The organism is Rossellomorea sp. LjRoot5 (genome assembly GCF_964253455.1).
Lineage (GTDB): Bacteria > Bacillota > Bacilli > Bacillales > Bacillaceae_B > Rossellomorea.
The window spans coordinates 457501-572843 of the sequence record NZ_CAXUQN020000001.1; the positions used below are offsets into that span (position 1 = coordinate 457501).

The window sequence follows — 115343 nt, forward strand, 5'->3', positions numbered from 1 at the left end:
GTGAGCGAGAGAACTCTCGTTAAGGAACTCGGCAAAATGACCCCGTAACTTCGGGAGAAGGGGTGCTCTGGTAGGGTGCAAGCCCGAGAGAGCCGCAGTGAATAGGCCCAGGCGACTGTTTAGCAAAAACACAGGTCTCTGCGAAGCCGTAAGGCGAAGTATAGGGGCTGACGCCTGCCCGGTGCTGGAAGGTTAAGAGGAGTGCTTAGCGTAAGCGAAGGTGCGAATCGAAGCCCCAGTAAACGGCGGCCGTAACTATAACGGTCCTAAGGTAGCGAAATTCCTTGTCGGGTAAGTTCCGACCCGCACGAAAGGCGTAACGATCTGGGCACTGTCTCAACGAGAGACTCGGTGAAATTATAGTACCTGTGAAGATGCAGGTTACCCGCGACAGGACGGAAAGACCCCGTGGAGCTTTACTGTAGCCTGATATTGAATTTTGGTACAGCTTGTACAGGATAGGTAGGAGCCTTGGAAACCGGAGCACAAGCTTCGGTGGAGGCATCGGTGGGATACTACCCTGGCTGTATTGAAATTCTAACCCGCGCCCCTTATCGGGGTGGGAGACAGTGTCAGGTGGGCAGTTTGACTGGGGCGGTCGCCTCCTAAAGAGTAACGGAGGCGCCCAAAGGTTCCCTCAGAATGGTTGGAAATCATTCGCAGAGTGTAAAGGCACAAGGGAGCTTGACTGCGAGACCTACAAGTCGAGCAGGGACGAAAGTCGGGCTTAGTGATCCGGTGGTTCCGCATGGAAGGGCCATCGCTCAACGGATAAAAGCTACCCCGGGGATAACAGGCTTATCTCCCCCAAGAGTCCACATCGACGGGGAGGTTTGGCACCTCGATGTCGGCTCATCGCATCCTGGGGCTGTAGTCGGTCCCAAGGGTTGGGCTGTTCGCCCATTAAAGCGGTACGCGAGCTGGGTTCAGAACGTCGTGAGACAGTTCGGTCCCTATCCGTCGTGGGCGCAGGAAATTTGAGAGGAGCTGTCCTTAGTACGAGAGGACCGGGATGGACGCACCGCTGGTGTACCAGTTGTCTTGCCAAAGGCATCGCTGGGTAGCTATGTGCGGAAGGGATAAGTGCTGAAAGCATCTAAGCATGAAGCCCCCCTCGAGATGAGATTTCCCATCACGTAAGTGAGTAAGATCCCTAGAAGATGACTAGGTAGATAGGTCAGAGATGGAAGCATGGCGACATGTGGAGTTGACTGATACTAATCGATCGAGGACTTAACCACAAAGAGTCATTATTTTAATGAACAACAATGGGTCGATATTCGGCTTTCTTGACATCAATTCTTTATCTAGTTTTGAAGGAACAATCCCTTCAATTGAATATTCGTCTGGTGACAATGGCGAAGAGGTCACACCCGTTCCCATGCCGAACACGGAAGTTAAGCTCTTCAGCGCCGATGGTAGTTGGGGGATCTCCCCCTGTGAGAGTAGGACGTCGCCAGGCAAATGTGAAAAGAGTAGCTCATTGTGAGTTGCTCTTTTTTTGGTTTTTGTTTGAAAAACATAGTGAAAGAGACGCTGTTTTAGGAACGGAGTGACTGCCTGTTGACGAAGAAGTGAATTAGATGGGGGATGAGTCTACTGGTGAGGTCGTTGCAATGAAAATTCGACACCTTGGCACGATTATTTAAAATCTCGCATGATAAATCACAACGCCGCATGAAAAACTCATCCCCCGCACGATAATCGTAAAACCGGCATGATTTCTATCTAATGACGCATGATTCCACCGCGAGAAGGTGATTCAATTAAAAGAATCCACACCTTAACCTGCCCAAGTCCACATTTAAGTTCATAATCTCAGCAATAACGGCCAATTCCCCAAATCCAGGATCAGTCCCCTCATGAAAAGTTCATCATTCCCACCTATATATGGATTCAAAGTATTAAATACCCGCTTTGTAGACCATGGAAATCCCATCCCCTAAACGCTAAAACACGAGCGAAACGGACTAAGATTTGATCCGTAACTCATATCACCAGTCATACCCTCCATACCCGTTGGAAGGCATTTGTGAAGTAAGAATAGCTTATTAAATACTCCATCTAAATAAACACGAAAAGGTTTTAATACATACTAATCATTCAATTCATACATCTTATATTCGGAGAAGTTGACTTCTTCTTCCGTTCGTTCTACGATATTAAGTAAATAGAGGTTTGATCTGAAAGGGTGGTACTCTTGCAAGGTTCTTCTAGTACTTCGATTGATTCGTTTTTAAAGTGGCTTGAACAGGAAGGGAAATCATTAAATACCATTTCGACTTACCATCAAGAACTTAAGAAATTTGAACATTGGCTTCAGGGAAATCAGCAAAAGCTTGGAGATTTGACTCAGAAAGATGTTCAGGACTACATCCTATTTTTAGAAGAGAAGGGAAAGAGCCCAATTACTACAGATAAAATTCTGGGAGCAATCAGAACTTTTTCAAAATATTTAAAGAAACCCCATCTCACGTTGGGGATCCAAATTCAAAAGGCAGATAAGAATGATGAAATAGATGTTCTTACGAAGAAAGATTGTGAGATGTTGTTATCTGAAGTACGAGAGCATGAGAGTGAAAGAAACATAGCCATTGTATACATGCTCCTCCACACCGGGATAAGGGTGTCTGAGCTTTGTGGATTGGCTCAGTCTGATGTTGACTTTCATGAAGGCCATCTGAAGGTAATGTCACCTCACGGGGAAGAAAGGGTGATCCCCCTATCTGATGAACTTAAAGATCATCTCATGAAGTATTTACCACTCAATCCTACGGAGAAGGCGTTGTTTGTGTCAAAATCAAATGAGAGGTTAACTGAGAGATCTGTGCAGTATATGTTAAAGAAATACGGTGTGAATGCTCAGAAATTACGCCATACCTTTTGTCAGCAATTGATTGATAAGGGTGTGAGCCTGGAAGTGGTCTCTAAGCTCGCTGGTCATAAGGATATTAACGTAACCAAAAAATATGCGAGATCCAGAGTGCAGCAGTCAGAATACGAAGATGCGATTCGAAAGACTTTTTCGACTGAAGGATGACATTTTGTGAAAAAGAAATTGTAAACAAAATCTCCATCCAGGTCATTAATGAAAATCTTCTTGATGGACTGGCAATTTAAATGCAAAAGGCAGATAAACCACATGTCTATCTGCCATACATAAAAGAGGTCTACTTTGTCATTTTATTGGATAGATACTCAATTCCTTCTATTATAATAAATGGACATCCCTCTGGTATAGGAGTCTTCAACACCTCAATGGACAATTTATTCAATAGCTTCGTCAATTTCGTCTGCTCTGAAGGGGTGAGGATGAATTGAACACCGTATAAGAAGAAGTCCGACTTTTGTTCCTGTTTCCATACTATTTTCCCGGGAAGACTGACTGATTCACCAAGTATATGTGTATGAAAATCAAAAGTGATCCCAGGTGATACAGGCAGCCGCAAATGAGTCAGGAATCGCAATCCACCGGGTCCCATGTTCTCTACCAACACTTCTGTTGTTCCTACCAGAGCCTGCTTCCCATTCACGCTTGCGATCGTCATGTCCGCGCTTAGGGAGTGCGTGAAGTCAATTCTGAATACTTCCCGCCTTTCCTCTACAGGGATTATAGGCTGAGTTTGTTGGGTTGATAGAACCGGCTTTAATAAAAATGCGAGAAAGTCTTCTGAAGGGACTGGTTTACTGAACAGGTATCCTTGTATGATGTCACACCCCTGCTGCTCGAGGAAGGTTCTCTGATCTTCAGTCTCCACGCCTTCAGCTACTACGTTTAAATGCAATCCATGTGCAAGGTGGATGATTGATTTCGTAATCTCGGAATCACTTTCGTTCAGGTAGTCCCGGATGAAACTCCGGTCTATCTTTACGGTATCTACATTGAATTTCTTCAAGTATAAAAGGGAAGAGAATCCGGTTCCAAAGTCATCCAGGGAAAATTGTATGCCGATCTCTTTCAATCTTTTCACTGATGAAATGAACGACTCTTCGTTCTGGATCAGGACACTTTCTGTAATTTCAAGATCGAGTAGAGAGGGATCCACTCCCGTCTCTTCTATAATATTGAGCATGGTCTGCATCCATTCATTCCGCAGAAAGCGTTTGGGAGACATATTAATGGATATCGGGACAGTGTGAACATTTGAACGGTCCCATTCTCTTAATTGCTCACATACTGTTTGAATCACCCAATCGGTGATAGAGATGATAAGCCCGTTTTCTTCGGCGATTGGAATGAATTCATGAGGAGAGACTAATCCCCATTCAGGGTGCTGCCATCTGATTAAGGCTTCTGCTCCTACGAGGCTACCTGTTTTAGTATCCACCTTTGGCTGGTAATACAAAAGGAGTTCATTGTTTTTTATCGCTTTACGAAGATCCTTTTCTAACTGGAATAGTTTATAGGATTCGATATTCATTGAAGACGCATAAATTTGGAAATTATTTTTCCCCATTTCTTTCGCTCGGTATAAAGCGGTATCTGCCCTGCTTATGAGAGTCTCTGAGTCTTCCCCATCGATTGGATAGAGGGTCATTCCAATGCTTGCTGTAACAAATAACTCGTAGCCTGAGATGAAGAATGGTTCTTCCAATGATGTAATCAGCTTTTGGGCAAACGACACAGCTTCTTCTGAATCCTTAATGTCACGAAGGAGGATGGTGAATTCATCTCCTCCCATTCTAGCAACAAGATCCAGATCAGGGGTCTTCTCACGCAGTCGGGTGGAGATCTCTTTTAATAGAACATCTCCTTTTAGATGTCCAAGGGTGTCGTTGATCCGTTTAAAGCCATCCATATCTATGTACAGAATGGTAAATTGTTTCTGTAATATGCCCGCACTCGCAAGTACATCATCCAGTTCATTTTCAAACATCCGTCGGTTTGGAAGGTCGGTTAAGTAGTCATGGTAAGCCAGGTGGGCCATGGTTTCTTCTGATTTGATCTGTTCAGTTACATCGGTGATGATCCCGTCCAAGCGGATGAGTGCTCCTTCCTGATCAAACACGGGTATCGTGTTATCCTCCACCCAGCGTATACTGCCATCTTTATGCGTGATACGGTAGCGTTCTTTCGGTGGTTTGGCCGTCGACAGTGTTTCCTGCCTTGAATGGTAATAGGAAAGATCTTCTGGAAAGATGAGGTCTGCCCACACAATCGACCCTTCTTCAAATTCCCAAGAGGTGTAGCCGGAAATGCTTTCAATTCCTGTCGAAGCAAACAGTACTTTTTTCTCTCGTACATCCACGGACCAGATTCCGGCGTCAAGATTATCATAGATTTTCTTGACATGCTCTTCTTGCTCTTCCATTTTCGATTGGATCTGAACTTGTTCGGTGATATCATGGGACGTTCCGATCATGCGAACCGGTTGCCCCATTTCATCAAGCAGGACATCGGCATATTGATTCAGCACGCGCTCTGAACCGTCTCTTTTAATGATTCGATAAGATATGCTGAAAATGGTTTTCTCTTCAATGGCTTTCTTAAAATGTAAATCGAAGTTTTCCCGATCATCAGGATGGATTCGTTCATACACTTTTTCATAGGTAGGCGACTCATCTATACCCAAGTCAAACATCTCATACATTTGATCTGACCACAGCGCTTTATTTTCGACAATATTAAAGTCCCACGTCCCGATGTCCACCAGCTCTTCTACATTGTGGACATTCATTTCAAGTTTTGAAAGGATGGCTTTCTGGGCTTCCATTTCGGTGACATCACTAATCAGAAGCACAACACCAAAGATTTCGTTCTGATTGAATAAGGGCTGAAGCTGGACACTTGTATCCATGAGCTGTCCATCCTTAAGAATATGTACACTATGATACTGCTGGTATTCGCCGTTTAAAGCTTTCGAGTAATGATCGAGTGTAGTAGGGATATAAGGTTGAGGTATACAGTTCGCAATGAATTGCTGAATATTCTTAACCTTTTTCCCGCACATAACCTTAGATGCTGCATTAGACGCGATCATACTACCATCAACATCCAGAATGTAAACGGGGTTAGGGTAGTGGTGGAACAACAATTCATACATATTCATCAGATGTTTGTCATCAACTGAATCATTTTGCGATTTTCTAAGAAGGTTAATAACATTTAACAAACCATTTTCCCCTTTCAACATAAAGGAACCTACAATATACTATGAAAAATATACCATAATAAGGTTGCAAAATGGAATGGACCATGGAGTGTTTTCGACGAAAAAACACTCATTTCCTCAAATTATGAGATTTTTCTCAAAAAAACCAAAATAGAAATGGAAATATTATGGAAAAAGTATATAATAGTAATAAAGTCTCATATCTAAGAAGATTCTGATAATAGAGGCTTATGAGAAAAAGGGAAAAGGAAGGTGTTCGATTTGAAAGGTTTAAAAGAGATGGTTACTCGAAGAACTGTTGCAATTTGTCCGGCGTATGATGGGGTTCATCAGTCGGTCGTCCACGACTTTGATAGGAGGAAGACTTACAGTGAAAAATCCTCCATGGAAATTCTGGACGAATCCTGTATGACTTACAGGTCCACGTACGATGGAAGGATCAAAGCCGTCCGGCATGCATTTGACTACCTTAGAAAAACACCTCTTATGATCTGCCCGCAGCAATACATCTATGCGATACCCACCATGGCCCCAACCGATTATGATTGTATGTGGCTCTTCTGCCAGCATATCGATTCAACCTCCACCAGAGAAGGAAAAACCTATGTGCACTTCACGAATGGAGAGCAGCTTGAAATCAACTGTTCAGAAAGCGTCATCACCAAACAAAGGGAGAGGGCAGCAGTCACCATGACCCATTTCTCCACCATCCCGACCATCTCATCCATGAACCGCAACGAAACCGGACTCCACCTCCCCGGATTCCACTCACACCTCCAGAACCTGGACGAACTCGGCGCCGATCTCAGAGGGACGGAACTCTAAAAGGTATCAAACAATCGAATATTAAAAAACAGGAGTAGGAAACGTGTTCCAACTCCTATTTGTCGTTGTTTTAAAAAAATGAGTGTGTTAAATAATTGAATCTAGTAATGAGCCGTTAACCAGAATGGATTGGATAAACTCTGAAACTTGTAGGTGTTTTTACTATTTTATATGCTCATGAAGTTGATTGGAGCGGAAGGTGCTCGACTCCGACGGGGAATAGCGGGAAAGTTGAGACCCCGCATGGCAAAGCCCGAGGAGGCTCAACTCACGCCTCGCGGAAAGCGAGCACCTGCAGCGGAAATCAACCAGCACTTTCCCATTCATCGACAACGGTTACAAAAATAACTATTAAAATAGAAAACTTCCCCACTATTCCCATCAAAAACAACGGTCTATTCTAAAATTTAATTTCATATAATATAAAATCTAATTGAAATATTATTTTAAAAGCGAGTATAATGGAATTAATGAAAACGCATACAGATTTCTGGGAGGAATGACTTGTGAAAGAAGATAATGTTTTTGAATTATCAACAGAGAAGGTGAATCAGAATACGCTCGGAATCGATACAGCGAGTACCGGTGATATTCTTCACATGATGAATGAGGAAGATCAGAAGGTGGCCGAGGCTGTCAAAGTGGTCATCCCACAAATAGAAGGAGTGGTCGATAAGGTCGTGACATCCATCTCTCGAGGCGGAAGATTGATTTACATGGGAGCCGGTACAAGCGGAAGGCTCGGTGTCCTGGATGCGGTGGAATGCCCGCCGACGTTCAGCGTGGATAGTGACGTCGTCGTCGGTTTGATTGCCGGCGGTGAGAAGGCATTCGTGAAAGCGGTGGAAGGAGCCGAAGATGATGAGGGGTTAGGCGTGTCAGACCTGAAAGAGATCGAATTGACTCCTATGGACACGGTTGTCGGGATCGCAGCAAGCGGACGTACCCCGTATGTCATCGGGGGACTGAAATATGCAAGGGAGTTAGGGGCGACAGCGGTGGCTCTTTCCTGTAATAAAGGATCGAAAATTTCTGCCGAAGCGGAGCTTGCCATCGAAGTGGATGCAGGTCCCGAAGCATTGACGGGATCCACTCGGTTAAAGGCGGGTACGGCTCAGAAAATGGTGCTGAATATGATTTCCACAGCAAGCATGATCAAGCTTGGAAAAGCCTACGGAAACCTGATGGTGGATGTGAATATCAGCAATTACAAGCTTGAGCAGCGGGCGATCGGCATCATCGAGAACATCACGGGGGCCGATAAAGAAACGGCAGCAGCGACGCTTGAGAAGGCGAATAATGAAGTGAAACCTTCGATTGTGATGATTACCCTCGGTTGTGAGTACGAAGAAGCGAAGAGCCGCCTGGAAGATGCCAACGGATATGTCCGGCTGGCCATTGAAAAATAGTCTTATCGTATAGGGGTACCTGTCCCCATCCGTTCATAGAAATAGAATGGGAGGGACAATCAATCGATAAATGGAACGAAAGGGGAAGGTGAAAGTGACGAATAAAGAATTGGCAGGAGTCATTTTGGAACGGTTTGGCGGTGCTGATAATATCGCAAACTATGAACATTGCATGACGAGATTGAGAGTGAAGGTGTATAACGAGGACCTTGTTCAGAAAGCCGAAATCAAGAAGATAGAAGGAGTATTTGGGTTCGTGGAGGATGAAACGTACCAGGTCATCCTTGGGCCGGGTAAGGTCAATAAAGTGACGGAAGAATTCGGAAAGCTCGTTGTCGCCACAAAAGGAGATCTTGACCTGAAGACACGGGCAGCAGAGCAAAAGGCTGATCTGAAGAAAAAGAACGCGACGCCATTCAAGCTGCTTCTAAGACGCGTGGCGAATATCTTCATTCCCCTCATCCCGGCACTGATTGCATCTGGTTTGATCACAGGGTTCACGAAGTTCTTCGTGCAGGCAGGCTGGCTGAACGGGGAATCCCAGCTTGTCATGATGCTTTCGATTATCGGAAGCGGGTTATTCGGTTACCTCGGCATCCTGGTCGGGATGAATGCAGCAAAGGAATTCGGCGGATCGGCGGCACTTGGTGGCTTGGCGGGGATATTGATCATCAATCCCGCGATTGGTGATGTAACACTATTCGGAGAAAATCTGCTGCCTGGCCGGGGTGGATTGATCGGTGTGCTGATTGCAGCCATCTTCATCGCATTTGTTGAAAAGAACGTTCGAAAGGTCATTCCTCAGGCGGTCGATATCATTGTGACGCCGACGATAGCGTTACTCGTTACAGGTTTATTGACGTACACGGTATTTATGCCGGTCGGCGGTTTTATTTCTGACATTATTACAAATGGTCTCCTTTCTCTTATTGACATGGGTGGCCTTGTTGCAGGATTCGTCCTTGGCGCAACTTTCCTGCCTCTCGTTGTGACAGGCTTGCATCAAGGATTGACGCCTGTGCATTTGGAACTGATCAATACGATCGGAGACGATCCGCTATTACCGATCCTTGCCATGGGCGGAGCCGGGCAGGTTGGAGCGGCGTTTGCCATCTTCATGAAAACGAAAAAGAAGAAGCTGAAGCGGGCAATCGGCGGGGCGCTTCCTGCCGGGATGCTTGGAATCGGTGAGCCATTGATTTTCGGTGTCACCCTTCCATTAGGAAGACCGTTCCTGACGGCTTGTTTAGGAGCAGGCTTCGGTGGAGCATTCCAGGCGTACTTCGATGTAGCGACGTTCGCCATCGGGGTATCCGGTCTGCCTTTGATCTTCTTAGTCAACGCCGGGGAGATCCTCTACTATACTCTTGGACTATTGATTGCCTATGCGGCAGGATTTGCTTTGACGTACCTGTTTGGGTTCAAGGATGAAATGGCGAGTGAGTTTGAATGATCGGAATTTCCGTCTATCTGTCTGATGAAGATGCTGAGGCGAGGATTCTTCGTGCCTCTTCAACAGGGGTCAAACTCGCTTTTACCTCCCTTCATATTCCGGAAGAATCAGGCATAAGCACTGAGAGGGTGAGAGGTCTCCTGTCCCTTTTTAAAAGGGAAGGATTCCAGGTGTTTGCCGATGTGTCAAAGAAGACGCCTGCCATGCTTGGGCTTCATCATTTTGAAGAGCTGAAGGAACTGGGCGTCACGTCACTGAGACTGGACGATGGATTCACGACGGATGAAATGCTCGAGTTATCCCGTCAGTTTCGGATCGCCATAAATGCCAGTACCGTTGGTGAAAAAGAACTGAAGCGGTGGATCGATTGCGGGCTGGAAACAGAGAACATGATCGCCTGGCATAATTTTTATCCGAAACCGGAAACAGGGTTGGATGAGGAGTATTTTCTGGAGCAGCAACATCTGTATGATACGCTCAGTATTCCCATCTATGCGTTTATACCGGGGGATGAAAAGAAGCGTGGCCCTCTCCATCTGGGACTTCCCACTTTGGAAGACCACCGAGGTCAAAGTCCTTATGTCAGTGCCGTACAATTGAAACGGTGGGGCGTGTCGGGTGTATTCGTTGGCGACCCGGGCTGTTCTGTGGAACTGCTGGGGAAACTTGTACGCTTTGATCAGGAGGATGTCATCGAGCTCTCGTACAGAGGAAGTGATGGAATCCAAGGGGAGTACCAGCTCAGACCGGATCCGGGCCGGGATGTGTTTCGGTTGTTGGACACAAGGACGGAAAGCGAGATTCCTCCACAACTTACCGAGGAGCGGCCACGGGGTACGATTACACAGGATAATGATCTGTATGGGCGGTATAAGGGTGAAATGCAGATTGTTCGACGGGACTTAGAGAGTAACCCCGCAGTCAATGTGGTAGGAAGAGTGTGTGACGAAGACCTTCCTTTACTGGAATCTTTTAAACCGGGTCAAAAGCTTCGAGTGGTCAGAGGGACGGACCTTCTTAACTAGTAGTGAAAAGAGTATGGGGGGCATCCTCATGCTCTTTTTCACTTTCAACGAGGGATCTAGCCAAGTGCCTCTTTTCATGACATATTTAAATATACTCATTATATTTCTCCATTTTTCTGTTATGATATTATCAACGAATATTTCGACAATAACCGGAATGAAGGGAATGCCAATCAATGACTAGTGCTTCAACCATGCTGATACAATACCTGGAAGATCATTCAGACGAATTTCTACATAATTGGCGCAAAAGTATCGTCATTTCAGATAATGATATATATAAAGAAGAAGTATTGAACAATGGTGTGAAGATGTTTCAATTAGTGAAGCGTGCGATTGTGAAGCCCCTCACGGAAGAAGAAATCACCACACTTGCCAACAAGACGGCTCATGAACGGGTCAATGCCAACGTGAATATCAGCGAATTTGTATATAACGTGAATATAGGCAAGAGCATCATCATTAAATGGGTGAGTAATTCTGGAATCGAACTGCGGGCATTGCAGCCCTTGATTGAAGATATTAATTCGTTATTTGACCGATTTTCCTATCTAGCTGTCAGAAAATATACGGAAATAAAAGAGCAGCAGCTCCAGGAGAAGGAACTGTATATCGACCAGACCCACAAGGAACGATTGACGATCCTAGGTCAGATGAGTTCAAGCTTCGTTCACGAATTTCGGAACCCCCTGACGTCCATCATCGGTTTCACCAAGCTTCTGCAGAACGGCTACCCTGATCTCCCCTACCTGGATATCATGCAGCATGAGCTTGAGCAACTAAATTACCGCATCTCTCAATTCCTTCACGTATCGAGAAAAGACCTGATCGATAGTACAAGGGAAGAAATCATCCTGACCGATCACCTGGAAGAAACCATCGAGTTCCTGTATCCGAGCCTCCTGGATGGGGATGTGTCAATCGATTTCAAATGTGAGGAAGATATCAAGGTGCTTGGAAACCGTGATGAGTTAAGGCAGGTATTCCTCAACCTCATCATGAACTCCATCGACGCCCTTCAAGAAGTGGACGAGTACAGGCAGATCAATGTCGCCTGTGATGTGAAGGATGGCAGGACGAATCTCGTCATCTCCAACAATGGCCCTCAGATCAAAGAAGAAACCATCGAAGCAATCTTTGAACCTTTTTACACTACGAAAGATCTCGGGACCGGGATCGGTCTTTATATTTGTAAGAAGTTGATTGAAAAGCATGGTGGTGAAATATACTGTCATTCTGATGATAATTGGACCACGTTTACGATTGGGATCCCTGTTGAATCAAACGTCATAATGTAATGAAAAAACCTCATTCACCAGGAATGGGGTTTTTTCATAGCGGGAGTATGAGTAACGGCAGGTCTTCCGATGGAATAATAATGGATTCTGGCTTCCTTCGCCTCCTCAAGGGAAAAACAATTACGACCATCAAAGAGGATGGGGGTTTTCATAAGCTTGGAAATGGTTTTTAATCGTAACACTTTAAACTCTTCCCATTCGGTCGCAATAAACAACATGTCCTGATCCTCGATGGCTTCGAAGCAATTGTCGGCGAATGAGACACTGGATCCATGGACAGATCTCGTATTTTCCATGGCCACTGGGTCGTATACTGTAAGATGGACTCCTTCTGTCAGCAGCTGTTTGATCATTTCCATGGAAGCAGCTTCTCTAATGTCATCGGTATTGGGTTTGAAGGACAGACCCAATATCCCTGCCCGCTTTCCTTTCAGATCCTTAAAATGTTGTTTCGCCATTTTCACCAATTTCACTTGTTGTTTGGCATTTACGTGAATGACGGATTCTAATAATTCGAATTCATGCTCCATCTCCCCAGCCATTTGCACGAGTGCATTCGTGTCTTTCGGAAAGCATGAGCCACCATAGCCTATACCGGCTTGAAGAAACGAAGAGCCGATGCGCTGATCCATGCCCATTCCTCTCGCCACATCTTCTACGTTCGCTCCAAGCTTTTCGCATAAATTGGCGATTTCATTGATGAAGCTGATCTTGGTTGCTAAAAAGGCATTAGAGGAATATTTGATCATTTCAGCACTTTCGATTGAGGTGTGTAAAACCGGTACCCCAAACGGTGCGACCAGAGTTTCTAATCTCATGGCGGACTCTTCATCATCCGTACCGATGACAATCCGGTCACCGTTGAACGTATCATGGATGGCGGATCCTTCTCTTAGAAATTCGGGATTGGAAGCAATCTTGAATCTGGCGGCTGAAGACGAATGAGTGGCTAACCAGGATTGAACCTTGCGATTGGTCCCCACGGGAACGGTACTCTTCGTCACCACAATCGTACCGTTGTCACGGGCATGCGAGCCGATTTTCTCCGCCACGTCCTGAAGGGCGGACAGGTCGGCAGAACCATCCGGACGGGAAGGAGTTCCCACCGCTATGATGATGACTTCAGCCTTTTTGCAGGCAACGGGATATTCTGTGGTAAAGGACAGATGACCGGATTGGTTGGTCTTTTTCAATAATTTGTCTAATCCCGGCTCATAGATAGGGGACTCTCCCTTCTTTAACCTCTTCACTTTTTCTTTGTTTGCGTCCAGACAAATGACGTGGTGTCCAATCTCTGCCAGGCATGCCCCTGTGACAAGGCCCACATAGCCGGCACCGATTACAGAAACATTCATTCCGTTACCTCCTTTTCAAGCAATTCTTTCAAGTAGGAGGTCAATGACGATTGGAGTTCCGGTCTTTTCATTGCACACTCAATCGTCGCTTTAATGAAGCCGAACTTATCTCCGATGTCATAGCGGTCTCCGTCAAATACTTTGGCATACATAGAGTGTTCTTGATTATAGTGGTTTAATGCGTCGGTCAACTGAAATTCTCCGCCTCTCCCCAATTGTAATCGATCTAAATAAGAAAAAATCTCAGGAGTTAGAATGTATCTTCCCATGATTGCCAGGTTAGAAGGAGCTTCATGTGGAAGAGGTTTTTCAACCAGCCCCCGGATTCGGTGAATATGGTCATCTTTCGCTTTTTCCATTAGGTAAGGGCTGACAATCCCGTACTTCGATACTTCTTCATCCAGCACTTCCTGAACCCCGATGATCGGTGCTTGAAACTCATCAAACGATTCGATCAGCTGACTGACACACGGTTGTTCAGATAGGATCATATCGTCCCCGAGCATGACGGCAAACGGATCATCCCCGATGAAGGACCGGGCACATAGGACGGCATGGCCCAACCCCAGGGGCTCCTTCTGTCTGATATAGTGAATGTTTGCGAGATTCGCAATTGACTGGACTTCTTCAAGGGCGTCCCATTTTTCCTTTTTCTCCAAGGTTGCTTCTAATTCATATGATTTATCAAAGTGATCCTCGATACTTCTCTTGCCGCGACCGGTAATGATGATGATATCCGTGATCCCGGAATGCACGGCCTCTTCTATGATGTATTGAATGGTTGGTTTATCTACGATTGGAAGCATTTCCTTCGGTTGGGCCTTCGTGGCCGGGAGAAATCGTGTGCCTAAGCCGGCTGCCGGGATGATGGCTTTTGTTACGTTCTTCTTGGGTAAGGACAGATTGGGTTGCTTCACGCTAAACACCTCCGAAAATATGTATCTCTATTTATATTATCAGAGGATGGGGTGGGATATCCCTTGGGAAAGGTTGGTTTTATGTGGAATTTAGATGAGATTAGTATCTGTCTTTATAAAATCGTCCTCTTTTACAAAAAAAGTCCCGCCAGAAATCCGCCGGGACTAACTTCACACTTATATTTCCAACAGGTTTCTTAACCGATGGCAGCCTCGAATTTCCGATCATTAATATAGTCACTCAGCTCCCCAGCCGGCACTGGCCGGCTAAAGTAATACCCTTGGGCATACTCACATTCCAATTCCTTCAACCATGCCAGTTGGGATTCGGTTTCCACCCCTTCTGCCACGATGGTCAGATTCAAATGCTTGGCCATGGCATGAATGGCGGAAACGATCGCTTTATTGGACTCATGATCATCCAGTCCCATGATGAAGCTCCGATCAATCTTCAACGTTTGAATCGAGAATTTCTGCAGGTAGCTTAACGAGCTGTATTCAATGCCGAAATCATCAATGGCAATGGATACGCCGATTTCCCGTAGGGCAGTCAGTTTCGTCAGGGCTTCTTCCACATGATGCATCGTCGTGCTTTCCGTGACTTCGAGTTCGATGAGGGAAGGGGGGACGTTGTATGTGTTCAGCACATCCCTCACCATGTCGACAAATGTAGCATCATGAAATTGACGGGAAGAGACATTGATTGAGATCTTGAACTCATGACCCTCCTGAATCCAAATCTTCAGCTGCTTGCAGGCTTCAATTAGGATGCGGTGGCCCAGTGGAATGATCAGTCCCGTTTCTTCAGCTAAAGGAATGAAGTCCACGGGTGAAATCAGCCCTTTGACCGGGTGATTCCATCTGACCAACGCTTCCACCCCGACGATCTTGTTTGTCATCAAGGAGAGTTGGGGCTGGTAATACAGTTCAAACTCTTCGTTGATCAGCGCTTTTCTCAGGTTCTCCTCAAGCTCGATCGGGTTGATGCCTTTCTCCTCAAGTTGATCGGAAAATAAAAGCTGATACGCGCCTTCGCTCTTTTTCATCGTATACATGGCGATGTCGGCCTTTTTCAACAAGGTGGAAAGATCATGACCGTCATTCGGGTAGAGGGAAATCCCGATGGAAGTGGACGTGATGATGTCATGGCCCCCGATATCAAATGGGGTCTCCAGACTTTCATGAATCGCAGCCGCCACCTTATGGACGTCATTCCGGCATCTGATGGAAGGAAGAAGGACGATGAACTCGTCACCGCTCATCCGTGCAATGAAGTCTTTCGTTCCCAGCACTTTTACACATCTTTTCCCTACACGGGAGATGAGCTCATCCCCGTATCCATGGCCCAATGTATCATTGACGATTTTAAATCGGTTCAAGTCGAGTAGCAGGATGGCCATCTGCTCATGACCCTCCTGTACTTTCTTCTCGAACTCTTCATTAAAATAGCGCCGGTTCGGTAATCCTGTCAGTTCATCATGATAAGCGAGGTATTGAATTTGCTCCTTATCCCGGATCGCTTCCGTAATATCCGTCGCCAGGACATGAGCCCCCGTCACTTCCCCATCGAGGTAGATCGGTACCACAATGACCTGAAGGGACATAATGTGCCCTTTCCGATGGGGGAATTTCATTTCGAACTTCGAGGGCTCACCGATCAAGGATTTCTGGAATGCGGTCTGGATCTCGTCCAGATCCTTCTCCATGACATACGATTGGAAGCCTTGACCAATCATCATATCCATAGGGTAGCCCGTCATATCCGCAGCTCTATTATTGGCCTCTATAATGACACCATCTCGATTATACGTGAAAATGGCAGAAAGATTATTCTGATATAAGGACCTGTATTCCTGTTCTTTCTCGTAAATATCCTTCATCTGTTTTTTATGTAAATCATGGGCCAATTGGTCCGGAATGAACCAGAGTGCCAGCAGGATGCCCATCTCAATGATAAAAGGAAGCATCTGATTGTTTTCCACCCGGGAAAGCTGCGGTCCATATTTCTCTGGTGAAAGAAGGGAGTAAGCCGTCAGATAGGTAATACCTGAGAAACCAAGCCCCATAATAAAGCTCCAGAATGCTTGCGTTTTCCCTCGATAGGAACTGTTTTCCTGATTGTTGAGTTGCAGGAGCATCCGGAAAAAAGGGAACGTCACACCAAGGGTCATCAAGATCGTTAAACCTATGTACATCGGTTTTAATTCAACATAAGGATAAATCAACCCGATATACGTGGCGAAATTCCCCGCCATCATGATCAGGGAAAAGATGAACCCTCCCTTGATAAAGTGAACCTTATCCGTATTCACGTCCTGAAATAGACGGAGAGACAGATAAATACTGAAAAAACAAATGACCAAAAAGATTGGAGCGAAATAGATGAACCGTTGGATGAAAATCTCGTATGAAACCATCAACATCACGGAAGCGTGGAGCATGCAATAAAATATTGTATAAATAAAGGAAGGGAGCCATAAATCCTTTTTGCTCACCAGTTGTTTCTGGCCGTTTCGCTTGAACGCTTCCTTCAGTGCCAAATAGCTGCAGCCAGCCGATAATAAAACACTCATGGTTATATTTATGAAAATTAGTAGGGAATCAGCCATTTGTACCTCCGTCCAAATACCTATTTCTAACAGTATATCATGTATTTCGACGGAATTTTCTTATTTTTTATGTTTTTCTTCTGTTAATCGACAAGGGAGTGAAGGTGGGAAGTACTGCTTCGGGGATTTCGAAAACCAGGGAGGGGGAAGCGGCTAGAGATTTTTCGACAAACCGGCATGATTATTTGAAAAGCGGCATGATTCCTGTATATTGGGCATGAATCATTTTCATACCGCACGAAAATCCCAAATAACGCTCGATCCTTCCCGAAAGTGGCATGATTCCTGAAATAGAGGTGAGAAGGATTTGAAAAAGTACGGTTACAATGGAAGAATACCCTCCCTTACTCCCAAAAAGTCCTCAAACAATAAAAAACCTCCCCGAACCACCCGGAAAGGTCACTTCAATCGCTCCATATCTTCAATCATTTCCTCATAAGGCGGATTCGACACACCTTCATACTGTTTCAACAAAATCCCGTTCTCACTCACCAGATAAAAAGAGGTCCCGTGCACAAACTGATTTGAACCTTCTACCTCCGCGGCAGGAGTTTTAAACGACACATTGGCGAAAGATTCAATCTCATCCCGGGTGTATCCCGTCAGGAAGCTCCAGTTCCCGGCATTGAATTCATACCGGCTGCTGTATTCCTTCAGCACATCCGGAGTGTCATGCGCCGGATCGACGCTGATCGAAACCAATTGGACCTCATCCTCCCACCCGGCCTCCCCAATCTTTTTCTGAAGCTTAGCCATATTCGCCGTCATCGGCAGACAGACCGTATCACAATTCGTGAAAATAAAATCGGCCACCACGATCTTCCCTTTATTGAGAGCGGCAAGCGACGTCTTCTCCCCATTCTGATCAACGGCGGATAAGTCCCCGACCTCCACCTTCATCGGAAACGACTCCTCCGCATCCTGCCGCTGACATCCACCCAACAACAGAAAACCCAATGCCACGATTGAAACCATAGACTTCACACCCACTGCGCTACCCCCTTCTATAATAGAGGTCCGTCCCTCCACGTGGAGGGACGGACCTTGCTTCGTTAGTCGATGAATTGTTTGTCGATGAGATCGGTGAATTCTGGTTTTTCTTTCAGGAATTTGAGTTCGTAAGAGGAGTCGGCGAATGCCTGGACGGCGTCTGAATCCACTTTGTAGGTGAATCCGATTCGTTCCCATGCCTGGTCGACGACTTCTTTACTCAGTTCCTGGCCTGTGACTTCTTTTACGTCTTTGATCGTGATTTCTTTCGCTTCTTCAGGATTTTCTTCTATAAATGAAGTCGCTTCTTTATGGGCATCGACGATCTTTTGAATCGTGTCAGGATGTTCTTTTACCGATTTCCCTGACGCCACGAGTACGGAAGCAGGTAGTGTTTCCCCGAAAGAAATTTCATCATAATTGATGATGATGTTGGCGCCTGTTTCCTGTTGGATCACGGCTGCCCAAGGTTCAGGAGCGACGGCAATGTCGACTTTTCCGGATTTCAGCATGTTCGCATATTGTGCAGGGTTTCCTGTTACGTGCTTCATCGTGCCCCCGATGCGCTGGGACTCGATCCCGTGCTCGCCGAGGAAGGTTTCCACCTGGACATCATGAGTACAACCGACTGCCGGCGTGATGAAAGATTTGCCTGCAAAATCCTCAATAGACTTCACGCCGCTTTCTTTACTCGCAAGGACCACGGTTCCACCAGTCGATCCGCCACCGATGATTTTCACGTCGGCACCGGTCATATAGTTATTCATCGCTGGACCAGGTCCCACAAGACCCGCATCGATATCACCCGTTTTCAAGGCGGTCATGAACGAAGAACCATCCGGGAATGTTTTGTATTCCACCTTCGTGCCGTCTCCCAGCTGTTTTTCATAAAATCCTTTGTCTTTTGCAACCATGGCCGGGACGTGGTTAATATTAGGGAAATAACCGATGACGACTTTCTTGCTTACATCGCCACCCGAGCTCTTTTCAGTCCCGCAGCCGGCGAGAATCCCAAGGAATGTGAAGAAAATCGTGACAAGTAAAAACATCTTTTTCATTATTTATCCTCCTAAGTGCGGGTGAACCCGCAAATTTGTTTACGATTCCAATCCCCAGCGTTTGATGACGGATTTCTCGATGCGCTGGAAAAGCAATTGATCGACGATGGCCCCGATGACACCGATGATGATCATGACGGCGATCACAAGACTCATGTCACCGAAATCCGAGGCGTAGCGGAGCGTGTATCCAAGCCCCGGACCGGTACTGAGGAGTTCGCCTGCCATCAGTGCCCGCCATGCGAATGCCCAGGCAAGGCGCGATCCGGTGACCACATAGGGGATCGACGCCGGAAAGATGACCCGGATGAATAAGTCCAATCCTCTCGAGCCCATCGTTTGTGCGGCTTTTAAAAAGAGGGGGGAGACGTTTTTGATCCCCATCCGGATGTTCAGGGCCATGACGAATGTTCCCCCGAGGATGACCACGAATATGACAGCTTTTTCATTGAGTCCGAACCACATGATGGCCAGTGGCAGCCAGACGATGCTCGGTACACTTTGAAAAGCGAGTAGCAAAGATCCGAGCGTATCGTCGGCAGTTTTTGATTTTGCCAGAAGTACGCCGATGCTTGTGCCGATGACTAACGAAATCCCAAGACCGATGAAGAGCCGTTTAAAGCTCGCGATCAGATCGATAATCAGGGTCTGATCGGCAATCCCTGTGTAGAGTGAATGGAAAACGGATGTAGGTGATGGAAGGATGATTTCCGTCCAGAATCCCAATCGTGACCCCGATTCCCAAAGGCCGATGATGAGGGCAAAAAAGATGATGCGTTTAAGAGCTGTGTTCATATGCCAATTCCTCACTTATCACTTTGTCGATTTCCTTCTTTAAATAGCTCATGATATGTTCTTCAATTTTCACCATTTCTTCCTTATGGGCATCCCGTGAACGAGGGATATCCACTTTGATATCCGCTAAAATCGTTCCGGGCCGGGTCCCCATGACGATGATCCGGTCTGATAGCTTGATAGACTCCGAGATACTGTGAGTGACGAACAGGACGGTCTTCTTCGTTTCCATCCAGATCGTTTCAAGCTGGTGGTGGAGGCGTGAGCGGGTCTGTTCATCCAAGGCGCCGAATGGTTCATCCATGAGCAGGATCTCTGGATTCATGGAGAGGGCACGGGCGATTGCCACCCGCTGCTGCATTCCTCCAGAAAGCTCATGGGGATAATGATCCTGATAGTTTCCGAGCTGGACCATATGTAAGTATTTGGCGGCCTGGGCTCTTGCTTCTTTCTTGGACATTTCTTTTTTCAAAGGGAATGTGACGTTGTCCCGGACATTCAGCCACGGGAACAGCGCAGCCTGCTGGAAGACCATGCCCCGGTCTTTTCCGGGTTTCTTGATCGGATTTCCGTCTACAAGGACTTCTCCGGATGTAGAGTCGGTCAATCCTGCCACAATCGAAAGGAGGGTGGATTTCCCGCAACCCGATGGTCCCAGGATGGAGACGAATTCACCCTTATCAATTTCGAGATTAATCTCTTTTAGCACGTCTGTGGGCCTACCCGTCTTATCAAGATATTGCTTATTTAAATGGTTGATCTCGATGAACATCTCATCACCCCTTATCTTATAATTCTTATTAGTTTAGTCGGAATATAAATAATACAATTATAGTATATTGGGGGAGGTTGTCAAGGTTTCCTTTATTTCGGTAACAGAAAAAAAGAAGCATTTGTCAACCTAATCAGAATATTTGTAAATAAAATGAAAAAATATCCAAATAAATGAAATATTTACAGGGGCAGCATCGTCTAATGTATATAAAGGAAAAACGAGGGGAATGGGATGTCTGACAATAGGCTGGTTGCAGATTGGTTTCATCATTACAGTGATTCGATCTACACGTTTCTCGTACCAGGCGTTAAAAAATTTCCATTTATGACAGGAGGAAAAAAATGAAAAATTTAAACAAAGAAAACCTTTCAAGAACTTCAAAAAACAGGATTTGGAAAGGTGATAAACGGGGTAGTCTCATTGCAGCAGCACTTGGTATTTTCGTATTTTCATTGCTTACCATTTACATCATTTCAGGAACAGAGAAAGGACCGGAACATGAACGATACGTGCAGGCGGAAGAGGAAACCCAAGCAGTTTATGAAGAAGGGGAGGGGAACCTGCATAAAACGGAAGAAGAACAAATGTTGAATTCTATAGAAGAGTACAAGTTGAAGTCAGTTCAGTATCTTAAAAAAATGGCAGTGGAACCAAGGGGGGAGGTCGAGGAAGTTGACCAAAAGACAGAGAAGGTAACGAACCAAGAAAACCGTTTAGAAAACAAAAAAAGGTCTGTCATAGTGGAGGACGAAATCAACATGGCGAAAGCAGAAGCTGAAGAGAATAAGCGTAAGGAAGAAGAGAGAGTAGCCCAAAAACGCAGGGAAGAAGAGAAATTAGCTCAAAACCAGAGGGAAGAACAAGCTTCGAAACCAAAAGAAGTAAGCAACAGCGGTACAGTATCTGAAGAAAAGGAAGATAGCTTAGATGAGAACGATCCGGAAGATGAGCTGTACCCGCTGGAATTTACGATGACAGATCCTAATGGCCATACGTTTAAACTAAGTCGTGATTTCAGTATCTATAAAATCGGAAAAGGATATGACGACATTGCGAGAAAATATGGAGCGCGTTTTTACTATACCCCAAACTCGGATGTGTCCAATGTCATCATCGGCAGGAAAATAATCGCCACCGTTTCTCTCGTATCAGCAGCCAACGTGGAGTATAAAGACCTTTTTATCGACCTGATGACCTTTCAGTCTAAGAAGTACACAAGGGAACAATTCGCTGCCTTGGTTGACACTGTCATCGAGAGCGGAGAACCTTATATAGTCGAGGAAGGGGACTCGGGGGAATTATTAAAAGTGGAAAATGGAACAATCATTTATCACAGTTGGTAGAGTAAGGTTAAAAGAGGCATCCCGTTTTTCGGGGATGTCTCTTTCTTGCTCAGAGACAACGTCACCTGACAACTATCTCCCATCCTCAATATGTGGCGTTTGCCATGCTGGAATTTCCATGCCGAATATGAAACTAGTCGTTTTTAACCACCCCAAAGAGGGTAACCCTATACTAAATACCAAAATTTTCTTTAAAACCAATAGGAGGGACCAAATTTGATCAGCCAAACGAGAGATATTGTCCAAAAATCATTAAATGCGTTACTAGAGGATCAGTTATTTTTACCGGAAGTGAAAGGTGAGAACCGAAAGAAAGCGTTTACGTCGTTGACCTCGATTCTGTCGACGCCGAATCACGTACATAAATCGTATTTGAGGGTTCCACTGGATGATGAGAAAGTCGTCCGGATCCCGGCGTTCCGCGTTCAGCATAACAATGCCCTCGGACCATATAAGGGAGGGATCCGTTTTCATGAGTCGGTGAATGAAGAAGAGGTCGTGAATCTGGCGTCGTTGATGACGTTGAAGAATGCCCTTCATGACGTACCGTTCGGCGGCGGGAAAGGCGGGATCATCCTGAATCCCCGCGAGTATTCCGAGAAGGAGCTTCATTTGATTGCGAGGAAATATGTGCAGTACTTTAGTGATATCCTCGGACCTGATAAGGATATACCGGCTCCTGATATGGGATCCGGCGAACGGGAAATGGACTGGATGATGGCCGAGTACAAGAGTATTCGCCCCGGGATGCCATATAGAGGAAGCTTTACCGGGAAAAGCGTCGTGAATGGCGGGTCCCTTGGCCGACGGGAGGCGACGGGGAAAGGCGTGTTCTTTACATTCCGTTACCTCGTCCATAATTTCGTGAAGGAGCAGAAGAGCCTGCTGACGAAGACGGATAATGTATTTGCGAAAACGGCCCTTGATTATGAGGATAGACCGTTGACGATCGCCGTCCAGGGATTCGGGAACGTCGGGTCGGTTGCGGCCCTTGAAGCTCACCAGTCCACTCATCTGCAAAACAAAGTGGTGGCGGTGAGCGACCGGAATGTGACCCTGTACAATGCAGATGGTCTTGATATCCCGGCACTGGTCGAGTTCACGATGAAGAATAAGGGTGACCTGCCGACTGAAGATGGACAATTGAAGGAAATAGGCGTAAAGGCGGAAATTCAAGAGCGTGATGAGGTCCTGTATTTGGACGTTGACGTTCTGATGCTCGCTGCCCTTGAAGATCAGGTACATAAGGATAATGTAGGGAAAGTGAAAGCAAGAATCATCGTGGAAGGGGCGAACGCGCCAATTACGACTGAAGCGGATTCGTACTTGAGTGATAAGGGTGTCATCGTCATCCCCGACATCCTGGCCAATGCAGGAGGGGTGATCGTCTCCTACTTCGAATGGCTGCAAGGGAGGGAAACCCAGTTCTACACAGAGGAAGAAGTCTTCAACCTCCTCTACGACAAAATGAAAACCACCCTTGACACCGTCCTGCCCCTCTTCTTCGGAGACCCTTTCCCACTCCGCCAGAACTGCTACATCCACTCCGTCATGAAACTCTCGACGGTCCTATATCGACAAGGGAAACTGTATTAACATTTGAGGGACGGACCTCTATTCCTAGGAGCTGGTGCTAGGAGTCGAGGTCCGTCCCTCTAAATATTTTTATGAAAGGTGTCTTTCTGTCTCGCCTTCGCCTATATAAAGGGTGAAAGGAGGTGAGGCACATGGCAACAGCGGATCTGAAGTCGACGAGAATTCGTCTCGCTTACAATGATGGTCAGGATGAGAAAGGAAAGCCTAAGTTCGCGTACAAATCGTACAGCTACATCAATGCCCTGGCATCAGCCGATGAGATGAACAGTGCGGCTTTATCCATCGCAAGTCTTTCATCCAAAGCACTTTTCAACGTTGAGAAGCTCCAGAGTTTTGACATTAATGAGTAAGAGAAAGTGAGTGATACCACATGGGAAGGAGGTATAAACGATGGCAAAAGTATTGGAACTGGAATTTAAAACCGAGACGGGGAAGTCAGCGAAGTTATCCATTAACGACCCGATCGAGCCGATTGATACGGTAGCGGTGAAAGCAGCGATGGATAATCTGATCACGACAAATGTGTTCGCAAGTGCGACGGGGGCATTTGTGAGTGTGGAAGGTGCCCGGGTGGTGGAACGTAATGTGACGGATTATGATGTGATGTAATTTAGTGGAGGAATTTTAAAGGCAGCGGAAACCATTACGGTTCCCGCTGCCTTTTTTGATCTTATACATATACTTCAATCGTATTTGATTCTTCATGAAGCCATTTTTCAAGTTCCTGTCGTTTCAGTTTGATCCCGCCTCGGCGATAACGGTTGGGCGTCTGTTCAAAAGAGGCTTCCTGCCCGTTCACGACGACACGGTTTGATTCAGGCTGACCAAGATGATAGACAAAGGTGACAGGGCGATTCATGATCTCGAAGTCCATTCTCAATCCGTTGAGGTTGAATGGTAAGACCGGATCGATGACCCAATCTTCCCCTTCCTGACGAATACCCAAACAATTTGAAATCAGCTGGTTCATATAGATTCCAGGACCACTTGAGTAGATTCTCCATCCGCCTTTGACCGGTACACTTCCGTCACGCAGTTCGTTGAACCGTTCCTGTGCTACATAGCGAGTATTGAATTTACCGTCAGAGCTGCTGAAGTACGCATTGCTTTGTCTTCTTTCGGCATTTGGCACGACGTCTTTCAGGCCGATTGGATTGATGATTTGCAGTCCTTGCCACACTTCATCGGTTTTACCGAGCTTCGCCATGGCTTCCACATAGCGAATGTGGGCATGTACGTATTGTAGCCCGATTTCACGGCCGAAATTTGAAGCCTGTTCGGCACGTTTAAAGTGTGTACTTACTCCACCTTCATACTTGGCTGGACGGTTCATCAGCCGTACACCATCGGGACAGTAGAGATGCTCTTTGACCAAATGGTAATGTGCGTTCGCCTGTTCCGGTGTGAATAACTCTGAAATGATGCTTCGGTTCATTGGCAGAAGGCGGTAATGAATACCGGTCTTTGTATCTGTCGGATGCACCATGAACTCCGGGTTCCCCGCCTCTTCAATATAAACAAACCCGGGGATGACCTCATCCTTCAGAATATAGGTGTTGAAATCCTTCTGTATTCCCTGAGCCAATGCACCGATCTCCTGCGCCTCCTGATCAAATGTACCATCAAGAACGGCTGCCAGCTTCTCAAGCACCTGATAGGTGAGGGCGACGGTCCAGCTACTGGCCATATATTTCTTCAATTGAGCGTTAGCGGGCTGCAGGGTATCGTCCCAATCTCCATCACCGTAGGAAGACAAGAACGTGTCATGGAGGAAATTCTCCTTAATATAGGAGATTTCTTTTTGAATATGGTGAAGCAGTGTTTCTTTTTCCTCAGTAAAACCAAATCCGTTCCGTTCTGTATATGGGATTCTTTCATTCAGAATGCTGTAATCGTTCGTAGCTGCGATATAGTCGCCGACGACTTTCAGCGGCCAGACGATGATATCCCCGTGGCTGTCGTCCTGTTGGAATTTGTAGTACCGGTCAAACATGAACCATTGCGGCCAGTTTCCGTCATCCTCATACTGATGGGAGTAGACGGTTTTAATGATGTCTTTGACCGATTGATAATTCTGAGTCGCCATGAAGTACTCAGTCGGCCCCTGGCACACATCACGGGTACCCCAGGCTGCTCCGCCGTATTGCTCGAGCCCGTGGGGAACGGAATAATGAACGAGCATATTATGTGTGTACCACCAGGCGAGGGAGTTCACTTTTTCCAATTCTGCAGGTACATCGTCGCCTAAGGATAGCCTGAATCCGTTCATGACCTTATGGTAATAGGCACGATACTTTTCGATTTCTTCCGTTATATCCCGTGTCTTAAACGGTTGCTCTTCCCCATCGATCAATCCCTGAATCATCATATTCCATTCGGACGTTTCACTTATATCGATGACAAGCAAGGAGGCAGAATTTTTTTCAACGTTTTGAGCCATTCTTTCTTCGTTCCCCACTTTAATGGAAGCGCCGTCCACGTTCATCCGGTAGCGTAACTGCGGGAAAACCTCACTGCTCTCTGACTGGCGGTCTGCCGAGATCATCAGCCCATTTGCCTCTTCTTCCACATGAAACCCGACTTCATATTCATGGTTGTTCATCGTTACCTGATTGGTGACAAGGTAGCGGTGGTGCTGCTTGTTTTTGGATTCGACATGAAGCCTGACTTCAGGTGAGTCCACAACGGTATAGTTGGTGACGATAATCGTATCATCAGCCGTTTTATAGTACCAGCGGGCATAGTTGAATCCAAGTTCAAACATGGATGGCATGGCAAGTAATCGATACGATCCAGCGATTTCGATGTAAATTCGCTGACCCGATGTTTTCATCACGTTCAGATGATTTCGTTGATTCGTCATCATTTTGTTGAAGGATGTGTTGCCGACAACGAGCTGAGAATTGAATAATCCATACATGAATGAAGTGGTGGTGATGGTATCTTCTTTCAGTTGATGGTTCTGTCCTGACATCAGAATATGTCCATGGGGTCTTTCCGTCATCAATTCTTTTTCTTTCAATACGACATGTTCATGGGTTTCAGTGAAGAAGGAGAGGAGTGAATCTCCTTCGCGCTCTTCATTACGTCTGGTAGGGAAATAGGCGCCGACTTCTTCCTCGGTCATGGATAGAGAAGAAAGTGGATCACCGAATTCCGGGTTCAAACGTACTTGATTTGTTAATGGAGCAAATTCAGATTGAGCCTGTGCCGCTTCTTGCCATGCGGCTTCTATCTCTTCCTGAAACTCCAGTGATGAAATGGCGGCTTCATGGTTTTCTTTGAAGGCACCGTAGAAAACAACATGCGTTGACCCTTTCAGTCGTATTTTTTCTGATTGTAGCGCTGTATAAGCAAACTCATATTGATAGACTTCATTTGCAAGGGTGGCACTTTTTAACGCTTCAGGTTCGTTCGTATCTTTATATGTCAGTCCATAAAATTGAAATCCGTCCGTCGAGTAGCCGATTGTCCTTCCAAGGGCTCCCTGTTGAATATAGGGGAATCCACTTGATTGGGGCTGGTTTTGCCGGGAGCAAAGGACGTAGCCTTTCTCTTTATCCTGGAACACTTTATGGTCGATGTACTGTGACATATAGGCTTCGTTGGAACGAACGGCCCCAATGTCTGCAAGACCGAGGTCCTGCCCGTAAATGACGTCCACTTCAGCATCCGTCCCATCAAGTTTCACATCCCAGAACCATACGCTTTTTTCTGTTAAGGTGAACGTGACTTCATAGGAAATCGTTTCAAATGATCCCGTCCATTTGACCTGTGATTCAGCGAATTGTACGTTGCTTGATGACTTCACTCCGATAAGAGGGATGAAGTTGATTCCTGAAGGCTCATGAATGCGCAGATAGAGATTATTGAGTGAGCCGTCGATCGGGTTTGTCACTAACTGATTGATCATATTCTGTTTATGTGTGACGGTGAAAAGGTCACCGGTTTTTAAAAAATCAAATTGAAGATCCCCTGCTGTTAATTGAACATGTGAATGCATCGTTTTTCCCTCGATTCTTCTATTTTGTTAGTGTGAATGTTTTCTCCGTGACCTCTTTGCTGTTTCTTCCGATAAAAGCGGTAAACGTACCTGGATCGCTCGTATATTGAAGGTCAGAATGATGATACCTTAATTGCTCTTCCGAAATCGTAAACATGACGTTTGTCGTTTCTCCCGGCTTCAGGCTGATTTTTTTGAAACCTTTCAATTCCTTTACAGGTCGGATCACTTCTCCGCTGTGATCGCGGATATAGAGCTGTACGACTTCATCACCTGCAACTGGACCGTCATTTTTCACCTGAATGGAAATATCGAGGGACTCTTTTTCGCTTATCGTTTCCCGTGATAACGTCATGCCGGAATAGGTGAAAGTGGTGTAGCTTAAGCCGAACCCGAATGGCAGCAGCGGGTCGTTCGGGATGTCGAGGTATTGCGATACATACCGTTCCTGTGCATCAGGTGCCCCTTGAGGTCTGCCTGTATTGAAATGATTATAATAAACAGGCACCTGTCCCACATGATAAGGGAAAGACATGGTTAAACGTCCTGAAGGATTCACGTCTCCATATAACAAATCGGCAATGGCATTCCCGCCTTCCGTACCTGGATACCAGGCCTCAAACACTGCGTCTGTTTCATCCAGTACTCCGTGTAAGTCAAGGGGGCGTCCGTTAAACAGAACGGCAACCATCGGCTTATCCAATGATTTCAGATGCCCTATAAGTTGTAATTGAGCAGAAGGGAGCTGTATGTTCGCTCGGCACCCGGCTTCACCGCTCATTTCCGAACCTTCCCCTAAGGTCAATACGATCACATCCGCGTCTTCGGCTGCTTTCACAGCTTCCTCCACCTGGGCGTCTGTGATGCTTTCGATGTCACAGCCTTTGGCGACGGACAGGTCGGTGATTTTCTTTAGAAGTCCCTCTTTTACTGTGACGGCTTCGTCCTTTGAACCAAGCCACGACCATGGTCCCAATATGTCCCCGTTCTCTGCAAACGGACCTATGAGGGTCACTTTTTGTTCCTTTTGAAGAGGAAGGATCTGTTCATTTTTCAATAGGACGCAGGATTTAGCCGCAAGCTCCCGAGCGGCGTTTCGATGTTCTGCGCTCATGACGACTTCCGCTTCACGCTCCACGTTTGCTCCGCGATACGGATTTTCAAACAGTCCCAGCTTTTCTTTTAACTGTAAAATTCGTAAGACAGCTTCATCAATGATCGACTCATCCACCATTTTTTCTTCTACAAGCTCTTTTAAGTGATTCACATAGGCGGTTGTCATCATTTCGATATCCACCCCTGCCGTGATCGCCTTATAAGCCGCTTCCTTTTCGTTCTCCGCCACTCCATGGGGGATCATTTCCTTCACTGCTCCCCAATCGGAAATAAGCACGCCGTCAAATCCCATCTCTTTCCGGAGAAGATCCCGCATCAAGCGTTTGTTTCCGGTTGCAGGGATACCGAAGACACTGTTAAAGGCGGTCATCACCATTTCGCAGCCTTCATCAAGTGCAGCCTGGTAGGCAGGGAGATAATTCTCACGAAGCTCTCTTTCAGACATATCGACGGTATTATAGTCACGCCCGCCTTCAGAAGCGCCGTAAGCAGCAAAGTGCTTCACACACGCCGCCACCCTTTCCACTTCAGCAGTCAAGTCCTGACCTTGGAAACCACGGACGAAGGCTCGTGCGAATTCACCGTTCAGAAAAGGATCTTCTCCCGTTGATTCCATCACTCTTCCCCAGCGAGGATCGCGGACAAGATCGACCATCGGGGCAAACGTGACATGAACACCTGAAACGGAAGCTTCCTTTGCTGCAATCTCCGCGCTCTTTTCGGTTAACTCCAGATCCCAGGAACATCCGATGGCGAGTGGGACAGGGAAAATCGTCTTAAATCCATGGACGATATCGGACATGAATAATAAGGGGATCCCCAGGCGGTTTTCTTCCAAGTGCGTGCGCTGGATGTTGATAATTTCTTTCGCTCCCGATGCTCCGAGGACGGAACCGCTGTTTTGAACGACTTCCCCGGTTACACCCATTTCAGCCATAGGACCGGTGATTTGTCCCTGTTCTTTCGCTCCTTTGAAAAAAGGTGTGGCCAACTGCATAAGCTGGGCGATTTTTTCATCCAATGTCATTTGATTCAATAGTGAAAGCAGCTTGTTTTCCCTCATGGATAGACCCTCCGTATGACGATTCATTCGTTTATTTTTTTAACTTTAGTGAAACGTTTCGATGAACAATTGAGTTGAATTATAAGCGGGTTTCAGCGGATAGTCAACCCGTCCATTCTTATCCATTAACTACCTTTTACTGCTACACACCAGTGTTTTACTGGTGTTATAGGCACCTTTGTCAGGCAGTAGATATGTTGAATCAAGTAATTTTTAAAAAAGTGTTGAAAGCGTATTCACGTTTGATTATAATATAGTTATCGAAACGTTTCAATAACTTGAATGATTTTTCATGACAGATAAACTCTCCTATTAAATGAGGGATCATTCTGATGCGCTTTACCATTTTTAAAGGTGTCAAAACAAATGGAAATGGAGATGGGGAAATGAAAAAGACAATGTGGTCCTTACTACTAATCGGTATTCTGGCTTTATCCACGATTCTTACAGCCTGCGGAGGCAATGGTGAGTCGAAGGATGGAAAGAAAGAAATCACCGTGTGGGCGATGGGTGAAGAAGGTAAGAAGCTGAAGGAAATGACTTCGAAGTTTGAAGAAGAAAACAAAGATATCTCTGTCAAGATCCAAGCGATCCCTTGGGGGAATGCTCATGATAAGCTCCTTACGGCAGTCGCTTCAGGAAATGGCCCGGACGTCCTTCAATTAGGGACGACATGGGTACCGGAATTCGCAGATGCAGGTGCACTACTGGACTTGACTCCATACTTGGAAGACTACCCGGAATTCAAACCTGAAAATTACTTTGAGGGGTCCGTCACTTCTATGAAGTATGACGACAAAGTCATCGGTGTCCCTTGGTATATCGATACACGCGTACTATACTACCGCACAGATCTATTGAAAGAAGTCGGATACGACAAGGCTCCTGCTACTTGGGATGAATTAAAGGATGCGGCCAGTAAGCTGAATAATCGGGGCGACGATGTGTATGGATTGGATATCGACCGCAATGATCAGATTACACCATTCATCTTTGCCTGGCAGAATGGGTACGAATTTGAAGGTAAGGATAAGATGAACTTCGATTCTCCTGAATTCAAGGAAGCAATGGAGTATTACACCGACTACTTTAAAGAAGGCATCAGTCCTACGACAGAAGGAATCGATATCGTACAGGCATTCAAAGATGGCGTTAAACCAATGTTCTTCAGCGGCCCATGGATGATCAACATCATCAACGATCAGGCACCTGACTTGAAGGATAAATGGGCTGTAGCCGTTATGCCTAAGAAAGAAACGAACACATCAAGCATGGGTGGATCCAATCTATCTGTTTTCCATAATTCTGAGAATGTGGACGAATCACTGAAATTCATCTCTTATATGAATAAAGTGGACACGCAAATGGAATGGCTGGATGTATCCAATACCCTTCCTTCACGCGTCGATGCATGGGAAGAGCCTAAGTTAAAAGAAGATCCGATGCTGTCTGTCTTCGGTAAACAACTGGAAGATACAAAAGCATCACCGCAAATCAAGGAATTTGAAGTGATTGCACAGGAGTTCCTATCTACCATCGAGAAAATCACGGTCGGTGGAGCCGATTTAGACAAAGAGCTTGAGAAATTCAACAAAAAAGCAAATGAAATCGTAGAGAAGTAAGAGAGACTAAATAAAACTGACGCTGGCATAAGAATAAAATGGAGTTACAGGTGTACTGCCTGAACTCCATTTTTAACATCATTTTGCGTACGTTTAGATAGGTGGGATATCATGAGCAATGGATGGAAAAACAGTATGAGCAAAAATAAACATCCCTATATGTTTATTGCTCCTGCAGTGATCATTTTAACTGTTTTCAGTATTGTTCCTATTATTGTAGCTTTTTTGATCAGTTTCACAGACCTTGACCTAAAAGGGCTTGCCGACTGGTCGAATGTCAGCTTTATCGGCCTGGACAATTACTCGGCGTTAGTGTCGGATGAATTGTTCCATAAGTCGATTTTCAACACATTGTTTTATGTGGTCATTGGCGTTCCTCTTGTCATTGTTTTCTCATTAGGGATCGCCCTGCTGCTGAATTATGGGACAAGTAAACTGTTTACCGTATTCCGCGGCGTATACTACATGCCTTCGATCACGAACATCATTGCCGTCGCCGTGATATGGGGATTCTTATACAATACCGAATACGGATTATTTAACTACTTACTATCTTTACTCGATGTCGAGAAGATTCCTTGGTTAGGAGAGCCAACGATCGCCAAGCTATCGTTGATTGTGTTAGCCGTATGGAAAGGGATCGGGATCAATATGATCATTTTCCTTGCTGCCCTGCAGGGGATTCCAAAGTCCTATTACGAAGCGGCGGAGATGGATGGGGCGAACCGTTGGCAGGTATTGAAGAATGTGACGATCCCGTTACTGCGCTACGCCACTTTCTTCGTCACGGTCACAACGCTGATCGGATGGCTGCAATTCTTCGAGGAACCATTCGTTATGACCAACGGTGGACCACTTGATGGGACAATTTCAATGGCGTTATTCATCTATCAACGAGGATTCCAGTTCAGTGAATTTGGATATGCAGCCGCAGGCTCATTCATCCTGTTTGTCATCATCATTATCATCACGCTTCTTCAATTTAAGATGAGAAAATCTGATACAGAATATTAAGAATGAAACTATACAGTATCGGGGCTGAATATATGAAAACCAAAACAACGAAAAGTAAAGCGGAAAAGCTGTTAATCATCCTATTGCTTGCTCTCGGCGGGATTATCGTATCCGTGCCATTTATATGGATGATCTCAAGCTCGTTCAAGCCTGAAAGTGAAGTGCTTCAAATACCGCCAAGCTTGATACCGGAAAATCCGACCCTTGAAAACTACGTGAATTTATTTGAAAGCATGAATTTTGGAGTGTATCTACGGAACACGCTCATCATTGTACTATTTTCCTTTGTCGGTCTATTTTTTAATGCCATGGCCGGTTATGGATTTGCCAAATATCAATTTAAGGGCAGGGAGAAAATCTTCTATATCGTGCTTGCCACGATGATGATTCCTGCACAGGTTACGATGATCCCAGTCTATTTGATACTGAATGAAATGGGACTGACGAATACGATGACGGGGATTGTGCTTCCGGGACTGGCCGCTGCCTTCAGTATTTTCTTATTCAGGCAGTTCATGACGACGATCCCGACGGACCTGATTGAAGCAGCCAGACTCGACGGAGCAGGGGAATTCTATATTTTCTTCCGATTAATTGTGCCGATTGCGAAGCCGATCTTCGCCGTACAGGGGATCCTTACGTTTATCGGTGCGTGGAACAGCTTCCTATGGCCGTTGATCATCGCCAATGATGAAAGCCTCTACACATTATCCGTCGGGCTGTCATTGCTGCAGGGTCAATATGCCAACAACTTCGGCCTGCAGATGGCCGGCGCCGCCTTCATGGTCGTGCCGATCATCATCATCTTCTCCTTCTTCCAGAAATATATCGTCGAAGGATTTACGATGTCAGGCATTAAATGATTGACGTGTACCAGGTACAAAGCGTAATGATTGTACCTGGTACATTTCTTTAGTTATACGTTAAAAAAGAGGTGAAACACGATGGAAAAGGCATGGTGGCACAAATCCACTATTTATCAAATATACCCAAGAAGCTTCAATGATACGAACCGTGACGGGATCGGGGACATTCCCGGCATCATCGAAAAGCTAGATTACCTCAACCTTCTCGGAATCGACATCATCTGGTTAAGCCCGGTCTATCAATCCCCGAATGACGATAACGGCTATGACATCAGCAATTATTATGAAATCATGCCTGATTTCGGTACCATGGAAGACATGGAGACATTGATCGAAGAAGCAAAGAAACGGGACATCCATATCATGATGGACCTCGTCATCAACCATACATCAGATGAACACCCGTGGTTCAAGGAGTCCAGGAAATCAAAGGATAATCCTTATCGGGATTACTATATTTGGCGGGAGAGTGGGGACGGACCTCCAAGTGATATTCAATCCGTCTTTAGTGGATCCGCATGGGAATGGGATGAACAGACTGGCGAGTATTACTTTCACCTCTTCAGTAAAAAACAGCCTGACCTCAATCTTCATAACCCCGACGTGCGGGAACATTTATACAAAATGATGAACTTCTGGCTCGCTAAAGGAGTCAGCGGTTTCCGTATGGATGTGATCGATCTGATCGGGAAGGAGATCGATGAGAAAGTATTGACAGATGGACCAAATCTCCATCATTACTTACGGGAGATGAATGAAAAGGTCCTTTCTCAATATTCAACGGTCACTGTGGGAGAAACTCCTTCGGCTACGCCGGAAACCGCTCAGCTTTATACAGGGAAGGGACGGAATGAACTTGATATGGTGTTCACCTTTCAGCATATGTCCCTGGACGAGCAGGCGGGGGAAGGTAAGTGGGCGTTGAAGGAACTGAATTTCGTGGAGCTGAAAAAAGTGCTGAGCGAGTGGCAGACCTCCCTGTTTCAGAAGGGATGGAACAGTTTATACTGGAATAACCACGATCAGCCCCGCATCGTTTCCAGATGGGGGAATGATCAAGAATATCGTAAAGAATCCGCCAAGATGCTGGCAACCGTTCTTCACATGATGCAGGGGACGCCTTTCGTCTATCAAGGGGAAGAAATCGGGATGACGAATAGTAACTGGGACGATATAACCCAATACCGTGACATTGAAACGATTAACTACTTTCATGAAAAGAAAGCAGAAGGTGTCCCCGAGAGTGAGATTATGAAATCGATCCGGACGAAGGGCAGGGACAATGCCAGGACACCGTTTCAATGGAATGACGAGACTCATGGCGGTTTTACCGAGGGGAATCCGTGGATTGAAGTGAACTCGAACTTTAGCGAAATTAACGCGGAACAGGCATTGAAGGATCAGGACTCCATCTTTTATCATTATCAAAAACTCATTGTACTCAGAAAACAACTGGATCTCCTCGTTTATGGAGAGTATGAGCTACTATTGGAGGATCATCCTGAAATCATGGCGTACACGCGGAAGTGGGACGATCAAACGCTGTTGGTAGTCGCGAATTTCTACGGTAATCATCCAGACTTCCATCTTCCTGTAAATGTTGATGATTCAAATGCAGAAGTGATCATCAGCAACTATTCCGATACCAGTGAACGACCTTCAGACATCAACACCCTTCGTCCCTACGAAGCGATTGTATACTTATTAGAAAAATAACCCAATACTTGAAGCGCTTTCATGTATAATGAACAGAAGAAATCAGTACAGAAGGATGCCTTCATTTATTTAGCAATTAGGATGTGAACTTATGGCAACCATCAAAGATGTGGCTAAGCTTTCCGGAGTCGCCGTTTCGACCGCTTCTTATGCATTGAACAACAGTAAGAAAGTCAGTGAAGAAACACGACAGAAAGTTTTAGCGGCAGCCAAACAATTGAATTACCAAAAAAACGGGCTTGCTTCGGATTTGAAGCGGACAAGCACGAATACCATCGCCTTGATTCTGAGCGATCTGTCAGGACCTTACTATTCCGAGCTGATCAAGGGTGTACAGGATGTGACCTCGACGAACGGATATGATTTGATCGCCTGCAGTTCCATCGGGGGAGCACAGTCCACCGCCGTGAAATTTTTAAAAGAAAAAAGGGTTGATGGCGTCATCATCCTTGCCCATAATATCGATGACGAGACGATCCTGGAATCGGCAAGGGAAGGCTTTCCGATCGTGGTTCTCGACCGGAGCATCAAAAGCGATTATGTCACCCAGATCGAAGTCGATAATGTTCACGGAGCCTTCGTGGCAACTGAACACTTGATTGAGAGGGGGAGCCGTGACATCGCGTTTATCAGCGGACCTTATAACTCCCATGACAACGAGCTTCGTTTCCAGGGTTTCCGGGAAGCTTTGGATAAACACGGGATCGACTATAAGTCGAAATGGAAAGTATCAGGGGGCTTCACCCGTGAAGGGGGCTATCAGGCGACCAAAATGCTGATCGCCCAACGGGATGTCCCACAGGGTATTTTCTATGCGAATGATGAAATGGCCATCGGCGGGCTACAGGCACTGAACGAAAAAAACATTTCCGTTCCAGGGGACATTTCTATCATTGGCTTTGACGACATCCAGCTGTCAGAATACGTGTCCCCGCCACTGACAACCATGCGTCAGCCAAAATATGAAGCGGGTGCGCTTGCCGTTCACCTTATCTTTCAGATGCTCTTGAAGGAAGAGGTCGATTCGTATTACAAACTCACAACGGAACTGATAGAGAGGGATTCGGTGAAAAGCCGTTGACTGAGTGGAAGAACCTGACCTTTCCTGCATGGGAGAGGTCGTTTTTTGTGCGACGGGCAGTCGCACCTTGAGTGTTCCACACTCAAGATGAATTGTTAAGGGTTGGAGTACGATACGTAGTATAAACGGCTCCCGAATCCCGGAAGATTCATCGTCTCGAAGGTGAAAGTCCTTCCGTTAGAGTGCTGATACAACTAACGAAGACTAATCTAGGGCATAATTGTGAGATTGTGTTCGGAGGAGATGCGGATAATCGAGAGACCCGTAGTCGGATGTGCAGACCCAAATGCAAAAAGTGTGAAGCACGGCGGCTGGGTAAGTTGGCGACCATGCGAAAATAATGGGAAGTCTTAAAGGTGTTCATTCAAAGAATCAGCCGAATGAGCTCAACTTATCAAGTGATGGTGCTGGGTATGTACAGAAGGAAAGTGCGATGACCCCGTGAGATCTCTATCTTACCGTCAGGGCATTGTCCTATAAGGAATTCCGAAATGGATAATGTGGATAGAGAAGTCAGACGTTCTCATAGTACGGAAGTAGCCAGATGACAAAACATCTGGTGAACGGAAGGGGAACGACCTTGTGACTCTACACAAGTAAAGGTGTGTAATGACAACAGACCACGATACTTCGGTATAAACGAACTGAATGTACACAATGAAAGGTGTGGAATACGTAGTGAATCAAGAATTAAAGCTTAAATGGCATAGTGTATACGGACAACTACTGTTTGACCGTAAATTGAAAAGTGCGTGGGAGAAAGTAAAAGCCAACAAAGGTTCAGGTGGAATCGACGAAGTAACTCTTGAAAAGTATGAGGAGAACCTGGATGAAAATCTAGATAATCTACTCGGCAAACTGAGAGCGAAAGAATATGAGCCTACTCCTGTCAGACGCTCCTATATACGCAAGAAGAATGGAAAACAGAGACCTCTCGGTATTCCTACGGTCGAAGATCGGATTGTTCAACAATCTCTGCGAAACGTATTAGAACCAAAATTCGATGACCATATCTTTCATAATTGGTCATGTGGGTATCGTCAAAATCGCGGAGCCAAACGAGTTGTACAAATTATAATGTGGAATATTGAACAAGGATACAATCACATTTATGATTGCGATATCAAAGGCTTCTTTGACAATATCCCGCACAAGAAACTGATGAAGGTCCTAAACAAATATGTAGCGGACGGTACAGTCCTAGACATGATTTGGAAATGGCTAAAAGCTGGATACATGGAAGAAGGGACCTACCATCGCTCAGATTCAGGTACTCCTCAAGGTGGAGTGATTTCTCCACTTTTAGCGAATATCTATCTGAACGAACTGGATTGGACACTTGATTTACACGGCATTCGATTTGTACGGTATGCCGATGACTTCCTCCTTTTCGCCAAATCCAAAGAGGACATTAAGAAAGCCGAACAAATCACAAAAGAGAAACTCGATGAACTAGGTCTGGAAATTTCTATCGAGAAGACTAAAATTGTCGATTTCAATCATGATGATTTCGACTTTATTGGTTTTACGTTCCAACACTGGAGAAAACGTAAGAAGGATGGTAAACCTTACTATTTAGCCAAACCAAAAGATGAGACCTGGAAAGACTTTCGAATGAAAATTAAGAGAGCCACCAGGAAAACACTCACCTTAAGCAGAGAAGCGTGGTACCAACGCGTAAACTCCATCATTCAAGGAAAGGTAAACTTCTATCTAACCTTGTGGAAAGCGATTGAAGAATTCAAAGAGAAGGGATATCGACTGAACTGTTGTTTCAACATATTCAGAGATGAACTACTGGCAATAGATTCTTACACTCGCCGAAGGCTGAGAGTCGCTATGCTTCACAAACATCCTTCACAACGAAAAGGATGGGTGATGAGTACGAAATGGAACATTGAATTCTTTGCGTGTACAGGTCTTAAATCTGCTTTTCAAATATATTACGGAAAACAGTATGGAGATGGTATTGAATACTACCTCCAATACATGAAAGATAAGCAAAAGAAGAAATACAAAAGAAGTCTGGAGAGAGCAAAAGAAAAGGGAGAGGAATACTTTTCTTCACAACGACTTTCTAAAATACACTGTGCGAATAAGTTTGCATCATCTTGAACTAAGCGGAATCACATTGGTAAGCCGTATGCCTTAATAGGGCACGTACGGTTTGATGAGGGGGTGGCCTTGAGAAAGGTCACCCTACTCTATTATATAAACAGAATTACGTTGCCAGGACAACGAAGATAACGCTTACATAAAAAACCATCAAAATCATCTATTGACTTCCCGTCCCATACCCAGTATTATCCTCTATAAGATAAAATTTTGAAAATTACATACTTTCAATTATCCAGAGTGACCGAGGGATCAGGCCCTATGACGTCCGGCAACCTCCAGTAATGGAACGGTGCTAATTCCTGCAGAATGATTTCATTCTGAGAGATAAGTCGAGATAAACAGGCGATGCTTCTTTCAGTTGAAAGAGGCATTTTTTATTGGAGAAAAAGGGGTGTGCACATTGATCGAGATTCGGAATCTGGTTAAAACGTACAAAACGAAAAAGCAAACGGTGGTCGGTGTTGACAATGTCTCTGTGACGATCAAGAAGGGTGAAATCTTCGGAATCGTCGGATACAGCGGAGCGGGGAAGAGCTCACTCATTCGATGCCTGAATTTACTTGAAACCCCGACATCAGGGGAAATCATCATTGATGGACAGGATTTCACGAAGCTTACGTCCAAGCAATTGAGGCTTGCCCGTCAGAAAACGAGCATGATCTTCCAGCATTTTCACCTCATCAAGTCGAAGACGGTGTTTGATAATCTCGCCTTTGCTTTGAAAGCAGCGCATGTACCGAAAGCGAAAATCAAACCGAGAGTCGTCGAGCTCCTGGAGATGGTCGGTCTTTCAGACAAAGCCGACGCGTACCCGGCTCAGCTCAGCGGGGGACAGAAGCAGAGAGTCGGGATCGCGAGGGCACTTGCCAATAACCCATCGGTATTACTTTGTGATGAAGCGACATCGGCCCTCGATCCGAATACGACCAAATCGATCTTGAGGCTGTTGAAAAAGATCAACAAGGAACTGGGCTTGACGATCGTCCTCATCACCCACGAAATGGAAGTAGTGAAGGAAATCTGCGACCGGATGGCCGTGATGCAGGACGGGAAGATCGTGGAGGAAGGTCCCGTGTATGACCTGTTTGACGAACCGAAACAGCCCTTGACCAAGCAATTCATCGAAACGATTCTCCAATTCGACCTGCCGCCTCATCTGCTGGAATCGAGAAAAGGGAAGCTCATCAAGATTCAATTCAAAGGATCCATCGCCGAGGAAAGCGTCGTATCAGAGGTGTTTCAGCGGTACAAGGTGCGGGGGAATATCCTGCACGGCAAGATCGAATATATTCAGGATGTCCCACTCGGGATATTCATCATGGAACTGATTGGAACAGCTGACGAAATCGAAGCGGCGATCCGTTATATTACGGCGAAGACGCAAAGCCTGGAGGTGCTCGAGGATGCTGCCTGATTCATTGACTGCTATACTGCCGGAATTGAATAAAGCCTTTTTTGAAACGGTGTATATGGTGGGTATCTCATTAGCCGTAGCAATTATAGTGGGATTGCCACTGGGGATTCTGCTTTTTGTGACAGACAAGGGCTTATTTTTACAAAATAGTGTGATTAAGAAGGTCGTCGGATTCGTCGTGAACATGGTACGCTCGGTACCTTTCATCATTCTATTAGTAGCCCTCTTACCATTAACCAAACTATTAACCGGGACGACCATCGGGCCGACAGCGGCATCCGTATCACTCTCGGTTGCTGGGATTCCGTTTTTTGCGAGAATGGTAGAAACGTCTTTAAGAGAAATTGATAAGGGAGTCATTGAAGCATCGGTTTCCGTTGGGGCGAGTCCATGGATGATCATCAAGGATGTACTGTTACCGGAAGCGCGTCCGGCGGTCATTCAGGCCATTACGATTACAACGATCAGTTTAGTCGCCTATTCTGCCATGGCCGGCATTGTAGGCGGCGGGGGAGTTGGGGACCTGGCGATTCGCTTCGGGTACTACCGATATGACAACACGGTGATGATTACAACCGTGGTCATTCTGATTTGTTTGGTTCAGCTCATCCAGTATACGGGTGATGTGTTTGCACGATTGGTGGATAAACGATAACAACTATAGGGGGAACAACAAGTGAAAAAGTGGATTTTATTATTAGCATTAGCGGTAACAATGAGCGTACTGGCAGCCTGCGGAGGAGAAGAGGCAAGCTCAGAAGATAAAAAAGAAGTGACGATCGGAGCCACATCCGGTCCATATAGTGATATGGTTACGAAAGCAATCAAGCCCGGTCTTGAAGAAAAAGGCTACACGGTGGAAGTGAAGGAATTCAGTGATTACATACAGCCGAACAACGCACTAGCAGAAGGGGATCTGGATGCGAACCTGTTCCAGCACAAGATCTACATGGAAACCTTCGCGAAGCAGCATAACATGAACCTATCTGAAGTGATTGTCGTACCGACGGCGCCGATGGGGATCTACTCACAGAAGTTCGATTCCATGAAGGACATCAAAGAAGGCAGTGCCATCGCCATCCCGAATGATCCGACAAACGCGGCACGTGCATTTCAAATCCTGGAAGATGCCAAGCTGATCACGTTAAAACCGGACACGGATCCATTGACTGTATCCGAAAAAGACATTGATGAAAATGTGAAAAACCTGCAGTTCAAACCGATCGAAGCGGCCCAGCTTCCAAGGGCTGTCGACAGTGTCGATTTATCTGCGGTTCCGGGCAACTACGCATTGGCAGCGGACATGGACCTTCTCGATGCCCTGCAATTGGAGGACATGCCTGACCAATACCGAAACCGCGTAGTAATGAACACAAAAGACGTTGACTCACAACTCGCCAAAGACATCAAAGCCGTCGTCGAAGCAGACCAATTCGAAAAAACCATCGACAAAGAATTCAAAGGCTTCGGCAAACCGGAGTGGATGGAGTAGAGGGACGGACCTCGATTTTCACCGTAATCCAATAGCGAAACGTGATAGGGACGGGCTTCCGCATGAAAATACGGAGGTCCGTCCCTCGCTTATAGGCAGCACTTCTTATACTTCTTCCCGCTTCCGCACGGACAGGGGTCGTTGCGTCCGACTTTGTCTCCTGTTTGGACGGGTTGAGTGACGAGGAGTGGTTGTTCATCCAATGAATGTTTTTCCACTTCTTCGATGAGACTCTTCCACTGTGAAAGCTTCGGGTGATCAGTCCCGTTCATGATGCAGTTCACGTACACGGATTCTTCCAGACAAAGCATGTTTTTATCATAGCCTTCTTCGATGAAAGCTTCGATTTTGGGAATCGCTTCAGCCGATAACTGCTGACATAAATAATCTGCTATCAGTGTTTTCGCGGTAAGGTCGTCCGTTTGATCAAATAATCGTAACAGTGCTTGTTCCGCCTCCGCGCTCTTTATTCTGCCTAATACATCCAGTGTATAGAAATAAGTGTTCCCGAAGAGAGCTACCTTTTCAACCTCGCGCACCACCTGATCCGTCCCTATCTTCACCAATGCATTGGCCACTTCCTCCAACAACATATCTTCTGCTTCCTCGTTTTTGAAAAGGTTCACCAATTGCGGGACCACGCTCTCTTCGCGGATTTCCCCAGCCATGTATACTGTGTATACTAGATCGAAGCCGGCTAGATCCTCTTCCTTAATCTGTACTTCCCAGCTATTAATTTCCCCTTTCTTTACGAGCTCGTGAACGATCCTTTTCCCTTGGTCAAAATACACCTGATCATAATCATTCGTATCCAAGTAATGCATAATACCAGCAAGCTCCACGAATAATTCCTCATCTTTTAAAGCAGGAAGCTTCGCAATTTTCTTCAGTTGCCCTTCATCTATAAAGGGTTTTACTTCATTTCTGTATGAAATCAGTAAATCTGTATCGGCATTCGCTATTAATTGAATGTAGAAGAGTACGTCGGTATCCTTTTTGCTCAGGCTTTTCAACCGCTTGACTACCTCCTTCATCCCTTCCTCATTCAACGGCATGTACATTAAGTAAGGGAGTACAGGCGAAGAGAATTCCGAAACCTGTCCCCGATCATGGGCTTTTAATCCGGTTAAAAATGTATCACCATCAACCAAATAAGAACCTTCCAACATTTCAATCGCATACCTCTGCACAAACGGATCCTCACTCAAAAAATAAGGCTCCACCCTCTCAACAAAACGGTTCATCCAACCATCCTTTATCATAAGTATTTCCTTCAGTGTAATGGGTGGAAGGGGAAAAGGGAAGAGGGACGGACCTCAGTTATGTCAACTCCAGAAGGGGAAATCGTGATAGTAACGGACTTTCATAGAAATACCGAGAGGTCCGTCCCTCCTTTTCGACATCCTTTTTTAATATAATATGAATCTATTGTCCCATTTTTGTAAATTTTTATATAATTCAATAATCCTCGACAAAAAAATGCTATATTTAAAGAGTACTTGGTTTACATTATTCAACAATATGTGAACAGGTGGAATAAACCATGCGGGGGTGTTTCCAAATAGGTAGATTGTAGTCAATATCATTCATTAATCTACGTATTTTTGGCATGAATCGAGGCTTTCCAGGGGGAACGAATATACTATTAAGAAAGCGCTTACAAAACCTGAGAAGGTATTATGCCATAGACAAAGGGACTGGGGATATAGCTTAAATATGTGGTTGAACAGATACATAGGCTTATCTCACTATTCGAAAACATTTTGAGGAGGAACCAGGTTGAAGATTTTGAAGAAACAGTTGTTCATCGTAACAACAATCTTAGCCATGCTTGTAAGTTACATTGTTCCGATGAGTTCAACGGCTTCAGCAGCAGACTATTTAACGGTTCAGGAAGCGATCGCGAACAATAGTGGTACAGGTACCGTTACGGGGTATATTGTAGCTCATACAAAAGCTACTAACAGTTATGATTTTGAAGCTCCTTTCACAGGAGATACGAATTATGCCATTGCAGACAGTCCGGATGAGACGGATCCATCAAAGATTCTTCCGGTGCAACTTCCATCTGCTTTTAGAGCGGAATTCGGACTTCTAACAAACCCGGAAATCATAGGAAAAAAAGTCATCATTACTGGAAGTCTGGAAGCTTACTTTACCGTTCCGGGATTAAAATCTCCTACAACCATGACTTTTGAAGGGGAAGAACCTGATGAGCCAACACCATATGATGGCATTGAAGGTTTGAGGATCCACGATATCCAAGGGGAAGCACATACATCACCATATAATTCAGAAAAGGTGAAAGGTGTAGAGGGGATCGTCACTCACGTCGTGGATGCCAGCAATTTCTACATGCAAGATGACCAAGAGGATGATAACGGTAAGACATCTGAAGCAATACTTGTCTATAAGCCGGCTCATGGCGTGAAGCTTGGTGATAAAGTGACGGTCGATGGACAGGTGAAAGAATGGGTACTGGATGGCTATGATGATAAGCTGCAAACAGACCTTGCGATGACCGAACTTAACGCACAGTATGGGAATGTGATCGTTGATTCAGGCAACAATGACTTCCCGGCAGCGCTGGTGGTTGGGGAAGATGTAACTCCTCCTACAAACGTGGTCGATAACGATCAATTCGGGGAATTCGATCCTGAACAGGACGGAATCGATTTTTACGAAAGTATTGAAGGAATGCGTGTTTCACTTGATAATCCGACTGTGACTGGTCCTCAGAAATACGGGGAAGTACCAGTCATTACTGAACAAGTAGAAGGAAAAGCATATACGAAAGAAGGGGCACCACTATTAACAAAAGAGAACCAAAATCCTGAAAGAATGTTCTTGTTGTTAGATAACCGGGATTTCGTTACGAAAACAGGTGACCAATTTAATGGAACAGTAACAGGAGTAGTCAGTTACAGTTTCAGTAATTTTAAAATACTTGTAAATGAAGAAAGTCTTCCGGAATTGACAGAGCGTGAATTCACACCGGAAGTGACAACGATTGAAAAGGCAGATGATAAATTAACCGTAGCAGGCTACAACATTGAAAACTTTGCAGCATCCGATACAGCGAAGCGGGATAAGCTTGCGAAATCCATGGTTGAAAATCTGAAATCTCCTGACATCATCGGTCTAGTGGAAGTATTGGACGAAAGTGGTACCACGGATGATGGGGTAGTGAAGGCGGATGCTAACTATAAAGCACTGAGTGACGCCATTGCAGGTTTCGGCGGGCCTACCTATTCATGGACAGAAATTGCTCCACAGGATAAAGAAGATGGCGGTGTGCCTGGAGGGAATATCCGAGTAGGATTCCTCTATAATCCAGACCGTGTGTCATTGGCTGAAGGTACAAAAGGTGACGCCACAACAGCTGTAGCATATGAAAACGGCTCCTTGACATTGAATCCGGGAAGAATCGATCCGACGAACCCTGCATTCGACGATAGCCGGAAGCCATTAGCTGCACAGTTCAACTTTAAAGGCGAAGACGTTATCGTCGTGAACAATCACTTCAACTCTAAAGGTGGAGATCAACCCGTTTTCGGTAAAAATCAGCCACCTGTACTGGGCAGTGAAGAGCAGCGTCTACAGATTGCGGAAATTGTGAATTCATTCGTATCTGACATTGAGGAAAAGAATGAAGACGCTAATGTAGTCGTAATGGGGGACTTGAATGATTTTGAATTCTCCGCTCCTTTACAAAAGCTTAAGGGAGAAGAATTGACAAACCTTGTTGAAACCCTTCCTGCAAGTGAACGATACACGTATACGTACCAAGGGAATGCACAGGTATTGGATCATATGCTTGTTTCCAACCGACTTGCTGCAGGTGCAGAATATGATATCGTCAACTTTAATTCTCCGTACATGGAAGAACATGGACGAGCAAGCGACCATGATGCTTATATCGGACAGTTTGACTTATCAGCGGAAAGCAATGATGAATTTGACCTTTCCATCATGCATACGAACGATACGCACGCACACGTGGAGGGTTATCCTAAACTCTTTACAGCTGTGAACGAGGTTCGTGCTGAAAAAGAAAACACGCTATTATTAGACGCGGGAGATGTATTCTCAGGAACTCTTTACTTCCGTCAATATAAAGGTCTTGCTGATCTTTGGTTTATGAATGAGCTTGGCTTTGATGCCATGACACTCGGGAATCACGAATTTGATAAAGATTCTAAAACATTAGCAGACTTTATTAAAGAAATGAACTTCCCGATGGTTTCATCGAATGTCTCGGTTACAGGTGATACAGATTTAGAGCCGCTTGTGAAAAATGAAATCGGTACTCCAGGCGAAGGTGGAAACCTATACCCTGCCATGATTAAAGAAGTAGACGGGGAAAAAGTAGGAATTTTTGGATTAACGACTCCGGATACAGCATTCATTTCAAATCCAGGAGAAATTATTGAATTTGAAAATCCTGCTGATAAAGCATCTTCTACGATAGAAATGCTGAAAAATGAGGGAGTCAATAAGGTCATAGCCCTTTCTCATCTGGGGTATGCAGAGGACATCGAATTAGCAGAAGCTGTAGATGGTATCGATGTGATCGTAGGTGGTCACTCTCATACAGTACTGGAAGAACCTGTCGTCATCGACAAGGAAGAACCGACAGTAATCGTACAGGCTGGAGAATATTTAAACCTGCTTGGTTTACTTGAGGTCACATTCAATGCTGACGGTGTCATCACGAGCCACTTAGGTGAAGTACTCGACCTGAATACTTATGAAGAAGATGAGGGCGCTCTTGCGAAAGTGGAAGAGTTCAAAGCTCCTCTTGAAGAATTAAAGAGTGAAGTGGTCGGCCGCACAGAAGTAGCCCTGAATGGGGAACGTGCCGATGTCCGAAGAAAAGAAACGAACTTAGGTAATTTAATCGCAGATGGTATGGTTGCAAGGGCCAATGAGTCCGTCGAAACGTACATCGGACTTCAAAATGGCGGGGGAATCCGGGCGTCGATTGATGCAGGGGACATCACGCTTGGAGAAGTATTAACGACAATGCCTTTCGGAAATCAGCTTGTCACACTGGATTTGACTGGTCAGGAAATTAAAGACGCCCTTGAACACAGTGTAGCTAAAGTGGAAGGCCAGGATGCACCAGGGGAATTCCTACAAGTGTCAGGAATCAAATACAAGTATGACATTAATAAGCCTGCCGGGGAACGGGTATGGTATTTAGAAGTGAAAACAAGCAATGGATTTGAAAAAATCGACCCTGAGAAAATGTACTCTGTTGCCACTAACGCATTCACGGCAAATGGTGGAGACGGATATACGATGTTCAAGAAAGCGAAAGAAGAGGGTCGCCAAACTGAACTGTTTGTAGCAGACTTTGAAGTATTCACTTCTTATCTTGAAAAGAATAATCCTGTTTCGCCGGAAGTAGAAGGACGCATCGTTCAAGAAGCAGCTCCTGAAGAAAATAAAGATTTCAATTTATCCATCATGCACACGAACGATACACATGCACACGTGGAAGGATATCCGCGCTTATTCACAGCAGTGAAGGAAGTTCGTGCAGAGAAAGAAAATTCTCTTTTATTGGACGCAGGGGATGTGTTCTCTGGAACACTTTACTTCCGTCAATACTCAGGTCTGGCAGATTTATGGTTCATGAATCAGTTAGGTTATGATGCTATGACTCTAGGGAACCATGAATTTGATAAAGACTCTAAGACATTAGCAAATTTCATAAAAGAAATGAACTTCCCGATGGTTTCTTCTAATGTTCAGATGACAGGAGATTCTGATCTGGAGCCGTTGAAGAAAAATGAGGTGGGGACGCCTGGTGAAGGCGGAAACATCTATCCTGCCATCATTAAAGAAGTGGACGGAGAAAAAGTAGGGATCTTCGGACTGACAACTCCTGAAACTGAGTTTCTCTCAAGTCCTGGAGAAAATATCGAATTTGAAGATGCTACAGAAAAATCAGCTGCTACAATCGACATGCTTAAAGGGGAAGGTGTAAACAAGATCATCGTTCTTTCTCATCTTGGTTACTCACATGACCTGGAACTTGCTGAAGCAGTTGATGGAATTGACGTTATTGTTGGAGGCCATTCCCATACTGTATTGGATGAGCCCGTAGTCATCGATAAAGAAGAACCGACTATCATCGTTCAAGCCGGTGAGTATTTAAACCTTCTTGGTTTGTTAGACGTCACTTTTGATGCTGAAGGTGTTGTAACCAGCCATGCCGGTGAGGTACTTGATCTTGAGGAATATGATGAGGACTCTGAAGCGCTTGCGAAAGTAAATGAATTCAAGGCCCCTCTGGAAGAAATTAAAAACGAAGTGGTAGGTAAAACGAAGGTAGCATTAAACGGGGAACGTGCAGATGTTCGAACGAAAGAAACCAATTTAGGGAATTTGATTGCAGATGCCATGGTAGAAAAGGCGAATGAATCGGTTAAGACCCATATCGGACTTCAAAATGGCGGCGGTATCCGTGCTTCCATCGATAAAGGGGAAATCACGTTAGGTGAAGTTTTAACGACGATGCCGTTCGGTAATAATCTGGTAACCCTTGACTTAACCGGCCAGGAGCTTCTTGATGCTCTCGAGCACAGTGTAAGTGGGGTTGAAACCGGAGAAGGACGTTTTCTTCAAGTATCTGGAATCAACTTCAAGTATGACATCAACAAACCTGTTGGTGAGCGTGTATGGTTTGTAGAAGTGAAAACGGATAAAGGGTTTAAGGAAATTGACCCTGAAAAGATGTACACAGTCGCAACCAATGCCTTTACGGCTGATGGAGGAGACGGTTACAGCATGTTTAAAGCAGCTAAAGATGAAGGTCGAATGACAGAATTATTCCAAGTGGACTATGAAGTATTTACAGACTACTTAGCTAATCACAAAAATGTGTCTCCAAAGGTTGAAGGAAGAATCATTCAAGAAGAACAACAAGATGATCCGGGAGATGGTGGCTGGCAAGACGATTTCTTCGATTTTATTAAAAAGTTAAAGAATTGGTTATGTACACTATTCGGGTTATGCGGTAGACCGTAATTAGGAAAAAGACTAAAAAAGCACCGGCTGAGTACTCAGCCGGTGCTTAATCATTATTTAGATCGTTGCCGTTTCCTTCTCCCGCTCAATCACTGCCAAACGCTCTGCCACTTCTTCCTCCGTCAAACCATGCTCCATAACATAGCGGTTTTCAGGGCTCGTGCGGCACTCATCGGAGCAGCTTCTCATATATTTATGCTCGTTTTCTTCGGAGCAAAGGATTTTGCGGTTACAAGGCGGGTGAGCACAGTTTACGTAGCGCTCGCAAGGTTCACCACTGTAGAAGTCTTTCCCTACGACAACGTGTTCTGTTTGGTTGACAGGAACACCGATGCGCTCGTCGAATACGTAAAGCTGACCGTCCCACAGTTGACCTTTTACTTCAGGGTCTTTTCCGTAGGTCGCGATTCCACCGTGGAGCTGTGCAACATTCTCAAAGCCTTCTTTCACTAACCAGCCTGAGAATTTTTCGCAGCGGATCCCACCTGTACAATACGTGATAATCTTTTTGCCTTCTAATTTATCTTTATTATCGCGGACCCAGTTCGGAAGATCGCGGAAGTTTTTGATATCCGGCTTCACGGCTCCTCTGAAGTGTCCAAGTTCATATTCATAGTCGTTACGTGCATCAAGAAGGATTGTATCTTCCTGCTGGATTTGTTCAAAGAAATCCTTTGGATCAAGGTACTCCCCCGTAAGCTCATTCGGATTTACATCATCTTCAAGACGAAGAGTGACAAGCTCTGGACGGTGTTTCACTTTCAATTTCTTGAACGCATGCTCGTCTGCTTCGTCGATCTTAAATACAGTATCCTTGAAATGTGGATCCTGTCTCATCGCTTCCATATAAGCATCCGTCTGCTCGATCGTTCCGGAACATGTTCCGTTGATTCCTTCAGACGAAATCAGGATGCGCCCCATAAGGCCGATGTCCGCACACAGTTGTTTGTGCTGGGCAGTGACTTCCTCGGGGTTCTCAATATCAACATAGTTGTAATACAATAGTACTCGGTAATCTTTCATGTTTATTTCCACCTATCGATATATATTTGCAAGATATAATCTTAGGATTCAGTTCCTTATTACTCTTACGATGTACTATTATAACAAATTTTTACGAAATTGCATCATATGAGAGTGAGAAATACTGGGGATTGTGAGGAAATGGTGGTGGAAATTGGTTTTAAAACAAAAATATAAATACATTAAATTTGTAAAACTGGATACGATTTGAAACAATGAATATAAGAATAATTAAGGGGTTGTCACTACATATGATCAAAAAAATCATGCTGCTTTGTACTTTCGTCGCTATCAGTCTACTATTCGCAGGATGTCAGGAGAAGGCTCAGCCGGATGATCGCCTGCAGGAATACGTGGATCTTTGGAATAAAGGAAAGTTCGATAAAATGTTCTCAGACTATGCGAACTCCTCTACTAAGGAAACATTCAAAAAAGATGATTTTGTCACGAGATACAAAGATATCTATAAAGACCTCGAAGTGAAGGATGTCAAAGTATCTTTTAAAAAGCCGGACAAAGAAGTGGAATGGGACAAAAAATCGAAAGCGGAATTTCCTATGACCATTTCATATAACACCCTCGCCGGTGAAGTTTCATATAAAAAGGATGTCACGTTGACAAAAGAAAAGAAGGACGACGATGAAAACTGGTTCGTGGATTGGGACCCTTCGTTCATCCTGCCTGAAATGGAAAAGGGGGACAAGGTCGGAGTGGAAAGCATTTCTGCCAAACGCGGAGAGATCCTCGACCGGAATCAGCAGCCCCTTGCTGTCAACGGGGAAGCCTTTGAACTCGGGATTGTCCCGAAAGAATTCAATGAAAATGACTTGAGCAAGCTGTCATCTTTACTTGATTTATCACCAGAACAAATAAAGAGTAAATTGGACGCAAGCTGGGTGAAGCCTGACTATTTTGTCCCAATTAAAAAAATTGCTTTAAAAGAGCGTCCTCTCGCACTGGAAGTAATTGAACTTGACGGCCTTTACTCCAAGCGGGTGCCTGCAAGGGAATACCCATACGGAGAAGCCACTGCCCATCTGACAGGTTATATAGGAAAGCTTACGGCCGAGAAATTGGAGAAGCTGAAAGACAAAGGCTATACAGCTCAGTCTTTGATGGGTTTAAGCGGAGCAGAAGAAGTCTATGAAGATGAGCTGAGGGGCAAAGACGGTCAGCGTATCTATCTGAAGAAACAAGATTCAGAAGACACGGTAACCGTGGCCGAGCAGCCTGTAGAGGACGGAAAGAACATCACCTTAACCATTGATGCCGAGATGCAAAAGAAGATATACGCACAGATGAAGGATGAAGCGGGAACGGCAGCCGCCGTTAATCCCCAAACAGGAGAGGCACTGGCCCTTGTGAGCACCCCTGCCTATGACCCGAATGAGTTCGTATTAGGGATGTCTGCGGAGAAATATAAGAAACTTGCGGACGATCCGAAAAAGCCGCTCCGGAATCGATTCCCGCTTACCTATTCACCAGGATCAACGATGAAGGGGATCACGGCTTCTGTCGGTCTGAAATCCGGCAAGCTGGATCCAAAAAAAATCTATGATATCCCGGGGAAGAAGTGGCAAAAGGATGAGTCATGGGGGAATTATAAAGTGGTCCGTGTTTTTGACAACGAGAGCAAAGTGGATCTGGAAAGCGCCCTTAAATTCTCGGATAACATCTATTTTGCACGGGTCGGACTAGATATGGGTGCCGAGACGTTTATTGCAGGCTTGAAAGATTTCGGCTTTGGGGAAGAGATCCCTATGTCTTACCCGATATATAAATCACAGGTTTCAAACGACGGGAAAATCTCCAAAGAAGTCCAGCTGGCCGATTCTGCTTTCGGTCAAGGGGAAGTGCTGATGAGTATCGTTCATATAGCAAGTGCATACGGCGGGATCATCAACGATGGCACCATGATGGAACCAAAACTCCTGAAGGATGAAGAACAAAAAGTGTGGAAGAAAGACCTGCTTTCAAAAGAACAGGCAGACATGATGAAAACGAATTTTCGAAAAGTGGTCACAGAAGGTATAGCAGGAAAAGCGAGTGTAGAAGGAAAAGCGATTGCCGGTAAAACAGGGACGGCAGAGATCAAGTCTGAACAGGGGACAACAGGAACAGAAAATGGAGTGTTCGTTTCCTATGATCAGAATGACCCGTCCATGGTTCTTGCCATGCTTCTTGAAGACGTACAGGATGCCGGCGGGAGCACCCATACCGTCCAAGTGACAAAGAAGTTTTATGATAGTTGGAAATAGTGGGAGAGAGGGGCGAATGCCCCTCTCTTTTTGTCATCATGTTCCATCTTTTATCCCACTGCGATTACGCTTTCAATCTGTGATATGATAAACGGAATGACCAACGAGGTTGAAAATCAACAGGGGTGATCAATGTGAACGTATTTTTAACGGGATCGACAGGTTTTCTTGGTGGGAAACTGATCAAGAATCTTTTACAAGATAAACAAAGTGAAATCTATATTTTAGTGAGAAATGTAGAAAAGGCTGAAAGGTTGCGAGACTCTTTGCCAGCAGCCGACCAAGGGAGGATTCATATTTTTCAAGGAGATATCACTTTTCCACATGCCGGTTTGAGTGCGGAAGACCTGGAGTGGTTGACCGGGAAGATAGATGCTGTCTATCATCTTGCAGCCCTTGTGAAGTTTGACCTGGATCTGCGAGATGAACTGTTTGCGGCAAACTATAATGGCACAAAGCATATCCTACAACTGGCTGAATCCTTGGGAGTGAAGAAATTTTACTATGTGAGTACGGCCTACACTGTTGGAAAACTGACGAAAGGTATAGAGGCACTTTACCCGACAGATGGAGAGTTCCATAATCCATATGAGGAAAGCAAAGTGAAATCGGAACATCTGGTGTTTTCGTACCGTGACAAAATGGACGTATCCATCTTCCGGCCGGCCATCATTGTAGGCGACTCCAAGACCGGTGAAGCGGATTCCCAATTTACACTGTATGGATTCATGCGCGCTCTCGCAGTATTTAAGCGTAAGACAGAGAGACGAAATGGAGAGCGTACCTACAGACTGGTTGCTGCTCAGAACGGAACATCGAATCTAGTTCCCGTCGATTACGTTGCAGATATTCTAAGTCTTGCTCCTCACAAAGCCCGACCGGACAAAATCTATCATATTACGAATCCGCATCCGCCTGAAAACATGAAGCTTCTGAAGGTAATAAAAGAGGCTCTTCAATTTGAACATTTGACTGTCACTGACGATGTTACTGAATATCACTTGGATGAAGAAGAAGTGAAGTTGAACAGCCTGATTGAGGTGTTCAAGGTTTATTTATCAGGGGCGTTGACGTTTGACGATCGCAATACCCGAGAATTGATTGAGGGTACAGAGATAGATCATTTAGAGATGTCGGAAGAGACGATTGAAATGATCATTGGTGCAGGCTGTGGAGAAGAAGAAAAAGTGAGAGTTTAATAACAGGTCAGAGGTGGTTTGCTTTGTCCCCATGATTTTTAATATGGACCTTTTCAGTTGTTAACCATCATGAAGCAGTTTTCCAAAAAAACACTATTCATCCACAAAATGAATAGTGTTTTTTACGTTTAGAGAGAGAAAGACCAGCCAATACTTACTAATGCCAGGCCCTTTCACTCCAGGGGGAATTCTAGTATTCTAAAACTATCTAATATTCTAACAAAATTGAGGTTTTATTATGACCAATTCCAACTTGCAGCTTCAGCAGGTGCTACTAGAATGTAAGCAGCTGAAACAGGAAAATAGGAAATTAAAAGAGTTATTAAAAAAGCACGATATTTGTTATGAAGACCAGCCCCCAAACCGTACCTCTCGAACCAATAAAAAACAAATCATTCAAGAACGAATTAACCTTTTCTCCTCATTATTTAAGGGAAGGAAAGATGCTTATGCCAGAAGGTGGGAGTCTGCCAAAAATGGGACTTCAGGATATTCACCGGCATGTAAGCATGAATGGCACCCAACCCTATGCAAGAAACCTCATATAAAGTGCAGCCAGTGCATGAACAAAGAATATCTGCCCTTCACGGACCAGGTCGTTTACGAACATTTAAGCGGTGAGAAAACGATTGGAATCTATCCACTCCTTGATAATGATTTCTGTTTTTTTCTTGCCATTGATTTTGATAAGGGCAGTTGGAAGAAGGATGTCAAAGCGTTTATGAATGTATGTAAGGACCTTGATATTCCGACTTCCGTTGAGCGTTCCCGTTCAGGAAACGGAGCTCATGTGTGGATTTTTTTCGAGGAGGCAGTGAAAGCATCCCTTGCCAGAAAATTAGGCCATACCTTACTATCACGAACAATGGAACAGCATTTTGCATTGGGAATGGAGTCCTTCGATAGATTGTTCCCGAATCAGGACACGTTGCCAAAAGGTGGCCTGGGCAATCTTATTGCCCTGCCACTTCAAGGCGAATCCAGGAAACAGGGAAATAGTGTTTTCTTAAACGACCAGTTTGAGCCAATAGCAGATCAATGGTTGTATTTAACCAACTTGAGAAAAATGTCTGTAGAAAAACTGAAGTATGTTGTGAAAAACTCAATCTCCACTTTTGTGAGGAATGAAACGATAACAAAGGATATTCCTGAAAAAATTACTATAACGATCAAAAATGGAGTGTTTATCAATAAAAGTGAATTGCCCGCATTTATATTGAAGAAATTCATGGATGCAGCCGTTTTGAAAAACCCGGCATTTTACAAAGCACAGGCGAAAAGGTTATCTACTCATCAAATTCCCAGGGTCATTAACTGCTCGGAACAAACAGATGACCATCTTATTTTACCAAGAGGGTGCCTGGAGAACGTACTTTCCATCTGCGGAGAATACGACATCTCTTATTCCCTCCAAGATGAAACGTTTGTAGGTGATAGACTGAATACAGAATTTAAAGGAACGTTATTTCCACAGCAAGCAGAAGCGGTCGAATATTTGAGTCAACATGATAATGGGGTCCTATCGGCCACAACTGGTTTTGGAAAAACGGTTATCGGAGCTGCGATGATCGAGAGGAGAGCGGCTAATACCCTGATCATTGTCCATCGAAAACAGCTGATGGAGCAATGGAAAACAAGCTTGTCTTCCTTTTTACATGTTGAAACCACCTCTATAGGTGAAATAGGCGGGGGTAAACATAAGCCTGGTGGGTTGATTGATATTGCTACCATTCAATCGTTAACCTCCAAAGAAGAGAACCTAAATCTCATTAAAAAATATAGTCATATCATAGTAGATGAATGCCATCATATTTCTGCTTTTACCTTTGAAAGAGTGTTAAAAGAGGCGAATGCCAAATATGTTCTGGGATTAACGGCAACCCCCACTAGGAAAGATGGACTTCATCCCATCATGACGATGCAGTGTGGTCCCATCCGTTATAAAGTGAGCGCGAAGGAACAAGCAAAAGTGCATTCATTCGATCATATTCTTCTTCCAAGACTCATAATGAGTGCGAAGAAAAAAGATGATGCCACTATACAGGAACTTATGAACGAACTCCAGACGGACGAGAAACGTAATGCCCTTATTTTCAACGATGTCCTGCAAGCACTTGAAGAAGGGAGAAGTCCGATCATCTTAACCGAAAGGCAGAAGCACATCGACTTACTAGAAGAGAAGCTAAAAGGGTTTGCCAAAAATATTATCGTATTAAAGGGTGGACTTGGGAAAAAAGAGGAACAAGCCCGACTACTACAATTGAAAGAAACTTCTGATGATGAGGAAAGAGTGATCATTGCTACAGGGAAATATATTGGAGAGGGATTCGATGATCCCCGCCTGGATACTTTATTCTTAACCATGCCTGTTTCCTGGAAAGGGACCTTGCAGCAGTATGTGGGAAGGCTTCATCGTACCTATCACTCAAAAAAAGAGGTGAAGGTATATGATTATGTCGATCGTAATATTCCGATGCTTGAGAAGATGTATGAGAAAAGGTTAAAGGGCTATCAATCGTTGGGATATAAAGTAAAGGGAAAAGGGGAAAATCCAGAGGAGCAAATGAAATTATTTTAAAAGAGCTGGGTGGGAGAATGCGAATGTCATTTACGGCTCCATCCCTACCCGTCGCTTCACTTTATGAAGTTCTCTTTTATGATCCCAGTTTTCCTTTATTAAAATCGTCATGCTATCCTGAGTGTCCTGTTGGTTTTCCTCGAGTACGGTCATTCTGGATTCGAATTTGTCCATGCGGTTTTCGAGCTTATCCATACGATTTTCCAACCCGTCCATGCGTGTCTCAAGACCATTCATCCTTGTCTCCAATCGTTCAAAACGGGTATTCACATTGGATTCAAATCGCGTCATTTGTTCCTGTAACTCTTTTATGGCTTGTAAAATCTGATCCATCGTATTTTTCACCCCCTTCTACTTATTCTAACACAGAATCTGGGAATATTACCTTCACAATCACTGGAAAAAATCTTATCCGGACATACGGTTTTGCCTTTAAATATGGTAATATAAGAAAATGTAAAGAGAGATAACAAACGAATCATATTACATAGAGTTAGGAGAATGATCAATGAGTAAAACACTAATTTTCGGACACAAAAATCCAGACACAGATACCATCACGTCAGCACTGGTTTATGCTGATTTGAAATCGAAAATCGGGATGGACGTGGAGCCGGTTCGCCTGGGTGAAGTGAACGGTGAAACACAATATGCCCTTGATTACTTTAAAGTCGATGCACCGCGCTTAGTAGAAAAGGTTGCCGCTGAAACGGATACGGTCATCCTGGTTGACCACAACGAGCGCCAGCAGAGTGCAGCGGACATCGAGGAAGTACGCGTTCTTGAAGTCATCGACCACCACCGCATCGCGAACTTTGAAACGGCAGATCCCCTGTACTACCGTGCTGAGCCGGTTGGATGTACGGCAACGATCTTAAACAAGATCTACAAGGAAAAAGGAGTAGAGGTCACGAAGGAAATGGCTGGATTGATGCTTTCAGCGATCATCTCGGATTCTCTATTATTTAAATCTCCGACCTGCACAGATGAAGACGTAGCAGCAGCAAATGAACTGGCTGACATCGCAGGGGTAGACACACAAGTGTACGGCTTGGAAATGCTGAAAGCCGGAGCGAACATGAGCACGAAATCAGTCGCTGAACTTGTGACCCTTGATGCAAAAGAATTCTCCATGGGTAACGCCAAAGTGGAAGTGGCTCAAATCAACGTCGTCGATGTGAATGACGTATTCGGACGTCAGGCAGAAGTTGAAGCGGCCATGGAAACCATGATCAAGGAAAAAGGTCTGGATCTATTCCTTCTTGTCGTGACAAACATCCTGGATAACGACTCGACAGCTCTTGCCCTTGGAAGCAAAGCGGCTGAGGTCGAGAAAGCGTTCAACGTCACACTTCAAAACAACACGGCACTATTAAAAGGCGTGGTATCCCGTAAGAAGCAGATCGTACCTGTGTTGACGGATGCGATGAAATAAGGAAAAATTGGAAGGGGCAGTCTTTTGGCTGCTTCTTTTTTATATCAACAAAGGGAGAGGTCTAACATGAACTTCAAAAAAATCCACCATATCGCTATCATTTGCTCGGATTACACCAAATCGAAAGACTTTTACGTCAATAAACTGGGTTTGGATATAAAGCAGGAAATATACCGGGAAGAAAGAGATTCTTACAAGCTCGACCTCACGTTAAACGAGGAATATATCATCGAACTGTTTTCATTCCCAGAAGCCCCGGCGCGACCGAGTTATCCGGAAGCACGAGGGCTGCGCCATTTAGCCTTTGAAGTGGAGGATATAGAGGAAGCGGTAAAGGAGTTAAATCAGAAAGGGATTGAAACCGAGAAAATAAGGATAGATTCGTATACTCATAAACGATTCATGTTTTTTGAAGATCCGGATGGACTGCCTTTGGAGCTCTATGAAACCTGATCGAGGTCCGTCCCTCAAAAAAAAAGAGCACTTCCCATTAAGAGAAATGCTGTCCAAAGGTATTGTAATTTGTCGTTACAATTATTAAAACATAGATTAGAAATGTTTGAATTGGCGGTCTGAGTTTGTTTGAGTGAATTTAAGGTATTTTACCTAAGAAAATTGCATGGATTCTGATAATATATAAATATATTAATATTTTTAAAATTAGGGGGATCGGTAGTGGATTATTCGATTATTGGGACAAAGATAAGGGAGATGAGAAAGGCTATCGGATTAACTCAAGGTGAATTAGCCGATGGAATCTGTACTCAGGCTTTGATTAGTAGAATGGAAAAGGGGGATATATATCCCAATGCTACTACTCTTTATCAGATTTCCAAAAAACTTGGAGTAGATGTAAACTATTTCTTTGAAATCGGAATGACTCCCCGTCTCGATTACATTCAAGAAGTGGAAAGACAACTTCGTAAGCTTCGGATTAAACATCAATATACTGAAATGATGGAAATGGTTAAAAATGAAGAGAATAATCCATTATTCAAGGACAATGTAAATGCTCAACTTCTTTGTTGGCATAAGGGGATCTATCAATTCGAAGTTGTAAAAGATCAAGATGCTGCTTTTGACCTTTTACACAAGGCATTTCAACTGACAGCTGATAGTAAAAAAGTGTTGTCAGAAAGAGAAATGGAAATCCTTCTTACCTTGGGCGCTTTTCATTTCAGTAATGAAAATTATCAAAAGTCACTCTGTCACTATTCTGAAGTAAAGGCTGCATTATCTAATGCAGAATGGTTGCAGGATAAATCGATCAAAACGAGGCTTCTGTACAACATGGCAAGGGTTTACACAAGGCTTGGAGATTATCAGGAATCCATTCAATATTGTAAAAAGGCAATCAAGTGGATCATTAAAGAAGAGCATATGTATGGGTTTGCTCAACTTCACTATCAACTTGGATATAACCTTGAACTTATTGGCGATTATGAAAAAGCATTACCCTATTTTGAAAAAGCTGCCGCATTTTTTGAAATCCAAGATGATATGGAATTTGTTCGATTTATAAGAGGGAAAATGGAGTAACTTATGAATGACGCAAGTAGGGGCACTTTCAAAAAAAAGAGCACTTCCCACTAGGAGAAGCACTATCAAAAGGTATTGTAATTTGTCGTTAGGTATATTAAATCATAAGGAAGAAATGTATGTAGACGTGTTCTCGTCTATTGAGGCTAACTAGGATCTGATTTCTCTGCAAAAATGGCATGTTTTCATTGGAAATATAAAGATATTAATATTTTGAGGAGGTGGGGTTTTGGATTATTCAATCATTGGTAAAAAGATAAAGGAATTAAGGAAGGCTGTTGGATTAACTCAAGGTGATCTTGCTGAAGGAATCTGTACTCAAGCGTTAATCAGTCGTATTGAAAAAGGAGATATTTACCCAAGTGCTACGGCTCTTTACCAAATTTCTGAAAAACTTGGGGTTGATGTAAACTACTTCTTTGAAATCGGAACAACCCCACGACTGGACTATGTGAAAGAAGTTGAGCGTCAATTAAGAAACTTCAGAGTAAGATTACAGTATGATGAAATGATTGAGATGGTAAAGGCAGAAGAAAAAAATCCTCTCTTTTTTAGAAATCCTACCAATCTGCAATTGCTGTATTGGCATAAAAGTATTTATCTTTTTGAAATCGAGAAAGACCAGCAGAATGGGTTAGCTCTTTTGAAAGAAGCATTTTCACTAACTACAAATAAAAAGCGGGCCATGACAGAACGTGAGATCGAAATACAAATGACCTTAGGGGCTTTTGAACATGGACAAGGAAATTTGAAGGAGTCTTTGGCTATCTATGAGGAAGTTCGATCTGCTATACAATCAAGTCCCCAGCTTAATGACAAATCGATTAAAACACGATTGCTTTATAATATCGCCAGAACGTTAACCAGATTAGGAAAGTACAAAGAGTCCAATTCCTACTGTGATCAGGCAATCAAATGGTGTTTAGAAGAGGAACATTTATTTGGTTTGGGCGAGCTTTTTTATCATACTGGATACAATTATGAACTAGAAGGAGAACTGGAAAAAGCCTTATCATTTATAGAGAAATCCATTTTAATATTTGACATGTACGAAGATAAACGGTATCACCAATACCTTCAAAAAAAGCGGGAAGACATATCACGTAAAATGGGAATCGTATGAAATGGGTGTGTACCCTCTTTTAATGGAGCTTCATGACACCTTGAATGGTTCGTTAAGCTCTTTTATTTTTCATACATCTTGCATGTCCCTCATAAGATGGATTGTAGATAAGGGGTGTGGATGTATGAGAAGGAAAAGCCCGGTTCCTCTGATAATCGGTGCAGTCGGTGGGATCATCCTGTTAGTGGCTCTGTTCACATTTATCGGAAAAAGCCAGGAACCTGATACACCCGAAGAAGTGATAAAGGAGTTTTATGACTTTGAAAAAGATGGAGACTTCGGTAATGCATGGGAGTTATTTCACTCGGAGATGAAAAACAAGTTTCCCAAATCCTCCTATATCCAAACGAAGAATCATATATTCATGGGGCATATGGGGGTAGATGAGTTCGATGTGGAAGTCGGGAGCATAGAAAAGGTGAAGGAGTTTACGTTTAATGACGAAGGGCTTCAGTTCAAAAATGTCAGGAAAGCTGAAGTGAACATGTACTACGATAGCCAATTTGGAGAGCTGATGATAACTCAAACGTGTTATGTAGCGATTGAAGAGGATGAATGGAGGATCCTATGGAATTATAATTTCTGACCTGAAAATAAAATGTGATTTTTTCATTGAATTGGTTTTATCCGGTGTGTGCTGGGTAAAAGGAAACTAATTATTTATAAAGGAGGGCATTAGCTGTGTCACTGCTCTATTTTAAAGCTCGTGAAGCCTATGAACTGGATGCGAAAGTATCTCAATCCCAAATTACACGATTGAGGGAATACCGCAGAACCAAGCCCGCTCCTGTTGCTAAAAAGAGATAGCTAATGGATCCTTTTGAAAAATGACCCTGCTCAGTCTAAATTCGTTTAGACTGTTTTTTTATGATTAAAAATGTAAAAAAGTCGGAAATCCACTGATTCCCGACTCTCCATTATTTCAGATCTTCCCCGATAATGCGGACTTCCCGTTCAAGGTCTACATCAAACTTTTCTTTCACCGTCTTCTGAACATGTTCAATCAGTGAAATATAATCAGTTGCCGTTGCGTTGTCTTTATTCACAATGAAGCCGGCATGTTTGGTGGATACTTCTGCACCGCCGAAGTTCGTACCTTGAAGTTCGCTGTCCTGAATCAATTTACCTGCGAAATATCCAGGAGGACGCTTAAAGACACTTCCACAGGATGGATATTCAAGCGGCTGCTTGGATTCCCGTTTATCCGTTAAATCGTCCATAATGGCCTTGATGTCCTCATAAACCCCGGGCTGCAGACTGAACGTCGCCTCCAGGACGATATCCCCTTTTTCCGAGATATTACTGTGACGGTAATCAAGGTCAAGTTCTGCCGCTGTCCGTTTCACAAGGTTTCCTTCACGATCGACGACATGGCAGTAATCAAGGACATCCTTGATCTCTCCACCGTACGCCCCTGCGTTCATGAACAGGGCGCCGCCCACCGTACCCGGAATGCCGCATGCGAACTCCAGTCCAGATAACTGCTCGGCTAAAGCGCGTCTGGACACATCGATGATGGCCGCGCCGCTTTGAGCGACAATCAGCTGATCTGTTGCTTTAATGTCCTTGAAGTTCTTTAAGTGAAGGACGATGCCGCGAATTCCGCCATCCTTCACGATCAAATTCGAACCGTTTCCGAGTAGCGTAAATGGCACATCGACTTTATTCGATAGCTTCACGATGTTTTGAACTTCTTCATATGTGGTCGGGGTAAGGAAGAAGTCTGCTCTTCCCCCAAGCTTCGTATACAAATGATCCCTTAACAATTCGTCACGCTTAATATTGTCCGAGTGCATGACCTTCGTTAATTCTTCAAACACTTTTTCTTTATTGTACATTCTATATCAGTCCTATAAAGTAATTTTCATCTCTTCACTATTCAATCCTACCCCACCATTATATGACGAAAACCCATGAAAGTTAAATGGTTTCAGTTGGTAGTGGGTAATATCAGTCTATTGGAGGAAGATCCTGCTCCATAAATAAGAAAAAGAACCCCCTAATTGGAGGTTCCTGGGACTCAGTTATTTCAAGAAATGAAATGACTTAGCCACATTCGAGATGAGGTTTGTCATGAAGCTGCGGTTTTCTTTCTTTTCCTGTCCAGGATTCGTTCCATCGCTTTCTTTTAGTTTGATCGAATACTTGCCAAACCCGCTGTCCTGTTCTCCGAGGAACTTATACTTTCTTGCATCCTTGATGTAATTCTGAGCTTTCAGGGACGTTTCGAAAACGATATTCGTATTTCCTTTCACAGGGGCAAAGGACCAGTTCCCATCTGCCTGAGGATCGATGGTCTTTTTCTCCATAATATAGTCGATGATCACATTACGGTTTTCATCAGGTGATTTGACGATGATTTCTGAGTTTTTCACGCCCGGGAATTTTCCGCTTGCACGATAGTTATTGGTTGCCACGATGAATTTCTGGTTCGGATCGATGGCTTTTCCATTAAACTTTAGATTCTTGATGCGGCTTGAGTCTTTGTTCAACAGAACGCCTTCAGCATCGTACTTAGAAGGCTGGGTTACATCGATTTCATAGGTGACGCCGTCAATCACATCAAAGTTATAGGAGCGGTAGTCACCGTTCACAAGATTTTGTTCTTCTGATTTAGAAGGGTCGATTTGATTGAATTGACCCGCAGACATCTCAAGCCATTCTTTCACGTCGGCACCTGTAAGCAGCACGGCTTGAAGTGTGTTTGGATAGAGGTACAGGTCAGAAACGTTCTTAATCGCAATTTCACCCGCAGGGATGTCTGTATAATAATCAGGATTCGCACGTGTACCCGCTTTAAACGGGGCCCCTGCAGACAGAACCGGGATGCCGTCATATTCAGTCCCTTTGATATACTTTTCGATATACCACTTCTGGGCATTCGTCACGATCTGGACAGATGGATCATCACTCACCAATGCAAAGTAACTGTTGATGGGGGAAGTCGTCTCACCGACTGCACTGCGGACCCATTCAATCGTCGCCTCATGCTCTTCTTTCACTGCGTCGAGGATACTTTGGTCTGCCTCAACAGTAGGTGTTCCGTCCGGATTCAAAATAGAGCGGGTGGAAGCCTGCGTATTAGTCACATCCCATTTCCCGTCTTTTAACTCAAGTTGAAGGTCAACGAGTCCAAGATGATCTCCCCAGGAACCAGGCATGACCGATCCGACACCATTGATCGTCCCTTTCGTCACGTCTACCCCTTCCATCCCGCTATACGAATCAGAAGGGAAGACCCCGTGTGAATGGCCAAACAAGATCGCGTTGATTCCATCTACTTTAGAAAGGTCATAGGTTGCGTTCTCCTCCATGCCTTCCTGTGTGACGTTACCGATACCGGAGTGAGGGATCGCGACAATCACATCAGCACCGTCAGCCTTCATCTGAGGGACGAACTTGTTGGCAGTCTCAATGATGTCTTTTGCAACGACTTTTCCTTCAAGGTTCCCTTTATCCCACTGCATGATCTGAGGAGGGACGAAGCCGATGACGCCGACTTTGATTGCATGTTCTTCACCGTCTTCATCGACTACCGTGCGATCAAGGGTTTCGTACGGTTTAAAATAGTTCTGGTCATTGTCGGGGTTCCCGTCTTTATCATCTACGTACACATTGGCATTCACATATGGAAAGTTGGAGCCTTTTAATGATGTACCGAGGAAGTCAAGACCATAGTTGAACTCATGATTTCCGACGTTCCCTGCATCATAATCCAGCAGATTCATCGCTTTGTAGACAGGGTGGATTTTCCCATCTTGAAGCGGGTCTTCTTTTGCTACATAATCTCCAAGTGGATTTCCCTGAATCAGATCTCCATTATCGAATAATAAAGAGTTCTTGGATTCCGCTCGAGCCTGTTTGATCAGGGTAGCCGTTTTGGCAAGTCCGTATTTATCTGTCACTGTATCTTGATAGTAATCATAGTTTGCGAGGTTCACGTGGATGTCGGTTGTTTCAAGTATGCGAAGCTTTACAATATCTTTGTCCATGACGTCTGCATAAGTAATGGAAGGAGTGGCTTGAGGAATCAGAAGGCCAAGGGCCAAAGCGCTGCCGGCAATGACTTTTTTCTTATTGGATGTGTTTTTCAAAAGAATCGCTCCTATATATGTAGTTAATTGTCAAACAATTACATGCTAGCATATCTACATGAAATAAAAATGGTGTAAAAGTATGATTTATTTGAAAAGTGTAAAAGTTTTCTAAAGGGCTAGTAGTGCGTAAATTGCTGGTTTATTTTTGAAGGGTAATAAGATAGGATAGAACATATAAAAAATATGCTATAACATCTATTCATCTACTAAAATATACATTTCGGAAACAATAGAGAGGAGGGAGCCACTTGGCACGAATATACACGGCGCTAATCGGCTTAAGCCTGATCTGGGGCATGTCTTTTGTCTTTATAAAATGGTTGGTGGAACCGGCAGGAGTGTGGGGGACGGTGTTTTTACGATGCCTGGCAGGGGCCCTCGTGCTTCTTCCGATCTTTTTCATTCAGACGAAAAGAGAAGAGAAGAAACCACTTCCTCTATGGAAACTCCTCGTTGTGGGGATCGGCAATGCGGCCCTACCGTGGACCCTGATCGCTTTAAGTGAAACGCAGATCAACAGCAATACCGCTTCCATCCTGAACGCGACCACGCCGATTTGGACGGGACTGGTTGGGTTTTTATTCTTCTCTGTTGTATTGACGGGATTTCAATGGATCGGGATCGCAGTCGGTTTCATCGGCATCCTTGTGCTCATGAACTTTGAAGTGAGCGGCATCTTCTCGTCTGATTTTGTCGGGGTGGGAACGATGGTACTGGCCACGATGAGCTACGCATTTGCTTCCCAGTTCACGAAAAAATACCTGGCAGGAACGAGTGTAGTCGTCATTTCCACCTTTCAGCTGCTGATTGGGGCCGCGGTCGGATTTGTCGGCATGATGATCACGAATCCCATTTCTGTCGGTGATTTAGCGTCAGGAGAGGTCCTCCTTGGCATTTTAGGACTGGGCTGCCTCGGGTCGGGTGTGGCGACGCTCCTGTATTTCTACATCATGACCAATGGAAGTCCCGAATTTGCCTCGACTGTGACGTACCTGATTCCGGGTACGGCGATGATCTGGGGATTCGTGCTTCTAGGGGAGCCCGTGACCCACAATCTTATTTTAGGCTTGTTGATCATATTCGCAGGGGTATTCCTATCCTCCCGAAAGTCAAAGAAAATCATTACGTCCCTGCCGGCAGGGATGAGGTAAGACCTTTAAACAAACGTTTGATTAGTATGTTGAATCCCTTGTCCCACAAGGGGTTAGCGTACCAGTCAAACGTTTGTTTAGTTTCCGGGAACCGAAACCACCCAGAAACTAATGCAAACCAACTTACTTTCATATAAAATAAGTAAGATACATAAGGTAGACTAACGCATAGCACATGCTATTAAAAATAAAACATAAGGATGGTAATTCTATATGAAAACGGCAATTGTAACGGATAGTACCGCCTACATCCCGAAAGAATTGCGTGATCGACTCAACATACATATGATTCCTCTCAGCGTCATTTTCGGAGGAGAAACCTATCAAGAAGAAGTTGATATTACGGCAAGTGAATTTTACGAAGAAGTCAGCATCCAGGAAAAACTCCCTACCACTTCACAGCCCCCGGTCGGACAATTCGTCGAGCTATTCGAGAAACTTTCCAAGGACTACGATGCCGTCATTTCCATTCACCTGTCCAGCGGAATCAGCGGGACCTATCAAGGTGCCGTGCAGGCAGGTGAAATGGTCGAAAGCATTAAAGTATACCCCTATGACTCAGAAATCAGCTGCATGATCCAAGGCTTTTACGCTATCGAAGGGACCAAGCTTGCCCGTGAAGGAAAAACGGCAGAAGAAATCGTTGGGTTATTGGATGAAATGAAGAAATCCGTACAGGCATACTTCATGGTCGATGACCTCGCCCATCTGCAGCGCGGCGGCAGGCTTTCTCAAGCACAGGCGATCATCGGGAGCCTGTTACAGGTAAAACCACTGCTGCACTTCGTGGACAAAGTCATTGTACCCTTTGAAAAAATCCGCACAAAAAAGAAAGCGTTGAAGCGTGTGGAAGGAATCCTCGAAGAAGCCGTGAAGTCAGGTGAAGCCTATCAAGCATCCATCATTCACGCCAATCGGGAAGATGAAGCGATTGAGTGGAAAAACGAGCTTCAGGAAAAGTATCCGAACGTGGAATTCAATGTGAGTTATTTCGGTCCGGTCATCGGGACTCATTTAGGTGAAGGTTCGATGGGGATGGGCTGGGCGAGGAAGATGAGCCGGTAGGGGATTGATTTTGACTGCTGATTTGTACCTGGTACAAGATGCGCTTGATGTACCAGGTACAAACTTTGATTGATGTACCAGGTACAAACTGGTCGTCATGTACCAGGTACAAACTTTGCTTAATGTACCAGGTACAAATTGGTCATCATGTACCAGGTACACACTCCCACACTCTCTAACGGTGCCTGGCACAAAACGATCGTTTCGTGCCAGGCACCATTTTTATTAGGAAGGATTTTCAACCTCAAATGTAGAATACAATACTATCCAACATAAGGAGTGATGCAGTTGCGTTTTGCTTTAATGGATCAAAGGTTAATCCCTGAGCCCCTTGTAAAAGAACCACACCCCCTTCTCCAAAAAATCTCGGAATTCACTTCCATTCCGCCACATCCAATTAATCCATCTTTCCAATTTTCATCAGAACTGCAATCCTATCTAAGTGGAAGGTCTTTATTAGTAGACGAGATGCCATTTTCAATTCATACCCTTCATGAACATTATTTGAATGGCTACGTTTCCTATGAAAAAGGTGTAAAAGAGGGTCAATGCCATCGTTGTGGAAATAACAAACCTCATCTATTGGCTACTTTCAATTGTTCCAGATGCCACACCGGATGCACCTATTGCCGTAATTGCATCATGATGGGGAGGGTGTCTGAGTGCACGCCGCTCATAAGGTGGAATGGTCCCGGACCGGATTCTCCACCGGTAACGTTCGACTGGTCCGGTACCCTTTCAGAAGCGCAAAAAGCAGCATCGGAAAAAATGATATCTGCCATTCAAGCTAACAATGACCTTCTCGTCTGGGCCGTATGTGGAGCCGGCAAGACGGAGGTACTATTTGAAGGAATATACGAAGCCCTTCAGCAAGATAAGCGGGTCTGCATTGCCGCACCCCGTACCGATGTCATCCTGGAACTGTCTCCCCGCCTCAAAAAAGTGTTTCCTCAAACAGAAGTAACCACCCTGTACGGGGGCTCGGAGGACCGGCACAGCTATGGCCAACTTGTTCTATCCACTACCCATCAACTCTACAGGTACAAAGAAGCCTTCGATGTCATGATCATAGACGAAGTCGATGCGTTCCCCTATTCCTACGATTCCTCTCTGCAAGGGGCAGTAGTAAAAGCCCGGAAGCCCCACGCGTCCATCATTTATCTGACGGCAACCCCGGACCGTAAAACGCAACAGGAATGTGCCCGGGGAAAAAGAAGCTTTATCCAAATCCCTGCCCGTTTCCACCGCCATCCGATCCCACTTCCCAGGTTTGTCTGGTGCGGACTCTGGAAAAAATCCCTTAAGAAAAATCAAATTCCCCCTGCGTTGAAAAAATGGACCTCATTAAGACTCAAGCAATCCAAACAAGCCCTGATTTTCTTCCCCACCGTCGACCTTATGGAAAAGGCCCTGCCTCTATTTCAAGAAATGCATCCCCTCATTGAATCGGTTCATGCTGAGGATCCCCAACGAAAAGAAAAAGTTATGAAGATGAGACAGGGAGAAGTTCAGATTTTACTTACGACAACCATTTTAGAAAGGGGAGTGACGATCCCAAACATCGATGTCGCGGTCCTTGGTGCCGAAGAGAAGATTTTCACCGAAAGCGCACTCGTTCAGATCGCCGGCAGGGTGGGGAGGAGCGCTGATTATCCAACAGGAGACATCGCCTATTTCCATTACGGCCGCACAAGGGAAATGATCAAGGCACTCCTTCATATCGACCAAATGAATAAAGAAGCGGGGAAAAGGGGATTGATTCATGGTCACTAACTGTTTGAATTGTAGTAGCGAAATGGAAGAGATATGGTCGTGGAGAGGGTTATTCTACAGGGAACCCCAATTTCTGTGTCAGGAATGTGAGGGTCAGTTGGAGAAGATAGAAGGACAGCGCTGCAGGGGATGCTCCCGTTCACTGGAGGCATTGCCATCGAGTCTCGTAAAAGAAGAGATCTGCCTGGACTGCCATCGGTGGGATTTGGATCCGGAGTGGAAGGGGATTCTCCATAAAAACGATTCGTTGTATCACTATAATGATTTTTTGAAAGAGTACTTGGCGAGATACAAATACCGGGGGGATTATACGTTGGCCAAAGCCTTCTCGCATACGATTAAATCTTATCTTACAAAAATAGAATATGACCATATCATCCCCATCCCACTCAGCGATGAACGCCTCTATGAGAGAGGATTCAATCAATCTACCACACTGTTGGAAGAATCAGAGGTCCGTCCCTCACATATCCTCACGCGTTTGCATTCTGAGAAGCAGTCGAAGAAGACTCGTGCTGAGCGTCTTCGCCAGGTGCAGGTTTTTCAGTTGAGAGAGTGTGATGTGAAGGGAAAGTCGATTCTGTTGTTTGATGATATTTATACGACGGGGACGACGTTGAGGCAGGCGGCAAAGTTGATGAAGGACGCTGGTGCTGACGAGGTATCATCCTTAACTCTCGCCAGGGGTTAAAGCAAACCCCTTTCCTTCCGATATAAAGTGTAAGAGAAGCTTCACCGGGAGGAAACCGATATGTCAGAAATCATCAACTGTCCACGTTGCAACGCGATTTTTATGCAAAATAAATTCCGTGATGTATGCGACAAGTGTTTTAGAGAAGAAGAAAAGATGTATGAGACCGTCTACCAATTTTTAAAGAAACGGGAGAACCGTGCTGCGACCATGGATCGTGTCATTGAAGTAACCGGGGTAGACGAGGAACTTCTATATAAATGGGTGAAAAAAGGCCGGATCCAGACAAGACAATTTCCAAATATGGGTTATCCTTGTGATAAATGTGGGAAGATTATAGGGACGGGACGAATCTGCGGTGACTGTTCTTCTGAACTTGCCAGTGATCTGAAAAAGTTCGAAACGGAACAGGAATGGAAGAAGAAATCCCAGGAATCGGGTCAGAGAACCTATTACACCATGAGAGAAAAGAACTAGTGCTAACCAAAATAAATGAGGAAGAACTAACCAGGCTCTATTACTAAACAAATCTCCTATATATCCGATATACTAGGTAGAAACCATGTACGTGAAGAAAGCGAGGGAACATGATGAAGATTAACTCTATCGGAAATCAGAACATCAATCCTTACAAGCGCAACCTGAACAAAATGGATGAAGTAGGGAAAGCGGGGAAACCTGCATCCGACAAAATCGAAATTTCTTCTGCGGCCAAAGAAATGCAGGAGGTTTCCAAACTCGGCAAAGAGCGCCAGGCGAGAGTAGAGTCTCTAAAAGATCAGGTACAGAGCGGGAATTACACCATCGATCCGAAAGCCGTTGCTAAAGGATTAAAGAATTTCTATAACGGACAGTAAAGAAGGAGCGAACAAACATGTCAGCAACCAATCTAACTACAACTCTTGAAAAACTGTATAAGCTGCACAAAAGTTTGTTCGATCTTTCAGTGAATAAAACGAATGTCATCAAAAAAGGTGATATGAATGAACTCGATCAGGTATTGAAGGATGAACAGAAGCATTTGGCCGCCATTAATACGGTGGAAGCTGAGCGGCAGCGGGAATCCAGCAACTATCTTCAATCAAGGGGAGCATCTTTCAATGAGGCTCCCACGATTTCTCAGTGCATCGAGCACAGTTCAGTCCAGGAACAAGAAATTCTCGCCCAATGGCATGAAAAGCTGGTCGGTATCATCGGAGAATTGAAGGCTCAAAACGAGCTGAATCAAAAGCTTGTCTATCAATCTCTTCAATTCGTGAATATGAATCTATCCATGACGCAGCATCAGCCGGAACAATCCACCTATTCACGACCAAACGGTGAAAAAAAAGCACCGGCAAGTCGATCCATCTTTGATTCGAAAGCATAGCACTTACTAATTGAAACGGAGGCAACACCATGCGATCCACTTTTATGGGCCTGGAAACGGCAAAACGAGGCATGTACACCCAGCAGGGCGCCCTTTATACTACCGGCCACAACATCTCCAACGCGAATACCCCTGGATATACCCGTCAACGAGTCAACTTTGAACAAACGACACCCTATCCTTCCCCAGCCATGAACCGTCCGCAAATCCCAGGCCAAATCGGAACGGGAGTCGAAGCCGGTTCGATTCAACGCGTGCGTGATTCATTCCTGGACATGCAGTACAGAGGCGAAAACCAAAAACTTGGCTACTGGGAAACGAAAATGGAAGCGATGAAGAAAATGGAAGAGGTCATGAACGAACCGTCGGATTCAGGCTTGTCTAAAACGATGGATATGTTCTGGCAGTCCCTTCAGGATCTAGCCGTTAACCCGTCCAACTCTGGTGCGCGGTCAGTCGTCGTTGAGAGAGGGAAAGCCGTTGCTGAAACATTCAACTACTTATCGTCTTCCTTAACAAGTGTCCGTAGCGATCTGAAAAATGAGCTGTCTGTCTCTGAAAAGCAAATCAATTCCCTGTCCAGACAAATTGATAACATCAATAAACAAATAGCCGATGTGGAACCACACGGCTATCTTCCGAATGATCTATACGATGAACGGGACCGATTGATCGATGAACTTTCACAGCATGTTTCCATCCAAACGAGCTACCAGTCCAATGGTGGAGCGTCGTCACCAATCGCAGAAGGAGCCGTCACGGTCACATTGGTCGGGAAAGACGGAAACCTGGCTGTCAACCTCGTCGGGAAAAATGGAGTCAATGAAGTTAAGCTTACCTATGATGGCCCACAAAATACGGTGGATTCTGTCTCGATTGGTCAACAAACACTCGATATTAAAGACTTTTTATCACAAGGCGAAGGAAAACTGAGAGCCCTTGTCGATACATACGGCTTCAAAAATAAAGACGGTGAAGCAGAAGGCTCCTACATCAGTATGTTAGGCGAACTGGACAGCATGGCGTATGAATTCGCCAAGGCATTTAATGACCAGCATCAACAAGGGGTCACACCTGAACAGATGAATGATCCTAATTTTGATCCTGACAACTTCACACCAAATACACCAAAGTTCTTCCAGGATGAAAAGAATGCCGCAGCAGATCTTGATGATGTACCGAAAGCAGGCTTCGCTCAAAGAATTCAAGTAGCCGATGAAATGAGCAACCTCGACAATATCGCAACTGCGGGTGCAGATAATCCGACTCTCGGAGACGCATCAAATGTTCTGGCCCTTGCCGACATCATCACAACGACGAAACTTCCTTACGGCGAAAAAGAAGCGTCATTCCAAGGGCACTTTGAATCCGTGATTGGAAAAATGGCAGTAGAATCACAAGAATCCGTCCGACTCGCAAGCAACTCTGGAGTGTTAAGAGGTGCCGTGGACGAACGTCGAATGTCCGTCAGCGGAGTGTCCCTTGACGAAGAAATGACCGACATGATCAAATTCCAGCATGCCTACAACGCCTCTGCCAGAATGATCACATTGCAGGATGAAATGCTCGATAAAATCATCAACGGTATGGGTACCGTTGGAAGATAAGTAGGTGAAATACTATGCGCGTAACACAAAGTATGCTGACGGCGAACTCGATGAGAAATCTCAGTTCATCTTATGGACGAATGGGGCAATTACAGGATCAATTGGCCACAGGGAAGAAGATTACCAAACCTTCTGATGACCCGGTTGTTGCGATGAAAGGGATGTTTTATCGTTCGAACCTGACAGGGATCGAGCAGTACAAACGGAATCTATCGGAACTTTACTTGTGGATGGAAAACTCGGAGTCTGGAATCGAACAGGCAAATCAAGGATTGCAGCGTGTTCGGGAATTGACGATTCAAGGTAAAAATGGAACGTTAAGTCCGGAAGATCGAAAAGCGGTTGCTACGGAAATTGAACAGATTAAAAAAGACCTTGTCAGTGTCGCGGAAACAAAAGTGGCCGGCAGATATATTTTTCATGGTACAGACGTTGGGAATTCTCCGATCAAGGACGGAAATCCCACAGATGGAAGTGCTCCGCAGGTCGCTGACAATTTAGGCAACGGTGCTATCGATGCTTATCCTGTAGAGGTTTCGCAAGGTGTTTCTTTAAAAGCCAATGTTAATCCTAATAAGGTCTTTAATCAAAAGCTGTTTGATACAGTGCACAACATCCAAAAAGCATTGGAGTCGGGAGATGATTCTGCTCTTGATTCTGAGCTTGAGAATCTGGACAGTGTGATGAACACATTATCAGCAGAACGTTCTGAACTCGGTGCCAGGTACAATCGTCTTGAAATGGTCGACGACCGACTGTCACAACAGGAAGTAACGGCGAATCGAATTCTATCAGATAATGAGGATGCCGATATCGAACGCGTCATCACAGATTTGAAAACCCAGGAAAGCGTCCACAGAGCGGCACTCAGCGTCGGAGCCAGAATCATTCAGCCGACATTAATGGATTTTCTACGATAAAAGCAAGGGGACTGACCCTTTAAGGTGTTTTGTCACCTTAGGGTCAGTCCCTTTTTATATGGAGGTGAATACGTATGAACGTTCCACAAATAAGATTGCAATCCACGTCAGCAGCCCTGAGCATCCGGACGACTCCAGGACGTATGGACATTGAACAGCCCCCGGCAGAATTGGATATCCAGCAGCCCGGGGCAAAGATGGAAATTGAACGGACGCCGTCCAAACTGACCATTGATCAAACCGAGGCACGGGCCGATATGGACTTGAAATCGGTGCGCCGCAGGATTGAGGAATATTCCCAACAAGGATATGAAGACTGGCTGACGGGACTTGCCCGTGTCGCCCAGGACGGGGATGAGCTGATGATGATCGAGAATGGTGGTGGCGCGATTGCCGCCCAGGCTAAACGGAACAGTGAAGATCCGATGTATGAGTTTAACATAGGATGGATTCCATCTGCGGGGAGCGTCAAAATCAGCTATGACCCTGGAAGTGTGAAGGTGAACATTGAACCTCAAAAAGTCGTGAATAACTCTCGTCCTCAAAAGCCTAATATACAGTACACACCTGCCCAAGTGGATGTCAGCTTGAAACGATATGCAGACCTGCAAATTGATTTTGCAAACTTAAAACACGTAGGGATCAACTACGAACAAGAAATATAGAATGAAGGAATGAAGCTGATGAAAATCGATACGAAATATCATGGAGAAATAGAAGTGAAATCTGAAGACATTTTGACATTTGATTATGGGATCCCAGGGTTTGGGGAAGAGAAGCAGTTTGTATTGTTGCCACTTCCGGAAAATGAGTGGTTTCATATATTGCAATCGGTGAAGACTCCTCAGCTTGGGTTTGTGGTGACAGATCCGTTTGTGTTTTTTAAGGAATATGATTTTGAGCTGGATCAGGCTAGTGTGGAGTTACTGGATAATCCTTCTGAAAAAGAAGTGCAGGTGCTTTCTATTCTTACTGTACGAGACACGCTTAATGAATCTACAGCTAATTTACAGGCCCCTATCATTCTTAACCTGGCAAATCGCAAAGGTAAACAAGTCATCTTAACAAATTCAAACTATCAAACCAAGCACCTGATCTTTGCACAGCCTGCAGGAAAGAAGGGGTGATGGGATGCTAGTACTGACAAGGAAAACCGGAGAAAGCATTCAAATTGGAGATGACATTGAGTTAACCGTCATTTCAGTCAAAGGGGATCAAGTGAAACTCGGGATCAATGCTCCTAAGAACGTAGACATCCACCGGAAAGAAGTCTACCTCTCTATCCAGGAAGAAAACACCGAAGCTTCCAAAGGAATCGACAACCTGTTTAATCTTTTGCCAAAAAATGATTAATTATTTTTCGGAAACTATTAAACACCAGTCGAAACAACCGATAATAGTATTGTAAGCAATGAGGAGAAGGGCGGCCGACCTTTGTGACTTGTTGCAAACTAAAAAATGATATAGTTCACAAGGATGTGGACTTACTTTCAAGGAGGAAATTATTGTTATGAGAATTAATCATAATATTGCGGCATTGAATACTTATCGTCAGTTGAATAGTGCTTCTACTGAGCAAGGGAAATCAATGGAAAAATTGTCTTCAGGTCTACGAATTAATAAAGCAGGGGACGACGCAGCGGGTCTTTCAATTTCTGAAAAAATGCGTGGACAAATCCGAGGATTGGAGCAAGCTTCCAAGAACTCTCAAGATGGAATTTCTTTAATCCAAACTGCAGAAGGTGCATTAAATGAAACACATTCAATCCTTCAACGTATGCGTGAGTTAGCGGTTCAAGGATCTAATGATACTAATGTCACTAAAGATAGACAAGCGATCTCTAAAGAGTTAACCCAACTACAAACTGAAATAACTCGAATAGCAGATGAAACAGAGTTTAATACTCAAAAGTTATTACAAACGGATGCTAGCTATAATTTCCAGGTTGGTGCAAATGCAGGACAAACCATTACTTTGTCTATCAATGGTATGAAAGCGTCTGACCTGAGCATAGGAGCGTCTGCTGACATTCTAGTAGACACTACTACAAATGCTCAAGCTTCGCTAACTAAAATCAATAATGCTATAGAGACAGTATCGGAAGAACGTTCTAAACTTGGTGCTTATCAAAACCGTTTAGAGCATACAATCAATAATTTAAATACAGGTGCAGAAAACCTTACAGCTGCAGAGTCCCGAATTAGAGACGTGGATATGGCGAAAGAAATGATGGCACAAACTAAAAATTCAATTCTTTCACAAGCAGCTCAGGCAATGTTGGCACAAGCGAATCAGCAGCCTCAAGGAGTTCTTCAATTACTTCGTTAATAAAAAAATAGTTAAGAGGCAACCGATTATCAGGTTGCCTCTTTTTTAAGGAGGATTTGATGCATCTGAATATTGATAGAACCCAATTGATTAATGAAGAAGTTTCTTCAAAGGTTAAAACTTTCTTTTCAAAGGAAGGCATGCCTGTTTATGAGATAAAGGGATATTTGACAACTAGTAAATACAGACCGAAAATAGAAGCGGAAAAAATCAGCCAAGAAAATTATAGGAAGAATAATTGTCATATTTTACTTGGAATTGGATCTGGAAATATTGCCAATGAGCTTCATTCGTTATTAAGTAACAAAGAAAAGTTATTAATTATTGAACCAAACAAAAATATATTGGAGAAAATGGAAAATTTAAAATGTTTATTAGATACAGAAAAAGTAAAGATTATATCAGGTTTGCATAATGAAGAGTTGGAGAAAGTATTATATTCTTTAGTGAAAGAATATAACAATAGGATACAATTAATCATCTCTCCTAACTATGATAAGATATATCCGAATTTCACCAAAAAAGCAATGGTGAAAATTAAAGAAATTTTAATGTTAGAGACTGTAAACAGAAATACTTTAAGTAGATTTGCTGAAAATTGGCAAGAAAATTTCATTAGAAATTTTTATTTTGCATTTCAATCTAAGCCCCTCAATACTTTAGCAGGAAAATTGAATTGTCCGGTTGTGATAGCTTCTGGAGGGCCTTCTTTAGATAAGCATTTGCTATTAATCAAAAAAAATCTTAATAAGTTTTTTCTGCTTTGTGCTGGTTCTACATTAAACACTCTATTAGATAATGGAATAGTTCCAGATGGGATAGTTTCAATTGACGGGGGTTTAGAAAATTATAATCATTTTAAAAATTTAAAAGATTTCACAATTCCCTTATTTTATTCTATGACACTTAATACAGAGATATTAAAATTGCATAGTGGTGAAAAGATTATTTTTAATAGTAAAGGTCATGATCAAAGTAATCAAATTGTTGATGAATTATTAAAATATAAGGTTGGAGAAGTTATCGGTGGAGGCTCGGTTGCAAACTTTACTCTTGACATAGCCAATAAATTGACCAACGGTCCAGTGTGTCTTATCGGCCAAGATTTAGCATATACGGATAATGCTTCGCATGCTATTGGAAATATAAATTTCTCGAAAATTGATAAAGTTAAAATGAATGAACGAAAAATGTTCGAAATAGATGGATATCACGGAGACAAGGTTTTAACGGACTATCCATTCTTTTCAATGAAAAGAGGTTTTGAACTTTACTTGAATTATCTAAATCATAGTAGAGAAGTATATAATTGTACTGAGGGAGGAGCATTCATTAACGGGTGTGTAAATACTCCATTTAAATCGTTTATAAATGAATTTTGTAAAGAAAAAATTTCAAAGGAGTTCTTACAATTATTCAGTAGTGAGAATTATATAAAGACTAATGAAAATTGGGAAAAATTATATGAAATTATGAATGGAGAAAAAGAAAAATGCCAACAGGCTCAAGCTTTATGTACAGTAGCCCTAGATATATTACTCAAATTAAATCCCCAAAAACCAATCTTTAACATAAAAACCAATAAGAAATTAGAAAAATCAGACAAAAAACTAAAATTACTTTTAAATAGTGGATTATTATTCTATTTATTTGGAGAAGTAATTCACTCTGTTAATAATAATTTTTTGGAAAAAGAATCTGAAACTTTTGAGATGAATCAAAAGAGAATCTATTTAAAATCATTGGCCCTTTACGAAGGGATTCAAATTTCTTTGCAAAAAGCTATACATTATTATCAAGAATTACTGAACGATATATCACAGGAGTTGATAAAGGGTGAATGAGATGGATAAGGAATTAATTCAAAATAATATATATTTTCTAAAAGAATATATTCCAAAATTAATTGTTGGAATTGAAACTGAAGTTGAATTATTAATGAAAAATAATGAAAAGTCAGCATTTGAATTATTTTACAAAATTCTTGAAGGTTTAGAATGGACTATCAGGTCAATTAATAGTTTGGAGGAAGTTGGGTACCTGACAGATTTAAAAATGAATAAAATGAATGAAACTCTATTCGAGACTGAATCAGCCTTTCAGAAAAAAGACTTTGTATTGCTAGGTGATTTATTAAAATATGAAATTGAAGAGTTGCTAATAAATTGGGAAAAGAAAGTGAACTTTCTAGGTGATATTAGGTGAAATTTCAAGAAATATCGACAAGAACTAAACCTACTGTTTTAGTAACTAAGGAAACAGAAGCATTCTATTTACATAGCAAGTATGATCCAGTTTTTGAAGCGGAAAAATGGTTTGAAGGCATCGACCCACAAAAGTTAAAGCGGGCGATACAAGTGGTTCTTGGAATCGGTGTTGGACATCATATCCGGGTCATGCTGAAAGAATTGCCCCACATCAAAAAGATTATTATCTTTGATTTTAATGACCACTTTACCGATTGGATTTTAAAGAGTGGCTTAGTTGATGATTTAATCTCAGATGAAAGAGTTGAATACCGCTCCATCAAAGAACAAAGAGATTTAGAATACTTCGCATTAACTATTAATAAAGATATGATAATTTATCAGCCTGCTTTGAAAATATTTTCTAGAATTTTTTTAAAAATAAGGAACAAATTAGAAAATTATATTATTCAAGAACGGACAATTATTGATCAAAATGAAGATTTTCAAAAGAATTTTGATTTGAATTTAAAGCAGAATGATAAAGGTATTGGAGAATACGTAAAGCCACAACAAGATTCAATGATTTTAGTATCGGCGGGACCTTCTTTAACAAAACAACTAGATTATTTACAGGATGCTTCAAAAAGTAATAAACATTGCATTGGTGCTGTAGGAACTGCTTATAAACCTTTAGTCAAAAAGGGGATAATTCCCGATTTTGTTATGATTTCTGATCCTAGTGACTTAATACAAGAACAATTTGAAGGTTGTAACACTTTGCAGACTTCCCTGTTTTATTTAAGTACAGCTAATCATGGTGCTGTTTCTAGTTTTAAGGGTCAAAGATATATTGTTTGGCAAGAGGGATATAATCGGGCCGAAGATCAAGCGATTTTAAGGAATGAGCCATTAATACAAACGGGGGGGTCTGTGGCTACATGTTTACTTGATTTAATGATATTTTTAGGGGCTAGAAGAATTGCGCTAATTGGTCAGGATTTAGCTTATACAAATAATAAAAGTCATGCTAATTTCACACATGCTTCACGGGAAATTTCTGATTTAGCATTCTTGAGGAAAGTACCCAATTTCTATCAAGATGGTTTTGTACACACTCCTAAGAACTTATCAATTTATTTAGAGTGGTTTGAAGTTTATATAGGGAACAAGGAGGACATTGAATTTTGGAATTGCACGGAAGGTGGCGCTTATATACAAGGTTGGAACCACGAATCTTTTGAAAAGTTTTTGGGGTGGGACTAATAAAAAATAGATAACCTAAGAGCTATTATTAAGCTCTGAGTAGATGGTCCACAAGCTGAGGCAAGGGATTCTAGACCGGTAGTTTATATATGTTTAAGTTTAGAATTATCTATTGGCTAAGTCGATGGGAATGTTCAAAAACTAACAGTTCATAGTATTCTGTCTTTGTGTATCAATCAAAAGTGTAAATAACAATATTGTTTAATATTCTACTAAACTTCCTAAGTAATTTCTCCGATACTACTTATATGACCACTAGGAGGATCAGAAGATGATTGATAAAGTGACAGGCGGAGTTTCAGGAGTACAATCATTTACTAGATTAGAGAATCAAACAAGCGAAGAAGTGAAACAAATTCAAGCACAGGAACGACACCATGAAGAAACAACAGCAAAAGAACCTGTCACCAAAGAAAAAATGGAAGATGTCGTTCATGGGATGAATGAGTTTATGTCCACTTCGAACACACACCTCAAATTTGAATTTCATGATAAATTAAAAGAATACTATGTGACGATTGTCGATGATCGTACGCAGGAGATAGTGAAGGAAATACCGGCAAAGAGAATTCTTGATATGCATGCCGCAATGACGGAATTTGTTGGTTTTATGGTCGATAAGAAGGTTTAATGGAAGGAGATACATATGGCTGATATGCGAATTGGTGGACTTGCCAGTGGTATGGACACGGATCAAATCATAAAGGATTTAATGAAGGCGGAACGAATTCCTTTAAATAAACTGGAACAGAAGAAGCAATACCTTGAATGGCAGCGTGATGATTACCGGGATTTGAATAAGATGATGTTTGAATTTAGTAATAATATTTTTGACGGTGTGATGAAGCAGGGGACGTATACGCAGAAGACGATTACGGTCTCAAATCCGAATGAAGTTTCGGTTAAAAACATCAATTCAACTACGGATTTCACCGGAACATTAAAGGTGGAGAAGCTGGCTACTGCTGCTACTATGTATAGTTCGGCTATTACTCAGTCTGGCGGGGGAGCATTTGATCCTAAGAAAAAATTGAGTGAGTCGTTCGGCATGACTGGTGAGCAAAGTATTAAAGTGAAGGCAATCAAAGCAGACGGAACAATGGCGGCTGATTTTACTGAAATTAAATTCACAGCTGAAGATGAGACGTTAGACAGTCTGATTGCGAAGATTAATGCCCAGACCGGGGTAACCATGTTTTATGATCAACAAACGAAACAAATGTCTGTTATGAGTAAGAATACCGGCAGCAATTCCACCGGTCCGGAAATAGAACTGCAAGGGGCTTTATTTACTTCGCATTTAAACCTCGATGCAGACAATGATACTGCTCTCATAAATAATAAAGGTTCCATCGGAGAAAATGCCAAATTTACATACAACGGAATGGCAACTGAACGGTCCTCCAACACGTTTACCATCAATGGTTTTGAACTGACCTTGAAGAATGCATCAAACACAAATGTAACTTTTGCTTCACAACCCGACACCGACAAAATCCTGGATAAAATCGTCAAATTCGTCGACGAATACAACAAACTCATCGAAAAAGTAAACGGTGAAGTAAACGAAAGGAAATACCGTGACTTCCAACCCTTGACTGCGGAACAAAAAGAGTCAATGGAAGAAAAAGAAATCGAACTATGGGAAGAAAAGTCCCGAAGCGGTACTCTGCGAAACGATTCTGTTCTGACATCTGGTCTCAACAAAATGAGAACAGATCTTTACTCACCAATATCTGGTGGCACATCAGGAATTAGTCAGTTAGCTCAAATCGGTATCGAAACATCAAGTAATTACCTTGATCGTGGAAAGCTGATTATTGATGAAAATAAACTGAAAGAAGCGATTTCCAAAGACCCGAATGCGATTTATGAGATTTTTGCTAAAGATGGTGCGACGTCAAATGAACAGGGGATCGCGCGTCGTTTACGTGATACGTTGAAAGACACAATGGACAGCATCGAGCAAAAAGCAGGGAAAGCTTCGAGCACCAATAATACATTTACACTGGGCCGTTTACTAAATAACATGGACAGCCAAATGGACCGATTTGAGGACCGGCTGATCCAAGTCGAAGACCGCTACTGGCGCCAATTCACCGCCATGGAAAAAGCCATCCAGCGTTCCAACCAACAATCCATGTTTCTCATGAACCAATTCGGCGGTTAATCATCCTTAAAGGAGGGTCACTATGGCCATCAACAACCCGTATGCAGCATACCAGAACAATTCGGTCAACACCGCATCACCAGGTGAACTCACCCTTATGCTCTATAACGGAAGCCTGAAATTTATTCATATCGCGAAAAAGGCGATTGAAGATAAAAATATTGAACTGAAAAATACCAATATCCAAAAGACACAAGCCATCGTGAACGAGCTGATGGTCACATTGAACACGGATCTAAAAGTCTCTCAAAACCTCATGTCACTATACGACTACATCAACCGTCGCTTATCAGAAGCCAATATCAAAAATGATGTGACGATTTTAGAAGAAGTAGAGGGTCTCATCACTGATTTCCGTGACACATGGAAAAAGGTCATTCAACTGAACCGCCAGAAGCAGCATGCCGGACAAGGTGGACAGGCCTAATGAGCTCGGTTCTTCTGTGCTATACCATCACGAAGCAATTGAAAGAAGCATTGGAACAGGTGAATGATGAAAACCGGGAATCCGCGATTGAGGAAGTTGAATCTCTTTTAGAAAAAAGGCAGAGCGTACTTGGCACCATCAAGCCTCCTTATACGCAGGGGGAGCAGGAACTTGGCAAGCAGATGATTGGCTGGAACGGGCAAATCGATCGGCAGCTAGCTCAGTTGCGTCTTGAAATCAAGCGAGATATAAACGGCTTGACCAAGAAGAAAACGTCTGCTCAAAAATATTCAAACCCATACGGATCCTTACAATACGATGGAATGTTTTACGATAAAAAGAAATAGGTGCTTCTTTGACAATGAAACTAGGCGAAAAACAGTATGAATTGGTCAGCCAATACGTAGGGATGCTCGACACAATCGAAGAAGCGCTGAACTATGTGGAAGCAAGCTTCACGGATTTAAGTAAAACTGAAGGGGATCAGGTCCTTCCAGAAGTCTTCATGGCCATTGGTCAGATTTCAGAAAGCAATCTCTTGTTGAAAGAACCATTTGATGAGGAAGGTATTCAAAATGCTTTAACCGGATTTGATACCGTGACGGATCAGGCGTGGAAACTAGATGGACAATTGGATAACAGCGCATTCAAACAAAGTATCGTTCAGGAAAACCTGTCCCCAGCCTTTTCTGCCTGGAAAGCAACGATTGAAACCGAACTAAACCCATATCTAACACACTAAGTCTCGAATCCCAGAGGCTTTTTTCTTTTTCCAAAAACTCTCATGCTATAATAATAGTAAAATGCTGGGAGATGCCGGTATGAAAGCTAGTGTAATAGATGAGAATAGAAGATTCTGCCTTCGCTACCCTAAGGTTCATGAACATTTAGATGGGTTTGGACATGTATCCTTCCGCGTGAAGGACAAACCGTTTGTCATCATCGGGGAGACCTTATCGATTAAAACGCTCCCTGCTAACCATGAAATCCTCCTCGAACAGCCAGGTTATATCAAAGCCCCGTACATAGGTCGACATGGCTGGGTGCTGGTTGAGGTAGAGGAAGCTGGCTGGCAAGCCATAAAAGGACTGATTCGTGAGGGTTATTTGATTGCTGCACCCAAGAGACTGGCCAATCAAGTTCAGAATGGATGAAGAAAACATGATGAATTTAATCACCAATGAACTCATAAAACAAATCTTCCGACCGCGTATGTGGATTTCACTGGCACTCATCGTGTTCATCGATTCCATCGCGTCCCTTTTTGTCTATCTGCTCTTTGACGGCATCCAATTTTCATTTTGGGAGTATATGCGGATCAGCTCTAATCTCCTGATGATCATTCAACTCTTCACTCTGATCATAGCCGGGGATATCGTTTCAAGTGAATTCTCGTCTGGCACCATCAAGCTATTGCTAATCCGTCCTATTAGCCGTGTGAAAATTCTTCTTTCAAAATACATAACCGTGCTAGTCATCGCCACTGTTTTAACAGCCTCTCATTTCTTTATTTTCCGCCGTGCTCGGTTCACTGTGGTTTTATGATAGTTTCTTTGATTTGAACGAGAATTTTTTTATTGTAGCAGGTGCTTACGTACTGAGATTCATAGAAATGTTGGTGGTTTGTTCGTTTGCTGTTACCTTTTCTGTAGTAACGAGAAGCAGTTCGTTTGCGATTGGTTCTACTATTTTTCTGACCTTTTCTACCGGGACGCTGTTGATCCTGATGAACGAGCAGGGGTTGGAGTGGGGAAGATATCTGCTGTTTGCGAATACTGATTTGCAGCAGTATTTCTTTGGGACTCCGCCGTTTGAAGGAATGACGTTTTGGTTTTCGGTTGGGGTGATTGTGGTTTATTTGGTTGGGTTTGGTGGATTGGCTTGGTGGAGTTTTGGGAGGCGGGATGTGGATGTTTAGTAGATTGTTTTTGTACCAGGTACAATTAATATCATCTGTACCTGGTACAAAAGGCAGTAAATGTACCTGGTACAAATAGGCTCATGTGTACCAGGTACAAATCTAAACTTCCCATCTCACTCAATGAAACTCATTTAAGCAGGAGTTTTTCGAATTATGTCGAATTAGAATACTTGTACCTTTATCTTGGAAAGGAAGAGTATATGACAAGAAATCTTAGAATCTGGTACCCTGGAGCCATTTATCACATAACTGCCCGTGGAAACAGAAAAAACAATCTATTTAGAGATAGAAAAGACTATCTACATTATTTATCATTAATTCAAAGAGCTAAAGAAAGAACCCCATTCCTTCTTCACTCCTATTGCCTCATGCCCAATCATGTTCATCTCATTATTGGAACACTAAATGATTCTCCTTCAGACGTTATCCATTACACTCACTCCATTTATGCTAGGTACTTTAACCGAAAATATCATTATATAGGACATGTGTTTCAGGATCGGTACTTTGCCAAACTAATTAAAAACTCTAAGCAGTTGATAGATACGAGCAGTTATATTCATTTGGATCCGGTAAAGTCGAATTACTCCAAGAAGCCTGAAGACTATCATTGGAGCAGCTATAAAAGCTATATAACTCCAGGTTTCAAGTCAATTATTGATAGTCAAAAGATTCTTTCAAATCTTGGGGATTACCCACATGAGAAGTATAAATTTTATGTAGAAACGAAATTTAGAATCAAGGATTGGGACCAACCTCTTTTAAAATCTTGATTTCATTTTTGTACCTGGTACATTTACTACTAGATTGTACCAGGTACAACTACACCCGAATGTACCAGGTACAATCCGCATCATCTGTACCAGGTACAAAATCTAGTTATTGTCTCCCGTTAATAACCACATTCACAATTCCGACCCAAACTCTCCACAAAACCTCACAATTCCCACCGTTTAATCCCCCAAAAAAGAGAGATAATAATACTACAAAGAGTGCCAGGTGAACTCAAAACACAGGCAACCACCACCTCACTCTTAACCACTCTCCACTCCCGTCACACCAACACTTTCGACATCACTTTACAAACTTCACGAAAAATTGACAAAAAATTTAGAATGTTTAAGAAGGAATAATCAAGGGAATGGAGAATATATAAACATAGCTTTATTTTTAAAAGGAGGAGTTTACATGTTGAACTACAACATTCGAGGCGAGAACATTGAGGTAACTCCAGCGATTCGCGAACACGTGGAGAAGAAGATTGGTAAGTTAGACCGTTACTTTAATGAAACTCCTGATGCAAATGTACATGTTAATTTAAAAGTGTATCCTGATAAAAATACGAAAACTGAAGTGACTATTCCAATGCCGCAATTAGTTCTACGTGCAGAGGAACGCAACGCAGATATGTATGCGGCCATTGATCTGATAGTAGATAAATTGGAGCGTCAAATTCGCAAGCATAAGACAAGAGTGAACCGTAAGATGCGTGAAAAGGGCAGCCCGAAGGAGTTCTTCGCGGCTCAGGAAGATTTGAATCATGTTTCTCCTAACGGCGCAGCTGCTGTTGAACTGGAGGAAGAGGACGATACGGAAGTAGTAAGAACAAAGCAGTTCAATCTTAAACCGATGGACAGCGAAGAAGCGATCCTGCAGATGAATATGCTGGGTCACACATTCTTCATCTTCACAGACGCAGAAACAAACGCAACGAACATTGTGTACAAGCGTCGTGATGGCAAGTACGGCTTAATTGAAACAAACTAATCTGAATAACCTTAAATCCTGTAGTCTCCTGGACTACAGGATTTTTCATAAAAGAAGGATTTATTTTCCTTTTGTCGAATCTTGATAGTATAAAATAAGGGTTTTTTAACTTGACGCTTTAATCTAAAGGAGGAATTCACCATGACGTATTCCATTGTAGGCTTTGACCCGGAAGAGAAAGAATGGGGGATTGCAGTCCAGTCCAAGTTCCTTGGAGTTGGATCGGTTGTTCCGTTTGCGAAAGCGGGAGTCGGGGCGGTGGCGACCCAGTCGTACGCCAATACTTCTTACGGCCCGCAGGCGCTTCAACTGATGGAGGAAGGCAAGACGGCGGAAGAGGCACTTGATATCATCACAAAGGATGACCCGGAGCGCCCGTTGCGCCAGGTGGGATTGATCGATGCGTGTGGCAACCCCGCCACTTTTACCGGTGAAGGCTGCTATGAATGGGCAGGTGGACAGACAGGAAAGCATTTTGCAGCTCAGGGGAATATTTTAGTAGACGATCAAACCGTGAAGGCGATGGCAGAAACCTTTGAGTCCACCACTGGATCATTGGCTGAAAGGCTGCTCCACGCCCTCGATGCCGGCCAGGAAGCAGGCGGTGATTCCCGCGGCATGCAGTCCGCTGCCCTTTTAGTCGTAAAAGAAAGAGGGGGATACGGCGGGTTCAATGATCGGTATATTGATCTGAGGGTCGACGATCACGCATCACCTATTAAGGAATTGAAGCGGATCTATCATTTGCACCAGCTGTATTTTAAAGAGTCGGATGTCGGCAGGGTGGTGCTTCTTGAAGGTGATATTCAGGATGAAGTGGAACGTGAACTCACCCGTCTTGGCTATGCGAAAGAAAAGCAGTCCCTCCATCAGAATTTGAAAGACTACCTCCACACGGAAAACTTTGAAATGCGTGAGCAGGAGGAGAATTATATCGATTTGGATGTCTTGGATTATATGAAAAAACAAGGAAGATAATTGTAAAAAGAACCAGTCGGAAAGTGATTGGTTCTTTTTTCTTGTTTTAAAACAGTTTAATGCTTGGCTGAAATGTTATATAATGAACCTTTGTGTACGGGACTCAGAGAAGTTGGAGGTAAATACAAACATGAGTACAGTCGGAAGAAATGAACCATGCCCATGTGGCAGTGGAAAGAAATATAAGAAATGCTGTGAAAACGTTGTGAATATAGATACGCTGGTGAGTCAGGAGTTGGATGTGCTGCAGGCACAGCTTTATGATTTCATCGCTACGGCCCAGTCTGCCGAGATGGAAGAATCCTACCATCACTATCTGTCCAAGATGGATTTGATGCAGGCAGATCCCGATATATATGAAATGGCATTTGTCAGCTGGTACGGAGCGACTCAGAAGGATGCTGACGGTGTTCGTTTGATCGAACGATTTGTCGATAAGCAGCTGAGCACGGTGACTCGACCACAGACAGCTGAGGTATTGGAATCGTGGAAGAATGTAAGGGTGACAGCTGGTACGGTAGAGAAGCTTGATGACAATACATTGCGTGTCGGTGAAGCCATCACGGGAGATACCCTTATCGTGACGGAAAAATTCGGTAAGCTTGAAGAGAACAGCTTCTTCCTGGGATTACTATTGCCGAACGGGGAGAAATATCTTCCGTTTGCTCAATACTTCATTTATCCAGCGATTGAAAAAGCTGCGATGGAGTTAGTGAAGATCCGTTTCGAACAGGGTGAGCTTGAAACTCTCCATGATTACTTATCAGGTCAGTACCTGGAAATCGCGGATGTCGGATTCGTCCTTTACAGTGCGGAGAAGAAGAAGGCCGGAAAAGCAGCATCTAAATCTGCCGATGTTAATGGAGACAATGATGAAGAAGAAAACACCGAGGATTCCATTGAAGGAGTCGAAATCTGGAAGACGCCGGAATACAACGAAGCGATCACCTCTCTTCAAACCTTCCTGACTGAAAAAGGGGAAGACAAAAAGGAAAGTGAACTGCTAGTAGCCGTATTGGAAAAATACTTCTACACAGAACGTCCAACGATCCGCAACCCGAAAATCTACTCGGGAGCTATGGTCGACATGGCGAAAAACATCGACGAAATCAGTATCCGCCACGTTCAAAAGGAACTTGCGGAATACTTCGATGTCTCTGCTAACAGCATCTCAAGACGAAGCAAGCAAATCTGGGAAAGCTACCAGGACACCGTCAGTGAACTCCTGAAAGCAACCAACGCCTAAACCTAACTGAATACGCATCCTACGAAAGTCGTCTGATAAAGGCGGCTTTTTTTGAGGGACGGACCTCCCAAATCATGACCAATAAGGAAAGAAAGCTTGATATGAAAGCATTCATTTCTCCAAAGGACAGCAATAGGGAGGTCCGTCCCTCAAAGCCTTAAGTTGTAACCGATATGGGATAGTGGTAAGATTGATAGGGAAAATATCGTGTTTGTGTGGGAGGATAATTGGTTTTAGTAGCGAATTTTAAGTAGAGTGATGTGAAGTGATTCTACTTATTTTTTACAGAGAATTCACATATTTCTCATGGGAATCTCATTTACTTTCGGTATACTGGTGACGTTTGGCTCTCATTCCAACACAGATAAAGGAGCGTTTATACATGCTTGGTCTATTAAATAAAGTGTTCGATGCGAATAAAAGAGAATTAAAGAGGCTGGAGAAACTGGCCGATCAAATAGAAGAATTAGGTCCCGATATGGAGCGTCTCACGGATGATGAAATCCGTGAAAGAACGGAGCGTTTCAAAGAGCGTTATCAAAAGGGTGAAGATCTTGAGGACATGCTCGTAGAAGCATTTGCAGTCGTACGGGAAGCGGCCCGCCGGGTTCTTGGTTTATATCCTTACCGCGTTCAGCTCATGGGTGGTGTTTCCCTTCACGGCGGGAACATTTCCGAGATGAAAACCGGTGAAGGTAAAACCCTGACGGCGACAATGCCTGTTTACTTAAATGCCATCACGGGAAAAGGCGTTCACGTTATCACAGTCAACGACTATTTGGCCAGCCGTGATGCTGAGGAAATGGGTAAACTCTACAATTTCTTAGGACTGACTGTAGGGCTCAATCTCAACTCAATGTCTAAAGATGAAAAACGTGAAGCTTATTCTGCAGACATCACATACGGTACGAATAACGAATTCGGCTTCGATTACCTTCGTGATAACATGGTTCTGTACAAAGACCAAATGGTTCAGCGCAGCCTTCATTTTGCCGTCATCGATGAGGTCGACTCCATCTTGATTGATGAAGCACGTACACCATTGATCATTTCAGGTAACGCCCAGCGCACGCCTCAGCTTTACATTCAGGCGAATGCTGTGGTCCGTACTCTGAAAAAAGAAGAAGATTACACATATGATGAAAAAACAAAGGGTGTTCAATTAACGGAAGACGGAATCAGCAAGGTAGAAAGAGCCTTCCATATTGAGAACCTGTTCGATATTTCACACGTAACCCTTAACCACCACATCAACCAGGCATTAAAAGCCCACGTAAGTATGCATCGTGATGTGGATTATGTGGTTCAGGAAGGCGAAATCATCATCGTTGACTCCTTCACGGGTCGCTTGATGAAGGGACGCCGTTACAGTGATGGACTTCACCAATCAATCGAAGCTAAAGAAGGCCTTGAAATTCAGAATGAAAGCATGACCATGGCAACGATCACGTTCCAGAACTACTTCCGTATGTACGAAAAACTGTCCGGTATGACCGGTACAGCGAAGACGGAAGAAGAAGAGTTCCGTAATATCTACAATATGAACGTTATTGTCATTCCTACAAATAGACCAATCGTTCGTGATGACCGTGCTGATTTAATTTACGCGTCCATCGAAGGGAAGTTCAACGCCGTAGTTGAAGACATTAAAGAGCGTCATGAAAAAGGACAGCCTATACTGGTCGGTACGGTTGCCGTTGAAACGTCAGAATTGATTTCTAAGCTCCTCACGAAAAAAGGCGTTCGCCATAACGTCTTGAATGCGAAAAACCATGGCCGTGAAGCGGAAATTATTTTAGAAGCTGGTCAGCCTGGTGCTGTTACGATCGCGACGAATATGGCCGGTCGTGGTACGGATATCAAACTTGGCGAAGGCGTCATCGATGTTGGCGGTCTTGCAGTCATCGGTACGGAGCGTCACGAATCACGCCGTATTGATAATCAACTTCGTGGACGTTCCGGACGTCAGGGAGATCCAGGGGTTACTCAATTCTATCTTTCAATGGAAGATGAATTGATGCGAAGGTTCGGCTCTGACAATATGAAGAGCATGATGGAACGCCTTGGAATGGATGATTCCCAGCCGATTCAAAGTAAAATGGTCAGCCGTGCTGTAGAATCGGCTCAAAAACGAGTGGAAGGTAACAACTTCGACGCTCGTAAGCAGCTTCTTCAATATGATGATGTCCTGCGTCAACAGCGTGAAATCATCTACAAGCAGCGTAATGAAGTCATCGACTCTGAAAACCTTCGAGACATCGTTGAAGGCATGATCAAATCAGTCATTGAACGTCAAGTAGCGGCTCATACGGCAGAAGAAGAAATGGAACATTGGAATCTTCAAGGTATAGTTGATTACGTCAACGCCAACCTTCTACCGGAAAATGACGTCACAGTCGACGATCTTCGTGGCAAAGAAGCCGATGAAATGATGGCTCTCATTTTTGAAGATGTGCAGCATCGTTACAATGAAAAAGAAGAGCAGCTGACACCGGAGCAGATGCGTGAGTTTGAAAAGGTCATCCTGCTTCGCGCAGTTGATACGAAATGGATTGATCACATCGATGCCATGGATCAGCTTCGTCAGGGTATCCACCTCCGTGCATACGGACAGAACGATCCACTGCGTGAGTACCAGCATGAAGGATTTGCCATGTTCGAAAGCATGGTACTCGCCATCGAAGAAGATGTGGCAAAATACGTCATGAAAGCGGAAATCCGCAACAACCTGGAACGCCAGGAAGTAGCCAAAGGCCAAGCGGTCAACCCGAAAGAAGACGGAGCAAAAGCCAAAAAACAACCAGTCCGCAAACAAGCAGACGTCGGACGCAACGACCCATGCCCATGCGGAAGCGGCAAAAAATACAAACACTGCCACGGCATAACAGGATAATATTTACGATTTGAAGATGATACCTGGGACTTATTTTGCTAAAATAAATCCCAGGTACTTTTCCGTTTTTTATAGGTGTAGTATGTAGGCTTTTTTGTACCAGGTACAATTGACAGAGATTGTACCTGGTACAAAACTGATATAATGTACCAGGTACAAACAAAAACAAAATCACAACAACCCAAATAACTATAGAGGTGACCACACATGGAACTATCAGAAATCAGAGCAGAATTAGAAAAATCAGCTAAAACATTAGCGGACTTCAGGGGGTCTCTTTGACTTAGAAAACAAAGAGGCCAGAATCCAGGAACTTGACGAAATCATGGTCCAGCCCGACTTCTGGGATGACCAGCAAACAGCACAAGGGCTGATCAATGAAGGAAACGGCTTGAAGGAACTTGTCAATGAATACAAATCATTGCTTGAATCTCAGGAAAACCTCGAATTGACCCTTGAGCTGGTCAAAGAAGAACCGGACGAAGAACTGCAAAAGGATATGGAAGAAGAGCTTGCTGACTTGATTAAACGTTTAAATGACTACGAGCTGCAGCTTCTTCTAAGCGAAGAACACGATAAAAACAATGCGATCCTTGAACTGCATCCCGGTGCAGGAGGAACCGAGTCCCAGGATTGGGGTTCCATGCTTCTCCGCATGTACACACGTTGGGGTGAAAAACGCGGATTCAAGGTGGAAACCCTTGATTACCTTCCAGGAGATGAAGCGGGAATCAAGAGTGTAACGTTAGCGATCAAGGGTCACAACGCATACGGTTATCTAAAAGCCGAAAAAGGCGTACACCGTCTTGTTCGTATTTCACCGTTCGATTCATCGGGCCGTCGTCACACTTCCTTCGTGTCTTGCGAAGTGATGCCAGAGTTTAATGAAGAAATTGAAATCGACATCCGTACTGAAGATCTGAAAATCGATACGTACCGTGCAAGTGGAGCCGGCGGTCAGCACATCAATACGACCGACTCAGCTGTCCGTATTACTCACTTACCGACCAACGTCGTGGTAACATGTCAATCGGAGCGTTCTCAAATCAAGAACCGTGAGTCAGCGATGAAAATGCTGAAAGCGAAGCTCTACCAGAAGCGGATCGAAGAGCAGGAGCAGGAACTTGCTGAAATCCGTGGAGAGCAAAAGGAAATCGGATGGGGAAGCCAGATTCGTTCCTACGTCTTCCATCCTTATTCCATGGTCAAAGACCACAGAACCAACACAGAATCAGGAAACGTACAAGGCGTCATGGACGGCGACATCGATACATTCATCAACGCCTACCTGCGATCCAAAATAAAATAATACACGATAAAAAAACTGACCTCGCCAACCACTGGTGAGGTCAGTTTTTTTAATCTTTTTGAGGGACGGACCTCTAATCAGCACAATAGAGCCAATGTTTCGCCCCCAGCGAAGGTCCGTCCCTCAACCTCACCTCATTAATGCTTTAACACGTTATTGAACTGTTATTTACACCTTTAGGCACCCATGCTATACTCTCAAAGGTTGATACAGAGGGATTCAAGGGAGGTATCACCCTTAATATCATCGTCATCAATAAAAATAGAAGTGCTACTTTTTTTGGATGCACATGTATACTCTTTCACAAACAACACGCGCCTATTAAAGGTCCGTCCCTCGAGGAGAGTTGCATCAAAGGAAGGGTTTGTACTCATACTATTAATACATAGGCTAAAGGAGTCGTACTGGATGGGTTTGAAGGAAAGGCGTCGCGAGCAGGCATTTAATCCGCGGAAAGAAAAGTTGTTAGAGTATTTGTTTGTTGTGTTTGGGTCAACAATTGTGGCCATTGCGTTTAATGTTTTCTTACTTCCGAATGAAGTAGCTTCAGGAGGGGTGAGCGGGATATCGACGATTTTGAATGGATTGTTTGACTGGAAGCCTGCATTCGTTCAGTGGGCTTTCAATATTCCATTATTCATAGCCGGACTGATCTTCCTGGGTCTTCAATTCGGAGTTAAGACAGCCATCGGCACGGTGTTTTTACCACTAGTCGTATTCTTGACCGAGGACTGGAAACCTTGGACGGAAGATCCCCTGCTTGGAGCCCTTTTCGGAGGGATAGGGGTAGGACTTGGGTTAGGAATCGTCTTTCGTGGAAGAGCTTCCACTGGAGGGACGGACCTTGCCGCCCAAATCGTCAATAAGTTCACAGGGTTCTCACTCGGAACATGTGTGGCCATGATCGACGGCATGATTGTCCTGTCCGCAGCCATTGTCTATGATATCGAACGTGGATTATATGCCTTGATCGGGTTGTACGTAACAAGTAAAACCATTGATCTGGTTCAGGTTGGTATAAGCAGATCCAAAATGGCGCTGATCATCACTACCCGCCAGGAAGAAGTTCGTGAAGGAATTCTGAATAAAATTGACCGTGGAGTGACAAAACTATCAGCATACGGTGGTTACACGGATGATGAGCGCCCGATCCTCATGTGTGTCGTGGACCAGACAGAATTCACAAAACTGAAACAACTGGTCAAAACCATTGACCCCGCTGCATTCGTCGTCACAATGGACGCTTCGGAAGTTCTCGGGGAAGGTTTCAAACGGGTTTAAACTTGGTATAATTATGTAAGGGAGGGACGGACCTCACATCCGCGACTCTGAAAATGGATTCCTAGGGGGATAATAAATGAAGAAAAAGCTACTTGGTGTTCTTTTTGGCGCTTCATTGTTACTTGCAGCCTGCGGTGGAGACGGCAGCGACAGTACAGAAACAAGCTCCGGTGGAGTAGACCCTGAAAAAATCGTAAATAATAAGTGCACCAGCTGCCATGGTGGGAACCTTGAAGGCGGAATGGGACCGGCCCTGAAAAATATCGGTGCTGAACTAAGCAAAGATGAAATCCGAGAAACGATTAAAAATGGTAAAGGCCAAATGCCTCCTGGACTCATTGAAGGTGAGGAAGCAGACGCAGTGGCTGAATGGTTATCGAAGAAGAAATAAGATCGGGTGAAGAATCCAATATTGGATTCTTCTTTTATTTTTTGACGAGAACTAAGTCAATTGGATATTAAAATCTAAAGGTTTTTTAAAGACAACCCTCAACCTAGTAAATATCCACAGACTTTTTCGGTTCCTTCTTTAAGTCTTTGTTACAGAAATTTTTCGCATGAAATCCGTTATTTGTAATTTCCTCTAACAAGCAGACTTATAACCTAGTAACTTCATCAGATTACCATCATCTTAGTATTTGTCATGACAAGAACCTCGTATGTAAGTATCTGGTACTAGTACCAGATACTAGATAAAAAGAACTATAAATTTATCTGATTATAGGTAAAATCGACAACAAAACAGGTAATAAATTCACATTTTTTTAGGTTCTGAAATGTAAATGTAATAATTTTTATCCTTAACTTACTATAAAGAGATGTTATAATAATTTTCGGAAGCGTAATTCGAGGTTTTTCACCAATTTTTGTCTAATGGTGATAAAGACGACTTTGGTTACGTGCCGTGTACATATGTCGATAACAGCCAAGAGGGTAACTACATAATACAAATTAGGTGATTTTAAAATGATAGAAATGAAAGACGTCTACAAGCAGTACAACAACGGTGTCATGGCTGCAAATGGTTTTAACGTCCACATTAAGCAAGGCGAGTTTGTTTATGTTGTGGGGCCGAGTGGTGCCGGGAAGTCTACTTTTATTAAAATGATGTATCGCGAAGAACGTCCTTCCAAAGGAGATATCGTTGTAAATGGTATCAATCTCGCAAAAATAAAAAATAGTAGAGTTCCATATTTAAGAAGAAACGTGGGGGTTGTATTCCAAGATTTCAAGCTGTTACCATCGCTGACAATCTATGAAAACATTGCCTTCGCACTTGAAGTAATAGAAGAACATCCAAAGCAAATTAAGAAAAGAGTCATGGAAGTACTGGACCTGGTAGGGTTAAAGCATAAAGCAAGAATGCTGCCAAATGAGCTTTCCGGTGGGGAACAACAACGTGTATCGATTGCTCGATCCATTGTGAATACTCCGAAGCTGGTAATCGCGGATGAACCTACAGGAAACCTTGATCCCGAAACATCATGGGATATTATGAACATTTTTGAAGAAATCAGCAACCGTGGAACCACGGTGATCATGGCTACACATAACCGGGAAATCGTGAATACGATCAAGCATCGGGTAATCGCCATTGAAAATGGCCGCATTGTCCGGGACGAACAGCGAGGTGATTACGGTTATGAAAGCTAGAACGTATGGCCGTCATCTTAGAGAAAGCTTCAAAAGCATCGCACGAAACGGCTGGATGACATTCGCATCAGTGAGTGCCGTTACCGTGACATTACTACTTGTTGGTGTGTTTATCGTTTTAATGCTAAACATGAACAAGGTAGCAACCGATATTGAGAAAGACGTTGAAGTGCGGGTATTACTTGAAATTGGGACTGAACAATCCCAAACAGATCAAATAGAAAAGAAGATACAAAATATAAGTGGTGTGGAATCAGTTGAGTATTCTTCCAAAGAAGAAGAACTTCAGAATCTTGTCAAGGATTTGGGAGACGATTTCAGATTATTTGAACAAGATAACCCATTATATGATGTGTTTATCGTAAAAGCAGACAATCCAAGGGAGACCGGTAAAATCGCTGGTCAAATCAGTAAGTTCGAAGGTGTCAATGAAGCCCTATACGGTGAAGCAAAGATTGAAAAATTATTCAATGTACTGGAAATGAGTCGAAACGTTGGACTTGTATTGATCATCGGTCTGTTGTTTACGGCGATGTTCCTCATTTCAAATACAATCAAAATCACCATTGTCGCTAGAAGAAGGGAAATCGAGATAATGAAACTCGTGGGTGCAACCAACTGGTTTGTACGCTGGCCATTCATATTAGAAGGTTTATGGCTTGGAATTTTAGGTTCTATTATCCCGATCGCTCTTGTAACGTCAGGTTATTACTATGCCTATGGATTTATTAAACCAAAACTACAAAACAATTTTATTCAGATATTAGATTTTACCCCCTTTATCTATCAAGTAAACGGATTGATTCTATTAATGGGTTGCCTGATTGGGGCTTGGGGAAGCTTTATGTCTGTACGTAAGTTCTTAAAAGTGTAAAATTTGATAGGTTGATAGAAGCTGAAAGGAGCATGCCGCTTGAACAAGAAGTATTTTATTTCATTATCTATTGCAGCAGCATTAACAATCGGAAGTCTACCAACGTTAGCAACCACTGCTAGCGCTAACTCCTCCGTGGAGGACTTAAAGAAACAGCAGGACGACATCTCATCTAAAAAAGAACACATCAACGGCAAGATCGATGAGAAAAGATCAGAAATTGACCAAAACATCAGCAAACAAAAAGATATTCAATCACAGATTGCTGAAATCGGTACGAAATTAAAAGATACAGAAACGAAGATTGCAGAAAAAACAAAAGAAATTGATGATACAACAGCAAAAATCAATAAGCTTAAAGCGGATATTGAAGAGTTAAAGAAAAAGATTGAAGAGCGTAATGAGCTTTTGAAGGAACGCGCTCGCGCCATTCAGGAAAAAGGCGGATCTGCCAAATATATTGATGTACTTCTTGGAGCAAACAGCTTCGGAGACTTTATCAACCGTGTAACAGCAGTGAATACCATTGTAAGTGCAGACAAAAAGATCATGGATGAACAGAAACGTGATCAAGATGAATTAGAGAAAAAGCAGGCGGAAGTAGAAAAAGAACTTTCGGATCTGGAATCTTCCAAAGCGAATCTTGAATCCTTGAAAAAAGAACTTGATAGCCAAAAAGCTAAAAAGGCTGAGCTATTCAAACAGCTGGAAGCTCAGCAGGCATCTTTAAAGGTAGAAAAAACAAACCTTGAACAAGAATCGAGTGAACTTTCTAAAATGGAGCACCAGCTTGAAGGTGAAATCCAAGCTGAACAAGCACGTCTGGCAGAATTAGCCCGCAAGCGTGAAATCGAGCGTAAGCGCCAGGCAGAAGCGGAAGCAGCGAAGCGTGCAGCAGCACAGAAACAGGCGACAACTAGTAGCAGTGGATCTTCTTCTGCTTCTGCAACAGCAGCTCCGGCAGCAGCCCCAAGTGCCCCTGTAAGTTCAGGAGCATGGACAGCGCCTGCATCTGGAACAATTACAACTAACTTTGGTTGGGATACATTAAACGGAGAGCGACGTTTCCACTATGGTACAGACATTGCAGCACGAGGAAGTGTTCCAATCTCTGCAGCGGCAGATGGTTATGTCATTAAGAGCCATTACAGCTCAAGCTACGGTAATGTAGTGTACATCACTCACTCCATCAACGGTCAAATGTTCACAACAGTGTATGCTCACATGTCTTCTTCGCTAGTGAGCACTGGACAAGCTGTTAACAAAGGTGACCAAATCGGATACATGGGTAACACAGGATTTTCTTTCGGACAGCATTTACATTTTGAACTTTACAGAGGTTCTTGGAGTGCATCGCATTCAAATGCTGTAAACCCACGTCAATATATTAACTTTTAAGTTTAAAATTCCCTCTTCTATTTGGAAGGGGGATTTTTGTGCGACGGGCAGTCGCACCTTGAGTGTTCCACACTCAAGATGAATTGTTAAGGGTTGGAGTACGATACGTAGTATAAACGGCTCCCGAATCCCGGAAGATTCATCGTCTCGAAGGTGAAAGTCCTTCCGTTAGAGTGCTGATACAACTAACGAAGACTAATCTAGGGCATAATTGTGAGATTGTGTTCGGAGGAGATGCGGATAATCGAGAGACCCGTAGTCGGATGTGCAGACCCAAATGCAAAAAGTGTGAAGCACGGCGGCTGGGTAAGTTGGCGACCATGCGAAAATAATGGGAAGTCTTAAAGGTGTTCATTCAAAGAATCAGCCGAATGAGCTCAACTTATCAAGTGATGGTGCTGGGTATGTACAGAAGGAAAGTGCGATGACCCCGTGAGATCTCTATCTTACCGTCAGGGCATTGTCCTATAAGGAATTCCGAAATGGATAATGTGGATAGAGAAGTCAGACGTTCTCATAGTACGGAAGTAGCCAGATGACAAAACATCTGGTGAACGGAAGGGGAACGACCTTGTGACTCTACACAAGTAAAGGTGTGTAATGACAACAGACCACGATACTTCGGTATAAACGAACTGAATGTACACAATGAAAGGTGTGGAATACGTAGTGAATCAAGAATTAAAGCTTAAATGGCATAGTGTATACGGACAACTACTGTTTGACCGTAAATTGAAAAGTGCGTGGGAGAAAGTAAAAGCCAACAAAGGTTCAGGTGGAATCGACGAAGTAACTCTTGAAAAGTATGAGGAGAACCTGGATGAAAATCTAGATAATCTACTCGGCAAACTGAGAGCGAAAGAATATGAGCCTACTCCTGTCAGACGCTCCTATATACGCAAGAAGAATGGAAAACAGAGACCTCTCGGTATTCCTACGGTCGAAGATCGGATTGTTCAACAATCTCTGCGAAACGTATTAGAACCAAAATTCGATGACCATATCTTTCATAATTGGTCATGTGGGTATCGTCAAAATCGCGGAGCCAAACGAGTTGTACAAATTATAATGTGGAATATTGAACAAGGATACAATCACATTTATGATTGCGATATCAAAGGCTTCTTTGACAATATCCCGCACAAGAAACTGATGAAGGTCCTAAACAAATATGTAGCGGACGGTACAGTCCTAGACATGATTTGGAAATGGCTAAAAGCTGGATACATGGAAGAAGGGACCTACCATCGCTCAGATTCAGGTACTCCTCAAGGTGGAGTGATTTCTCCACTTTTAGCGAATATCTATCTGAACGAACTGGATTGGACACTTGATTTACACGGCATTCGATTTGTACGGTATGCCGATGACTTCCTCCTTTTCGCCAAATCCAAAGAGGACATTAAGAAAGCCGAACAAATCACAAAAGAGAAACTCGATGAACTAGGTCTGGAAATTTCTATCGAGAAGACTAAAATTGTCGATTTCAATCATGATGATTTCGACTTTATTGGTTTTACGTTCCAACACTGGAGAAAACGTAAGAAGGATGGTAAACCTTACTATTTAGCCAAACCAAAAGATGAGACCTGGAAAGACTTTCGAATGAAAATTAAGAGAGCCACCAGGAAAACACTCACCTTAAGCAGAGAAGCGTGGTACCAACGCGTAAACTCCATCATTCAAGGAAAGGTAAACTTCTATCTAACCTTGTGGAAAGCGATTGAAGAATTCAAAGAGAAGGGATATCGACTGAACTGTTGTTTCAACATATTCAGAGATGAACTACTGGCAATAGATTCTTACACTCGCCGAAGGCTGAGAGTCGCTATGCTTCACAAACATCCTTCACAACGAAAAGGATGGGTGATGAGTACGAAATGGAACATTGAATTCTTTGCGTGTACAGGTCTTAAATCTGCTTTTCAAATATATTACGGAAAACAGTATGGAGATGGTATTGAATACTACCTCCAATACATGAAAGATAAGCAAAAGAAGAAATACAAAAGAAGTCTGGAGAGAGCAAAAGAAAAGGGAGAGGAATACTTTTCTTCACAACGACTTTCTAAAATACACTGTGCGAATAAGTTTGCATCATCTTGAACTAAGCGGAATCACATTGGTAAGCCGTATGCCTTAATAGGGCACGTACGGTTTGATGAGGGGGTGGCCTTGAGAAAGGTCACCCTACTCTATTTTGAGCGAGGGTAAAAGAACTCTTTCTTCTAACTACCCTATCTATTACTTGATAAGAAAAAAGGAAATCAACAACTTGTTTGAGAAAGACTGTTTTCATATCCTTATTCTTCTAGTATAATGACAAATATGTTCAAGTGATTTTTCGAAAAAGGCAAACTAATTGAAAAATTAGGACGCAAAACCACGGGTCTTCTATTTTTAAATAATGATCGCCGGGTTACCGAAAACAATGGAAGCAATGAATACTAACTCGAATTTTTTTCTAGTATCATTCAGCCTGCCTTTTTGGTGGGTTTTTTCTCTGGAAATGTTTGTGTTGGTGGGATTTGAATCTGTACGAAGGATGATGATGTTGGAGTTAGCAGATATAAAAAGACAATTAAGAAGTTTCTGCAGAAGAAATCGCACAGCATTAAAGTATACTCATATTGGCGAGTACTCTGCGGAAGGAGTGAGTGAGATGTTTATTGACTGTGTTGGTACCGAAGAGGTCAAAAGGATTCTTCATGACATCGACATTATCAATCAACGAGGTGGAGATACCGTCAAATACTTCATACTCATCCTTGAAGGCTTGAAAGCAGCTTAAGATTTTGATTCCTTCACTGGGTGGAACACCATTTTCACGTCGTATATGAAAGGATCCTTCAGAGAAGGGTCCTTTTTTGCAGGAAATCAACACCCCACTGTCTGTAATCATTAGAGTAAGGGATACACTATGAGTAAATCACTTGCCTGAAAGATGAAAATTTAAGATACTAATACATAACAGGGTATATTTCGTACGAATGAACCAGTACAAAATAGTTGGAAGAAACCTCTATGAAAGGAGTAGAAACAAATGGATGAAAGGTGGTACACCATAGGCTCCTTTACTTTCCCATCTACTTGGGGAGCGATCATCGCCTCGTTCATTCTGACATTTCTTTTCCTCTACTTCTGGAATCGAAAGGCAAGCGACTGGTATTCAAATGGTGTTTTTTACTTTTTGGTCATCTGGAAGCTGAGTGTCATTGTCGTTGATTTTCAGAATGTTATTGAACATCCCATTACGATCCTTTATTTCCATGGGGGCAGGTGGGGGTATTGGTTAGGATTGCTGACAGTGCTTTTATACATATTTGTTAGAAGGGTAGACACAGTATATCGTCTCGTCATTGCCTGGATGAGCACGGTCGTTTTCTTTGAACTTGTCGTTCACTTGCTGGAATCTGATATTCTTGCAGGGGTCATCCAGTTTTGTCTCAACGGTGCACTGGTCTTATTTTTATCGAAAAAAGAAGATGACCGTGATACGTGGGCTATACAATTAGTGGTGGTCTTCACCCTTCTTCAGCTGCTGCTCCATTCCATATCTGGAGGATTTGTGTTCACCACTGTCACCTGGACGTATCTCATCGTGATGGCTTATCTAATCTTTATCTACGGAAGGTGGAAAACGAACATTGAATAAACGAAATTTTGCTCTGGCAATCGTTGCCCTGCTGATCGGAATCTTCCTGGTTAATTTGTTTCAGGATCAACAGGAAAAAAAGGCAAGAGAAGAGGCTGCCCAGTTGGCCAAGGAATCCATGGATCTTTCTGATGCCAAGCAGGGACTCACGAAAGGGGATCGTGCACCGGACTTTACCTTGACCACGTTAGAAGGTGAAGAAGTCAAGCTCTCCGATTACAAGGGCAAGAAAGTGATCCTGAATTTCTGGGCCACCTGGTGCCCGCCATGTAAAGCGGAAATGCCCCATATGGAACAGTATTACGAAAAAAACGCGAAAAAAGAAAAGGTCGAAATCCTTGCCGTCAACTTGACCTCACAGGATGAGGGGGAGAAGGCAGTCCAGGAGTTTGTCGACGGCTATGAACTCACTTTCCCTATTCTCATGGATGAAAAAGGGGATGTCGGTGACGAGTACCGGGCATTCACGATCCCGACCACTTACATGATCGATACAAACGGCCTCATCCAGCACAAAATCGTCGGCCCCATGAACGAAGAAATGATGGGTGAAATGGTCCGAGGGATGGAATAATGGGAGGGACGGACCTCTGACAGGACGTTTCATTACATACGCTATGAGGTATAACTAACCATGACTCAAAAAGGAGGATCAATATGTTCCATTATACAAAAGAAGTTTCAATGAATGTGAAGGATGCGGTTTCAGCCGTGGAAGCAGCCTTGAAAGAAGAAAGCTTCGGGGTTCTGTGGAATCTTGACCTGGCCGCCAAACTACAGGATAAAGGGCTTGATTTTAACGAAGAAGTAGTTGTCCTGGAAGTATGTAATCCCCACGAAGCGAAAAAGGTGCTGGAAAAAAGCATGCTCGTCAGCTATTTCCTGCCTTGTAAAGTGACGGTATATACAGAAGAGGGAGCGACGAAGATCGGTATGGCAAAGCCGAGCAAGCTGATTGAATTGGTAGATAACGATGAATTAAAACGATTGGCGTTGGATATCGAAAATCGTCTGATCGGGTGTTTAGAAAACGTTTGACGATGAGAACCTGTTGCATGAATGCGACGGGTTCTTTTTTTTTGCATCCAACACCTCACACTCCTCACAATCTTCTGAATATGATACACTTTTAAAAATACATAGATTCAGGAAGGATGACAATAAATGAAATTCACCACCAAGGTCGTACATAGTCAGCTGAAGGGAACAGAGGAAATCCGCAGTAAGACAACACCGATCTACCAGACGTCTGCTTTTTCTTTTACGTCTCTGGAGGAGCTGGAAGGTTTTTATGAGGGGAAGTCTCCCTATCTTTATTCCAGAACGGGTAATCCCAACACGGATGAGCTTGGGAAGATGGTAGCAGACCTTGAAGGAGCGCCTGCGGGTGTCGCCACATCTTCCGGCTTGTCGGCCATCCTCGTCGGAATCCTTGCAGTGGTTCAGGCAGGGGACCACATCATTGCGGCGGAGGATTTATACGGAGGCACTTTCCACATGCTGAAAGAAGAGCTGAAATCATTCGGCATTTCCACATCCTTCGTTGATTTTTCGAGTGAGGAAGAAATCGAGGCTGCACTTACTTCCGACACCAAGCTTCTCTATAGTGAGACGGTGACCAATCCGTTTATGCGAGTAGAGGATATTTCAAGAATGGTAGCTCTTGCCGAAAAGCACAATCTGAAAACGATGATCGATAATACATTCGCCACACCATTTCTGCGTCAACCCTTCCTTGAAGGGGTCGATTTGGTCGCTCACAGCGCCACGAAGTATATCGGCGGGCATAGCGATATCACAGCGGGAGTCGTAGTCGGAAAAGAAGAACTTGTGAATAAAGCAAGGGAGAAGGTCGTCAACATCGGTTCAAACTTAAGTCCATTTGAAGCATGGCTCACATGCCGGGGGGCGAAAACATTGGCACTCCGGGTGGGGACCCAGGCTCAGAACGCGGGAACACTTGCAGATGAACTGCGCACCAATGAACAGGTGAAGAGGGTCTATTATCCAACAGATCTATCCGATAAAGGAAATGGAGCGATCGTCACCATCGAACTCGATGCCCGCTGCGATATCAGTACATTCTTCAAGTCCCTTGGATGGATCAAGATCATCCCGTCCCTGGCCGGAGTGGAAACAACGGTTTCTTATCCACTCGGGACATCTCATCGTGCCCTTCCGAAAGAAGCACAGGAAAAACTCGGCATCAACACCCATGTGGTGCGCATATCGTTAGGTATCGAGGATGGGGAAGATATCATTTCTCAATTTAACGAGGCGATTGCAGCTTCCGTTAAAAAATAAAAAATTCTGAAAATGGTCTTGACGTTGAGGCCGGTTACCCTTTATAATTCATCTCAACGCATGAATTTACACATTGACAATTAAATGCTCTTATCCAGAGAGGTGGAGGGACTAGGCCCGATGAAACCCGGCAACCTTCATGTACGCGTCAGGCGTCACATGAAAAGGTGCTAATTCCTGCAGGCGATCTGCCTGAAAGATAAGAGGAGGACCCTATTCAATTAGACCCTCTTCTTAGGAAGAGGGTTTTTTATTTTATCCTCTTCTGGCTTCTTAGGTATATCAGTCGCAATTCAGCAGCTGAGTTTCTTCAAGGATTCAGCAGCTGAACCCAACCAATTATCCACACCAATCCAAAACCAAAAAACTCTAGGAGGAATTACAAATGACAAAATCATTCGATTTCGACACACTGCTTCTTCACGGCGGCCAGGAGCCGGACCCAACCACAGGCTCTAGAGCGGTACCCATCTATCAAACGACATCCTACGTGTTCGACAACAGTGACCATGCAGCGAAGCTATTCGCCCTTGAAGAACCGGGAAACATCTACACGCGGATCATGAATCCGACCGTTGATGTGCTGGAGAAGCGTCTCGCCCTTTTAGAAGGGGGAATCGGAGCCCTGGGTGTTTCATCCGGAATGGCCGCCATCTCCCTATCCATCCTAAATATCGCCGGTGCAGGGGATGAGATCGTGGCAGCCACCAATCTGTACGGTGGAACGTATAATTTATTCTCCACGACTCTTCCGAAATACGGAATCAAGGTTCATTTCGTCGATCCGACTGATCCGGAGAATTTCAGAAAAGCGATTACCCCGAAAACAAAAGCGGTATTCGCCGAGACGATCGGAAATCCGAGCCTGCACGTCCTGGACATCGAGTCGGTGGCGAAAGTGGCTCATGACCATCATATCCCGCTTATCATCGATAACACATTTGCCACGCCATATGTGTGCAAGCCGATTGAGTGGGGAGCGGACATCGTCATCCACTCTGCCACGAAATGGATCGGCGGTCACGGTACGGCCATCGGTGGAGTCGTCATCGACGGGGGGAAGTTTGATTGGAATCATGAGAAGTTCCCTGGATTCACAGAGGAAGACAGAAGCTATAATGGACTTCGCTACGCACAGGATGTAGGAGCGGCCGCTTTCATCACAAAGTTAAGGGTGCAGCTGCTTCGGGATCTCGGGGCGTGCTTAAGTCCACAAAACGCATTTCTGCTATTGCAGGGACTGGAAACCCTGCATCTCCGCATCGAACGTCACACGGAGAATGCCTTGAAGATTGCGGAACACTTAGATCAGCACAGTGGAGTTGCCTGGGTTTCTTATCCGGGTCTGCCGCAGCATCCATCCCACGCTCTTGCTCAGAAATATTTGAAAAATGGAGCAGGTTCCATCGTCGTATTTGGGATAAAAGGAGGCAGGGATTCAGGACGCAAAGTCGTTGACAACATTTCCCTCTGGTCCCATGTTGCCAATGTAGGAGATGCGAAGTCACTGATTATCCATCCAGCGTCCACCACGCATCAGCAATTGAACGAGCAGGAAATCCGGGCTACGGGCGTAACTGAGGACCTTGTGAGACTTTCCGTCGGGTTGGAATCTGCGAAGGATTTGATCGAGGATCTGGATCATGCGATTGAAGTGGCGTTGGAAACGTCGCGGGTGTAAATAAAATAGTCGACCGGCACAACCGGGGTGCCCCGACACCCCGAACAACACCAAAAAAAGGAGGTGGAGGAATGGAGAATTCATACTCATACGAAGTAAGCTCCATTACCATCCCATCCCTCACATTAGAGTCAGGCACAACGTTGCACAATGTGAATCTGGCCTATGAACGGACCGGCAATAAGGAAGGCCCCGTCATCCTGGTATGCCACGCCCTCACCGGAACCCATATTGTGAAAGGCACGAGTGAGGACCGGGGCTGGTGGGATGGGTTGATCGGACCCGGTTCATATATTGATACCGATCTATATAATGTGATTGCTTTCAATGTATTAGGGGGATGTGAAGGAAGTACGGGACCGACGTCGACCAATCCGGAAACCGGAGAACGTTACGGACCGGACTTTCCGCACATTAGCATACGGGACATGGTCCATGCCCAATATGAAGCACTCCAACAGCTATCCGTCTACCACATCGAAGCTGTGATCGGTGGTTCATTGGGAGGAATGCAGGCGCTGGAATGGGGGGCTCTCTATCCTTCCTATATCAATAAGGTATTCGCCCTCGCCGTCTCACCTGCATTAAACGATTATGGTCTCGCATTCAATCATATCGGAATTACAGCGATTGAAGGGGATCCCGATTTTCAAAGGGGCCACTATCCCCACGGAGCCATATTAAAAGGCCTTGAGATTGCCAGGATGGTCGGGATGGTGACCTATCGTACTCAGGAATTGTTCGATCGGCGCTTTCAGCGGGAGAGGACGAATGAGCAGTACAATGTAGAGAGCTATCTTGATTATCAAGGAAAGAAACTCGGAAAGCGATTTGATCCGAACAGCTATCTTACCCTCCTTAAAGCGATGAATACCCATGATATCGGGAGGGGAAGAGGAGGAACGGAAGCCGTCGCCGATTCGTATCCGTGCGAACTGGTATCGATCAGCTATGAGGGTGATTTGATCTATTCTCCCCAGTATTTAAAGGAATTCACACTCCAAGCCCCAAAGGGTGAACATTACTTTATCCCGACAGCATTCGGTCATGACGGGTTTCTGGTGGAATTTGAGAAATGGGGCGGGATCATCTCTTCTCATCTCAAAAACCGTCAAGGTCAGAAAATCGTGACGGGCATGAAATAATCGACTGCCAATCATAACTCGTCCCCCTCCGGCATATAGTTAGATAAGCAAAGACATCGCACCGCCTAAGCGCGTTTTTGTGTGGTGTCTTTTTTCGTTGGATGGGAAAGTGTTCGCGGCTCTCATCCATACCATAAACAAAACGACAAGCTGGAGGGGAATATATGGAGTGGACGGGCAGAAAGCTCATCATCACGATCATCATTAGCATGTTGATCGGTGCAGGAGGAATGTATGGCGGCTTTGAGTGGACGGGCAGTTCCGGGTCCGGCGACGAGCTTGCCCAGTTTAACGGCAAAGGGGAGCTTAATGATAAGCTTCACAAGGTAGAAGTCGCGTATGATTTGATCAGTGATAAGTTCTTTCAGGATGTAGACAGGGGACAGCTCGTAGAAGGGGCGATTCAGGGGATGCTTAAGACCCTGGATGATCCGTACTCTGTTTACATGAATGCGGAGACCGCTTCTCAATTCAATGACGCGCTTGATTCCTCCTTTGAAGGGATCGGGGCAGAGGTCACGATCATGGACGGGAAACTGGTCATCGTTGCTCCTTTTAAACATTCACCTGCTGAGAAAGCCGGTCTGAAACCGAATGACCGCATCATCAAAGTGGATGGGAACAGTATCGACGGGCTTGACCTTTATGAAGCCACGTTGAAGATCAGAGGGAAGAAGGGTACGGAGGTGAAATTGGAGATTACGAGAGAGGGTCTTTCAGATCCAATCGAAGTGTCCGTGAAGCGGGACGATATCCCTGTTGAAACGGTGATCTCCGATGTGAAGGAAGTCGATGGGAAGAAGACGGGCTACATCCAGATTACGACCTTCTCTGAAAATACCGCCGTCGATTTTAAAAAGCAGCTGGCAGAACTCGAGAAGAAAAAGGTAGGAGGATTGGTTCTTGACGTGAGGGGTAACCCGGGTGGTCTCCTTTCCAGCGTGGAAGACATCCTCAAACAGTTCGTCACCGAGAAAAAACCGTATGTGCAAATCCAGGAACGAAGCGGAGAAGTGCTGAAATCCTTCTCCAACAGTAAGGAAAGAAAAGCGTACCCGGTGGTGGTCCTCATCGATGAGGGCAGTGCATCGGCATCTGAGATCCTGGCCGGGGCCCTTAGTGAGGCGGAAGGATATCCGCTGATCGGAACAAAGAGCTTCGGAAAGGGGACCGTGCAGCAGGCAGTGCCGATGGGAGACGGAAGCAATATCAAGCTTACCATGTTCAAATGGCTGACACCGAACGGGAATTGGATTCATAAGAAGGGAATCAAACCGGATATCCCGGTCAGACAACCATCCTACTTCTATGCCCATCCTCTTCAAGTGGAAAAACCATTGAAAGAAGGGGTAAATAACGAACAAGTGCAAAATGCCCAGGAAATGCTTCAAGGATTAGGCTTCTCCCTTGATCGGGTCGATGGTTATTTCAGTAAGAAAACCGCTAAAGCCGTCAAGGATTTTCAGATCCAGGAAAGCCTCGACGTGACAGGAGTCATTGATGCCAAAACCGGCGAAAGGCTGCAGGAAGAAATATTTGAAGCGGTGCAGAATGAAAAGAACGATCTGCAGCTGCAGGCAGCCTTGGAGTATATAAAACGTACGGCCAATAAGAATCAGTAACGATCAGAGACCTCTCTTTCTTGAGAGGTCTCTTTTTTTGGGGGACATTTGATTCAATTTCTACTCAATGGGGCGGAGAATCCGCACTCATTCTCTCAAACTATCTATTATAATAATGACCTTCCATTTACTAGAAAGGAGATTGATAGAATGTTCTCAGTTAAAGAAAAAGTCGCCATCGTCACAGGCGGTGGGCGGGGGCTCGGAAAGGAGATGGCCCTGGCACTGGGAAGGGCTGGTGCACATGTCGTAATCTGTTCGAGGAACCAGTCGGCATGTGAAGAAGTGAAGGAAACATTGATTGGTTCAGGCGTACGGTCACTTGCCATTCCTTGCGATGTTACCCAGAAAGCGGATGTGATGCATGTAGTGGAAACAGTGATGAAAGAGTTTGGAAGAATCGATATTTTAATCAATAACAGCGGGACGTCCTGGGCGGGTCCTTTTGCTGACATCCCTGAAGATAAATGGGACAAGGTGATGGATGTCAACGTAAAGGGGGCTTTTTTGTTTTCCCAGGAAGTGTCACGGGTCATGGTCAGGCAAAAAGCGGGGAAAATCATTAACATCGCGTCCGTTACGGGATTTGGCGGGACGAACCCCATGCTCATGGATACGGTTCCTTATAATACGAGCAAGGGTGCAGTCATGACGTTGACAAAGGATCTTGCCGTGAAACTTGCCCCGCATAATATTCAGGTGAATGCGATCGCTCCCGGGTTCTTTCCGACCAAAATTACGAAGGAGCTTTTTGCAAGTCAGGGAAGCATGATCAAGCAGCATATACCTGCAGGAAGATTTGGACAAGCAGGAGATTTGAACGGGGTGGCCATCTTCCTTTCCTCTGCTGCTTCTGACTATATAAACGGTCACATTTTAGTCGTGGATGGCGGCATCCGGGCGCAGGTATAAGGAGGGGGAAACATGGATCTATTTTATGAGGAATTGAAAAAAATCGGAATGAGTGTGGAGTATGAGTTGAATCAGTGGGTTGTAGGGAAGCTGGATGATCCGGAAGTGGTTGCGGCCGTCAAACAATGGCTGGAATTATTCCAAACCGTACTGGAATTCATTCAACTTCTATCACTTTTACAGGCGCTGAATGAATAAAGAATGGAAGTGAATACATGAAAAAAGAGCATGAACAAAAAGAACGAGCCCGTTGGAAGGGTTTCATCGAGACATTGCAAAATGACAGTGAGTGGATGCCGAATTTTCCAAGGGAAGAGATCTGGACGAACCATAATAGTAGATTATGGTACTATGCCCCTGTAAGTAAAAATGGGCATATTCCTGTATTTTTACTATATTCACATATTAACAAGTCATCCATTTTGGATCTGACAAAGGAACATAGCCTGATAGGGAAATTTCTTCAAGAAGGATACGACGTTTATCTTCTCGAATTTGGTGAACCTGTAGTGGAAGAGAAGGGAACAGGATTGGCGGAGTATTTGTCTCACTATGTGGACCCATGCATAAAGAAGGCCCTTCAACACAGTGGGAAAGACGAGCTGTCCCTTTCCGGCTTCTGCTTAGGGGGGACATTAGCTGTCATCTATGCAGCGTTAAATTCACATTTTATCAGAAATCTACTCCTTTTTGTCACGCCAATTGATTTTGATCAGGTTCCGACATATCCCAATTGGGTGCAGGCTTTGAAAAAGGACGAAATCGATCTCACGAGTATAATGGAACAAATCGATCTCATACCAGCGCCCATCATCCGTTACGGGATGAGGGCTTTGACTTCCCCCATTTACTATTCTCCCTATTTATCGCTATTAAATAAAGCCTACGATCAAGACTATACTCATTATTGGCTCCGGTTCAATCAATGGACAAATGACCATATCGCACTCACCGGAGCCATGGCCAGTGATATTATCACCTATTTTGTAAAAGAAAATGTGCTGATGTCAGGGGAATTCGAACTCGCCGGCAAAGCAGTGGATCTGAAAAACATCGATTCGAATCTTTATCTGATTTCTTCCCAATATGATCACTTGGTTCCTACCTCGATCAGCACGCCTCTGCTGGAACTTGTGTCAAGCACGAATAAGGCAGCAGCAGAGGTAAGGGGAGGGCACGCAAGTCTGATTAAATACGGAATATCAAACGAATTGAAAGAGTGGCTGCATCAATACTCACATTAAAAAGGAGGGGGAAAGTGATGCTGGAGTGGGAAATAGAAACCCCTTTTGATTACATGGGGTTTGCCTTTTGCGTTTTTAAAGAGTATATCAAATCTTATTTTCAATAAGGAATAGAGGCGGATGGGTGAATTTCCTCCGTCTCTTTTTCTTCAAATGGTGATTCCATTCCCATCTAATCGACATCATTTCCCGGGAAAATATGAGGAATGCTGTCGGAAATGAAATCGAATCGTAAAACGATTGAATAAAATTGCAATAGGTTTTAACTGCGTCTTTTGATAAAATAGTAGATAATGCAAATTTTCTTGCAAAAGGTGGTGACGAATCATTGATTGAGCTTTGGTTACTGGAGGTTTTAAAAGGATTTGGGAAATTATTTCTACATCCTGTACTATATCTGTCTGTGTTTTTCGCTATTATGGCCGGCTATTATCGTGTGAAGAGGGAACGGAGAGATTTCAATACGAGATTGCTGGATGGGTACCATGATATGCGGGTGTTATTTTCATACGGAATCGCACTTGGACTGCTGTTTTCTCTTGTTACAGTCGGAGGAGGAGTTGTGATTCCTTTCACAGGTCTTATCCTTATCGGAGCCGTGTCGATTTTATTTACGTTAACGGGTCGTTTTCAGCTCATGTCAGCGACTATGACAGTGGGCATTTCCTACTTTATTTTAGTGGCGGTGGATTATTTTCAGTGGGACATCCCTTACGTGAATACATATGTAGAAAACCTGAATCTGTCGAGTTCCATCGTCGTTCTTCTTGGCGTGTTGACGATGATCGAAGGTATCCTGATTGTATTGAATGGCTGGAAGCACACATCACCACGCTTACTTAAAAGTGCACGTGGCTTGAAGGTCGGGGCCCATCTCGGTAAAAAACTATGGCTGGTCCCTATGTTTATATTGATACCCACGGGGTCATTGACTCTTCCATTTGAATGGTGGCCGGTGTTTACGCTGGGCACTGAAACGTATTCATTACTGTGTGTACCGTTTCTCCTCGGTTTTCAGCAGCTGGTGAAAAGCACATTGCCTGAAGTCGCGATCAAGCATACTGGATTCCGTGTGTTCTGGCTTGGTGCATTCGTATTGACCTTGGCTGTAGCAGGACTCTGGGCCCCGCTGTTTTCGATCGGTGCAACAGGGGTGGCCATCCTTGGCCGGTTCTGGATTGCTTACCGTTACCGGAGTGCGGATGATTCGAAGCCATATTTCTTCAAACGGCAGCCAAATGGCGTCATGATCCTCGGTATCCTCCCAGGTTCACCTGCCAGGAAGCTGACACTTGAAGTGGGGGAAATCATCCTGAAGGTGAACGGTGTCGAACTGAATACGGAACGGGCATTTTATGAAGCGCTGCAAAAGAACGGAGCCTATTGTAAGCTGGAGGTCCTGGGGACGAATGGTGAAAACCGTTTTACCCAGGGAGCCCTGTATGAAGGTGATCATCATGAACTGGGAATCATTTTTGCCGATGAAGCTTCAGGGTGGGAGCATCACCAGGTTTCGTAATAGGAAAAAGGATAGCCTCAGCTATCCTTTTTCTTATTATAGGTAGAAGTGACCAAATTTATCTGTCAGAGTTGGGGATTAAAAAAGGAGCTGACACATGACAGCTCCTTTTCAACCCTAATAGATCGTCATATGACGGTTTTTCCCCATTAATATTTGGAAGACGCCATATAAGATGAATCCAACTGCAACGATTCCCAGTAACCACTGACCGAAAGGCTGCTGAGCGAGTTTGGATAGTGCTCCGTCGAGACCATGGGTTTTATCAGGGTCTGCCGTAATCGCCGTTTGGATAAAGAAATATCCAATAAATAAGAAGACGAGGCCACGTGAAAATATTCCGAGTTTCCCCGTTTTTCTTCCTAGTTCCCATTCTTTATTGTTCATTTCATTGCGCTTGAATTGATTTGTGTACTTCTCGGTATAGGCTTGATAAATTTCATGAAGGGCGAACCCAATAATGATAAGACCGACAATTCCGATGACCCATTGCCCAAATGGCTGTGCCAATAGCTTGGCTGACAGAGTCTGTTCGGAACCTGATCCTGAGCTTTTAGCGTGGATGGCAATGGCAAAGGCGTTAAACGCCAAGGATCCATAGGCAATTGCACTGATCAAATTAGTCAATCGCCTGAATAGGGACTTCCCGCCGTTTTTTACATGATCGGGATCTTGGATGACTTGAATGAGACACCATAGGACGATTCCAATCAGTCCAATTCCCAGTAACCAGAGGAGCACTTCTCCAAATGGCTTGCTGGCAACAGCCGCAAAGGCACCGCTCGAGTCCGATGTACTTCCCCCTATCCCGAGTGCCGCCATCACAGCTAATGCCCCGATGAGCATATAAACGATCCCTCTTGAGATATAACCAACTCGTGCAAATCCTTTGATCCAAGGCTTTATATCATTAGATGAAACGGATGAACTTTCATTGCTTTCCGTTGATGAAGTAATGGATGAAATTCCTGCCATAAACGTTTCTTCCTTTCTGATTCAATTTTCGTACGACTAATGTATGCTATTCCCTGAATAACGAAACTACAAACCTATTTAACGAACAGTAAATGTTGGATGAATGAAGATAATTTTACCTGTTTTTTTCGGTGAGAATTTTTACAAAAAACCTATTTACAACCCCTTTGGAGAGGAGTAATATATCTATCATCAAATGAATATTCTTTATCGCTTAATTCAATTATTGAAGCGGGGGACCCACTAGTTTCAGGGGTGAATCCTTTCGATTGAAAGGTAGGGCTACTTCCATGACCCGAATCCGTCAGCTAACTCCGTAAGCGTATTGGGAGAGGATGATACTTGTGATCTGTAATAGATGACCACAGGCTTAGTTCCTGGTGGTCTTTTTGCGTTGTTTAATATGGTAGTAAAGTCAGGCAGTAATTGGTTAAGCTATAAAAAAGGTTTTGGAGGATTTCATCATGAAAAAGCAGTTTGCTGTTATAGGTCTAGGGAGATTTGGAGGGAATCTGGTTCAGGAACTGGCTGATCTGGATGTGGAAGTACTGGCCATCGATATAAATCACGATGTGGTACAAAAATTTATCGATATTGCCACCCACGCTGTGCAGGCGAATGCCATGGACGAATCGGTATTAAAATCCCTTGGTTTAAGGAACTTCGATCACGTAATCGTATCCTTCGGCGATAATATCGAAGCAAGCATCCTAACAACGCTCCTTCTCAAGGAATTAGGGGTTAAGGAAGTGTGGGTGAAAGCATCGAATTCCTACCACCAAAAAGTACTGGATCGGATCGGGGCGGATAAGGTCATTCATCCGGAACGGGACATGGCAAGAAGGATTGCCCACCATATCACGTCTGAAAAGATCATCGATTATATCGAGCTTTCGAAAGAGCACAGCATCGTAGAGGTCTATGCTTCAAAGAAGGTAGCGAATAAAACGCTGAATGATCTCGACGTTCGGGCCAAATTCGGCTGTAATATCATCGCTATCCATCGCGGGGAAGAAGTCATTGTCTCTCCTTCTGCCGATGAGGTGGTTGAATTAAAGGATATTCTAATCGTTATAGGACACAATCGGGATATAAATCGATTTGAAAAAGAAGGTGTATAAGGATGAAGCAAAAGGTCATCCGGTTAAGTCCGCCGCAACTTCTTGTTGTGACCTTTCTATTTTTCATCATACTCGGAATGGGGATGTTAAAGCTTCCGTTTGCCACCACTGAACAGATCTCCTGGCTCGACGCATTATTCACGACGACCTCCGCCATGACGGTGACGGGTCTTGCCGTGGTGGATACAGGAGGGGCTTTCACCCTGTTTGGGGAAGTGGTCGTCATGAGTCTGATTCAGATTGGTGGACTCGGCATCATGTCCTTCGCGGTTTTGATTTTCATGATGCTTGGGAAGAAGATCGGCTTCAAAGAACGGTTACTCCTTCAACAGGCACTGAATCAGACTTCCGTAGGCGGGGTCATCAAGCTTGTGAAATATTTATTTATCTTCTCTTTTATCGTAGAAGGTTTTGCCTTGCTGTTATTAGCGACGGAATGGGTGCCGGAGTTTGGATGGAAACGTGGCTTGTATGTCAGTATCTTTCATTCAATATCTGCGTTTAACAATGCCGGTTTTTCTCTGTTTCCCGACAGTCTGATGGGATATGTGGGAAGCCCGATTATCAACCTGACCATTTCGTTCCTATTTATACTAGGGGGGATAGGGTTCACGGTGTTGGTGGATTTGTGGAAATCAAAGACGATCCGTCAATTATCCCTGCATACCAAAATCATGGTCCTTGGAACGTTCATCATCAATGTCATTGCTTTCATGATGATATTCGTCCTGGAGTATAATAATCCGAATACCCTGGCGCAACTGCCCCTTCCGGATAAACTATTTGCCTCCTATTTTCAAGCGGTCACACCCCGCACGGCGGGATTCAACTCCCTTGATTATGGAAGCATGGAGCGCTCAACGCTGCTATTCACCATCCTGTTGATGTTCATCGGTGCGGGTAGTGCTTCCACAGGCGGAGGAATCAAGCTGACCACTTTTGTTGTCATCTCATTGAGTATGATCGCCTTTTTAAAAGAGAAAAAAGATATCCGTATCTTCAGGCGCACGATTGATCAAGCGCATATTTTCAAAGCTTTGGCTCTGTCGATGATCAGTGTGCTACTCGTATTCACTGCTCTTTTTTTCCTTGAAATGACGGAACATGATGTGTCGTTCCTGTCCATTGTGTTTGAAGTGGTGTCCGCCTTCGGTACAGTGGGATTGTCCATGGGGATAACGGGATCTCTTTCCATAGCAGGGAAGTGGATCATCATCATTGTGATGTTCGCCGGGAAACTTGGCCCCTTAACACTTGCCTTCTCCCTATCCCGTCCGGATAAAGAGAAGATCCGCTATCCGAAAGAAGATATCCTGACAGGCTGAATATCGGCTTTCCTGCTTGGCCCAACAAGGGCAGGCGGGGAAGCCGATTTTTTATAAAACCAGCAAGAATCCATCCATGACCGTGCATGAGGCTAAAAACAATCTCATTAAGCGTTTTCATCGTAAGTTACTGATATTGACGAAAGTCTTGCCCGCCATTATACTGTTGAAAAATTCTGAACTTTTGGTGGTGCTGTTGTTGAAGCGTGTGTATAACTTTTCTGCTGGTCCTGCTGTGTTGCCTGAGCCTGTGTTGAAGAAGGTTCAAGATGAGTTATTGAATTATCGGGAGACGGGTATGTCTGTGATGGAATTGAGTCATCGGTCAGCCCCTTTCCAAAATATAATAGAGGAAGCACAAAGCTTATTGGGTGAACTGCTTTCGATTCCCGATGATTATAGAGTGATCTTCCTGCAGGGGGGAGCTTCCCTTCAATTCTCCATGATCCCCCTTAATCTCCTGGGTGAGGGGCAGGAGGCAGACTATATTCTGACGGGCAGCTGGTCAAAAAAAGCAATTAAAGAAGCGGAGAAGTCAGGGAAGGTCCGTAGGTTGTTACCCGATGGGAAGTTTGAGATCCCTGCCTATAGACCAGAAGATTTTTCACCGGACTCAAGCTATGTACATATCACATCCAATAATACAATCGAGGGAACCCGGTTCCATGAGTATCCCGATACGGGAGGGATACCTCTCGTCGCCGACATGTCTTCTCACATCCTTTCTGAGAAAATAGACGTTTCCTCTTTCGGGCTCATTTATGCCGGTGCCCAGAAAAACCTGGGCCCATCCGGGGTGACCGTGGCCATTATTCACGACAGTCTGATCGGAAAGGCACCGGAAAGCTGTCCGACCATGCTGAACTACGAAACGTATGTGAAGCATGATTCCCTTTTCAATACGCCACCGACCTTTTCCATTTATGTTCTGAAACTTGTATTGGAATGGGTGAAGGAGAACGGCGGGGTGGATGGGATGCAGGTCCGTAATGAGAGAAAAGCCGCTCTTCTTTACGACTGTATTGATGAATCATCGTTATTTCACAACCCCGTACCGGAGAAAAATCGTTCCCTGATGAACATTCCTTTTTCGACGGGCAGTGAAGAACTGGACGCGGAGTTTTTAAAGGGAGCCAAAGCGGAAGGGTTTGAATTTTTAAAAGGTCACCGTTCCGTCGGAGGAATGAGGGCGAGTCTTTACAATGCCATGCCGCTTGAAGGAGTGGAGTCGCTGGTCGATTTCATGAAAAAATTTGAATCTGATCGAGGAGGATGTTGAGAATGATTTCAATCAATACGTACAACGCCATCAGTCAAAGCGGATTATCACTGATCGAGGACGACCTGAACTATCATCTGAATGGGAACGGGGACCCGGATGGAATCCTCGTCAGATCGAAGAACCTTCATGATTACGATTTCCCCGCATCCGTCAAGGCCATCGCCCGTGCAGGAGCCGGTGTCAATAATATCCCCATCGAACTCTGTACAGAAAAGGGGATTGTCGTCTTCAATACACCCGGTGCCAATGCCAATGCCGTCAAGGAGCTGGTTCTCGCCAATTTGATTGCTTCCTCCCGTAACCTGTATTCTGCCGTCGGCTGGACAAACTCGTTAAAAGAGTCGGAAGAAGATGTCCCTGGTGTGGTGGAAGCGAAGAAAAAGGAATTCGTAGGAAGTGAAATCAAAGGGAAGAAGCTCGGGGTCGTCGGCTTGGGGGCGATCGGTGTCCTCGTCGCCAACGATGCTCTTGCCCTCGGGATGGATGTAGTGGCGTATGATCCGTTTATCTCCGTCGACGCTGCATGGCGTTTATCGCAGGATGTGAAGCGCGCTCATCACATAGAAGAAGTGTGGGCAGAATGTGATTTTGTCACGTTGCACATCCCTTTGACGGACAAAACGGCAAGCTTTGTAAGCGAAGAGGCCTTCCGGAAAATGAAAAAAGGAATGACGATCCTGAACTTTTCAAGGGGTGAGCTGGTGGAAGAGGATGCCATGGCCGGGGCGCTGGAATCAGGAGTCGTCCGGAAATACGTGACGGACTTTCCGAATAAAAAGGTCCTCGCCATGAAAAATGTCGTACCTGTTCCGCATCTCGGTGCATCTACCGTCGAATCGGAAGAAAACTGTGCCATCATGGCCACCAAGCAGCTGAAAACCTATCTTGAAACAGGGAATATCAAGCATGCCGTCAACCTCCCGGACGT

The 115343-nt window shown here is 44.1% G+C and carries 97 protein-coding genes, 2 rRNA genes and 4 riboswitches (2 of these 103 only partly in view); of the genes, 83 read left to right on the forward strand and 16 right to left on the reverse strand.

What is annotated here, in order from left to right; all coding sequences use genetic code 11:
• The 3 genes from ACSQ2E_RS02305 to ACSQ2E_RS02315 all read left to right on the forward strand — a co-directional run.
• Positions 1 to 1241 (forward strand): 23S ribosomal RNA (locus ACSQ2E_RS02305); it begins 1696 nt to the left of the window's first position.
• 104 nt (positions 1242 to 1345) lie between these two features.
• Positions 1346 to 1462 (forward strand): 5S ribosomal RNA (rrf, locus tag ACSQ2E_RS02310).
• A gap of 738 nt (positions 1463 to 2200) precedes the next feature.
• The gene (locus tag ACSQ2E_RS02315) at positions 2201 to 3040 is read left to right on the forward strand and encodes a tyrosine-type recombinase/integrase (RefSeq protein WP_435989163.1); all 840 of its coding nucleotides are present in this window, start codon (positions 2201 to 2203) and stop codon (positions 3038 to 3040) included.
• Between the two features lie 130 nt (positions 3041 to 3170).
• On the opposite strand, the gene ACSQ2E_RS02320 is transcribed toward ACSQ2E_RS02315, so the two are convergent.
• The gene (locus ACSQ2E_RS02320; RefSeq protein ID WP_435989164.1) at positions 3171 to 6113 is read right to left on the reverse strand and encodes an EAL domain-containing protein; all 2943 of its coding nucleotides are present in this window, start codon (positions 6111 to 6113) and stop codon (positions 3171 to 3173) included.
• A gap of 279 nt (positions 6114 to 6392) precedes the next feature.
• Here ACSQ2E_RS02320 and ACSQ2E_RS02325 point away from each other — a divergent pair, with 279 nt between their 5' ends.
• The 5 genes from ACSQ2E_RS02325 (at position 6393) to ACSQ2E_RS02345 (ending at position 12123) form a co-directional block, all read left to right on the forward strand.
• Positions 6393 to 6938: a competence protein ComK gene (locus ACSQ2E_RS02325; protein WP_435994366.1), complete on the forward strand. Its 546-nt coding sequence runs from the start codon at positions 6393 to 6395 to the stop codon at positions 6936 to 6938.
• Between the two features lie 506 nt (positions 6939 to 7444).
• Positions 7445 to 8347, forward strand: coding sequence for an N-acetylmuramic acid 6-phosphate etherase (gene murQ, locus ACSQ2E_RS02330; RefSeq protein ID WP_435989165.1), 903 nt, complete (start codon positions 7445 to 7447; stop codon positions 8345 to 8347).
• Positions 8348 to 8441: 94 nt separating this feature from the next.
• Positions 8442 to 9800: a PTS transporter subunit EIIC gene (locus ACSQ2E_RS02335; protein WP_435989166.1), complete on the forward strand. Its 1359-nt coding sequence runs from the start codon at positions 8442 to 8444 to the stop codon at positions 9798 to 9800.
• On the forward strand, positions 9797 to 10825 hold the full coding sequence (locus ACSQ2E_RS02340; RefSeq protein WP_435989167.1) for a MupG family TIM beta-alpha barrel fold protein: 1029 nt from the start codon (positions 9797 to 9799) through the stop codon (positions 10823 to 10825). Before ACSQ2E_RS02335 ends, ACSQ2E_RS02340 begins: the two co-directional genes overlap by 4 nt.
• Before the next feature lie 176 nt (positions 10826 to 11001).
• Positions 11002 to 12123 carry a histidine kinase N-terminal domain-containing protein gene (locus tag ACSQ2E_RS02345; RefSeq protein WP_435989168.1) on the forward strand — a complete coding sequence of 374 codons (1122 nt, stop codon included), beginning with the start codon at positions 11002 to 11004 and terminating at the stop codon, positions 12121 to 12123.
• Positions 12124 to 12137: 14 nt separating this feature from the next.
• Here the strand turns inward: ACSQ2E_RS02345 and ACSQ2E_RS02350 are convergent, their stop codons facing one another.
• From ACSQ2E_RS02350 to ACSQ2E_RS02380, 7 genes are all read right to left on the reverse strand, one after another.
• Positions 12138 to 13478 carry a UDP-glucose dehydrogenase family protein gene (locus tag ACSQ2E_RS02350; RefSeq protein WP_435989169.1) on the reverse strand — a complete coding sequence of 447 codons (1341 nt, stop codon included), beginning with the start codon at positions 13476 to 13478 and terminating at the stop codon, positions 12138 to 12140.
• A complete protein-coding gene (gene galU / locus ACSQ2E_RS02355) occupies positions 13475 to 14395 on the reverse strand; it encodes a UTP--glucose-1-phosphate uridylyltransferase GalU (protein WP_435989170.1) in 921 nt (306 codons plus the stop codon). Before galU ends, ACSQ2E_RS02350 begins: the two co-directional genes overlap by 4 nt.
• Positions 14396 to 14592: 197 nt before the next feature.
• On the reverse strand, positions 14593 to 17004 hold the full coding sequence (locus tag ACSQ2E_RS02360; RefSeq protein WP_435989171.1) for a putative bifunctional diguanylate cyclase/phosphodiesterase: 2412 nt from the start codon (positions 17002 to 17004) through the stop codon (positions 14593 to 14595).
• Positions 17005 to 17403: 399 nt separating this feature from the next.
• A complete protein-coding gene (locus ACSQ2E_RS02365) occupies positions 17404 to 17994 on the reverse strand; it encodes an SCO family protein (RefSeq protein WP_435989172.1) in 591 nt (196 codons plus the stop codon).
• A 62-nt stretch (positions 17995 to 18056) separates the two neighbouring features.
• Positions 18057 to 19052, reverse strand: coding sequence for an aliphatic sulfonate ABC transporter substrate-binding protein (locus ACSQ2E_RS02370; RefSeq protein ID WP_435989173.1), 996 nt, complete (start codon positions 19050 to 19052; stop codon positions 18057 to 18059).
• A 39-nt stretch (positions 19053 to 19091) separates the two neighbouring features.
• Complete coding sequence (locus ACSQ2E_RS02375; protein WP_061810393.1) at positions 19092 to 19847, reverse strand: ABC transporter permease; 756 nt, start codon at positions 19845 to 19847, stop codon at positions 19092 to 19094.
• On the reverse strand, positions 19831 to 20619 hold the full coding sequence (locus ACSQ2E_RS02380; RefSeq protein ID WP_435989174.1) for an ABC transporter ATP-binding protein: 789 nt from the start codon (positions 20617 to 20619) through the stop codon (positions 19831 to 19833). Before ACSQ2E_RS02380 ends, ACSQ2E_RS02375 begins: the two co-directional genes overlap by 17 nt.
• A 344-nt stretch (positions 20620 to 20963) precedes the next feature.
• On the opposite strand from ACSQ2E_RS02380, the gene ACSQ2E_RS02385 reads away from it, so the two are divergent.
• The 4 genes from ACSQ2E_RS02385 (at position 20964) to ACSQ2E_RS02400 (ending at position 24170) form a co-directional block, all read left to right on the forward strand.
• Positions 20964 to 21965: a hypothetical protein gene (locus tag ACSQ2E_RS02385; protein ID WP_435989175.1), complete on the forward strand. Its 1002-nt coding sequence runs from the start codon at positions 20964 to 20966 to the stop codon at positions 21963 to 21965.
• Positions 21966 to 22181: 216 nt separating this feature from the next.
• Entirely contained in the window at positions 22182 to 23561 is a 1380-nt protein-coding gene (locus ACSQ2E_RS02390; RefSeq protein WP_435989176.1) for a Glu/Leu/Phe/Val family dehydrogenase, read from the forward strand.
• 131 nt (positions 23562 to 23692) lie between these two features.
• Positions 23693 to 23911, forward strand: coding sequence for a DUF1659 domain-containing protein (locus ACSQ2E_RS02395; RefSeq protein ID WP_060672475.1), 219 nt, complete (start codon positions 23693 to 23695; stop codon positions 23909 to 23911).
• A 40-nt stretch (positions 23912 to 23951) separates the two neighbouring features.
• Positions 23952 to 24170, forward strand: coding sequence for a DUF2922 domain-containing protein (locus tag ACSQ2E_RS02400; protein WP_098438972.1), 219 nt, complete (start codon positions 23952 to 23954; stop codon positions 24168 to 24170).
• Between the two features lie 61 nt (positions 24171 to 24231).
• Here the strand turns inward: ACSQ2E_RS02400 and ACSQ2E_RS02405 are convergent, their stop codons facing one another.
• Both ACSQ2E_RS02405 and bglX read right to left on the reverse strand, forming a co-directional pair.
• Entirely contained in the window at positions 24232 to 27564 is a 3333-nt protein-coding gene (locus ACSQ2E_RS02405) for a GH36-type glycosyl hydrolase domain-containing protein (protein ID WP_435989177.1), read from the reverse strand.
• A 19-nt stretch (positions 27565 to 27583) separates the two neighbouring features.
• Complete coding sequence (gene bglX / locus ACSQ2E_RS02410; RefSeq protein ID WP_435989178.1) at positions 27584 to 29743, reverse strand: beta-glucosidase BglX; 2160 nt, start codon at positions 29741 to 29743, stop codon at positions 27584 to 27586.
• Positions 29744 to 30129: 386 nt separating this feature from the next.
• Here bglX and ACSQ2E_RS02415 point away from each other — a divergent pair, with 386 nt between their 5' ends.
• The 9 genes from ACSQ2E_RS02415 to ACSQ2E_RS02455 all read left to right on the forward strand — a co-directional run bounded on the left by ACSQ2E_RS02415 (position 30130) and on the right by ACSQ2E_RS02455 (position 41066).
• Positions 30130 to 31365, forward strand: a complete 1236-nt coding sequence (locus ACSQ2E_RS02415; protein WP_435989179.1) for a sugar ABC transporter substrate-binding protein — start codon at positions 30130 to 30132, stop codon at positions 31363 to 31365.
• A 111-nt stretch (positions 31366 to 31476) separates the two neighbouring features.
• Positions 31477 to 32379, forward strand: a complete 903-nt coding sequence (locus ACSQ2E_RS02420; RefSeq protein ID WP_435989180.1) for a carbohydrate ABC transporter permease — start codon at positions 31477 to 31479, stop codon at positions 32377 to 32379.
• Between the two features lie 32 nt (positions 32380 to 32411).
• Positions 32412 to 33242: a carbohydrate ABC transporter permease gene (locus tag ACSQ2E_RS02425; protein WP_435989181.1), complete on the forward strand. Its 831-nt coding sequence runs from the start codon at positions 32412 to 32414 to the stop codon at positions 33240 to 33242.
• Positions 33243 to 33323: 81 nt separating this feature from the next.
• Positions 33324 to 34961 carry an alpha,alpha-phosphotrehalase gene (locus ACSQ2E_RS02430; protein WP_435989182.1) on the forward strand — a complete coding sequence of 546 codons (1638 nt, stop codon included), beginning with the start codon at positions 33324 to 33326 and terminating at the stop codon, positions 34959 to 34961.
• Between the two features lie 91 nt (positions 34962 to 35052).
• Positions 35053 to 36042, forward strand: a complete 990-nt coding sequence (locus ACSQ2E_RS02435; RefSeq protein ID WP_435989183.1) for a LacI family DNA-binding transcriptional regulator — start codon at positions 35053 to 35055, stop codon at positions 36040 to 36042.
• A 678-nt stretch (positions 36043 to 36720) separates the two neighbouring features.
• On the forward strand, positions 36721 to 38157 hold the full coding sequence (gene ltrA / locus ACSQ2E_RS02440; RefSeq protein ID WP_435989184.1) for a group II intron reverse transcriptase/maturase: 1437 nt from the start codon (positions 36721 to 36723) through the stop codon (positions 38155 to 38157).
• Between the two features lie 228 nt (positions 38158 to 38385).
• Positions 38386 to 38491: riboswitch (SAM riboswitch) on the forward strand.
• 69 nt (positions 38492 to 38560) lie between these two features.
• Positions 38561 to 39574, forward strand: a complete 1014-nt coding sequence (locus ACSQ2E_RS02445; RefSeq protein WP_435989185.1) for a methionine ABC transporter ATP-binding protein — start codon at positions 38561 to 38563, stop codon at positions 39572 to 39574.
• The gene (locus ACSQ2E_RS02450; RefSeq protein WP_435989186.1) at positions 39564 to 40229 is read left to right on the forward strand and encodes a methionine ABC transporter permease; all 666 of its coding nucleotides are present in this window, start codon (positions 39564 to 39566) and stop codon (positions 40227 to 40229) included. Before ACSQ2E_RS02445 ends, ACSQ2E_RS02450 begins: the two co-directional genes overlap by 11 nt.
• A gap of 21 nt (positions 40230 to 40250) precedes the next feature.
• The gene (locus ACSQ2E_RS02455; protein WP_435989187.1) at positions 40251 to 41066 is read left to right on the forward strand and encodes a MetQ/NlpA family ABC transporter substrate-binding protein; all 816 of its coding nucleotides are present in this window, start codon (positions 40251 to 40253) and stop codon (positions 41064 to 41066) included.
• An 89-nt stretch (positions 41067 to 41155) separates the two neighbouring features.
• On the opposite strand, the gene ACSQ2E_RS02460 is transcribed toward ACSQ2E_RS02455, so the two are convergent.
• Positions 41156 to 42310 carry an SEC-C metal-binding domain-containing protein gene (locus ACSQ2E_RS02460; protein ID WP_435989188.1) on the reverse strand — a complete coding sequence of 385 codons (1155 nt, stop codon included), beginning with the start codon at positions 42308 to 42310 and terminating at the stop codon, positions 41156 to 41158.
• A gap of 535 nt (positions 42311 to 42845) precedes the next feature.
• Between ACSQ2E_RS02460 and ACSQ2E_RS02465 the strand changes: the two genes are divergently transcribed.
• The gene (locus ACSQ2E_RS02465; RefSeq protein ID WP_435989189.1) at positions 42846 to 48104 is read left to right on the forward strand and encodes a 5'-nucleotidase C-terminal domain-containing protein; all 5259 of its coding nucleotides are present in this window, start codon (positions 42846 to 42848) and stop codon (positions 48102 to 48104) included.
• 57 nt (positions 48105 to 48161) lie between these two features.
• Here ACSQ2E_RS02465 and trhO read toward each other — a convergent pair whose 3' ends face one another.
• Positions 48162 to 49127, reverse strand: a complete 966-nt coding sequence (gene trhO, locus ACSQ2E_RS02470; protein WP_435989190.1) for an oxygen-dependent tRNA uridine(34) hydroxylase TrhO — start codon at positions 49125 to 49127, stop codon at positions 48162 to 48164.
• 251 nt (positions 49128 to 49378) lie between these two features.
• On the opposite strand from trhO, the gene ACSQ2E_RS02475 reads away from it, so the two are divergent.
• The 3 genes from ACSQ2E_RS02475 (at position 49379) to ACSQ2E_RS02485 (ending at position 55162) form a co-directional block, all read left to right on the forward strand.
• Complete coding sequence (locus ACSQ2E_RS02475) at positions 49379 to 51385, forward strand: penicillin-binding transpeptidase domain-containing protein (protein ID WP_435989191.1); 2007 nt, start codon at positions 49379 to 49381, stop codon at positions 51383 to 51385.
• A 134-nt stretch (positions 51386 to 51519) separates the two neighbouring features.
• On the forward strand, positions 51520 to 52584 hold the full coding sequence (locus ACSQ2E_RS02480) for an SDR family oxidoreductase (RefSeq protein ID WP_435989192.1): 1065 nt from the start codon (positions 51520 to 51522) through the stop codon (positions 52582 to 52584).
• Between the two features lie 238 nt (positions 52585 to 52822).
• Complete coding sequence (locus tag ACSQ2E_RS02485; RefSeq protein WP_435989193.1) at positions 52823 to 55162, forward strand: TOTE conflict system archaeo-eukaryotic primase domain-containing protein; 2340 nt, start codon at positions 52823 to 52825, stop codon at positions 55160 to 55162.
• Between the two features lie 30 nt (positions 55163 to 55192).
• Here ACSQ2E_RS02485 and ACSQ2E_RS02490 read toward each other — a convergent pair whose 3' ends face one another.
• Positions 55193 to 55495, reverse strand: coding sequence for a hypothetical protein (locus tag ACSQ2E_RS02490; protein ID WP_435989194.1), 303 nt, complete (start codon positions 55493 to 55495; stop codon positions 55193 to 55195).
• A 175-nt stretch (positions 55496 to 55670) separates the two neighbouring features.
• On the opposite strand from ACSQ2E_RS02490, the gene ACSQ2E_RS02495 reads away from it, so the two are divergent.
• The 6 genes from ACSQ2E_RS02495 (at position 55671) to ACSQ2E_RS02520 (ending at position 60066) form a co-directional block, all read left to right on the forward strand.
• Positions 55671 to 56597, forward strand: coding sequence for a manganese-dependent inorganic pyrophosphatase (locus ACSQ2E_RS02495; protein ID WP_435989195.1), 927 nt, complete (start codon positions 55671 to 55673; stop codon positions 56595 to 56597).
• A 66-nt stretch (positions 56598 to 56663) separates the two neighbouring features.
• The gene (gene gloA2 / locus ACSQ2E_RS02500; RefSeq protein ID WP_435989196.1) at positions 56664 to 57050 is read left to right on the forward strand and encodes an SMU1112c/YaeR family gloxylase I-like metalloprotein; all 387 of its coding nucleotides are present in this window, start codon (positions 56664 to 56666) and stop codon (positions 57048 to 57050) included.
• A 222-nt stretch (positions 57051 to 57272) separates the two neighbouring features.
• Positions 57273 to 58136, forward strand: a complete 864-nt coding sequence (locus tag ACSQ2E_RS02505; protein ID WP_435989197.1) for a tetratricopeptide repeat protein — start codon at positions 57273 to 57275, stop codon at positions 58134 to 58136.
• Between the two features lie 229 nt (positions 58137 to 58365).
• Positions 58366 to 59259 (forward strand): helix-turn-helix domain-containing protein, encoded by an 894-nt coding sequence (locus tag ACSQ2E_RS02510; protein WP_435989198.1) that lies wholly within the window; start codon positions 58366 to 58368, stop codon positions 59257 to 59259.
• 124 nt (positions 59260 to 59383) lie between these two features.
• Positions 59384 to 59845 (forward strand): hypothetical protein, encoded by a 462-nt coding sequence (locus tag ACSQ2E_RS02515; protein WP_435989199.1) that lies wholly within the window; start codon positions 59384 to 59386, stop codon positions 59843 to 59845.
• Positions 59846 to 59940: 95 nt separating this feature from the next.
• The gene (locus tag ACSQ2E_RS02520; RefSeq protein ID WP_435989200.1) at positions 59941 to 60066 is read left to right on the forward strand and encodes a hypothetical protein; all 126 of its coding nucleotides are present in this window, start codon (positions 59941 to 59943) and stop codon (positions 60064 to 60066) included.
• A gap of 110 nt (positions 60067 to 60176) precedes the next feature.
• On the opposite strand, the gene murB is transcribed toward ACSQ2E_RS02520, so the two are convergent.
• On the reverse strand, positions 60177 to 61097 hold the full coding sequence (gene murB / locus ACSQ2E_RS02525) for a UDP-N-acetylmuramate dehydrogenase (protein WP_435989201.1): 921 nt from the start codon (positions 61095 to 61097) through the stop codon (positions 60177 to 60179).
• 186 nt (positions 61098 to 61283) lie between these two features.
• Positions 61284 to 63353: a bifunctional 2',3'-cyclic-nucleotide 2'-phosphodiesterase/3'-nucleotidase gene (locus ACSQ2E_RS02530; protein ID WP_435989202.1), complete on the reverse strand. Its 2070-nt coding sequence runs from the start codon at positions 63351 to 63353 to the stop codon at positions 61284 to 61286.
• Positions 63354 to 63604: 251 nt separating this feature from the next.
• Here ACSQ2E_RS02530 and ACSQ2E_RS02535 point away from each other — a divergent pair, with 251 nt between their 5' ends.
• The 48 genes from ACSQ2E_RS02535 (at position 63605) to ACSQ2E_RS02770 (ending at position 109712) form a co-directional block, all read left to right on the forward strand.
• On the forward strand, positions 63605 to 64507 hold the full coding sequence (locus ACSQ2E_RS02535; RefSeq protein WP_435989203.1) for a DMT family transporter: 903 nt from the start codon (positions 63605 to 63607) through the stop codon (positions 64505 to 64507).
• 213 nt (positions 64508 to 64720) lie between these two features.
• Complete coding sequence (locus tag ACSQ2E_RS02540) at positions 64721 to 65572, forward strand: DegV family protein (protein ID WP_435989204.1); 852 nt, start codon at positions 64721 to 64723, stop codon at positions 65570 to 65572.
• A gap of 282 nt (positions 65573 to 65854) precedes the next feature.
• Positions 65855 to 67345, forward strand: a complete 1491-nt coding sequence (locus tag ACSQ2E_RS02545; RefSeq protein WP_435989205.1) for a DEAD/DEAH box helicase — start codon at positions 65855 to 65857, stop codon at positions 67343 to 67345.
• A gap of 97 nt (positions 67346 to 67442) precedes the next feature.
• The gene (locus ACSQ2E_RS02550) at positions 67443 to 68036 is read left to right on the forward strand and encodes a ComF family protein (RefSeq protein ID WP_435989206.1); all 594 of its coding nucleotides are present in this window, start codon (positions 67443 to 67445) and stop codon (positions 68034 to 68036) included.
• A 60-nt stretch (positions 68037 to 68096) separates the two neighbouring features.
• Complete coding sequence (locus ACSQ2E_RS02555; RefSeq protein ID WP_435989207.1) at positions 68097 to 68513, forward strand: TIGR03826 family flagellar region protein; 417 nt, start codon at positions 68097 to 68099, stop codon at positions 68511 to 68513.
• 110 nt (positions 68514 to 68623) lie between these two features.
• Entirely contained in the window at positions 68624 to 68893 is a 270-nt protein-coding gene (gene flgM / locus ACSQ2E_RS02560) for a flagellar biosynthesis anti-sigma factor FlgM (protein WP_435989208.1), read from the forward strand.
• Between the two features lie 17 nt (positions 68894 to 68910).
• A complete protein-coding gene (locus tag ACSQ2E_RS02565) occupies positions 68911 to 69405 on the forward strand; it encodes a flagellar protein FlgN (protein ID WP_435989209.1) in 495 nt (164 codons plus the stop codon).
• Positions 69406 to 69434: 29 nt separating this feature from the next.
• Positions 69435 to 71012 (forward strand): flagellar hook-associated protein FlgK, encoded by a 1578-nt coding sequence (flgK, locus tag ACSQ2E_RS02570; RefSeq protein ID WP_435989210.1) that lies wholly within the window; start codon positions 69435 to 69437, stop codon positions 71010 to 71012.
• A 14-nt stretch (positions 71013 to 71026) separates the two neighbouring features.
• On the forward strand, positions 71027 to 71932 hold the full coding sequence (gene flgL / locus ACSQ2E_RS02575; RefSeq protein WP_435989211.1) for a flagellar hook-associated protein FlgL: 906 nt from the start codon (positions 71027 to 71029) through the stop codon (positions 71930 to 71932).
• 74 nt (positions 71933 to 72006) lie between these two features.
• Entirely contained in the window at positions 72007 to 72597 is a 591-nt protein-coding gene (locus ACSQ2E_RS02580; RefSeq protein ID WP_435989212.1) for a DUF6470 family protein, read from the forward strand.
• Between the two features lie 18 nt (positions 72598 to 72615).
• A complete protein-coding gene (gene fliW / locus ACSQ2E_RS02585; protein ID WP_435989213.1) occupies positions 72616 to 73059 on the forward strand; it encodes a flagellar assembly protein FliW in 444 nt (147 codons plus the stop codon).
• 4 nt (positions 73060 to 73063) lie between these two features.
• Positions 73064 to 73285 carry a carbon storage regulator CsrA gene (csrA, locus tag ACSQ2E_RS02590; RefSeq protein WP_034764426.1) on the forward strand — a complete coding sequence of 74 codons (222 nt, stop codon included), beginning with the start codon at positions 73064 to 73066 and terminating at the stop codon, positions 73283 to 73285.
• A 157-nt stretch (positions 73286 to 73442) separates the two neighbouring features.
• Positions 73443 to 74261 (forward strand): flagellin, encoded by an 819-nt coding sequence (locus ACSQ2E_RS02595; protein ID WP_435989214.1) that lies wholly within the window; start codon positions 73443 to 73445, stop codon positions 74259 to 74261.
• A 59-nt stretch (positions 74262 to 74320) separates the two neighbouring features.
• Positions 74321 to 76105: a motility associated factor glycosyltransferase family protein gene (locus ACSQ2E_RS02600; protein WP_435989215.1), complete on the forward strand. Its 1785-nt coding sequence runs from the start codon at positions 74321 to 74323 to the stop codon at positions 76103 to 76105.
• Positions 76098 to 76466 (forward strand): hypothetical protein, encoded by a 369-nt coding sequence (locus ACSQ2E_RS02605; protein WP_435989216.1) that lies wholly within the window; start codon positions 76098 to 76100, stop codon positions 76464 to 76466. The genes ACSQ2E_RS02600 and ACSQ2E_RS02605 overlap by 8 nt, the downstream gene beginning before the upstream one ends.
• On the forward strand, positions 76463 to 77713 hold the full coding sequence (locus ACSQ2E_RS02610; RefSeq protein WP_435989217.1) for a motility associated factor glycosyltransferase family protein: 1251 nt from the start codon (positions 76463 to 76465) through the stop codon (positions 77711 to 77713). The genes ACSQ2E_RS02605 and ACSQ2E_RS02610 overlap by 4 nt, the downstream gene beginning before the upstream one ends.
• 271 nt (positions 77714 to 77984) lie before the next feature.
• A complete protein-coding gene (gene flaG, locus ACSQ2E_RS02615; protein ID WP_435989218.1) occupies positions 77985 to 78344 on the forward strand; it encodes a flagellar protein FlaG in 360 nt (119 codons plus the stop codon).
• 15 nt (positions 78345 to 78359) lie between these two features.
• On the forward strand, positions 78360 to 79883 hold the full coding sequence (locus tag ACSQ2E_RS02620; RefSeq protein ID WP_435989219.1) for a flagellar hook-associated protein 2: 1524 nt from the start codon (positions 78360 to 78362) through the stop codon (positions 79881 to 79883).
• Positions 79884 to 79905: 22 nt separating this feature from the next.
• The gene (fliS, locus tag ACSQ2E_RS02625; protein ID WP_435989220.1) at positions 79906 to 80310 is read left to right on the forward strand and encodes a flagellar export chaperone FliS; all 405 of its coding nucleotides are present in this window, start codon (positions 79906 to 79908) and stop codon (positions 80308 to 80310) included.
• Positions 80310 to 80657 carry a flagellar protein FliT gene (locus ACSQ2E_RS02630; protein ID WP_435989221.1) on the forward strand — a complete coding sequence of 116 codons (348 nt, stop codon included), beginning with the start codon at positions 80310 to 80312 and terminating at the stop codon, positions 80655 to 80657. The genes fliS and ACSQ2E_RS02630 overlap by 1 nt, the downstream gene beginning before the upstream one ends.
• A 14-nt stretch (positions 80658 to 80671) precedes the next feature.
• Positions 80672 to 81052: a hypothetical protein gene (locus tag ACSQ2E_RS02635; RefSeq protein WP_435989222.1), complete on the forward strand. Its 381-nt coding sequence runs from the start codon at positions 80672 to 80674 to the stop codon at positions 81050 to 81052.
• A gap of 79 nt (positions 81053 to 81131) precedes the next feature.
• Positions 81132 to 81464, forward strand: a complete 333-nt coding sequence (locus tag ACSQ2E_RS02640) for an MmcQ/YjbR family DNA-binding protein (protein ID WP_435989223.1) — start codon at positions 81132 to 81134, stop codon at positions 81462 to 81464.
• A 7-nt stretch (positions 81465 to 81471) separates the two neighbouring features.
• Positions 81472 to 81855 carry an ABC transporter permease gene (locus ACSQ2E_RS02645; RefSeq protein ID WP_435989224.1) on the forward strand — a complete coding sequence of 128 codons (384 nt, stop codon included), beginning with the start codon at positions 81472 to 81474 and terminating at the stop codon, positions 81853 to 81855.
• A 13-nt stretch (positions 81856 to 81868) separates the two neighbouring features.
• Positions 81869 to 82228, forward strand: a complete 360-nt coding sequence (locus ACSQ2E_RS02650; RefSeq protein ID WP_435989225.1) for an ABC transporter permease — start codon at positions 81869 to 81871, stop codon at positions 82226 to 82228.
• Between the two features lie 203 nt (positions 82229 to 82431).
• Positions 82432 to 83004 (forward strand): transposase, encoded by a 573-nt coding sequence (locus tag ACSQ2E_RS02655; RefSeq protein WP_435989226.1) that lies wholly within the window; start codon positions 82432 to 82434, stop codon positions 83002 to 83004.
• Between the two features lie 415 nt (positions 83005 to 83419).
• Complete coding sequence (gene hpf / locus ACSQ2E_RS02660; protein ID WP_044338351.1) at positions 83420 to 83998, forward strand: ribosome hibernation-promoting factor, HPF/YfiA family; 579 nt, start codon at positions 83420 to 83422, stop codon at positions 83996 to 83998.
• A gap of 141 nt (positions 83999 to 84139) precedes the next feature.
• The gene (locus ACSQ2E_RS02665; protein WP_435989227.1) at positions 84140 to 84976 is read left to right on the forward strand and encodes a DUF1028 domain-containing protein; all 837 of its coding nucleotides are present in this window, start codon (positions 84140 to 84142) and stop codon (positions 84974 to 84976) included.
• A gap of 130 nt (positions 84977 to 85106) precedes the next feature.
• Positions 85107 to 86222, forward strand: coding sequence for a YecA family protein (locus tag ACSQ2E_RS02670; protein WP_435989228.1), 1116 nt, complete (start codon positions 85107 to 85109; stop codon positions 86220 to 86222).
• 382 nt (positions 86223 to 86604) lie between these two features.
• Positions 86605 to 89115, forward strand: a complete 2511-nt coding sequence (gene secA, locus ACSQ2E_RS02675; RefSeq protein ID WP_435989229.1) for a preprotein translocase subunit SecA — start codon at positions 86605 to 86607, stop codon at positions 89113 to 89115.
• Positions 89116 to 89322: 207 nt separating this feature from the next.
• Positions 89323 to 90424 (forward strand): peptide chain release factor 2 gene (prfB, locus tag ACSQ2E_RS02680; RefSeq protein WP_435989230.1). Its coding sequence is split into 2 segments (ribosomal slippage): positions 89323 to 89394 and positions 89396 to 90424, totalling 1101 coding nucleotides; the frame shifts between segments, so codons are not numbered across the junction.
• A gap of 408 nt (positions 90425 to 90832) precedes the next feature.
• A complete protein-coding gene (locus ACSQ2E_RS02685) occupies positions 90833 to 91705 on the forward strand; it encodes a YitT family protein (RefSeq protein WP_435989231.1) in 873 nt (290 codons plus the stop codon).
• A 76-nt stretch (positions 91706 to 91781) separates the two neighbouring features.
• Positions 91782 to 92096 carry a cytochrome c551 gene (gene cccB, locus ACSQ2E_RS02690; RefSeq protein WP_435989232.1) on the forward strand — a complete coding sequence of 105 codons (315 nt, stop codon included), beginning with the start codon at positions 91782 to 91784 and terminating at the stop codon, positions 92094 to 92096.
• A 575-nt stretch (positions 92097 to 92671) separates the two neighbouring features.
• Entirely contained in the window at positions 92672 to 93358 is a 687-nt protein-coding gene (ftsE, locus tag ACSQ2E_RS02695) for a cell division ATP-binding protein FtsE (RefSeq protein ID WP_435989233.1), read from the forward strand.
• Positions 93348 to 94232 (forward strand): permease-like cell division protein FtsX, encoded by an 885-nt coding sequence (gene ftsX, locus ACSQ2E_RS02700; protein ID WP_435989234.1) that lies wholly within the window; start codon positions 93348 to 93350, stop codon positions 94230 to 94232. Before ftsE ends, ftsX begins: the two co-directional genes overlap by 11 nt.
• Before the next feature lie 39 nt (positions 94233 to 94271).
• Positions 94272 to 95630 (forward strand): murein hydrolase activator EnvC family protein, encoded by a 1359-nt coding sequence (locus ACSQ2E_RS02705; protein ID WP_435989235.1) that lies wholly within the window; start codon positions 94272 to 94274, stop codon positions 95628 to 95630.
• Between the two features lie 669 nt (positions 95631 to 96299).
• Positions 96300 to 97736: a group II intron reverse transcriptase/maturase gene (ltrA, locus tag ACSQ2E_RS02710; RefSeq protein WP_435989184.1), complete on the forward strand. Its 1437-nt coding sequence runs from the start codon at positions 96300 to 96302 to the stop codon at positions 97734 to 97736.
• Positions 97737 to 97972: 236 nt separating this feature from the next.
• Positions 97973 to 98057: riboswitch (cyclic di-GMP riboswitch) on the forward strand.
• Positions 98058 to 98292: 235 nt separating this feature from the next.
• Complete coding sequence (locus ACSQ2E_RS02715; RefSeq protein WP_435989236.1) at positions 98293 to 98421, forward strand: hypothetical protein; 129 nt, start codon at positions 98293 to 98295, stop codon at positions 98419 to 98421.
• Between the two features lie 252 nt (positions 98422 to 98673).
• Complete coding sequence (locus ACSQ2E_RS02720; protein WP_435989237.1) at positions 98674 to 99285, forward strand: hypothetical protein; 612 nt, start codon at positions 98674 to 98676, stop codon at positions 99283 to 99285.
• Entirely contained in the window at positions 99278 to 99859 is a 582-nt protein-coding gene (locus ACSQ2E_RS02725; RefSeq protein ID WP_435989238.1) for a redoxin domain-containing protein, read from the forward strand. Before ACSQ2E_RS02720 ends, ACSQ2E_RS02725 begins: the two co-directional genes overlap by 8 nt.
• Positions 99860 to 99942: 83 nt before the next feature.
• Entirely contained in the window at positions 99943 to 100323 is a 381-nt protein-coding gene (locus ACSQ2E_RS02730) for a DUF302 domain-containing protein (protein ID WP_435989239.1), read from the forward strand.
• A gap of 126 nt (positions 100324 to 100449) precedes the next feature.
• Positions 100450 to 101589, forward strand: coding sequence for a trans-sulfuration enzyme family protein (locus ACSQ2E_RS02735; RefSeq protein ID WP_435989240.1), 1140 nt, complete (start codon positions 100450 to 100452; stop codon positions 101587 to 101589).
• An 87-nt stretch (positions 101590 to 101676) separates the two neighbouring features.
• Positions 101677 to 101795, forward strand: a riboswitch (SAM riboswitch).
• Between the two features lie 179 nt (positions 101796 to 101974).
• Complete coding sequence (locus ACSQ2E_RS02740; RefSeq protein WP_435989241.1) at positions 101975 to 103270, forward strand: O-acetylhomoserine aminocarboxypropyltransferase/cysteine synthase family protein; 1296 nt, start codon at positions 101975 to 101977, stop codon at positions 103268 to 103270.
• Positions 103271 to 103341: 71 nt separating this feature from the next.
• Positions 103342 to 104415: a homoserine O-acetyltransferase MetX gene (gene metX, locus ACSQ2E_RS02745; protein WP_435989242.1), complete on the forward strand. Its 1074-nt coding sequence runs from the start codon at positions 103342 to 103344 to the stop codon at positions 104413 to 104415.
• A gap of 164 nt (positions 104416 to 104579) precedes the next feature.
• Positions 104580 to 106037, forward strand: a complete 1458-nt coding sequence (locus ACSQ2E_RS02750; protein WP_435989243.1) for a S41 family peptidase — start codon at positions 104580 to 104582, stop codon at positions 106035 to 106037.
• 150 nt (positions 106038 to 106187) lie between these two features.
• Positions 106188 to 106949, forward strand: coding sequence for a glucose 1-dehydrogenase (locus ACSQ2E_RS02755; protein WP_435989244.1), 762 nt, complete (start codon positions 106188 to 106190; stop codon positions 106947 to 106949).
• Between the two features lie 12 nt (positions 106950 to 106961).
• Complete coding sequence (locus ACSQ2E_RS02760; RefSeq protein WP_435989245.1) at positions 106962 to 107147, forward strand: hypothetical protein; 186 nt, start codon at positions 106962 to 106964, stop codon at positions 107145 to 107147.
• A 17-nt stretch (positions 107148 to 107164) separates the two neighbouring features.
• On the forward strand, positions 107165 to 108193 hold the full coding sequence (locus tag ACSQ2E_RS02765) for an alpha/beta fold hydrolase (RefSeq protein ID WP_435989246.1): 1029 nt from the start codon (positions 107165 to 107167) through the stop codon (positions 108191 to 108193).
• 328 nt (positions 108194 to 108521) lie between these two features.
• Positions 108522 to 109712 (forward strand): PDZ domain-containing protein, encoded by a 1191-nt coding sequence (locus ACSQ2E_RS02770; protein ID WP_435989247.1) that lies wholly within the window; start codon positions 108522 to 108524, stop codon positions 109710 to 109712.
• A 117-nt stretch (positions 109713 to 109829) separates the two neighbouring features.
• On the opposite strand, the gene ACSQ2E_RS02775 is transcribed toward ACSQ2E_RS02770, so the two are convergent.
• Positions 109830 to 110687 (reverse strand): DUF1206 domain-containing protein, encoded by an 858-nt coding sequence (locus ACSQ2E_RS02775; protein ID WP_435989248.1) that lies wholly within the window; start codon positions 110685 to 110687, stop codon positions 109830 to 109832.
• Positions 110688 to 110888: 201 nt separating this feature from the next.
• Positions 110889 to 111026, forward strand: a riboswitch (cyclic di-AMP (ydaO/yuaA leader).
• A 125-nt stretch (positions 111027 to 111151) separates the two neighbouring features.
• Between ACSQ2E_RS02775 and ACSQ2E_RS02780 the strand changes: the two genes are divergently transcribed.
• The 4 genes from ACSQ2E_RS02780 to ACSQ2E_RS02795 form a co-directional block, all read left to right on the forward strand.
• Positions 111152 to 111808: a potassium channel family protein gene (locus tag ACSQ2E_RS02780; RefSeq protein ID WP_435989249.1), complete on the forward strand. Its 657-nt coding sequence runs from the start codon at positions 111152 to 111154 to the stop codon at positions 111806 to 111808.
• A gap of 2 nt (positions 111809 to 111810) precedes the next feature.
• Entirely contained in the window at positions 111811 to 113133 is a 1323-nt protein-coding gene (locus ACSQ2E_RS02785) for a TrkH family potassium uptake protein (RefSeq protein ID WP_435989250.1), read from the forward strand.
• 199 nt (positions 113134 to 113332) lie between these two features.
• On the forward strand, positions 113333 to 114412 hold the full coding sequence (gene serC, locus ACSQ2E_RS02790; RefSeq protein ID WP_435989251.1) for a 3-phosphoserine/phosphohydroxythreonine transaminase: 1080 nt from the start codon (positions 113333 to 113335) through the stop codon (positions 114410 to 114412).
• A 2-nt stretch (positions 114413 to 114414) separates the two neighbouring features.
• Positions 114415 to 115343: the 5' portion of a phosphoglycerate dehydrogenase gene (locus ACSQ2E_RS02795; protein WP_435989252.1), read on the forward strand. It continues 247 nt past the right edge of the window; the window shows 929 of its 1176 coding nt (coding positions 1–929); its start codon is at positions 114415 to 114417; its stop codon lies off the right edge, out of view.

Bases quoted from the DNA above. Each gene is read 5' to 3' on its own strand.
- ACSQ2E_RS02325 (WP_435994366.1), top strand. From the start codon at position 6,393: ATGGTTACTCGAAGAACTGTTGCAATTTGTCCGGCGTATGATGGGGTT.
- ACSQ2E_RS02340 (WP_435989167.1), top strand. From the start codon at position 9,797: ATGATCGGAATTTCCGTCTATCTGTCTGATGAAGATGCTGAGGCGAGG.
- ACSQ2E_RS02345 (WP_435989168.1), top strand. From the start codon at position 11,002: ATGACTAGTGCTTCAACCATGCTGATACAATACCTGGAAGATCATTCA.
- ACSQ2E_RS02350 (WP_435989169.1), bottom strand. From the start codon at position 13,478: ATGAATGTTTCTGTAATCGGTGCCGGCTATGTGGGCCTTGTCACAGGG.
- ACSQ2E_RS02360 (WP_435989171.1), bottom strand. From the start codon at position 17,004: ATGGCTGATTCCCTACTAATTTTCATAAATATAACCATGAGTGTTTTA.
- ACSQ2E_RS02370 (WP_435989173.1), bottom strand. From the start codon at position 19,052: ATGAAAAAGATGTTTTTACTTGTCACGATTTTCTTCACATTCCTTGGG.
- ACSQ2E_RS02375 (WP_061810393.1), bottom strand. From the start codon at position 19,847: ATGAACACAGCTCTTAAACGCATCATCTTTTTTGCCCTCATCATCGGC.
- ACSQ2E_RS02380 (WP_435989174.1), bottom strand. From the start codon at position 20,619: ATGTTCATCGAGATCAACCATTTAAATAAGCAATATCTTGATAAGACG.
- ACSQ2E_RS02385 (WP_435989175.1), top strand. From the start codon at position 20,964: ATGAAAAATTTAAACAAAGAAAACCTTTCAAGAACTTCAAAAAACAGG.
- ACSQ2E_RS02395 (WP_060672475.1), top strand. From the start codon at position 23,693: ATGGCAACAGCGGATCTGAAGTCGACGAGAATTCGTCTCGCTTACAAT.
- ACSQ2E_RS02400 (WP_098438972.1), top strand. From the start codon at position 23,952: ATGGCAAAAGTATTGGAACTGGAATTTAAAACCGAGACGGGGAAGTCA.
- ACSQ2E_RS02405 (WP_435989177.1), bottom strand. From the start codon at position 27,564: ATGCATTCACATGTTCAATTAACAGCAGGGGATCTTCAATTTGATTTT.
- bglX (WP_435989178.1), bottom strand. From the start codon at position 29,743: ATGAGGGAAAACAAGCTGCTTTCACTATTGAATCAAATGACATTGGAT.
- ACSQ2E_RS02415 (WP_435989179.1), top strand. From the start codon at position 30,130: ATGAAAAAGACAATGTGGTCCTTACTACTAATCGGTATTCTGGCTTTA.
- ACSQ2E_RS02420 (WP_435989180.1), top strand. From the start codon at position 31,477: ATGAGCAATGGATGGAAAAACAGTATGAGCAAAAATAAACATCCCTAT.
- ACSQ2E_RS02425 (WP_435989181.1), top strand. From the start codon at position 32,412: ATGAAAACCAAAACAACGAAAAGTAAAGCGGAAAAGCTGTTAATCATC.
- ACSQ2E_RS02430 (WP_435989182.1), top strand. From the start codon at position 33,324: ATGGAAAAGGCATGGTGGCACAAATCCACTATTTATCAAATATACCCA.
- ACSQ2E_RS02435 (WP_435989183.1), top strand. From the start codon at position 35,053: ATGGCAACCATCAAAGATGTGGCTAAGCTTTCCGGAGTCGCCGTTTCG.
- ACSQ2E_RS02450 (WP_435989186.1), top strand. From the start codon at position 39,564: ATGCTGCCTGATTCATTGACTGCTATACTGCCGGAATTGAATAAAGCC.
- ACSQ2E_RS02460 (WP_435989188.1), bottom strand. From the start codon at position 42,310: ATGAACCGTTTTGTTGAGAGGGTGGAGCCTTATTTTTTGAGTGAGGAT.
- trhO (WP_435989190.1), bottom strand. From the start codon at position 49,127: ATGAAAGATTACCGAGTACTATTGTATTACAACTATGTTGATATTGAG.
- ACSQ2E_RS02475 (WP_435989191.1), top strand. From the start codon at position 49,379: ATGATCAAAAAAATCATGCTGCTTTGTACTTTCGTCGCTATCAGTCTA.
- ACSQ2E_RS02485 (WP_435989193.1), top strand. From the start codon at position 52,823: ATGACCAATTCCAACTTGCAGCTTCAGCAGGTGCTACTAGAATGTAAG.
- ACSQ2E_RS02490 (WP_435989194.1), bottom strand. From the start codon at position 55,495: ATGGATCAGATTTTACAAGCCATAAAAGAGTTACAGGAACAAATGACG.
- ACSQ2E_RS02495 (WP_435989195.1), top strand. From the start codon at position 55,671: ATGAGTAAAACACTAATTTTCGGACACAAAAATCCAGACACAGATACC.
- gloA2 (WP_435989196.1), top strand. From the start codon at position 56,664: ATGAACTTCAAAAAAATCCACCATATCGCTATCATTTGCTCGGATTAC.
- ACSQ2E_RS02515 (WP_435989199.1), top strand. From the start codon at position 59,384: ATGAGAAGGAAAAGCCCGGTTCCTCTGATAATCGGTGCAGTCGGTGGG.
- murB (WP_435989201.1), bottom strand. From the start codon at position 61,097: ATGTACAATAAAGAAAAAGTGTTTGAAGAATTAACGAAGGTCATGCAC.
- ACSQ2E_RS02540 (WP_435989204.1), top strand. From the start codon at position 64,721: ATGAAAACGGCAATTGTAACGGATAGTACCGCCTACATCCCGAAAGAA.
- ACSQ2E_RS02545 (WP_435989205.1), top strand. From the start codon at position 65,855: ATGCAGTTGCGTTTTGCTTTAATGGATCAAAGGTTAATCCCTGAGCCC.
- ACSQ2E_RS02555 (WP_435989207.1), top strand. From the start codon at position 68,097: ATGTCAGAAATCATCAACTGTCCACGTTGCAACGCGATTTTTATGCAA.
- flgM (WP_435989208.1), top strand. From the start codon at position 68,624: ATGATGAAGATTAACTCTATCGGAAATCAGAACATCAATCCTTACAAG.
- ACSQ2E_RS02565 (WP_435989209.1), top strand. From the start codon at position 68,911: ATGTCAGCAACCAATCTAACTACAACTCTTGAAAAACTGTATAAGCTG.
- flgK (WP_435989210.1), top strand. From the start codon at position 69,435: ATGCGATCCACTTTTATGGGCCTGGAAACGGCAAAACGAGGCATGTAC.
- flgL (WP_435989211.1), top strand. From the start codon at position 71,027: ATGCGCGTAACACAAAGTATGCTGACGGCGAACTCGATGAGAAATCTC.
- ACSQ2E_RS02580 (WP_435989212.1), top strand. From the start codon at position 72,007: ATGAACGTTCCACAAATAAGATTGCAATCCACGTCAGCAGCCCTGAGC.
- fliW (WP_435989213.1), top strand. From the start codon at position 72,616: ATGAAAATCGATACGAAATATCATGGAGAAATAGAAGTGAAATCTGAA.
- csrA (WP_034764426.1), top strand. From the start codon at position 73,064: ATGCTAGTACTGACAAGGAAAACCGGAGAAAGCATTCAAATTGGAGAT.
- ACSQ2E_RS02595 (WP_435989214.1), top strand. From the start codon at position 73,443: ATGAGAATTAATCATAATATTGCGGCATTGAATACTTATCGTCAGTTG.
- ACSQ2E_RS02600 (WP_435989215.1), top strand. From the start codon at position 74,321: ATGCATCTGAATATTGATAGAACCCAATTGATTAATGAAGAAGTTTCT.
- flaG (WP_435989218.1), top strand. From the start codon at position 77,985: ATGATTGATAAAGTGACAGGCGGAGTTTCAGGAGTACAATCATTTACT.
- ACSQ2E_RS02620 (WP_435989219.1), top strand. From the start codon at position 78,360: ATGGCTGATATGCGAATTGGTGGACTTGCCAGTGGTATGGACACGGAT.
- fliS (WP_435989220.1), top strand. From the start codon at position 79,906: ATGGCCATCAACAACCCGTATGCAGCATACCAGAACAATTCGGTCAAC.
- ACSQ2E_RS02630 (WP_435989221.1), top strand. From the start codon at position 80,310: ATGAGCTCGGTTCTTCTGTGCTATACCATCACGAAGCAATTGAAAGAA.
- ACSQ2E_RS02635 (WP_435989222.1), top strand. From the start codon at position 80,672: ATGAAACTAGGCGAAAAACAGTATGAATTGGTCAGCCAATACGTAGGG.
- ACSQ2E_RS02640 (WP_435989223.1), top strand. From the start codon at position 81,132: ATGAAAGCTAGTGTAATAGATGAGAATAGAAGATTCTGCCTTCGCTAC.
- ACSQ2E_RS02645 (WP_435989224.1), top strand. From the start codon at position 81,472: ATGATGAATTTAATCACCAATGAACTCATAAAACAAATCTTCCGACCG.
- ACSQ2E_RS02655 (WP_435989226.1), top strand. From the start codon at position 82,432: ATGACAAGAAATCTTAGAATCTGGTACCCTGGAGCCATTTATCACATA.
- hpf (WP_044338351.1), top strand. From the start codon at position 83,420: ATGTTGAACTACAACATTCGAGGCGAGAACATTGAGGTAACTCCAGCG.
- ACSQ2E_RS02665 (WP_435989227.1), top strand. From the start codon at position 84,140: ATGACGTATTCCATTGTAGGCTTTGACCCGGAAGAGAAAGAATGGGGG.
- ACSQ2E_RS02670 (WP_435989228.1), top strand. From the start codon at position 85,107: ATGAGTACAGTCGGAAGAAATGAACCATGCCCATGTGGCAGTGGAAAG.
- secA (WP_435989229.1), top strand. From the start codon at position 86,605: ATGCTTGGTCTATTAAATAAAGTGTTCGATGCGAATAAAAGAGAATTA.
- ACSQ2E_RS02685 (WP_435989231.1), top strand. From the start codon at position 90,833: ATGGGTTTGAAGGAAAGGCGTCGCGAGCAGGCATTTAATCCGCGGAAA.
- cccB (WP_435989232.1), top strand. From the start codon at position 91,782: ATGAAGAAAAAGCTACTTGGTGTTCTTTTTGGCGCTTCATTGTTACTT.
- ftsE (WP_435989233.1), top strand. From the start codon at position 92,672: ATGATAGAAATGAAAGACGTCTACAAGCAGTACAACAACGGTGTCATG.
- ftsX (WP_435989234.1), top strand. From the start codon at position 93,348: ATGAAAGCTAGAACGTATGGCCGTCATCTTAGAGAAAGCTTCAAAAGC.
- ACSQ2E_RS02715 (WP_435989236.1), top strand. From the start codon at position 98,293: ATGTTTATTGACTGTGTTGGTACCGAAGAGGTCAAAAGGATTCTTCAT.
- ACSQ2E_RS02720 (WP_435989237.1), top strand. From the start codon at position 98,674: ATGGATGAAAGGTGGTACACCATAGGCTCCTTTACTTTCCCATCTACT.
- ACSQ2E_RS02730 (WP_435989239.1), top strand. From the start codon at position 99,943: ATGTTCCATTATACAAAAGAAGTTTCAATGAATGTGAAGGATGCGGTT.
- ACSQ2E_RS02735 (WP_435989240.1), top strand. From the start codon at position 100,450: ATGAAATTCACCACCAAGGTCGTACATAGTCAGCTGAAGGGAACAGAG.
- ACSQ2E_RS02740 (WP_435989241.1), top strand. From the start codon at position 101,975: ATGACAAAATCATTCGATTTCGACACACTGCTTCTTCACGGCGGCCAG.
- metX (WP_435989242.1), top strand. From the start codon at position 103,342: ATGGAGAATTCATACTCATACGAAGTAAGCTCCATTACCATCCCATCC.
- ACSQ2E_RS02750 (WP_435989243.1), top strand. From the start codon at position 104,580: ATGGAGTGGACGGGCAGAAAGCTCATCATCACGATCATCATTAGCATG.
- ACSQ2E_RS02755 (WP_435989244.1), top strand. From the start codon at position 106,188: ATGTTCTCAGTTAAAGAAAAAGTCGCCATCGTCACAGGCGGTGGGCGG.
- ACSQ2E_RS02760 (WP_435989245.1), top strand. From the start codon at position 106,962: ATGGATCTATTTTATGAGGAATTGAAAAAAATCGGAATGAGTGTGGAG.
- ACSQ2E_RS02765 (WP_435989246.1), top strand. From the start codon at position 107,165: ATGAAAAAAGAGCATGAACAAAAAGAACGAGCCCGTTGGAAGGGTTTC.
- ACSQ2E_RS02775 (WP_435989248.1), bottom strand. From the start codon at position 110,687: ATGGCAGGAATTTCATCCATTACTTCATCAACGGAAAGCAATGAAAGT.
- ACSQ2E_RS02780 (WP_435989249.1), top strand. From the start codon at position 111,152: ATGAAAAAGCAGTTTGCTGTTATAGGTCTAGGGAGATTTGGAGGGAAT.
- ACSQ2E_RS02785 (WP_435989250.1), top strand. From the start codon at position 111,811: ATGAAGCAAAAGGTCATCCGGTTAAGTCCGCCGCAACTTCTTGTTGTG.